Genomic DNA, 115,343 nt, shown 5'->3' with positions numbered 1-115,343 from the left:
GGCAGCAATCACTCCGGCATTCACCGCCACAGCTTCCACCTGGGGCTGGGCGTCGTTCATGGTGAGAATCGGGCCGCCGTAATAGATCAGCTCGGCGGGCTTGACCACCGTCTTGGTACGACGCGAAGCACAGCCCGCGAGCCAGGGCGTTGATGACAATGCCGTCAGCGAAGCTGCGGTGGCGAGAAACTGGCGCTTTTGCATCATGAACCTCCACAAGACTGCAGCCTAACCGCAGTTCAGACTCGAATCATGCTTGGGCTGGCAATTGAGCCCTCTGCGCCAGCTCAAAACAACACACCAAATCGAGCTACAGCACTTTCCCACCAAGAACTGCAAGCTCACGAATACAGAGCATCACTCCCAAATCTCAGGCCCTGAGGCTGCTCCAGCAACGGCCCACTCCCAGCGCCAGCAACCAGCCCAGCACGCACATGCTGCCTGTCACCATCCACGTAAACTGCCAACCGCCCATCTGCATGGCCACGGCCGCCACCAGCGGCGGACCCACAAACTGCCCAACGCAAGACCATTGCTGCATGAAACCCACGGTGGTTGACACCGTGGCCTGGCTGGGCGCCAGATGCATGGCCGTTGTGAACAAGGTGGCCGGTATCAGGCCGCCCGTCGCTGAGAACAGTGCAACGGCCACGAAGCGCAGCCACAGCGGTGCCAAGGGCTCGCCGCCGATCTGCACATAGGCCAGCAGCGCCGTCAGCCCCATCAGCACATAGCCGGTCTGCAGGCAGCGCGCGGGACTCCAGCCCCTATGCAACAACCTGCCTGCGGCCACATTGCCCAGCATATTGCTGGCGGCGACCACGGCAGTCAGCAGGCCGGCCAGCTTGGCACTGAGTCCGGCCTCAGAATAGAGCGTGGGCAGAAAGCCGACAATGCCCATCCACTGACCCGAATACACCATAAAGCCCAGCGACACCAGCCAGGGGCCGGGGCTGCGCAATGTGAGCGCCAGACGCGGACGCCATCCTTCATCGGCAGTGGCTGCTACCGCTGCAGTGGCATCCGCAGGCACCATGCGCCAAACGGCATAGGCAGCCAAGGCGGAGGTACAACCCAGCGCAAGCCACCAGGCCTGCCAACTGGTCGCCTGCAGCACCCAAGGCCCAAGCAGCAAGCCCATGGCGCTGCCAATGGGCATATAGGAACCCCACCAGCCCATTCGCGCCCCCAGCTCTGACGGCTTGACGCTGCGACGAATCAGCCCTGGAGCAGGCATGGCGACCAGCAAGAATCCCAGACCTTCCAGAGCGCGCAGCGCCAGCAACCAGGCAAAGCCCGTGGCCGCAGCGCCCACCATGCTGGACAGCGCCATCAATAACAGCCCCATCAGCAAGCTGCGACGCAGACCCCATTTGTCGGCGCCCAGGCCCACCACCAGGCCCAGCACCATGCCCGCCACCTGAACGGTGGAAAGAAGAAATCCGGCCTGCACCAGGGACACGCCCAGTTGCTGCTGCAGCAGGGGCACGGCGGGCGGCAGCTTGCCCACATGCAGCGAGGCACTGACGCCGGCTGCGACGATGATCCATGAGGGGTTCAGACCCCGGTTAGTCACAGGCTCCACCACGTTGTCTCTTTTTCTCAGCTAGGTGATATGTCAACTATCTAGCATATGGCAAAACGCGAGACCGATTGACAAGCTTTGCTGCAAGCGCTGCCGGAGCATGCCACTCTCGCCCTGATCGCGTAAAAATTGTGCAAACTCGCTTTCATGGCCGACGACTCCGTTTGAAAGAACTCCATGCGCTCTTCGCTTGATTTCAGCTCCTGGACCTCCTTGCTCTCCACTGTGCTGGGCCTGTTGCTGGTGACCTGCCTGATGATGGGCATTCGCCTGTTGTTCATGCAGACCGTGCAAAAACGACGCGAGCGTGAGAACCGGCAGATCAACGAACGACTCAAGACCTTGATCGCCGCCTACAAAACGTTGGGCAGCTCGTTCACCGGCACGCTGAGCGTGAGCCCTCTGCATCTGCGCGACCTGAGGCAAAACAATGAGACGCCGCCACAACCGCCAGCCGCAGCTAGCCTGAACGAGCGCCGGCGTCGTATCCGGGATGCCGTGGAAGCCGCGCTGTCCGACATCATCCTGCTGGGTACCGAGGAGCAGGTGGAACTGGCGGCCCGTGCCGCCCGGGATATGGTGGCCGGTCGACCTATCGAGACCGCCGCGCTGGTCACCTCGCTGCGCGGCTTTATTCGCGACGCTCTGGATCTTGAACCCATTCCCTCGCATCTCCAGATACCGTCCCAGGGCCCGGTAAGGCCGAATACCGGGGGAGCCGGAGGAAATCGCAAGGCCGGTGAAACTCAGGGTTCGGGCGGTCGCAGTGGCGCAGGCGCTCAGGGCACAGGCACAGGCACAGGCATGGGAGTGGGAGGCCTGGGGCTGGGCGCCGGACTGGGTTCAGGTCTGAGCACTGGTACGGGCAGCGAGGATCTCACGGACCGTCGCTCATGACACCGCCTCGCCCAAGCCTCAGGCCCTTCTTGCTCAGAGAATGTCCAGCGGCTGCTTGAAGCGCGGCGGGGGCGAGGCAGCGTCGATCAGCGCAAGCTCCTCCGGGCCGAGCTTGAGCTGCAGTGCACGGGCGTTGTCTCGGATATGGTCTTCGGAACCGCTCTCGGGAATCGCTAGCACTTTGCCGCTGCGCAGAGCCCAGGCCAGAGCCACCACACTGGCACTGACACCATGGCGATCACCGATTTCAGCCAGCAGGCTGTGCTCAATCAGCTCTCCATGTCCTAGCGGGCAATAAGCCATCACGGTCACGCCATTCTTCTGGCACCAGGGCAGCAAGTCATATTCGATGCCGCGGCTGAAAACGTTGTAGAGCACCTGATTGACCACGCAGTTGCGTCCGCCCGGAACTTGCCACAGCTCCTGCATATCGTCAGTGTCGAAGTTGGAAACGCCCCAATGACGAATCTTGCCCTGCGTCTTCAGGTCCTCAAACGCGGCTACCGTCTCGGCCAGCGGCGTATTTCCGCGCCAGTGGAGCAGATAGAGGTCGATACAGTCCACTCCCAGCTTATGGGCGCTGGCCTCGAGCGCACGCACCACTCCCTTGCGGCTGGCATGCATGGGTAGCACCTTGCTGACCAGAAAAGGCCGGGACCGACTTGGCGGCCAGTCACGCAGCACATCGCCAATCAGTTCTTCGGAAAGGCCGTCGCCATACATCTCGGCGGTGTCGATCACGCTCAAGCCGATTTGCAATCCGGTGAGCAAGGCCGCTTTCTCCTCGTCCCAGCTACGCCGCCCCTGGCCAAGGTGCCAGCTGCCCATGCCCAGATTGGCATGTCCCTGTAAGAAAGATATGGCACTGTGCATATGATCGATCCCCATGAAAAATCTTTAAAACATGCTTTTTGTCCGATATTACTGACGCTTTGAGCTATCGATCCTGCTAATTTTGTCAGCTCAGTTTGAGCCGCGTTATGCTTCGCGTGCGAATCAACGACTGATGATTCGAATGCGTATGTGAAATCAAGTTCGCTATTACCAATAGCAATCCTCAATAAATTCATAACACGGGAGTTCATTGAATGTTCAAGTCCATCGCGGCCGCCGTTCTCGGCCTGTCACTTTCTCTGGGCGTCTGGGCCAAGACCGAAGCCACTCAGGAGTTACCGCCTGAAATCAAGGCCCTGCACTGGCAGGAAAGCGGCAAGGGAGAAATCGCTGACAAGGCCAGCGTCAAGATTCCATCGGGCTATGCCTTTCTCGGCGAGGCCGACACATCCAAGCTGTTGCAGGCATTTGGCAACCCACCCAGCAGCGATCACTTTTTGATAGCACCCAAATCGCTGGACTGGTTTGCCGTGTTTTCGTATGACGACACTGGCTACGTGAAGGACGACGAAAAGATCGATGCCGACGACTTGCTCAAATCCATGCAGTCAGGCGACAAGGCCGGCAACGAGCAACGCAAGAAGCTGGGTCTTGAAGCGCTCTACACCGATGGCTGGCAGGTTCCCCCACATTACGACACAGCCACCAAGCGACTGGAGTGGGGTCTACGTCTGCGCGGCGAGTCGGGCGAGAAGAATGTCAACTACACCTCGCGCATTCTGGGTCGTAGCGGCGTGATGACTGCCACCCTGGTCTCCGACACCGCCACACTGGCCCAGAACACCGACGAATTCAAGAAGGTACTCGCCGGCTTCGACTACAACAGCGGCCAGACCTATGCCGAGTTCAAGAACGGTGACAAGGTTGCCGCCATCGGCCTGGGTGCACTAGTGCTCGGCGGCGCTGCCGCAGTGGCCACAAAGAAAGGCCTGTGGGGCGCGATTGCAGGCTTTCTGGCTGCAGGCTGGAAAATCATTGCAGCCGCAGCGGTCGCGCTGTTCGCAGGCATAGGCAAATTGTTTGGCCGCAAGAAAGCCGCAGAATAAGACAGTCGATCGGTCGCAGCCTCAACCCCTGTAACCCCGCCCCGCGCATCGCTAAGATCGCGGGGTTTGTCTTTTCCCGAAAGCCGTCTTGTACTTCACGATCTCCACGCAGCTGCAGGTAGTTCTGGCCATTGTCCTGTTCTATCTTTATGACGCGGCCTTGCTGCTCAAGCCAGAAGAGGGTTTGCTGCGCCCGCTACGCTCGGGATGGCGGGCACAGCTGGCCAGCCGGGGCTTCGAGCTGCGTCAGAGCCGCCTGCTATGGCTGCCTGTTTTTGCACTACACCAGCCCGTCTACCGGCAGCGCTGGAGCTCCACGCGGATTCATCTGCCCGGTGACGCGGCATTTTCAAAGGCAGTGGAGGCACATGCGCGCAGCTTCAAAGCATTTGCGCTGCCACTGTATCTGCTGGCTGCGCTGCTGTTTCTCTGTCTTCCCGCTGCCTTGCTGGTGCTGCATTCCGAACTGCTGCAGCTGATAGCACTCGCGCTGATCTATCTGAGCACGGCCTGCCTGAGCTGGCTGGCCCTGCGCCACGGCAAGCAGGGCCACAGCAATCGGGCCTTCGCGCGCTCTACGGCGTTTCAGATTTTGCTGTGCCCGCCATTTGCCCTCAATGTAGTGCGCAAGCTTTCGCTGTCCTACGAGACTGAAGCCGATTTGCTGCAGGCGGCGCAGGCCCTCATGAGCGCCGCACAGTGGCAGGACCTTGCAGCACAGGTTCAGCAGCTGATGCAGCGCGAAATGGATGAAATTGCCGAGCTGCCCGAATATGCACCAACGCTTGCGCAGATGCAGCAGGCGCTGCGGGTGCTGGAGCAAAACAGCGCCTGCAGCTGAACACGCCGTCAGACTGCCTCACAATAGCGGCTTCCATCACAGCGACCATCGCGAGCACACCATGGCCTTTGCCGACAACCTCAAGCAACTTCCCTCCATCGCCCATGTCGCCGAGCTACAGCTGATCGACTCCGACGGCAAGCTTGCCGCAAGCATTCCGAATGCGCCTGGAAAGGCCGGCTCTGTCACGGTCTACAACGCCCTCTACGCAAAACATGGCAGCATCAATGTCGCCGCCGCCGAAGAGGGGCTGCTGCTGTTTGCAGAGCACACCGAAGACGCCAAGGCACGCCCCGGCGCTCACCCCAATATCGATCGACTGCTGGAGGTGATTGCAAGCGGCAAGGGTTATGCCGTAACGGTGATTGCAGCCTGAGCGTCTTCAGGCCCTTTCCCGGTTAGAAAGGCTTGACCTTCTTGCCTTGCTTTCTAGCGCCTGAGGCAGAAGGTATTCGGGGTCCGCACGCTGAACGCGGTTGCGCCCGGCGCTCTTGCCTCGATAAAGAGCGACATCGGCCTGCTGCAGCGTGATGTCAAATGCCTGAGAAGTGATGAACGGATTGGAAACACCAATCGTCGCCGTGCAAGTGACAGAGCCGTGCAGGCTGATGCCAGGTATCGCGATTTCCGCAATCGCCGCACGTATTCTTTCGGCCAGTTGCAGAACTTCATCCCCCTTCAGGCCAGGGCAAAGAACCAGAAACTCCTCGCCACCCAGACGACATTTCAGATCACTCTTGCGCGTGCTTTGCTGAATCGCTTCTGCCACGCGACGCAGCACGTTGTCGCCAAACTGGTGCCCATAGTTGTCGTTGATGCGCTTGAAATGGTCAATGTCCACGATCAAAAGGTGGACAGGATCGGCTTTCCTGACTGCGAAATGCGCCTCCAGCTCATCTAGCAAACCACGACGATTGAGCAGCTTGGTCAACGGATCCTGCGCTGCCATGCTGCCGAGTTCGTCGGTGAGACGGCGCAACGCCAGCCAGACAGCGCCTGGCGGAATCACCGTACCGAGGAAAGACATATAGATATAGAACACCATCTGGAAACGGCTGTTCATGTCCAAAGCCTGTAACCCACCCTTTAGGATCAGCATGAGCTTCATGGCATTGAGACCACATATGCCCGCGATCAGGATGGCAAACACCACCATCTCCACGGCCATATTCCTGGCAAAGCTGCGCGTTCCCCAAAGCAAAGTGATCGTCATGCAGAGAAACAGCAAAGTGCATGCCGCAGCCAACATGGCCTGACGCGCCTCCAGACCAAGCGTAGACTGCACCAGCACCTGAGCCGCGCTGTAGGCCAGTGCCAAAATCAGCAGCGGACGCCATACCGGCGTCGGCCGATTGAAAAACCGCATCGCACCCAGCACATACGCTACCGGCGCGCAAAGCGTCAGCGTGTGATTGACGAGGCTCATCGCACTCCAGCCAGGCTTGCCGCCCAACAACTGCAATATATAGGCACAACCAAGCAGCAGATTGCCCAGCGCAAAGACCTCCATGCCCATTTTTCTGCCGGGCAGCCTGCGACTGATCAGCATGAACAGAACGCAAAAACACAACAGATGCACGCAGAGCATGCCAAGGATGACGGTCGCAACCATGAAATCGCTCATATCCGATAAAGCTAGGCCCCGCCTGGTCCAGGCAATGAGAACAGCCGGACCTGCGGATCAACAAAGCAGGTCTGGTCCAGGCTTTACTCAAGCCTTTCTCCCCACTCTTAAGTGTTGGCAACTCTAATGCCTTGCGCCGAGCCGATAATGTCAACGCCCGTCAGGGCCTGCCGGCGAATCTGAGCGAAGCCTGGCGCACCACCTCCGGCAACTGCTGCACCCGGGCATAGCTCTCGCGCAGCCAGCTCGCATCGTTGCCGCCCTGCAGCACCTGGGCCAGCTCCTGCAAAGCGCTCTTGCCGGATGCCGGCGCATGACCGGTGATGCGCCCCAGCGTCTGCTCGATATGCTCGCGCAGCGGCAGTTGCTCGCTGGTGGCAGGGTCCACATAGGTGCCGTCCAGACCAAAGCGGCAGGCCTGGAAGCGGTTATAGGTATAGACCAGATAGTCGTCTTCGCTGGGTTCAAAGGGCTGCTCACTGAGGAACCAGGCGCCCAGCGCCTGAACATAGGCCGCCAGTTGCGCTGCGCGATGGATGGACAGCGGCGTATCGAAGACACGAACTTCCACAGTGCCGAACTCGGGCTTGGGACGGATATCCCAGTAAAAGTCCTTCATGCTGTGAATCACGCCCGTGGCAGCCATCTTGACAAAATAGCGCTCGAAGTCTTCCCAGTGCAAGGCAAATGGCGCACGCCCCGAGAGCGGAAATGCGAACACCGAGTTCAGACGCGCGGAGTCAAACGCCGTGTCCTGCCCCTGCACAAAGGGACTGGATGCGGACAGCGCAATGAAATGCGGGATATAGCGCGAGAGCCGGTGCAGCATCATCAGCGCATCATCGGCACTGGGACAGCCCACATGCACATGCTGGCCGAAGATGGTGAACTGCTTGGTCAGATAGCCGTACAGCGCCGTCAGCTCCTTGAAGCGCGGCTTGTCGTAGATGCGCTGCTGGTGCCATTGCTGAAACGGGTGCGTACCGCCGCCGGCCAGCGCGATATTAAGCCGATCAGCAGCCTTAACCAGGGCATCGCGCGTGACCGCCAACTGCTCATACGCGTCCTGTGCATCGCTACAAATACCGGTCGAGATTTCGATCATGCTGGCCGTCACCTCGGGAACGATGGAGCCCGGAACCTTGGCGTTCTTGAGCAGAGCCAGCATATCGGGCGCATAAGGCGTCATATCGTAGTGATGGGTGTTGAGCAGCTGCAGCTCCAGCTCCACGCCCAGCGTCAACGCCTGAGATGGCGCGAATTCGCCCAGACCATCGGCCGCTGCCGTTTGAATGTGTTCGACTTCATGCGTCATGACGCCTCTCCCCTCTTTGCAAGGCTGCGCGGCCCACGCCGCGATGGGCATCGCCGCTGCGCCACAGCGCCGTGGCAGCCAGCAACACACCCAGTACCTCACACAAGGCAATCATGGGCAAGGCAATGGCCGCGAGCTGCTGGGCCACGCTGGCATTGAAAGCAGTCCACTGCGACACCAGAGCAGAGACCATAAGCAGGGCCACCCCCGAGAGCGCAAACTGTCCGCAGGCCACGGGCCACTGTCTCCGCCAGCCTATGGCCGTACCATGACCCAATAGCAAAACTGCAGAAAATTTGCCGACTGCCCTTGCCAGTACGGCGCTAGCCACTACCGAAACAAGAGCGAACGACATGCCGACCTGGGCTGCCATACTGGCCACCAGTACAAACATCAGCAGATTGAGCATGGCATTGGCCGCCTGAAAGGCCTGGGGCCAGATCAATGGCATGGGACTGAGATTGCGCAGCATCAGCCCCGCAACCATAAAGCCCAGCGCGGCCGAACCACCCCATTGCTCTGCCAGCAGACAGACCGCAGTCATTGCCGCGAGCAGATAGAAGGCCGTGCTGTCGCTGCGCGATGACTGCCAACGCAACACCGGCCAAAAAGCGGCCGTGACCAGCAAGGCCCAGAACAGGGTCAGCAGCAGGCTGAGCAGCAAACGCCCCAGTCCCGCAGCCGAGAACTGCAGGCCGCCGCCTGCCGCAGCTGCGGCAGGAACAAATACTACCGTCAGCACCAGCGCCCCCAGCAACGCCAGCAAGGTGCTGATGGTTGCCAGCAGCAGACTGCGATCCGTCACGGCACCGCTGGCACGCAAATCATCGGCAATGCGCAGCAGTACGGCCGGCGATGCTGCCATGGATATCACGCCGACGGCCAGCGCCACGGCCCAGCCCCAGCCCAGCGCCAACAAAGCGGCGGTCACCACCACCAGAGTCAATAACGACTCGCCCAGGCTTTGCAGCAGCAGCCAGGGCTGACGCAGCAGCCAAGGAAGGGAAACTTGGGATGCAGCCAGCAACAGGCTCGCGCCCACTGCCAGCTCCAGCAACAGCGCCGAACTGCCCTGCAGAGGCCAGGGCAGGTCACCAAACCCCACCCAGCCGGCCACCAGGCCGACCATGGTGTAGCCCAGCATGCGTGGATAGCCGGTAAAGCGATGAACCATATGACCGAGCAAGGCGGCGGCCGAAACCAGCACGCACCAGCTCAGCAGCGGTGGAAAGCCAGCAGGCCAGATGCCCGCCTCCAGATTGCCGAACGGCATATAGCGCCCTCCTGTATCAAGACCCGGATAGTGCGACAAATCGCGTCACCAGGGTTGGTGCAGGCAGCGTTGCGAAAGAGATGCGGTCAGCGCCGCGTGAAATTCCGGCCATGCGCCGGAATGCAACACCTGCTATTGCGCAACCAGCTCTTCACCCACAGGATCAAGGCGGCCGCCACGTACGCCCCAGCTCCTGTTCAGATAACGACAGAAACTATCTCGGAGCGCTACAAACATCATAGAGTCCCTGCATCCAATGGCGTTACAGGGTGTCAGCCTTCCGACATTTCTGTGACCGAATGCATTGCTTGGTGCAGTTTTGCAAACCAGCGGATCATGAAAAACGCCGGGCTCAACTCAGCGTTGACCCGGCGTAGGCATGTATGGCAAAACTGCGCTGTCAGGCTAGCAGCTTGCCATCCTTCAGCAGCGCACCCACCAGCGCCACCCAGTAACGCATGCCTAGCGGCAGATTGGCGTCATTGAAGTCATACTTGGGATTGTGCAGCGAGGCGCTGTCCTCGCCATTGCCCAGCCAGATATAGACGCCCGGGCATTCCTGCGCCATGAAGGCAAAGTCTTCCGAGGCCATGCTGGGCACCATATCGCGGCGCACCTTGCCCTCGCCCAGCACGCTGGTCAGCACCTCGGCGCAGACTTCGGCATGCTGGGGGTTGTTGATGGTCGCGGGGTAGCTGACGCGGTAGTCGAGATGGGCCTCCAGGCCGTGCAGCGCGCAAGTCGCGGAGATCGCATCGCGAAAACGCTGTTCGATGCGCGCACGCTGAGGCATGTCAAAGCAGCGCACGGTGCCACGCAGCTTGATGACTTCGGGCATCACGTTGTAGGTATCGCCGGCGTTGAAGCTGGTCACGCTAAGCACGGCCGGCTTGTGAACCTCCTGCTCGCGCGCGACCAGCGCGGGAAGATGGGTCACCAGTTGGCAGGCAGCCAGCAGTGCGTCCTTGCCCAGATGGGGCATGGCGGCATGGCAACCCTTGCCGGTCAGCGTCAGGTCAAAGATGTCGAAGGCCGCCATCACGGCCGTGGAATGCACCGCTGCCGTTCCCACGGGCAGGCCCGGCCAGTTATGCATGCTGTAGACCGCGTCCATGGGGAAGCGCTTGAACAACCCGGCTTCGATCATGGCTCGCGCGCCACCTTCGTTTTCCTCGGCGGGCTGGAAGATGAAATGCACGGTCCCCGCAAAATCGGGCGCCGAGGCCAGAGCCTGGGCCGCCCCCAGCAACATGCTGGTATGGCCGTCATGGCCGCAGGCATGCATACGGCCGGCGTGCGTGGACGCATGCTCGCACTGGTTGAGCTCCGTCACATTCAACGCGTCCATATCGGCGCGCAGGCCGATGGAAGGGCCTGCGCCCATATTGCCCTTGAGCACGGCAACCACGCCCGTACCGGCCAGGCCGGTGTGTACATCCAGACCAAAGCTCTTCAGCAGTTCGGCCACGCGTGCGCTGGTGCGGTGCTCCTGAAACGCGGTTTCGGGATGACGGTGAAAGTCATGGCGCCAGGCTTGCAGTTCCTGCTGGCCGGGCCACTTGATGGTGTTCATCATGGTCGTGCTCCGGCTTTACAGCGTATGGACAAAGGTCTGGGCGATCAGGGTCGCAGCCAGGAACACACCGGCATTGGCCAGCAGCGAAACCACGACGATGCGCCAGCCCAGACGGCGGAAGGCCGGGATGTCCTTGGCCAGCGACAGGCCCGCGAAAGTCAGCATGGGCGTGATCATGGCCAGGAAGTTGACCTTGCCGGTGAGCGCAGCCACTTCGGCGGCATAAGGCGTGAGCGGGAATGTCATGGCCATGGCGATGAACGAGATCCAGCACACGGCAGGCAGCATGCGGCGCGTGCCGACGTAGATCAGATCACCGACAAACACGGCAGCAATGATGAGCAGCACGCCGGGCAGCGCATCCATCACCGGCACGCCATGGCCGATGCGGTTGCCGATCAGCACCATGGCGCCGACCAGGACCCAGGAAGCGAAGCGCATGCCCAGACCCAGCGCTGGCACCTGCGCCTGCTCTTCGTCCTTGGCTGCCGACAGATCCACGGCCTGCTCCACCACGGCCTGCTTGCGCTTGCGGCCCAGAATCGGCTCCAGCCATTGATAGGCGCGCAAGGCCAGGGGCAGCGAGATGAACAGCGTCAGATAAGTGCCCACCGTTGTTGCGATCAGATTGGCGGCAGCGGCAAAAGTGGCGATCTGGTCGCTCATTTCGGGATGCTGGGCGGCGATCGCGCCCACGGCGGCGGCCGTCATGCTGCCCGAACCCACGCCGGCGCCCATGCCCAGGGCCAGCGGGTGGAAGATATTGAGGCTGGAGACAAAGCCGGCCAGCAGCGAGATGAAGATGGCGCCGATCAGAGTGCCCGTGATGTACTCGGCCAGCACGCCGCGGCCTTCGGGCGAATCCATGCCGAAACGCTCGCCGATGATGGCCAGGCCCGGTTCACGGCCGATGGAGAACGTCGCGCCAATCGCTTCGCGCTTGATCCCCAGCAGCAGCGCCACGGGCATGCCCAGGGCCACGCAACCGACCAAGTTGCCCAACTCCTGCAACACCAGTCCCCAGCCGACTTCCGCCAGCTTGGGCAGCGAACCACCGACCAGCAGGCCCAGCTTGGCAATGAACAGGAACAGCGCGCAGGACAGCACGGCGGCGGCCAGATTCTGGCTGTACAGGCTCAGTTGCAGCGGGCCGGGCATGCGCTTGCGCAGCAGACCCAGCACTAGGCCGATGAGCAGCGCCCAGATCATGGGCAGCAGCACCACCTTGCCCACGCCCAGCGAAATGGGCAGCGGCCCCAGCCACTCGGACAATGCCGCGATCACCAGCGCCAGCGCAAATACCTGCACCACGCTGCCCACATTCAACGCGGCCTTGGCCGGCTGCACCTCTGTACGCATCAACTTTCCTTGCGCACGACGGCCGCTGCCGACGCGCTGAAATAGCTTTGAACCCTGAAAATGGGCACAGCCAGCCCAAGCTGGCGCTCACCCATGCGGGCGCTGAATATAACAATGCATTTATTGCATACGCATTCTTTTTCTGTTCTAAAAAAGTGAACATACGTATGAATACAGATGTAATTTGGCGACGACAATCGCAGCATGCCCGCCTTTCAAGACTCCCGCGCCCGCTATCTGTTTGAAGCCGTCTACTGCGGCTCCGTTCGTGCCGCAGCCGAAAAACTGGGCATCGTGCCCTCGGCCGTCAGCCGCCAGATCAGCCTGCTCGAAGAGGAACTGGGCCTGGCCCTGCTGGAGCGCCATCGCAACGGCGTGGTACCCACCGAGGCCGGCCAGTTGCTGCTGGACTATCACCGCGAACACACGGCCCACCGCCACGACATGCAGGCCAAGGTCGATGCGCTTCGCGGGCTGCACAGCGGCAGTGTCAGCGTGGTCAGCGGCGAAGGCTTTGCGCAGGAGCTTATCGACGGGCCCATACGCAATTTTCGCCAGCAATATCCGGGCGTCAGCATCTCGCTGGAAATCTACGGCACGACCGAGATCATGCGCCGGATTCGCGAGGACGCTGCCGAGATCGGCCTGGTCTACTACCCGCCCGCCGACAGCCATATCACCGCACGCGGTACGGCGCGCCAGCCCATGCACGCCATCGTCCACTCCCAGCACCCGCTGGCCAGCGCTGCCCAGACTTCGCTGCAGGAGCTCAGCCAATGGCCTATTGCCATGCTTCAAGGTGTGTATGGCATTCGCCAGCTCGTGGAATATGCCGAACGCAAGGACAAGATCCACCTCAGCCCCGCGCTGACCAGCAATCTCATCAGCGTGCTGCTGGCCTTTGTCACCAGCGGCCAGGGCGTGACCCTGCTACCGCCCTGCTCCGTCACGGCCGAGCTGGCAAGCGGGCGCCTGCGTGCCATTCCCATTCACAACCCTGCATTTCAGGATGCGGAGATGCAGCTCATCACCCGTACCGGCCGCCATCTGTCCCCCGCCGCCAATCGCTTTTTGCTGTATTGCATGCAAGGCATGCAGGCGTTCCAGGAACCATGAGCGGCGACCCGCGGCCCGCAAGACTCCAGGTCAGGCCGCCTAAGCATGCTGAGGACGCCGCTGCACTTGCCTTAGACTGCACGCAGCATGCAAACCAGTCTGGCTCTCACTCCCTCGCAACTGAGCGAATTCCTTCTCAACGTCGCTACCGTACGCCCCGTGTTCATCTGGGGACCGCCAGGCATAGGCAAATCGGCACTGGTCCAGAACTTTGCGCAAAGCGTGGGGCTTGATTGCGTGTCCCTGCTGGGCAGCCAGCTCGCTCCCGAGGACTTGCTGGGCGTGCCACAGATCATTGACGGCATAACCCGCTTCTGCCCGCCCGCCATGATTGCGCGCAAGCAGCCTTATTGCCTGTTCCTGGACGAGCTCAACGCCTGCAGCCAGGATGTGCAAAAAGCCTTCTACAGCCTGATTCTGGAGCGCCGCGTGGGCGAGTACCTGATGCCCGAGGGCTCCATCGTGATTGCGGCTGGCAACCGCGCCCAGGATTCCGCGATTGTGCGCACCATGTCCTCGGCGCTGGTCAACCGCATGATTCACGTTCAACTCAAGGTCAGCGCCAGCGAGTGGCTGCAATGGGCGCAGCAAGCCCAGCTGCATGCCTTGGTGCTCGAATACCTGGCCCAGCGCCCCGATCACCTGTGGAGCCAACCGCCCAAGCACGAAGAGGCGTTTTCCACGCCGCGCTCCTGGCATATGCTCAGCGATGCCTTGCAGTCCTATGGCGATGCGCTGAACCTGCAGACGCTGGAAGCCCTGAGCAGCGGCTGCCTCACGCCCCAGCATGCGGCACAGTTCAAGGCCTTCTACAAGCTGGCCGACGACCGTCACCGTCTGGACGCCATCTTCAAGGGCGACGCCAACTGGCCCCATGCGCCGCAGGACAGGGATGTGCTGTATTTCCTGGCCCAGGCCTTCCGTGCACGTCTGCTCAAGATCCTGCCCGCCGACAAGCAGCAAAGCGGCGGCGAGCTGCAGCAGACCGTGCACCGCTCCAAGGCCATGCTCAAGGAGCTGGCTCAGATCAGCCTGGAAATGGCGCAGATCGTCACCGCCGAAAGCGACGGACAGACCCTGCCCGCCTGGTATATGGTGGAAATCGTGCGCGACCTGCCACGCCTGGTGGAAGCGCGCGAAGCGGCCAGAGCCTGATGGCCAAGCCCCCAATGCGCGAAACGCCAGCCACCCAGGCCTATACGCAAGGCCTGGCCATGCTGCAGGCACATCCCATCTTTACCGAACTCAGCCGCAGCCTGGGCTTTGTGCGCAGCGCCCATTCCCAGTGTCCGGCCCATGGCTGGGCGCAGGCCAGCCTCAACCACCAGCGCTTTACCGGCCAGATCGACATCCACCCCAAGCGCATGGCCAGTCCCGAGGAATGGGCATATTGCCTTGGGCGGGCCACGCTCAGCTACGCGCTGGAGCTGTTTCAGCGCGACCGCAGCCACTGGGCGCAATGGAGCGCAGCCTGCGATGTGGTCACGGCCCGCTTCATCCAGACCATCAAGCTCGGACGTCCGCCCGAAGGCATGGAATTACCCGACGGACTGCCCCAGCGCGACGAGGCACAGTGGTACGTGCAGTTCTGCGAACAGGGCATACCCGACTGGGCGCAGGCGCTGAGTCTTGCCGGTCCCGGCCAGGGCGGCGCTCACCCCAGCCTGGCCTTGCCAGAGCAATGGCCTGAGCCCGCCTCATCCACCAGCAAGCCGCAGCCGTACTGGCGCAGGTACGGCAACTGGCCCGAAATGTTTGCTGCAGGCCTGGCTCGCTCCGTCACCCAATCCGTGGAAATGGCTGCGGGCGTGCGCCGCGAGTTTGGCCAGAGCCTGCCTGCCAGCAGCGCGCTGGACCGCGCACGCCACTGGTTCATGGACAGCTTTCCGCTGCTGGGCAGCATGGTCGCGGCGTTTGACATCATGGAGGGCGCCAGCATCTGCGAGCGCGAGGACATTGCCGTCGCCGCGGTCGACGAGATGCTGCGCACCATCTACATCAACCCCGGCCCGCACCTGTCCGAGCTGGAGCTGCGCTTCGTCATTGCCCACGAAGTCCTGCACGTCGCCCTGCGCCATCTGCCGCGACGGCGCGGGCGCGAGCCGTTTCTATGGAACGTGGCCTGCGACTTCGTCATCAACGACTGGCTGATTCAGATGGACGTGGGTCAGCCGCCGGGCGTAGGCCTGCTCTACGACCCGGAGCTGCGCGGACTCAGTGCGGAAGAGGTCTACGACCGCATCGCGGGCGATCTGCGCCGCATGCGCAAGCTGCGCACCCTGGCCGGTGGCCAGGGCGACATGCTGGAGCGCAATGTGGGCGGCCAGCGCAAGGCTGGCGACTACACCGATATCGACGAATTCTGCCGCACCCAGTTGGGCAAAGGCTTGCTGCGCCATGAGCAAGACGCACGCGGCCTGCTGCCTGCGGGATTGATCGAGGAAATCCGCGCTCTGCTGCAGCCGCCGATTGACTGGCAGGTGGAGCTGGCGCGCTGGTTCGACCACCACTTTCCGCCCATAGAGACGCGGCGCAGCTATGCCCGCATCAGCCGGCGTCAAAGCGCCACGCCCGATATTCCCCGGCCCCGCATTCAGGCCGACAGCCGCTGGCTGGAGGGCCGCACCTTCGGCGTGCTGCTGGACACCTCGGGCTCCATGGAGCGCCATGTGCTGGCCAAGGCACTGGGCGCCATCGCAAGCTACGCCGATGCCAAGGATGTGCCCGCTGTGCGCCTGATCTGCTGCGACGCTGCCGCCTACGATCTGGGCTATCTGCCTGCCGCCGACATTGCCCAGCGCATCGCCCTCAAAGGCCGTGGCGGCACCGTGCTGCAACCGGGCGTGGATCTGCTGCTCCAGGACGACGACTTTCCCAAGGACGGCCCCATCCTCATCATCACCGATGGTCAATGCGACCAGCTGCGCGTGCCGCGCGAGCATGCCTATCTGCTGCCGCCCGGCCGCAAGCTACCGTTTCACACGGCTGCGCCCATCTTTGTGATGAGCTGAAATTCAGCCAGGCTCATGCAGCGCATGCCGTCCATATCGGCGTGCAAAGGCCTCTTAATCCGCACCTGGGCGAACCACTACTGCTTTGCGGCTAGGCTTGGTGCTTGCTATTTTGAAAGAAAGCCAATCCTTGAGCACGACGACTTTGCCCTCTTGCCCCCAATGCGGCCTGAACAACACCTACCCCGATGGCGATCTGCTTATCTGCCCCGACTGCGCCCATGAATGGTCGGCCCATGCAGAAGCCATTGCCGATGAAGACAACGGCCCCCGCATCATCAAGGACGCCAACGGCACGCCGCTGGCCGACGGCGACAGCGTGCTGCTGGTCAAGGACCTGAAGGTCAAAGGTTCCTCTACCGTCATCAAAAAAGGCACCAAGATCAAAGGCATTCGCCTGGTCTATGACAACGGCGACCATGACGTGGACTGCAAGACGGATCAGGGTCCATTCATTCTCAAATCCGAGTTTCTGAAAAAGGCCTGAGGCAGCACTCCCCATCGCTGAACCCAGCGATCCACCAACGCCCGGAGCCATGCCGGGCGTATCCGCTGGCACAATGTGGCGGCTCAAAAGCTCTGGCAACCCCTTGCGCGAATAGAAGCCTAACTGGCTCCTTTCCGCACTGGCCGTTATCAAAAATACATACTCAGCCACATCAGCTATCCGCAGATGAAACGGCTGTCTGCCCCCCGTGCTAGTGCTAGTTCAGGCGCAGCATGGCTCTCGATGGCGCACGTCATCGCCGCTCAAGCCTGCAGCATCTCCCGCCGCCTTGCCGCAGCAAGGCCGACCCTAAGGCTTACCCTCAGATGTCATGATCTGGCAACTGAATTGCGGCATGCGTTAAGTCCATTCAGGGCACCAGCCCTACATTGCCCCCTCGAACTCCTTGATTTCTGCCCCCGCAGAGGTCAATACAGGCTGATGCATACCTGTGCGCAGCCAGGTCCAGGCCATGAAGGGCAATAGCAGGAAATGAACCGGGAACTCGAAGGCAAGCAATCCAATCACTGGTCACAACCACAGTCTCCGCCGTGACCTCGTGAGTTCCAGGCAGCAAGACTTGGCAGCCTATGCCCCACGGCTTGATGCTGTGGGCCTCTGCGCAGTTCCCCCTGTATTCAAGACAACAACAAAAGCCCGGCATAGCCCTAGCACAGCGGCTTGCAGCGTCTACGTCGTGATGCTGCAAGACGTGCCGCAAGGAACCGCCCAGCGCCCCATACCAACTTCCAAGAGACAAGCATGACCCCAAGCGCGACGACCATTTCGGGCGCAACGCCCAGGCAGGACACCAGCCACAACATCGATGCAGACAACGCGCTGTATGCCAAGGTCAGTTGGCGACTGCTGCCCCTGCTGCTGATCTGCTACATGGTCGCCTACCTGGACCGCATCAACATCGGCTACGCCCAGATCCAGATGAAGCAGACGCTGGATTTCGGCGACGCCGCCTACGGCTTTGGCGCAGGCCTGTTCTTCATAGGCTACTTTTTGTTTGAAGTGCCCAGCAATCTGCTGCTGGAGAAGATTGGCACGCGCAAGACGCTGATGCGCATCATGCTGGTCTGGGGCGTCATCGCCACCGCCATGGCCTGGGTCTCCACTCCCATGCAGTTCTATGTGGCGCGCTTTCTGCTGGGCGCCTTCGAAGCCGGCTTCTTTCCCGGCGTCATTCTCTACTTCACCTACTGGTACCCCTCGGCACGCCGCGGCCGCGTGATCTCCATCTTTCTCTCAGCCGTCATGGCCATGGCGATTGCGGCCGGCCCGTTGTGCGGCGCCATTCTCAAATATATGGATGGCATCGACGGTCTGCATGGCTGGCAGTGGCTGTTTCTCATCCAGGGCCCTCCCGCCTGCATTCTGGGTCTGATCCTCTACTTCTATCTGCAGGACAAGCCAGCCGACGCAAAATGGCTGACAGACGCCGAAAAAGCGCGCCTGCAACACAACATCGCCAACGACAGCGGCCAAGTTGCTCACCATAGCGGCCACGGGCACAAGGCGGCCCACAGCAGCGCCACTCTGGGCCAGTTGCTGCGCGACCCCAAGGTCTATGCCCTGTCACTCGTGTATTTCATGATGCACGGTGCTACCTATCTGTTTGTCTTCTGGATGCCCACCGTGATTCAGGGCCTGGGCGTGCAGGACGTGCTGCATGTCGGCATCTACTCGGCCATTCCCTTTGTCGCAGGCTTCTTCGGCATGATTGCCTTCGGTGCCAGCTCCGACCGCTTCCGCGACCGCCGCTGGCATTTGTTCATCGCCACCGGTATGGCCATTGCCGGCCTGATCGTCACCCTGCAGATGCACGGCCATCTTGAGGGCTCGCTGATTGCCCTGGCCTTCACGCTGATCGGACTCGCGGCCCTGCCCCCGCTGTTCTTTGCCCTGGTCAGCGACTATCTGTCGCCGGCCGTAGCCGCCGGCGGCATAGCGCTCATCAGCAGCCTGGGCAACCTGGGCTCGGCCGCCAGCCCCACCCTGGCCGGCCTGCTGACCCAGCACACAGGCAACAGACACTACAGCATCTATCTCGTGCTGGTCATGCTGATCCTCTCGGCACTGGTGCTGATGGTGGCAGTGCGCGACTCCAAGACCAGGCGCGGCTAAGCCATGCCCGGCGCGCTTGCCAGGCAGCGCCCGACCCGGATTCATCTGGCTGGCTGATTCGATGCTGAACGCAGAAAATACATTAAAAACGACCGCCAACGCTTACCTGTAAAGCGTTAGAAGCTATCAAAATCATTCCTCAAGCTGCGCTTCGGCCAAGGGATTCGCCTTGTAACTCAGCCAGCCTGCCGCTACAGACTTGCCCGCAGCAGCGCCTGCGCGGCGGTCGTTGGGGTGCGAGCGCCCCTCGCTCACCACCACTTCGGCAAAGTCAAACGGGCTCATGCCCGCTATGCAAGCCACATTCACACCGTACTGATGCGGCGAGGAGCGTCGCTGATGGAAGGTATAGATGCCGCAATGCTTGCAAAAGAAATGCTTGGCCTGCCCGGTGTTGAACTGGTAGAGCGTCAGCGCATCCTGCCCCTGCAGCACCTCGATTCCGCTCAAATCAGCCGACACCGCCACGGCCCCGCGCATGCGGCAAAACGAACAATTGCAGCGCCGCGCGGTGTTCAGGCCATCGCTTAACAGAACGGTAAAGCGCACTGCGCCGCAGTGGCAGGCGGCTTGGAGCGGTCGGGAAAAATCGCGGCTGGGGCTAAGCATGGGTTTGTCTCCATCAATACGGTTCTTATATGGCTGGCGCTGAATCAACGGCATCCAATATCGGTCAAATCAAGCTCAAGCGCTCATGCAACAAGCGCAAGAAGCTATGAATCTTAAAAATTTCCCGATCAGGAAATTTTTAACTTGCCGCAACTAATTTAAATACATACTTCCCGTTCGGGAAATTTAACTGGCATCGCGGCGCTCCGATCTAGGTGTGAAATCACGCGTGTGCTCAGGCCAAGCGCCTCAGCGTCAAGGCGCAGCGCTGCTCTATCAGCTGCACGATCTGCGTCACCACGGCATTGCCCGCAAAACCATGCGGTGGCGCGGCCTGCAGCTTGCGCGCGGCAGCGGGTAGTTCGTTCGCCAGCTGCTGCAAACGCTTGCGCGTCGCCGCCTTGGCAAGGCCTGCTTCTTCCGCAAACTGCTCCCAGTGCCTGGCCTCCAGCTCGCTGAACTTGTATTTGCTGCCAATCTTCATTGCCATCTTGGGCGCCAGCTGGGGGTAAATCGCCGTAGCCAGCAGGTCGTAGAACGGTGCCAGCACAGGCGCCCTTCCTCCATAAAGCAGCGAGAAATTCTTGCCATGTGCGTCATGGTTGCCGATCAGGGCATTGAAGATCACCCCATCCAGCAGCCGCAGCACCTGCGGCGCGCTGGGGCGGGTCACGCTGCGCGCCAAGGCAAAGCATTGCGCCAGGCCCGGCCCGCCCTCGTTCTGGTACTTCAGCTCGGGCACCACGCCCAGCGCCTGGCAAAAGTCTTCCTGGTGCAGACGTTGCAGCTGCGCTTGGCCCTGCGCATCGTCCTTCAGCACCCGGTCATAGCGCTCCACCAGCAAAAACGAGCGACCCAGCACGCTATGGATTCGGGCATTGGCAGGCCTCAGCCCCATGACCTCAGCCAGCAGCATGCAAAAGCCTTCATTGGCCACGCTATCCTCCACAGCATGAATGGCGGGCTTCAAGATATGCGAGCTGGGCGCGCCATTGCGCGGCAGGCCAATCCGCACTACTCCTGGATCGCTCTCGTCCACCACCACGGGCAGCTTGTCCTGCGCCCCGGCCAGCGACAGCCGCAGACCATCATCGCCCGCCAGCATGGGGCGGCGCGGCAGCTCGTCCAGCAAGGCGAGCAGCTTTTGATCACTGAGCCACTCCACATCACCCGATTCCCCGGTCGCCCCAGCCCCGTTAGTTTGCGGCAAGGCTTGCCCTGGTTCCAGAAAGGTCACCGCACCCGCGCATTCGCCGCCAATATGATCCAGCAGAGCAAAATCGTTCTGGCCCGACACCTGAAACTGCTGCGCAATCAGGCGTCGCATCTGCCCTTCAGGCAGCAGACCGGCAAAGAATGGCCGGGTCTGGTGATCGCCAAAGGGCTCAGCCTGCAGCGGCAGCGACTGCGATAAAGCCGTGGCCTGCGGCAGCGCCAACCATTCGGTCACATAGGCAAAGCTCAGCCGCCCATGCACCAGCGACAGGCTGCCGACGCGCCGGTCAAACAGCCAGACTTCGAGTTCATGCGTCATGGTCTGCCCCGTCTTCATGCGCCGCTTCCGGCAAGCCGCCCAACTGCCACTCTCCCCCCAGCGCATCGATCACCCGCAGCACATGCTCCAGCCGCACCGTGGGCTTGCCCGACTCCAGATCCACAATAAACCGCGTGCCCACGCCTGCGGCCAAGGCAAGCTGCGGCTGGGTTATCCCCAGTTGTTTGCGGGCGATGCGCAGGGCCGTGCCCAGTTGGTCGGTGGTGTGGATGGTGGACATAAGGTGGTCTAGATTGAAAATTCCCGTTCGGGAAATTATGAAGCAGAGCATGCAGAAAGGGAATCAATATTTCCTGATCGGGAAATTCATTGACAGACAAGCTCAAGCACCAACGCCAAAAATTCAAGATAAAACAGGCTCCAGCGCTTATGCATCATGCACTGGCAGCTATCAAAACTAGTCTAAGCGCCCAAAGCAGCACGATCACAGATGGAAAATTGAGAATCAGTCGGTCTCAAGCACTTATGTAGCAAGCACAAGCAGCTATGGAAATATAAAAAAGGCAGCCCGAAGGCTGCCTTTGTTTTAAGCAAGCGAAACGCTCACTTACGTGCGGGTGGCACGTCCGTGCAGGAACCATGCGCCACTTCCGCCGCCATGCCGATGGACTCGCCCAGCGTGGGGTGCGGGTGGATGGTCTTGCCGATGTCCACCGTGTCGGCGCCCATTTCGATGGCCAGGGCGATTTCACCGATCATGTCGCCAGCGTGCGTGCCGACCATGCCGCCGCCCAGGATGCGGCCATGGCCGTGGGCCTCAGGGGAATCGTCAAACAGCAGCTTGGTAAAGCCTTCATCGCGGCCGTTGGCGATGGCGCGGCCGGAGGCAGCCCAAGGGAACAGGCCCTTCTTGACCTTGATGCCTTGTGCCTTGGCCTGGTCTTCGGTCAGACCCACCCATGCCACTTCGGGGTCGGTGTAGGCGACCGAAGGAATCACGCGGGCGTTGAAGGCAGCGGAAGCCAGTTCCTTGTTGCCTTGCAGCTCGCCAGCGATGACTTCAGCGGCCACATGCGCTTCGTGCACGGCCTTGTGCGCCAACATGGGCTGGCCCACGATGTCGCCAATCGCGAAGATGTTGGGCACGTTGGTGCGCATCTGGATATCGACGTCGATGAAGCCGCGGTCGGTCACGGCCACGCCAGCCTTGTCGGCGCTGATCTTCTTGCCATTGGGCGTGCGGCCCACGGCTTGCAGAACCAGGTCGTAGGTCTGGGGTTCAGGCACGGTGACGCCGTCCTTGGCAGGAGCGAACGTGACCTTGATGCCTTCGGGCGTGGCTTCGGCACCCACGGTCTTGGTGTTGACCATGATGTTGTCGAAGCGTGGCGCGTTCATCTTTTGCCAGACCTTGACCAGGTCGCGGTCAGCGCCTTGCATCAGGCCGTCCATCATCTCCACCACGTCCAGGCGTGCACCCAGCGTGGAGTAGACGGTGCCCATTTCCAGGCCGATGATGCCGCCGCCCAGAATCAGCATGCGCTTGGGCACTTCCTTCAGGTCCAGAGCGCCGGTGGAATCGACCACGCGGGGATCCTTGGGCATGAAGGGCAGGTGCACGGCTTGCGAGCCCGCAGCGATGATGGCGTTCTTGAACTGAACGATCTTCTTGCTGCCGGTCTTTTCCTGGCCGGAACCGGTGGTTTCTTCGACTTCGATGTGGTTGGCAGACACGAAGTTGCCGTAGCCACGCACGACGGTGACCTTGCGCATCTTGGCCATCTGGCCCAGACCGCCGGTCAGCTTGCCGATGACCTTTTCCTTGTGGCCGCGCAGCTGGTCGATGTTGACTTCGGGAGCGGCAAACTTCACGCCGGCCACTTCCAGGTGCTTGACCTCGTCCATCACGGCAGCCACGTGCAGCAGCGCCTTGGATGGGATGCAACCCACGTTCAGGCAAACGCCGCCCAGGGTGGCGTAGCGCTCGACCAGCACGACCTTGAGGCCCAGGTCGGCGGCGCGGAAGGCTGCCGAGTAGCCGCCAGGGCCACCGCCCAGAACGACCACGTCGCAGTCCATGTCCACAGTGCCGGCAAAGTTGCTGGCGACGGGAGCTGGAGCGGCAGCCACGGGGGCCGCCACAGGTGCTGGAGCGGCTGCGGCGGGTGCAGGGGCGGCGGCCTGTGCAGGTGCGGCAGCACCGGCTGCCACTTCCAGCGACAGCACGACGGAGCCTTCGGCAACCTTGTCACCGACCTTGACCTTGATTTCCTTCACGACGCCGGCGTGGCTGGAAGGGATTTCCATGGAAGCCTTGTCGCTCTCCACGGTAATAAGGGACTGGTCCACGGACACGGTGTCGCCAGCGTTGACCAGCAGTTCGATCACGCCCACTTCGGCGAAGTCGCCAATGTTAGGCACCTTGATATCGATGAGGCTCATATGCGCTCCTATCTTGGTTTTTGTCTCTGTGCCACCTGAAGAATCAGGCAGCAAAAACGGTTTTTCTCGGTTTGAAGCCGGACGGTGACGCCTTAGCTCCAATCAAAGGTCTGCAGCACGGTGCGGCTTTGTGGCTCGTAGAACATCAGAATTTCGCAGTCGCTACCGGTGAACTCGTTGGCATAGGTGCTGGTGATGAACTCGAACGCAGCGCCCGTTTCCGGGTGGATGGGGTGAATGCCGTCATCCGTACCAATGTCGCTGAGCAGTGGGTTGGTCAGATTGCTCCAATTACCACCCCATGCAGGCCCGCCCAGCACACCGAGCAGATAGCGACCTGAAGTGGAGTCATAGCAATCCGTGCCTGGCTCATACAAGGGCAGCTTGGCAACTTCAGCAGCGTCATCCCAGGGCTTGGCAGCATTCCAGCCATGGGCCAGAAAGTCCCGCCTGGCCTGCCCATATGCCGCGTGCTGGGTTGCGTAATGCAACTCCATCACATCGCGCCATGAGTACTTGGCCCCGTGGTGCAGTTCAAACGGCGGCTCCACGCCCAGTTTGACCAGTTCACGATGCTGGGTGCGCACCTCGCGCCAGTCGAGCGATTTTTCCGCCCAGTCGGCCCGATCCTGCTCCAGCATGAAGTAGCGCCAGTCACCCAGCAACTCGTACCTGCCTTGTTCGTTGAGCTTGAAAGCCAGCCAGTCAGGCTTGAGCAGCGCATTGCCAAACTCCTCGCCTCCCCACTCCCCGACTTGCCCTTCGTAGGGCTCGCAAGGGGCGACGAGATGAATCGGCCCGCTCCAGGCATCGTCGAGCAAGGCCAGATCGATGGTGACCAGCGGCAGAAAATGCCGCGCGTACTTCTCGACCGGCTCGGCGAAGACGTCAGACGCATCCGGAAAGGGCCGGATACCGGGGATGACGCCACGCAGATGCTCGATGGGATGCTGTCTCAGGTTCTTCATCTCACTCATGGACTGGCAAGGTGAAGCGCAAGGCATCTAAAAAGATAGCTACTTGCGCAGTTCAGATAAGCGCTACAGGCCGATTTCGCTAAAAATCGGCCTGCTTGTCAGCTGCTTAGAGCAGGATGCGGCGGTAGTCGGCCAGCACAGCGCCCAGGTAGGCGTTGAAGCGTGCAGCGGCTGCACCGTCGATGACACGGTGGTCGTACGACAGCGACAGAGGCAGCATCAGGCGAGGCACGAACTGCTTGCCGTCCCACACAGGCTTCATGGCGCCCTTGGACAGACCCAGGATGGCGACTTCAGGCGCATTGATGATGGGCGTGAAGTTGGTGCCGCCGATGCCGCCCAGAGACGAGATCGAGAAGCAGCCGCCTTGCATGTCCGCAGCGCCCAGCTTGCCGTCACGGGCCTTCTTGGCCAGCTCGCCCATTTCCTGGCTGATCTGCAGAATGCCCTTCTTGTCGGCATCCTTGAGCACGGGAACGACCAGGCCGTTCGGTGTGTCCGCAGCAAAGCCGATGTTGAAGTACTGCTTGTAGACCAGAGTGTCGCCATCCAGAGAGGCGTTGAACTCGGGGAACTTCTTGAGCGCAGCCACCACGGCCTTGATCACGAAAGCCAGCATAGTCACCTTGACGTCGCTCTTGGCCTTGGCGCTTTCGGCATTGGTCTGCACGCGGAAGGCTTCCAGCTCGGTGATGTCGGCCTCGTCATTGTTGGTGACGTGGGGGATGACCACCCAGTTGCGATGCAGGTTGGCGCCCGAGATCTTCTTGATGCGCGACAGTTCCTTGCGCTCGACAGCGCCGAACTTGGCGAAGTCGACCTTGGGCCAGGCCAGCACTTCCAGACCGCCGACGTTGCCGCCGGAAGACTTGGGAGCCACCGCCTGCTGCGCCAGGGTCTGTACGGCACCAGCCATCACCGACTTGGTGAAGGACTGGATGTCTTCGGCCGTAATGCGGCCCTTGTTGCCCGAGCCCTTGACTTCTGCCAGAGGCACGCCCAGTTCGCGAGCGAACTTGCGCACCGAAGGCGAGGCATGGGGCAACTGACCCGAAGGCGCCACGGTGGGGTTGTGGGCTGCAGGCGCTGCCACAGGTGTGGAAGCAGGAGTTGCAGCCACGGGAGCAGCGGCCACAGGAGCAGCTGCAGCAGCCACAGGGGCGGCCACGGGAGAGGCGGCCTGCACGGGAGCAGCTGCTGCGCCCTGCACCGTCATCTGGCCGACCACGTCGCCCACGTTGACGGTGTCACCCAGCTTGATGGTCAGCGCCGTGATGGTGCCTGCCGAGGGTGAAGGGATTTCCATCGAGGCCTTATCGGACTCCACGGTGAACAGCGATTGCTCGACGGCCACGGTATCGCCCACCTTGACCAGCATCTCGATCACGGCCACGTTCTTGAAGTCGCCGATATCGGGGATCTTGATGTCCACGGTAGAAGACGCTGCGGGAGCGGCCGCCACAGGAGCTGCAGCCACGGGAGCAGGAGCAGCGGCCACGGGGGCAGCCACAGGTGCGGGTGCTGCGGCGGCAGGTGCGGGAGCCGCGTCGGCGGTTTCCAGCATCACGACCACGGAGCCTTCCTTGACCTTGTCGCCCAGGGCAACCTTGATTTCCTTGACCACGCCAGCCTGGCTGGAGGGGATTTCCATGGAAGCCTTGTCGGACTCCACGGTAATCAGGGATTGCTCGACCTTGATGGTGTCACCCACCTTGACCAGCACTTCGATCACGCCGACTTCGGAGAAGTCGCCAATATCGGGGACCTTGATTTCTGTCAATGCCATGTTATCTGTCTCCCCTTCTTAGGCGTGCAGCGGGTTGATCTTGTCGACGTTGATGCCGTACTTCTTGATCGCTTCGGCCACGGTCGTGGCGTTGATCTTGCCTTCATCGGCCAGACCACGCAGTGCAGCCACCACGATGTAATGACGGTTGACTTCGAAGTGTTCACGCAGCTTGGCGCGGAAGTCCGAACGACCGAAGCCGTCGGTACCCAGCACCTTGTAGGTACGGCCCTTGGGCATGTAGGGACGGATCTGCTCGGCGTAGGCCTTCATGTAGTCGGTCGAGGCGACCACGGGGCCGGGATGGGCAGCCAACTGCTGGGACACGAAGGGAACCTTGGCGGCTTCCAGCGGATGCAGCATGTTGAAGCGGTCCGCTTCCTGACCTTCGCGGGTCAGTTCGTTGAACGACGGGCAGCTCCAGACGTCGGCGGCAACACCCCAGTCCTTTTCCAGCAGTTCCTGGGCGAAGAAGGACTCGCGCAGGATGGTGCCGGAGCCCAGCAGTTGAACGCGCAGACCGCTCTCGGGCACCTTCTGGCCAGGCTTGACCATGTACATGCCCTTGAGGATCTGCTCTTCCGTGCCGGCTTCCAGGCCAGGCATGGGGTAGTTTTCGTTCAGCAGCGTGATGTAGTAGAAGATGTTTTCCTGGTTCTGCACCATGCGACGCAGACCGTCCTGCATGATCACGGCCACTTCGTGAGCGAAGGTGGGGTCGTAGGACACGCAGTTGGGGATGGTGTTGGCCAGGATATGGCTGTGACCATCTTCGTGCTGCAGGCCTTCGCCGTTCAGCGTGGTACGGCCCGAAGTGCCGCCCAGCAGGAAGCCGCGCGCTTGCAGGTCGCCAGCCGCCCAGGCCAGGTCGCCGATGCGCTGGAAGCCGAACATCGAGTAGTACACATAGAACGGGATCATGACCCGGTTGCTATGGCTGTAGCTGGTGGCTGCAGCGATCCAGCTGGACATGCCGCCGGCTTCGTTGATGCCTTCCTGCAGGATCTGGCCGGCCTTGTCCTCGCGGTAGTACATCACCTGGTCCTTGTCGACCGGGGTGTATTGCTGACCGTGGGGGTTGTAGATGCCGACCTGACGGAACAGGCCTTCCATACCGAAGGTACGGGCCTCGTCCACCAGGATGGGCACCACGCGGGGGCCGATGTTCTTGTCACGCAGCAACTGCGTCAGGAAACGCACATAAGCCTGGGTCGTGGAGATCTCACGGCCTTCGGGTGTGGGCTCCAGGATGGCCTTGAAGGTATCCAGCGCAGGAGCGGTGAACTGCTCGTCAGCTTGCTGGCGACGGTGCGGCAGATAGCCGCCCAGGGCCTTGCGGCGCTCGTGCAGATACTTCATTTCCGGCGTATCGTCGGCCGGCTTGTAGAAGGGAATGTCCGCGATCTGGCTGTCGGGGATCGGGATGTTGAAGCGGTCGCGGAAGGCCTTGATGTCCTCGTCGCTCAGCTTCTTGGTCTGGTGAACGTTGTTCTTGCCTTCACCGATCTTGCCCATGCCGAAGCCCTTGACGGTCTTGACCAGCAGCACGGTAGGCTGACCCTTGTGGCCGTTGGCAGCGGCGAATGCTGCGTAGACCTTCTGCGAATCGTGGCCACCGCGGCGCAGATTCCAGATTTCATCGTCGGACATGTGCTCGACCATCTTCAGGGCGCGAGGATCGCGACCGAAGAAATGCTGGCGAACGTAGGCACCATCGTTGGCCTTGAAAGCCTGATAGTCGCCGTCGTTGCACTCCATCATGATCTTCTTGAGCACGCCGTCCTTGTCCTTAGCCAGCAGCTCGTCCCAGCCCTTGCCCCACAGCAGCTTGATGACGTTCCAGCCGGCACCGCGGAATTCGCCTTCCAGCTCCTGGATGATCTTGCCGTTGCCGCGCACAGGACCGTCCAGGCGCTGCAGATTGCAGTTGATCACGAAGACCAGGTTGTCCAGGTTCTCGCGCGAAGCCAGACCGATGGCGCCCAGGGATTCCACTTCGTCCATTTCACCGTCGCCGCAGAACACCCAGACCTTGCGGTTTTCGGTGTTGGCAATGCCGCGTGCGTGCAGATACTTCAGGAAACGTGCCTGGTAGATGGCCATCAGCGGGCCCAGGCCCATGGACACCGTGGGGAACTGCCAGAAGTCAGGCATCAGCTTGGGGTGGGGGTAGCTCGACAGACCCTTGCCGTCCACTTCCTGGCGGAAGTTCAGCAGCTGTTCTTCGGAGATACGGCCTTCCAGGTAGGCGCGGGCATAGATGCCGGGCGAGACGTGACCCTGGATATACAGGCAGTCGCCGCCGTGGTTTTCGTTCTCGGCATGCCAGAAATGGTTGAAGCCGGCCGCAAACATATTGGCCAGCGAAGCGAAGGAGCCGATGTGACCGCCCAGATCACCACCTTCGGGGGGGTGAATACGGTTGGCCTTGACCACCATGGCCATGGCGTTCCAGCGCATGTAGGCACGCAGACGACCTTCGATCTCGAGGTTGCCGGGGCACTTTTCTTCCTGATCGGCCTCGATGGTGTTCACGTAGCCTGTATTGGCCGAGAAAGGCATGTCCACGCTGTTCTGGCGCGCGTGTTCAAGCAGATCCTCGATCAGCTTGTGAGCATAGTCCGCACCTTCGCGGTCGATCACCGCAGAGAGGGCATCCATCCACTCGCGCGATTCTTGTTGGTCCAGGCCGGCAGGAAAGCCAGCGCCTTTGGGATCAGTCTGAGCTGTCATTGTGAGTGTCTCCTTCGAGAGGGGGTAGCTTTATCACGAAGCAGTGAGTGCGGCATCACACGGGTGCGGCAAGCGCCACACCGCATAACGCGTGGCACAGCACCTTCGGGTGCTCCCCGGATTAAACCGATTCACTGTGTCGATCGCTGGCGAGTTTCGCACATTTTTTTCAAATTTCAAATTGTGCTTTGTGATTTCACTATATAAAAAAATGCTGCAAATGCACATACAGTGAAGCCTCTATAGATTGTCTTTTACGCGACAGAAATAGTCGCAGATTCCACTAGGTCTCTCCCCTACACTGGAGGCATGCAAACAAGCAATCACGAACGAGAAAAAGAGGACGCAAAAAGCGCGCAATCCGTTGCATCCCCTGTGCGCTGGTGGCGTAGCTGGTGGCGCAGCCTGTCGCCGACCCGGCAGGATCGCTATGCCGCGCTCGCGCCGCTGGCATCGGTGCTGATGTTCATGGCTGCAATCATTGCGTCGTTCTGGTATTTGCGCACGGAAGAAGTGGATCGCGAGCAGGAGGCACTGCGCCGCGACGTGGAATACGCCCAACAACGCGTGCGCCTGCGCCTGCTGGAGCGCCAGGAGCAACTGATGCGCATGGCTCGTGACATCGGCAACCGCGAGATGCGCAAAGCCGACTTCGACGGCCGCACCGAAGCGTTGATCAGCCAATACCCCGAGCTGCAATCGATTACCTGGATCAATGACAAGCGTCAGGTTGTGTACAGCCAGTCAGCTCCGACGGTGGCCACGGATCAGTTGCGTGCCGTGGGCGAAAGCCTGCATCAGGGCGAGACCCTGCAAGCCTATGAGCAGGCCCGCGAGATGCTGCAGCCCATCTATGTGCAGGAAAAAGCCCAGCCCAATGAGTTGCCGCCACTGCTGCAACTGCATGTGCCAATCAGCGCCAACAGCCGCTACCAGGGCGAGCTGCTGGCCGAGTTTTCGGTGGACAGTCTGCTGCGCTATGGCACGCCCACGGAAGTGATGGCCCGTTACGCCATCACCATGCGCGATGCCGACAACCATGTGCTGGCCGGCACTCCGCTGGCACCGCGCAAGACGCCTACCGAGCTGCTGCACTGGCGTGCCATTGCGAATGAATACGAAGTGCCCGTCTCCCCGGTGGGCACGGCGCTGATGATGCGCGCCCAGGCCTATCAGACCTCGCTGGGCGTAGTCGGTAGCGGCCTGTTCTGGCTGGTGGGCACCTTGTCGGCCATGACGGCCTGGCTGCTGCTGGCCACCTGGCGCCACACACGCCGACGTCAGCGTGCTCAGGAGGCCTTGGTGGCCGAGACCAACTTCCGTCGTGCCATGGAAAATTCCGTGCTGACGGGCATGCGAGCACTGGATCTGCACGGCCGCATCACCTATGTGAACGCAGCCTTCTGCCAGATGACGGGCTGGAGCGAGAAGGATCTGGTCGGCCAGGTTCCACCCTATTCCTACTGGCCCGATAACGACTACGACAATCTGCATTCACAGCTGCGCGAAGAGCTGTCGGGCAAGACCATCGTTGGCGGCTTTCAGGTACGTGTGAAGCGCAAGAACGGCAGCCTGTTCGACGCGCGCCTGTATGTATCGCCGCTGATTGATGCCCACGGCCAGCACACGGGGTGGATGTCGTCCATGACGGACATTACCGAGCCCAACCGGATTCGCGAACAGCTGTCTGCCTCGTACGAGCGTTTCACCATTGTGCTGGAGGCGCTGGATGCCTCTGTTTCCGTGGCCCCTCTTGGAAGTGCCGAACTGCTGTTTGCCAACAAGCTGTACCGTCAGTGGTTTGGCTCGCACACCGAAGGACATCTGCAACTGGTCGCCCAGGCCGGCAAGCTGCCGGTTCGCCACCAGCCCGAAGCCGAGAACGAAGACGGCCTCATGGGCTTGCCTACGGACACGCTGACTGCCGCACGCAGCGAGAACGCCGAGATCTTCGTGCCCAGCCTGGGCAAATGGCTGGAAGTCCGCTCGCGCTATCTGAGTTGGGTGGACGGCCGCCTGGCCCAGATGGTGATTGCCACCGACATCACCCAGCGCCGCCTGGCCGAGGAACAGGCTGCGGCCCAGGCTGAAAAGGCCCAGACCGCCAGCCGCCTCATCACCATGGGAGAGATGGCATCCAGCGTGGCGCACGAACTCAACCAGCCCCTGACCGCCATCAGCAATTACAGCTCCGGCATGCTGACACGCCTGGAAAACGGCACGCTCACACCCGAACAGATGAAGTTCGCACTGGAAAAGACGGCACATCAGGCACAGCGTGCCGGGCAGATCATTCAGCGCATCCGCTCCTTCGTGAAAAAGAGCGAGCCCAATCGCATGCTGGCCCAGGTAGGCGAGATGGTGAACGAGGCGCTGGAGCTGGCCGGTATCGAGTTGCGCCGCCGCAATGTGCAGCTGACCTCGCATATTGCCGAACGCATGCCGCCGGTAATGGCCGATGCCATCCTCATCGAGCAGGTTCTCATCAATTTGATGAAAAACAGTGCTGAGTCCATTGATATGTCCGACCGCCCGCTGGGCCAACGCAATGTGGAACTGCGCGTGCGCCCCCAGGTCTTTGAAAGCCTGCCGGGTGTGGAGTTCACCGTGGAAGACACGGGCAAGGGCCTGCCGCCGGAAGTGTTGGAACACTTGTTCGAAGCCTTCTTCTCCACCAAGAGCGAAGGCATGGGCATAGGCCTGAACCTTTGCCGCTCGATTGTCGAATCACATCAGGGTCGAATGCATGCCGAGAACCTCTACAATGGAAGCGAAGTCACTGGTTGCCGGTTCTCATTCTGGCTACCGTTGGCAACGGGTGTGGAGACGACAACACTCACCACGACAAGCGAACCCATAAAGAGGACGATTGCATGAGTTTGATTCCCAAAAAAGGCACTGTTTACGTAGTTGACGACGACGAAGCAGTCCGTGATTCGCTGCAATGGCTGCTGGAAGGCAAGGACTACCGCGTGCGTTGCTTTGACTCCGCCGAGACCTTTTTGTCGCGCTACGACCCACGCGAAGTGGCCTGCCTGATCGTCGACATCCGCATGGGCGGCATGACCGGCCTGGAGCTGCAGGACCGACTGATCGAGCGCAAGTCTCCTCTGCCCATCGTCTTCATCACCGGTCACGGCGATGTGCCCATGGCGGTGAACACCATGAAGAAAGGCGCGCTGGACTTCATCCAGAAGCCTTTCAACGAAGAAGAGCTGCTGGGTCTGGTCGAGCGCATGCTGGATCACGCCCGCGAAGCCTTTACCGGCCACCAGCAGGCCGCCAGCCGCGATGCTCTGCTGGCCAAGCTCACGGGCCGCGAAGCCCAGGTGCTCGAGCGCATCGTCGCCGGCCGCCTGAACAAGCAGATCGCCGACGATCTGGGCATCTCCATCAAGACCGTGGAAGCCCACCGCGCCAACATCATGGAAAAGCTCAACGCCAACACCGTGGCCGATCTGCTCAAGATCGCACTGGGCCAGGGCCAGACCAGCGCTGCGGCCAAAGCGGCGGCTGCCGTCAATTAAGTGCTCCCCGCGAAATCGGAAGCCACTCCAATCGCGAGATAATCCAGGGAGCACTGGCCAGGCCTCGCGCTTTAGCCAACTCCTATTCTGATAGCTGCTAGTGCTTGTTCATCAAGGGCTAGCAGCATTTTTTATTGGTACTCCAGCAATGACAGCCCAACTCATCGACGGCAAAGCCCTCTCCGAACAACTGCGCAAGGAAGTCGCCACACGCGCGGCAGCGCTCAAGGCCAAGGGCGTAACGCCCGGTCTGGCCGTAGTTCTGGTGGGCGACAACCAGGCTTCTCAGGTCTACGTGCGCAACAAGGTCAAGGCCTGCGAAGACGTGGGCTTCCACTCGGTGCTGGAAAAGTACGATGCCTCCATGACCGAAGCCGAACTGCTGGCACGTGTCGAAGCGCTGAACAACGACCCCAGCATTCACGGCATTCTGGTGCAACTGCCCCTGCCCAAGCACATTGACGACCACAAGGTCATCGAAACCATTTCCCCCGCCAAGGATGTGGACGGCTTCCACGTGGCCAGCGCCGGCGCACTGATGGTCGGCGAAGTCGGCTTCAAGGCCTGCACGCCCTATGGCTGCATGAAGATGCTGGAATCCATCGGCATGAAGGATCTGCGCGGCAAGCACGCCGTGGTCATCGGCCGCTCCAACATCGTGGGCAAGCCCATGGCCATGATGCTGCTGGCCGCCAATGCCACGGTCACCGTCACCCACAGCGGCACCGCCGATCTGGCTGCCATGACTCGCCAGGCCGACATCATCGTCGCGGCCGTGGGCAAGGTGGATGTGCTGACCGCCGACATGGTCAAGCCCGGTGCAGTGGTCATCGACGTGGGCATGAACCGCAATGCCGAAGGCAAGCTCTGCGGCGACGTCGACTTCAACGGCGTCAAGGAAGTTGCTGGCTACATCACCCCTGTGCCCGGTGGTGTCGGCCCCATGACGATTACCATGCTGCTGGTCAACACCATGGAATCGGCAGAGCGCGCCGCTGCCTGACGCCCTCCGAGCCGCCCCGCGACTTCTCCCTCTCTGGCTCTGATTGCACGAGGGGGACGACAGCTTTGCTGCGCGGTGGCGCTTGCACGCGGTCCTGGCGCGAGCACGCTTCTGACCACAGGCTGACGCTATGAACGCGATAGCAATAAATACCCTGAGAGCGCTTGATTTTCCCGACCTTGCCGGCACTTAATACAGCATGAGCAATCCACTTCTCGAATCCTCCTCCCTGCCCTTGTTTGACCGCATTCAGCCTGCGGATGTGGCACCCGCCATCGACACTTTGCTGGCCCGTGCCAGTGAGGCGCTGGAGACCGTGGTTGCACCGGACTTCCCCGCACAGTGGGAGGCCATCTCTGCCGTGCTGGACGTGGCGACTGAAAAGCTGGGCACCGCCTGGTCGGCCATCAATCACCTCAACAGCGTTGCCGACACCCCGGAGTTGCGCGCGGCCTATAACGAAGCACTGCCCAAGGTCACCGAGTTCTGGACCAATCTGGGCGCCGATGAACGCCTGTACGCCAAGTACAAGGCCATTGACCCGGCCAGCCTCAACAAGGAACAGCGCGCCGCCTGGGACCATGCCATGCGCGGCTTCGTGCTCTCGGGCGCCGAACTGCAGGGCGCTGCCAAGGAACGCTTTGCGCAGATTCAGGCTCGCTCGGCCGAGCTGGCCCAGAAATTCAGCGAGAACGCGCTGGACGCCACCGATGCCTTTGCCTACTACGCCAGGATTGACGAGCTGGACGGCGTTCCGGCCGATGTGATCGCCGCGGCCAAAGCCGCCGCCGAAGCCGATGGCAAAGAAGGCTACAAGCTGACGCTTAAGATGCCCAGCTATCTGCCAGTGATGCAGTTTGCCAAGAGCAGCGCACTGCGCGAGAAGATTTATCAGGCTTATGTGACCCGAGCTTCCGATCAGGCCGATGGCGATGGCAAACGCTTTGACAACACCGCCGTGATGAAGGAAATCCTCGCCCTGCGCCTGGAAGAATCCCAGTTGCTGGGCTACAGCAACTTCGGCGAAGTCTCGATCGTGCCCAAGATGGCCGATTCGCCCAAGCAGGTCATTGACTTTCTGCGCGATCTGGCACAACGAGCCCGTCCCTATGCAGAAAAGGATGCTGCCGATCTGCGTGCCTTTGCCAAGACTGAGCTCGGCATTGCCGACCCCCAGCCCTGGGACTGGGCCTTCATCGGCGAAAAGCTCAAGGAAGCCCGCTATTCCTTCAGCGAGCAGGAGCTCAAGCAGTATTTTCCTGCACCCAAGGTGCTGGCAGGCCTGTTCAAGATTGTCGAAACCCTGTTCGAAGTCTCCATCCGCCGCGACGAAGCTCCGGTCTGGAACCCCTGCGTGGAGTTCTACCGTATCGAGCGCTCAACCGAGCAAGGCACTCAGCTGGTCGGCCAGTTCTACCTGGACCCGCAGGCGCGCAAGGGCAAGCGTGGTGGCGCCTGGATGGACGATGTGCGCACACGCTGGCTGCGCCCCGACTCCCATCAGCTGCAAACGCCTGTGGCCCACCTGGTCTGCAACTTCGCGTCCGGCGTGGACGGCAAACCCGCGCTGCTCACGCACGATGATGTGATCACCCTGTTCCACGAAACCGGTCACGGTTTGCACCACATGCTCACGCAGGTCAATGAACGCGATGTCTCGGGTATTGCCGGCGTGGAATGGGATGCAGTCGAGCTGCCCAGCCAGTTCATGGAAAATTTCTGCTGGGAGTGGGATGTGCTCAAGCACATGACTGCCCATGTGGACACGGGCGAGGCCTTGCCCCGCGCGCTGTACGACAAGATGATTGCCGCCAAGAACTTCCAGTCCGGCATGCAGACCCTGCGCCAGATCGAGTTTGCGCTGTTCGACATGCTCCTGCACACCGAGCACAATCCCGCAGACGACTTCATGGCGCTGCTGAACCAGGTGCGCGCCGAGGTGTCCGTGCTGCAATCGCCAGCCTACAACCGCATGGCCCACACCTTCAGCCATATCTTTGCCGGTGGCTATGCCGCCGGTTACTACAGCTACAAATGGGCCGAGGTGCTGAGCGCGGACGCCTATGCGGCTTTTGAAGAAACCATGCTGGCCGATGGCTCGCCCAACCCCGAGACCGGCCGCAAGTACCGCGAGTCGATTCTGGAAGCCGGCGGCAGCCGCCCTGCCATGGAGTCCTTCAAGGCCTTCCGTGGCCGCGAGCCACAGATTGACGCACTGCTTCGCCACCAAGGTATGAGCCAGACCGCCTGAGTCTTCTGCCATCTCCCCAAAAGCGCCCTTCCCGGGCGCTTTTTCATGTCTGCCATCGCCCCAATAAGAGAGACCCAAGACTGACGCTAGCTGACTCACGCACCGAGGTCGGATCAAGACAAGCCGGAGTATGGGAGCAGACAGTCCTCCATGCAAGCTATGCTCTGCCCATCGGCGCTCGCGTCCTCAGACCTCTTCACTGCACTTCATTGACCAAGATTGAGATGCCACGATCTTTCATTGCCCGGCCTTCGGCCGAGAAACCGACCTCCGGCAACGCCCTGCTGCTGACAATGCTTGTAGCCGCCTTTGCCGCATTGGCGAGCGGAGTCAGCCTGGCTCAGAATCTCTACCGCAGCGTGGGCCCTGACGGGCGGGTCACCTATTCCGACCGGGCCATCGGCCCCAACGCCAAGCCCAGTGCCGAAGCCGTGAGCAACGCCGATGGCCCGGCGTCTTCGGCCAACGCGCAACTGCCTTACGACCTGCGCCAGACCGCCAACCGCTATCCCGTCACGATCTATACGGGCAAGGACTGCGAGCCCTGCGACGAGGCCCGGTCTCATCTGCAAAACCGTGGCATCCCGTTCAACGAACGCACCATAGAAACCAGCAGCGATGTTGCAGCACTCAGAAAGCTCAGCGGGCAGGACAGCCTGCCCTTTGCCACCATCGGCAACCAGCACCTCAAGGGTTTTGGCGCCGACAGCTGGGACCAGTACCTGAGCGCGGCCGGCTACCCCAAGCAGCCCCAGTTGCCGAAGAACTACAAAGCCCCCGCAGCCAAGGCTTTGACCATGCCGGCACCAGTTGCTGCCGAAGCAGCCAAGCCCGCCGAGCGTCCTGCACGCATCACGGCGCCAGCAGCCCCGCCCCCTGGCGCGCCCACGCCCGAAAACCCCGCAGGCCTGCGCTTCTAGGAGCCAGAAATTTTCAATGAGATCAGTCTCTAACACTTACCAATAAAGCGTTAGCAGCTATCAATTTTATAAAAAAGCCACCTGCGCAAGCAGGTGGCTTTCCGGCCTCAGATTGCTGCTTAGTATTCCAGCGTCTGCACGCCTTGTGCGGTTCCCAGCAGGCACACCGCAGCCTTCTGGTGAGCAAACACGCCCACGGTCACGACGCCGGGCCACTGATTGACTTCGGACTCGAAGGCCAGCGGCTCTGCGATCTTCAGACCGCGGACATCCAGAATATGCTGGCCGTTGTCGGTCACCAGCGGCGCACCATCCTTCATGCGAATCTGCGCCGTCACGTCGGCGCCCATGGCTTCAAAGCGACGCGCGATCTGGGCCGCCGCCATGGGAATGACTTCCACGGGCAGCGGAAAATTACCCAGCACCGGCACGCGCTTGGACTCATCGGCAATGCAGACAAAACGCTGAGCCAGCGCCGCCACGATCTTTTCGCGCGTCAGCGCCGCACCACCGCCCTTGACCATATAGCCCTTGCCGTCGATCTCGTCGGCACCGTCGATATAGACGGCCAGGCTGGCGACTTCATTGGCATCGAACACCTTGATGCCCAGCGCCTTCAGGCGCTCGGTACTGGCAACCGAGCTGGAGACGGCGCCAGGAATCCGATCCTTGATGGTGGCCAGTGCATCAATGAATTTGTTGACCGTGGAGCCTGTGCCCACGCCCACAATTTCACCGGCGACCACATATTTCAGGGCAGCTTGTCCGACCAAAGTTTTCAGTTCATCTTGAGAAAGAGGTGCAGCAGATGTCGTCATGAGGGAAAATCCAGGTAATCCTGCGATTATCCCCATGTCTCTTATTCCTTACTCATTGACGCGTCCTATTCTTTTCGGCATGGACCCCGAAGCGGCCCACGACCTCACCATGAATTTCATGGCAAAGGGTCAAAATACCTTGCTCCAAAAGGCCTGGGCGCGCCCTCTGATCAACGACCCCATCGAGCTGGCGGGCCTCAAGTTCCCGAACCGTGTGGGCATGGCCGCAGGCCTGGACAAGAATGCGCGCTGCATCGATGCGCTGGCCGCCATGGGTTTCGGCTTTGTGGAAGTGGGCACCGTCACGCCCCGCCCCCAGCCCGGCAATCCCAAGCCCCGCATGTTCCGCATTCCTGAAAAGAATGCACTGATCAACCGCCTGGGCTTCAACAACGAAGGCCTGGATGCATTTCTGGCCAATGTGCGTCGCTCGCAAGTGCGCGCCAATGGCGGCGCCATGCTGCTGGGCCTGAACATCGGCAAGAACGCCACAACCCCCATCGAAGAGGCCACCAGCGACTACATCAAGGCCCTGGACGGCGTGTACCCTCATGCCGACTATGTGACAGTCAACATCAGCTCACCCAACACCAAGAATCTGCGTGCCTTGCAAAGCGACGAGGCACTGGATGCTCTGCTGGGAGCTGTCGCCAATCGCCGCGAACAGCTCTCCAGCCAGCATGGCAAGCGCACGCCGGTGTTCGTGAAGATCGCTCCCGACCTCGATGAAGAGCAGGTCGGCGTGATTGCGGCGACGCTGGAGCGCCACGGCATGGATGGCGTGATTGCCACCAACACCACCATCAGCCGCGATGCCGTCAAGGGTCTGCAACATGCCGAAGAAGCCGGCGGACTGTCCGGTGCGCCCGTGCTCGAAGCCAGCAATCAGATCATTCGCCAGCTGCGCTCAGCCCTTGGCAGCCGCTTTCCCATCATTGGCGTGGGCGGCATCCTGAGCGGCGCCGACGCCGTGAGCAAGATCCGCGCAGGTGCTGATGTAGTGCAGATCTACAGCGGCCTGATCTATCGCGGTCCCGATCTTGTGACCGAAGCCGCCCAGGCCATCGCCCATATGCACTGAACTTGACGCGTGGCCTGGCTGCGCACAAAGAAACAGCCCGTCATGCCTGAGCCTGACGGGCTGTTTTTCCAGGACCCTTCAGCCGCGTGCGCGCTGCTGCAGCTTAAGAATCCAGGGCAGTGCTGCGCTGCCCCAGCGAATCAGCTTGCGCGGCCCGAGAACCATGAGCAAGCCCCCCGCTGCCGCCGTTGCCAGCGGATGCAGGCGCACAAAAGACAGCAGGCGCTCGGGCAGGGGAGCATCGGCGTCCACATGTGCAGGCTGCGTGCTGCGCAAGGCCTGCGCCTGCGCCTTGGCAGCGGCTCGAGCCTTGACGCGCGCGCGTTGCTTGGCAATGCGCGACAGCACCAGCTTTTGCTCGGCTGTCGCTTCATCCCAGAGCCGAGCATCCATGCCTGCGGGCTTGACGGGCTCCAACTCTGTGGATCGCAAATCGGGAGAGATGCTGTTCATGCTAAATCCTCTCCTTCAGAGCCTGCCAATCCGATTTGAGCTCGCGCCGCGTGAGCCTGAAAGGACTGGAGAGTTGATTGACAGCTGCCAGCAGTCGCCACAGCCCCAGGCCCCAGACCAGAACCCAGCCACCGACCAGCAGCCACGCCACCAGCTGACGATGCTCGCTATCCCAGAACTGCACGAGCACAGCCATGGACAGGACAATGAGCACGACCACGGTGAGTGCGCCGAGCACAATGGCCAGCACCGCCAGCGTTTGCATGCTGCGCTTGTGCTGTTGCCACTCAAGCTGCGCAAGATCAACGCGATCTTCGGCCGCGATCGCTGCCTCGTTGAGATTGGCACGCCAGCGCTCCAGCAGGGAATCAAGACCTAGTAGTGAAATCAAATTCACAGGCACTTGTCCTTTTGCAGCTCAGCAATGCTTAGCGACGGCCCAGCATGAAACCCAGCAGTGCACCCACTGCCAGCGCGGCACCGGCGACGCGCCAGGGTTCGTCGTGGGCATAACGATCCGCCACATCGGCAGCTTCGCGCGCCTGGCGAGCGGCGTCCTGAGCCGCACGCACAGCAGACTCGCGCACGTTGGCCATGCCGTCGTCGATGCGCTGACGAAGCACGCTGATTTCAGGAAGCTTGTCCAGTTCACGGGCAGACAGCAGACCGCGCAGATCGCTGACCAGTTTTTCCAGATCGTCTTGGGCGGTGGAAACGGCGTCGGAAACAGAGCGTGACATATCGATCCTTTCAATGTGACGAAATTGGAATATCGCATGCACTTGGCAGTGCACCAAGATAGCTGCGAGACAGCAAGCATCAGGGCCGGCCGCTCATAAAACCTGCAGCATGTGAACATCTTACAGAAAACGCACCGCCTACAAGAAACTCGCGGGCCTGCGGCACTGTCGGACAGCAGCGAAACTGCCTCATGTCAAGGAATATAAAGCCGTTCAAGGCTCCAAACCAATCTGTTTGCTGCAGCAGCCTTTACGTTGGCGCAGCAGAGCGACCTCAGCCTGAGCTCAGGCATGCTGTGCATGCATAGCTTGATCTCCAGCATCTGCCGCCAAGCAAAGCGGATTACATACGGCAACACACTGATTGCTTAACAGTTCATTAATAAAGTGGCTGCATGCTCGGCAACAAGTCATCTGCTTGCGGGAGTTCCATTCAAAAAAACTCTTCAGCAAGCGAAGACTTGACTCAAATCAAGTGTCACAAATGGCAACTTTCATATAGTCAATTAGGCATAAAAGATATTAATTTAATACTCTTTTATGTTTAAAGCATCAGGGCTTTCTGGTGCCAGTGCGACGATGAAAGGAAGGGCCATGCCACTTCAGAAACGAGAACTCTCCGACTGCGCAACCAGCAGTTCGGCCTGCACCTGCAGCACTCCATCCATTACCCAGGCACCTCAGCAGGCAGTGACTGCGCCCACCAAGCGCGGTTTTTTGCAGGATTTGATTGCCATGGCCGCCAGCCTCGGTGTTGCGGGCAGCGCCCGCGCAGCGCTGCCCGGCGACCCCAGCTTCCAGCCCCTGCGCCGACCCGGCATGCAAGGCAAGCGCTTCGGCATGCTGGTCGATATGCGCAAATGCATTGGCTGCCAGGCCTGCACAGTGAGCTGCTCGGTCGAAAACCAGCCCCCCATCGGCCAGTTCCGCACCACGGTGCTGCAATACGAAATCGACCAGGCCGGCGACACGGCTGCCGCCATGGTCAGTCTGCCGCGGCTATGCAACCACTGCGACGAACCGCCTTGCGTGCCCGTCTGCCCGGTGCAAGCCACATTTCAACGCACCGACGGGATCGTTCTTGTCGATAACGAGCGCTGCGTGGGCTGCGGCTATTGCGTGCAGGCCTGCCCCTACGACGCGCGCTTCATCAATCACGAAACGCAGACTGCCGACAAATGCACCTTCTGCGAACACCGCCTGGAAGCCGGTCTGCTGCCCGCCTGCGTGGAAAGCTGCGTGGGTGGCGCGCGCGTGATTGGCGATCTGAACGACGCGTACAGCGAAATCAACCAGCGCATCAATGCTCACAAGGACGATATCAAGGTCCTCAAGCCGGGCATGAAGACCAAGCCGCACGTCTTCTACATCGGTCTGCCCGATGAGTTTGTGAACGGTGTCGATGGTCAGGCCACGGTTCGCCTTGTTGCCGAACATCTGTGAAAGGAGTGCCCTCATGCAAATCATTGAACTCCTGACCCCGGCCTACGAAGCGGCATGGTTGCCATGGGCCGTGCAGTACTTCTTTCTGGTCGGCATGGCCACGGGGGCCGCACTGCTGACTTCGGCCTGTGCGTTCGGGCCGGCCCAAGGCTTGCTCCAGCGCCTGCTGCCCACAGCGGTGCTGGTGCTGGCCATGAGTGCGATTGCCGCGCCGGTGGCCCTGCTGGCCGATCTGCACCAGCCTGCACGCTTCTGGCATTTCTATGCCCACCTCACGCCCTGGTCGTGGATGAGCCTGGGTGCCGTGCTCATGCCCACGTTTGTCGGGCTGTGCGTGTTGATGTGCGCGCTGTGGTGGCTGGGCAAGCAGCGGTTGATGCGCCTGCTGGTGCCTGTACTGGTGCTGTCCACGCTCAGCATCGTGGTCTACACGGGCGCCGAAATAATGGTCATCCGATCGCGCCCGCTGTGGAACACGCTGTGGGTACCGATCAATCTGACACTCAGCGGCTGGCTGGCCACCGTGGGCATGGGCTTTGTGCTCTACCGCTTTCTGCCCCGATCCTTGCAGCCCGATGCGGCAGCCCTGCAAGGGCTGCGCAATCTGGGCCTGTGGCTGGCCACCGGCCTGATTGCCAGCGCCCTGACCTGGGGAATTGCCGGCATCGCGGGCCAGAGTCCTTCATTCGACATGGCTGTGCGCCTGTTCAAAGAGTTCCCTGTATGGCGCGTCTCCATGCTGGGCTCGGCCGTGTTTGGAGCAGCCGTGGTGATGGCCCTGCTGCGCGGCGAGCATCGTCTGGCAGCCAAGGGCTACACCCTGGTGCTGGGCACCGGCCTGGCGGCGTCGGCATGGGCCTTCCGCTGGGCACTGTTCATGGGCGTGCAGGGCGTACCCAAGTTTGGAGCCGGCCTGTATCTGTACAGCATGCCTCTGGGCGGTGAAGGCCTGATGGGCATGCTGGGCATGGCAGGCCTGTGCGTGGCACTGGTTGCGCTGACCACCTGGGCGCTGGAGCTGCTCCCGGCCCGCAAGCCCGCCAGCGCTGCCTAAAAACCAAGCCAAGTACACATCTAACGCAATACCAGCAGGCGCCAGCAGCTCTCAACACTATAGAAACGCTGCAGCGCTTGCCCTTCCCTCACACAAAGGGCAAGACAATGACTGACAAGAAACTCTCCCCTGGACAATCACAAGACGTCGAGGCCGATCGCACCGATGCCAACCGCCGCCGCATGCTGCTGCGCGGCGGCGCCGTCGCAGGCGGTCTGGCAGCTTTTGCCGCAGGCTATGGCGAAACCGTGGCCAAGGGAGCCAAAGGGCTGATCACCGGCAGCTCGGGCAAAGCCACCCAAAGTGCCACGCGCGGCAACTCGCTGACGCCCGAATTCCGTATAGACCCCGTCAGCGGCAAGCTTACGACCCAGCCCGGCCAGGTGGTCAGCCCCTCCTCGTGTCTGGGCTGCTGGACACAGTGCGGCGTGCGTGTGCGCGTCGATACTGCCGACAACCGTATCATCCGTATCGCTGGCAACCCTTATCACCCCCTGGCCACCACCCACCCCGCCCCCATGGAAACACCGGTTCGCGAGGTCTATGCCATGCTGGGCGGTGACAACGGTCTGGAAGGACGTGCCACCAGTTGCGCCCGCGGCTCGGCCATGCTCGAGCACCAAAAAGCACCGCACCGTGTTCTCAAGCCGCTCAAGCGCGTCGGTCCACGCGGCTCCGGCCAGTGGAAGAGCATCACGCTCGAAGAGCTGGTTCAGGAAATCTGCGAAGGCGGCGATCTCTTCGGCGAAGGCCATGTGGACGGCCTGCGCGCCATCCGCGACGTCAACACGCTGATCGATGAAGCCAATCCCGAATACGGCCCCAAGTCCAACCAATTGCTGGTGACGGAGGCCGCCAACGAAGGCCGTACTCCGCTGGTTAACCGCTTTGCCAAACAATCGTTCGGCACCATCAACGTGTCCAACCACGGCTCTTACTGCGGCCAGACCTACCGGGTAGGCACGGGCGCGGCACTGGGCGACATGGCCGGCATGCCCCACGGTAAGCCGGACTGGAAGAGCTCGCGATTTGGCCTGTTCATCGGCACCTCGCCGGCTCAGTCTGGCAACCCGTTCCAGCGCGTGGGCCGCGAGCTGGCCGAAGCCCGCTCGCGCGGCGAGAACACCTATCGATACGTGGTGGTCTCGCCCATGCTGCCCACTTCGTCCAGTCATGCGGCAGGTGACAACAACCGCTGGCTGCCCGTCAAACCCGGCAGCGACCTGGCACTGGCCATGGGCCTGATCCGCTGGATCATCGACAACGAGCGCTACGACAAGCAGTTTCTGACCCAGCCCGGCCCCGCAGCCATGGCTAGCGTTGGCGAAGCCAGCTGGAGCAACGCCACCCACTTGCTGGTCAACGAGCCCAAGCATCCGCGCTACGGCCAGTTCCTGCGCGGCGCAGATATTGGTCTGCCCATGCCAGATCCTATCGACGAAAAAACACCCGCCGAAGATGTATATGTGGTGCAGCTGAACGATGGCAGCCTGGCCGCCCATACCGTGGCCCAGCCTGCCGAGCTGGTTGCCGAGCGCGAATTCACACCCATCAAGGCTGTCGGCGCCACCGAAGAGCCTGCGCCTATGGCCGTCTGCACCGCCTTTGTCAAGCTGCGCGCCGAAGCGCGCAGGAAGACGCTGGAGGAATACGCAGCTATGTGCGGCGTGCCGGTCAAGGAGATCGAGGAGTTGGCGCGCGAATTCACCAGCCATGGCAAACAGGCCGTGGCCAACTCGCACGGCGGCACCATGAATGGCTCGGGCTTTTACACAGCCTATGCCATTGCCATGCTCAACAACCTCATCGGCAACCTCAATGTGCGCGGCGGCTGGGTCATGGATGCCGGCCCGTTCGGCCCCTTTGGCCCGGGACCGAAATACAACTTTGCGCAGTTTGAAGGCGCAGTCAAACCCCGGGGTGTGGCCCTGTCGCGCACCCGCTTCCCTTACGAAAAGACCAGCGAATTCAAGCGCAAAAAGGAAGCGGGCCAGAACCCCTACCCCGCCAAGGCGCCCTGGTATCCTGCGCCTGGCGGCCTTTCCAGCGAGATGCTGGCCGCCGGCATGCTGGGCTACCCCTACCCGGTCAAGGCCTGGATCAACCACATCAGCAACCCCATCTACGCCATGTGCGGCTTCGAGAATGCGCTGGCAGACTCGGTCAAGGACGTGAAAAAGCTACCGCTGTTTGTCTCGGTGGACCCCTTCATCAACGAGACCTCTGCTCTGGCCGACTACATCGTGCCAGACACCGTCACCTATGAGAGCTGGGGCATTGGCGCGCCCTGGGCCGACGTCGTAGCCAAGAGCAGCACAGTGCGCTGGCCCACGGTAGAAGCCGCCACGGCCAAAACGGCAGACGGCCAGGCCATCAGCTTCGAGACCTTCATCTTTGCCGTGGCCAAGCAATTGGGTCTGCCAGGTTTTGGCAAGAATGCGATGAGCACCAAGCAAGGCGAGCTGCTAGACCTGGAAAACGCCGAAGACTTCTACCTGCGCGGCATGTGCAATATCGCCTATCAGGCGGGCAAGCCTGTACCCGAAGCCAGCGATGACGACATAAAAATCACCGGCCTCGAGAAATGGATGCCATCGCTAGAACAGCGTGTCGCCCCCGAAGAAGTGCGCCGCGTCGCCATGGTCATGAGCCGTGGCGGCCGCTTCGACAAGGTTGAAGACGCATGGACGGACGACCAGCTCAAGCTGCAGGCCAAGTTCCCGGCCACTTTCTGGCACGAAGGTCTGTCCAGGATGCGCCACTCCATGACCGGCGAGCGCTACAGCGGCTGCCCCACCTGGTACCCCACGCGCCTGGCCGACGGCTCGGACATGCGCCAAGTGTTTTCCGAACAAGACTGGCCGCTGACCATGACCAGCTACAAGTCAAACCTGATGAGCAGCATGTCCATCGCCGCCTCACGCCTGCGCCAGGTGCACCCACACAATCCTGTGAGCATCAACAAGGCCGACGCTGCAAAGCTGGGCATCGCCAATGGCGACCACATCGAACTCAGCACCCCCGGCGGCAAACTCCAAGGCGTGGCCTTGGTACGCGCTGGTATTGCGCCCGGTGCGATCGCCATTGAGCACGGCTACGGTCACAAGCAACTGGGTACCGTGGCCCACAAGGTTGACGGCCAGCTCACCCATGCCAACCCACAGCACGGCAATGGCGTGAATCTCAATGCTCTAGGCTTTGCCGATCCGACCCGACCTGCAAAGGACAATGTCTGGATCGACTGGGTATCGGGGGCAGTGGTCAGGCAAGGGTTGCCAGTGAGAGTGAGAAAGGCTTGATAAGGGCCTAAAGCTCCGGCGGGCGATCGGGACAGAAATTCCCGCCGCTCGCATCTACGAGGGATGGCCTTGAAACGACTGCCAGCAAATCGCGGCGATATCTTGAACCTGCCGAGGATCAACCGCATTGCCGCCCATTGGCTTGCAACAAGAATCGGGGCCGGATTAGGCTCGTCCCGAAATCGGACATGGCAAACCACAGGCACCATTCCTGAATGTCCGTCTTTCAGCTTCTACGAAAACTCAAAAAAAAAAAAAAAAAAAAAATGGTAATGAATCCATGAAATACTATTCAATCGAATTGGAAAGTACATTATTTACAATTAAAAACCACTGAATATTGGTATTAAAAGTCGAGAAGAACAAGGTTGCCTTCTTCTCGAAAAATATTCGTATACAGCCATCTCAATATAGACAATTATATTGTTTTGAAAATTACACTTAAAAACAATAATGGAATCATCTGATTTCGCTTCATTGTTGATAGCAATGCAGTTCTGAATTCCAATAAATTGCACAAATAACGATAGCAGATCAACAGAATCCTATTTCGTGCCCAAACAAGGTATTTCTGTTTTCATCCGGCTTATTGAAACTGCCATTAACCGAAAGAACGTTTTGGAACAGGCATCTGCGAAGCCAAAGCGCAACTCCGGTTGGCATTGATCATTGTGCAATGACAAATGGTCTTTCGCCTGAATTCATCCCCGTGGTCTGAGAACTCGCTATTCAAAGGAATGATCATGAAAAAGTCTTTGATTGTCATGGCGGTTGCTGCCTTGGCTGGTGTGGCATCTGCTGCAACCAACACAGGGACCAATGCGTCCTCAGGAACTTATTCCTCGGCTGCCAGCTCCGGCACGGGCAGCGCTGTGAGCTTCAATAGTGCGACGGCCAGCGCTCAAGCAAGCGGCTTTGGAACCAGCACCGGCACCACCGGCTCCTGGGGGCCTGTGGCCTCGGGCCAATCGAGTGTCGGAGGAAGCGCCTCCACCACAGGAACCGTCACCAGTCTTGCCGCGACCAGCGGGGGCGGCGTTGCCGGCGGCTACGGAACCACCAATGCCAACGCACATTCGGACGTAGGTAGCAATTACCTCGGCCAAGCTCCCGGCAAGCTGGTCAGCGGTGGCGCCGGAGGCTATGCAAACTCGAGCACCAACAATGTGGCTGGAACCGCGTCCATCGGCAATGGCATTGCGGTGGTGAACAGCACTGCCCATACCAACTCCTACTTTGGAGCGAACTCGCAGGCGATCTCGGGGCCGGGAGGAACCTCGACCAGCAATAACTCTGGCGCCTCCTCCGTTGGCAACGCGACAACTACCGGCTTCAGCCTGGGTACAGCCTTCGGAGGCTCCAATGGTGGCGGAACTTCGGGCAATGCTTATGGATGGGCGAACTCGGCCGCCAACTAGATAAGCTCCGCGAACTCAGTTGTATTGCCCCCGGGTTGCGGCCTCCCAAGTCAAGACTCGGGGACAAAGGAGAAACAGCATGAAAGCCTCAATAGCCTTGCTAAGCCTTTGTGTCCCTCTGTGCAGTTTTGCGCAGAATGCCGATAGCAGTGCACAAAGCCTCTCCAGCTCTTCCGCAGTGGGAGCACAACAGAATCAGTCCATCACCATCGTCAATCCGGTTGCTGCGGCGGACAGTCGATCGGTATCCAGCATCGAAAGCAGGTCGACTTCAAGCTCGGATCAAAACATAACGACCAGCGGAACCACTACCCAGAATCTGAACAGCACGGTATCCGGGACATCCAGGAACATCGTCGAGTACAGCGGTACTTACACCGTGAAGAACGTTCCCAGCGTGAACGGCCCCAATCTCACGACCAGCAATGACACCTGCATGGGCAGCAGCAGCGGAAGTGCCAACGGCCCTGGCTTTGGCGTGAGCTTCGGCACCACCTGGACGGACGAGCATTGCAAACGCCTGAAAATGAGCCGTGAGCTCTGGAACAAGGGCATGAAGGCAGCCTCGCTGGCAATGGACTGCATGGATCCCGCCGCTCGCGTGGCACTGGAGATCACGGGTTCGAAATGCCCGCAATCCATGACCGCAGATGAGCGCCGGAACAACTATGGGCCGGATGCTTCAACACAAGGCAGTCCTGCACCGTCTACCGCGCAGGCCGTTTCTGGCACCAGTCTCGAGCAGGCAATCGAGTCCAGGCAAACGGCAAGCCTCTATCCGAACTGACAAGCGCTCAGGCCAATCCCGGCGGGGGACACAAGGGCAGCCTGAGCCTGGGCGAATTCTGTGAAATGCAGCAGCAATCCGTGCAATGACTCGGGCTTTGCCCCAAGCCAAGCACGGTTGGTGCTGCTGTGGAATTTCTGTCTCGTGGAAGGACAAATCCATCTCAGCCTGATCCATTGTGGACTGCAAGTCCTCCTGAATCCTCTCCATCCAGGCAACCCCAATCTCGCGGGCTGTTGCGATACGCTAGCATCCTCTTTGCGCCTTGGTGCTCCGTCACATCGTACGGGATTTCTCCGCCTGCCCCTTCGAGATCCGCTCCATTTATCAGTCATGCCCATCTATGTAGCTCTGCTGCGGGCCGTCAATGTCGGCGGAACCGGCAAACTCCCCATGGCGGAGTTGAAGTCCATGTGCGAGGCCGAAGGGTTTGCGCAGGTACAGACCTATATTGCCAGCGGCAATGTGGTGCTGGATGCAGATTGCACCGAGCAGCAGCTCAAGTCGACATTGGAGCGACGCCTGGCCAGTTATGCGGGTAAGCCCGTGGATGTCATCGTGCGCACGGCCCGGGAGATGATGGAGGTGCTGGCCAACAACCCCTTTCCCGAATCCCCGGGCAACCGCACTGTTGCCATCTTTCTCGATGAAGCACCACCAACAGACGCGCTGACCCAGATCAAAGGCCGCAAGGACGAACAACTTCAGTTGGGACGGCGAGAGATCTATGTGGCTTATGGTGCAGGAATGGGCAGTTCCAAGCTCAGGATTGCAGCAGCTGCCCAAGGTACGGCCAGAAATATCAACACGATTGCCCAATTGGTTGAAATGGCGACAGCACGCCAAGAGGTTGCGACACGGAAAAAGCGCTGATAGCCGCTTGAGCCGGTCGCACGCAGGCGGAGAAAGCGGTACATCCACTGACGTCTCCTCCATTGTCTTGGCTCAGGCCGGCTCTCTCTAACCACTCTTGCTCATGAATGCATAGTGTTCTGCTGCCGGTACCGGCTTGCGCGCACTCGAATGTACGGAGCCCTGCTCCGTGAAGAGAAAGGGATAGAAGCTCATGCAAGCATCATTCCCCATGCCGGCCACCTCGGCTTCCCAGCCTTCCCAACGTAAATCACGGTAGAAGTCGCGCAGCCCACCTGTGAAAGCCCATTGCACAAAAGCCGTATGCCCCATCTCCAGCGATTCCCAGGCCCAGGTGTCCGGAGCCAGGTAATGGACAGCCCCCAGATCTTCGCCCAAGGCCCCGCCATTGATGGCAAAGAATCCACCCACCGCATCGTCGGCAATCAGCAAAAATCCGCTGCTACGCGCGCGATTCCACGCCGCGAGATCGCGTGTGAGCCTGGGATGCCCCGAGCCCAGCATTCTGAGCCAGCCCCCGTCGATGAGAATTCCACCGGTTCCATGAGCCATGGCCCCCAGCGGCGAGCGTGTCGTGACCTGCAAAGCAAGCAACACCGAGTCTCTCTGAGCCGACGGAGGAAGACATTCGACAGGAATGCTCGTGTCCTGCGCCCAGGCTTGTATCAGCGACAAGGCCGGCTCGTCGCGCTCCAAAAGTTCTGCCAGTGCACGCATCGATCTCCCTTGATGCAAAAGTCAACAACATCGGAATTCTGACATTTGACCTTGATATCCAGAAGTCTCGTGAAAGGCTTCAAATCGATGCTCGGCTCGACATTGACTTGATGGCTCATTCGCCAGGCAGCGACTCCAGCTGCTGGCTGACGCTTGGCAATGTCTGGAGCGCTGGCGCGGAATGAGGGTGTGACTGATTCAGCCCTATGGTGCAACCAAAGGGGTCAAGCAGCATTGCCGCAACTGCACCAAGGCTTGTGACAATAGGACCTCGGTACAAAACTGCCCCTCTTTGTTCAAGTTCCCGTATCGCATCCTGCAGATCAGCTACCTCCCAATAGACTGTCGCCCCGCCGGCTCCCCCCGGACACTTACTGTCCTGCGGATGGAAACCAATCAGGCAACCCGGTGTCCGGATAAAAGCGTAGTGATGATTCTCATATTGCACCTCGGTCTGAAACAATTCGGCATACCAGATAGCAGTGGCATCAATATCTTGGACAAACAGCACGACGGATTCAATTTGCTTCAGCAACATAAGCTCTCAAGGACTCTGCAAAACAGCGGTCCACAAATATAGCGCTGGCCTGGTGCTGAAGAGCAGCCGATATGCAGAAGCTGAGATCGCCTGAGAAGCATGCCACACAGCAGCCAGGAGTAATCGATCCCCGAGAATGCCGGCCTCCTCCTCACCCTCCATTGGGTGGCACTCTGAAGCCCGCCCCTACTCGCGCCTCGGCGCGCTCCAGCCAATTCCGGACTTGTGCCAGCCAGCGCCATGCGCGGGCCTCCCCGGGCCCTGCCGCTTCAAGCCTGTGTGTGGGCGCAGCTGCAGCCCCGCCATCCAATGCGTCATATCCCGCGCCGCGGTCTTCAATTCGATGATTTTTCATGGTCGACCAATAGTCTTTGGCGGCCAAACATCTGTAAAGTTGAATGATCTGACCATTCAGTTCAGAAAATCTGACTTAAAGTCCATGCGAAACCTGAACCTCGATCAGCTGCAGACGCTGATTGCCATCGCCGATCTCGGCACCTTTGCCGCAGCAGCCCATGCGCTGCATCTGGCACCACCCACGGTCAGCCTGCATATCAAGGAGTTGGAGGCACGCGTGAACGCCACGCTGTTGCTGCGCGGCAGGCGCCAGGCGGAGCTGACATCGGCCGGCCAGGTGCTGGTGCAGAAAGGACGCAAGCTGCTCGAGGCCGGCGACGACCTGATCGATCAGGTGCAGCGTCACGCCAGCGGCCGCGCCGGGCTGGTCAAGGTAGGCGTATCGGCCGGGGTCAATATCCGGCTGTTTCCGCTGATGCTCGACGCCCTCAGTCGTCACAGCCCGGGCATTGACATCAAGCTGGAGGCTGTGGGCTCAGCCGACTCCATGCAGCGCCTCAAGGCCGGAACTCTCGATATCGGCCTGGTCGCCAGCCCGCAGGCGGAGAGCGCCGAGATCATGCTCACGCCCTGGCGTAACGATCCCATGGTGGCCCTGTTGCCTGCCGCCTGGGAGGTCCCCGAACGGGTCAGCCCCGAATGGCTGACAAGTCGCCCCTGGGCCTGCTTTGCGTCCGCCACGCAGATGCATGGACTGATTGCCGGCTGGTTCGGTCAGGCAGGACTGAGTCCTCGCCCGTTCATTGCGCTGACCTATACCGAGGCGCTCAAAAGCCTGGCGGCAGCCGGTCAGGCTGCAGCCCTGCTGCCGCTGGAGGCCATGGAAGAGCAGCAACAACAGAGCAGCGTGCAGATACGGCACCTGTCACCCACCTTGATGCGACCCATGGCCATCGCCCATCGCCAATTGCCAACGCTGAACCCTGCGGTCGCCAGCGTGCTGGCGGTGCTGGCGAAGTTCGGCAATCAGGCAGCGGCATCCACGCCACGCCTTGCTTGACCTCAGCGCCGCACTGCCTAAAATCGATCACTTCAACCTTCCAACGAGGCTCTTCACCCATGCGCCATTGATGCCGCCGTCTGATTGACGGCCACCTCCCCTCCTCCCAATCGCTGCCGTCCACATGTGCAGCCTGGGGATGTTAGGCATCAACCCATCGCATGGTTCTATGACAGAAGCTCGCCTGACGCTGCATGGCGTCTCCTACACGCTGCCCAATGGGCGGCCGCTCTTTTCCAATCTTTGCTGCAGCTTCGGCTCACAGCGCACGGCGCTGGTGGGCCGCAATGGCGTGGGCAAAACCGTACTGGCCCGCATTCTGGCTGGCGAGCTGCCTCCCGGCTGCGGCGGCGTAACGTGTGCGGGTCGCATTCACTATCTGCCGCAAAACCCTCTGGCATCCCGTCCAGATCTGAGCATCGCTGCACTGGCAGGCCTGAGCGACACGCTGCTGGCACTGGAGCGTATTGAGCAAGGCAGCTGCGAAGCCAGCGACTACGAACTGCTAGCCGAGCGCTGGGACATACGTCAGCAGTTTCAGATGCAGCTCGAACGGATCGGCCTGCCTCCGCTGGCAACGCAAACACCTGCCAGCCAGCTCAGTGGCGGCCAGGCCATGCGCGTGGCACTGCTGGGTGCACAACTGTCCCAGGCCGACTTTCTGATTCTGGACGAGCCCAGCAATCATCTGGACGCTGCCAACCGCTCTGCCCTGGCGCAGCAACTGCAGCAATGGCGCAGCGGCCTGCTGCTGATCAGCCATGACAGAGTCTTGCTGGAGGTCATGGACTCCGTTGCGGAACTGACCCCCAGCGCAATCAACATCTATGGCGGAAACTACTCTTTCTATAGAGAAGTCCAGCGCCAGAAAAGCCAGAATGCACAAGACGAGCTGGCCCGCCTCAAGCTGGAACGCAGCCGCGCCGAGCAAGCCTTGCGCACGCAGCAGGAACGCCAGAGTCGCAGACAGGCACGTGGTGAAAAGCTGGGAAAGAACGGCAATCAGGCCAAGATTCTGCTGGACGCAAACAAGGAACGCGCCCAGAGTTCGGGCGGCAAGCTGACCACCCAACAGGCCTCAACGCGCGAAGCCCTGAACCAAAGCGTGCGCGAGGCCGCCGAGGCACTGCAGCGCCAAGTGGACTGGCAGGCCGACGGCATCCACTGGCATGCGCCTCAAGAGCCGAGGAGCCAGGGAGACCGCATCGTTGCCGAGCTGCGTGATGTGCAACTGCCCCATGTTGAGCCGCACCCTCCTCTGAACCTGGTGCTGCGTGCCGGTCAGCGCATGGCCGTCAGCGGCCCCAATGGCTGCGGCAAGTCCATGCTGTTGCAACTGCTGGCTGGGCAGTTGCAACCGCTGACGGGCGAGTGCTGCCTGAAAACGCCGTTTGCAATGCTGGACCAGCACCAGAGTCTGTTGCAAGCCGAATCACCGGTGCTGAGCCAGTTACTGGCCGCCAGTCCGCGCACGCCCGAGTCGCTGCAACGTATGCGACTGGCACAAGTCGGGCTGGATGCGCGCCATATCGATCAGCCTAGCGGGCAACTCAGCGGTGGTGAACGCCTCAAGGCCGCCATGGCCTGCGCGCTTTACCGTGACGAGCCGGCGCAATTGCTGCTGCTGGACGAACCCGACAACCACCTGGATCTGCCATCCCTGCAGGCGCTGGAGAGCATGTTGTGCCAATACGCGGGCACGCTGATTATCGTTTCGCACGACACCATGCTGCTCCGCGCGCTGAAGTTGACGCACCAGCTGAGCTTCGCCGCTGAAACATGGACATTGACAACGCTCTGATCGCTGCAACCGGCCCTGTCACGGTCACTACCGGCTGGCAAGGCCAGCCCTCGGTTGAATCTCGGTTGTGCAACGCCGTGCATTCTGCCCGCGGTTCGGCAATGCTCAAGGCACCTCCTAGCTCCCGGACCATTCATCTACTTGCCCCTGATTTCGACCTCAGGGGTTCAGGAGGTCTTTTTCCAGCTTCTTCCGTCCGTGGAGCGATAGTCACCACCCGTGGCACAGCAACCGCCCGCACCAAAGGCCATGCGTCCCAGTGTGACCCGAAGCACGCCTTCCTCATAGCGGATGGATTGACGCTGGCAGGAGGTGAAGAACGGGTATGGCTCGGGCGCCAGTACTTTTTCCCAGCGGACTTCGCCCTTTTCCAGAGGCTCCACAAGAAAGACCTCGCAATCGTGGACCAAAAGGAACACCGGCTGGCCTGCCAGCACGCCCTTGAAGACCTGCTCCGGCGCTGCATCACGCGTGGCTTGCGCCTGTTTGCTCAGAGGTGCTTGGGCTTCGCCAGAGTTGCAGCCCGCCAGACCTGTCAGCGCCAGCAGCAAAAAGGAGAACAAGGGCTTTGCGATCATGAGAGTTCAGTATGCCAGTTGCTTGCCATCGCCACGACTGAAATCGTGTTGGAGAATCAAAGCAGTCATCCTGCATATTCCGTGTGATCCCCAATGTCTTCGTGCCCTACGACACCGGCACGCGCGAGCAGCCCAATATCTCGCCCTCCTGGAGCACGGTGTCAGAGCACCAGCGCAAGCTGTGTATTTTCGAATCGACCCCACGCCCCATGCCCTCTGGGCGAATCTCAAGGCATTGGACTTCAACCCGAAAACCGACAAGGTCAGGAAGCTTGAGCTGGGCGTAGACCAGAGCCATGCCTCTTCGGGCAATGCCACGGCAGAACTCAAGCCCTTGGCACCGTTTCAATTTCTGGGCATCCAAGGTCTGGCGGGCTTGTAAAAAGCGACCAGCGCTGATGCATCAGCGCTGGTCGCTATGGTTGTAGTGATTGCGACTTAGCCGACCTTGGTGCCCACGCGTTCGCGCAGTGACGCCAGAAGCTCGGCCGGCAGAAACCTGAAAGCCAGTTGCAGCAGCAAGAAGCCGATCAGGCCATCGTCCAGCCAGCCCAGAATGGGAATGCTGTCGGGTACGAAATCTATGGGGCTGACGATATAGAACGCCGCCAGCACGGTGACCAGCTTGGCCGCCTTGGGCGAACGCGGGTCGCGCAGCACGGCCCAGGCGAGCAGCAGTTCTTTGCGAAAGCGTGACAGCGCGCGACCCAGTTTCCACATAGTAGTCACTCCGGCAAAAGTGAAAAAACCGAATCCTCAGTTGCGGTCGAACTGGACAATGGCAAGAGCAAGGCATTGCCGGTCTGCCACAGAATGTATCCAAGAGCCGAAACCCAAAAGCATCAATCCTTTTATCGAAAAGATTGATGCTCCTGATTTGACAGCAAATCAACCGTCGATCGGGTGTTCCGGCGTCTGCAGCGTGAGCTGGTAGAAGGCCAGATCCAGCCAGCGGCCGAACTTGAAGCCCACCTGGGGCATCAGGCCCACGGACTCGAAACCCAACCGCTTGTGCAGTGCAATGCTGCCCGCGTTGGCGGCGTCGATGGCACCGACGAGCACATGCACATCTCCACGCTGCCTGGCCTCGGCAATCAGCAGTTCCATCAATTGCTGCCCCAAACCTCGGCCCCGGTGCTGTGGATGGACATAGACCGAATGCTCAACCGTGTACTTATAGGCGGGGTAGGCGCGAAAACCTCCCCAGCTGCAAAAGCCCAGCAACCGGCCTTGCGCATCCTCAATGCCGATGACGGGGAAGCCGCCTGCACGCTTGACATCGAACCAGCTGACCATGTTTTGTGTCGTGCGCGGCTGGTAGTCGTAGAGCGCCGTGGAATTGACGATGGCATCGTTGAAAATGTCCAGAATCGCAGCGGCGTGGCGTTCGTGCGTGCATTGCACGATGTTCAGATCACTCATTTCTTGGCCTCAGGCACCCAAATCAGAGTCGGTATTATGGGCAAGGTCCAAGCAGTCGTGGCCTGCGCAGCGTTTAACTGCACAGGCGCGGGTGCTATAAGAATAGATTCAGCTTCCTTCCCGCCGGTATTTTCAGGAAACCCTCATGCAAAGCAGTGCACGCAACCAGTTCAAGGGAAGTGTCTCCCATATCAGCCACGGCATCGTCACCGATGAGGTCCAGATCCGTACCGAGCACAATGCGGAGCTGGTGGCGACCATCACGCATGGCAGTGCCGTCAGCCTGGGCCTGAAGGCCGGCAGTACGGTGATCGCCATGGTCAAGGCGCCGTCCGTGATGGTGGTGACAAATTGCGAAGGCGTGCGCTTCTCGGCGCGCAACCAGCTCAACGGCAAGATCACCCGAATCAAGCCCGGAGCGGTGAATGCCGAAGTGACCATAGATGCCCGGGGCCTGCAGGTGGTGGCCATGGTCACCCAGGAAAGCACTGAAAACCTGGGCCTTGCCGTGGGCAGGACGGCTACGGCCTTGTTCAAGGCTTTTCAGGTCGTGCTGGCGGTGCTGCCCTGATGAACGAATCCATTGTTCTGCAGCCCATAGGCCGTGTACACAGCCCGTTCAAGCATGCCGTGGGCATGCCCATACAGACCGTGGCTGCCCAGCAGCATGAGGGAAAGATCGAGGTTTTTGCACCTTTTGCCGCAGGCTTGCGCGATGTGCAGGAGTTTCAATACCTGATCCTGCTCACGCACCTGCATGAGGCCACGGAAAAGCTGGAAGTCGTGCCCTTTATGGACACCAGCAGCCATGGCGTTTTTGCCACAAGGGCACCGGCAAGACCCAACCGCATCGGTCTGTCCATTGTCGAGCTGCTTGGCATGGACGGATGCTGGCTGCATTTCCGCGGTAACGACATGCTGAATGGCACGCCCGTGCTCGACATCAAACCCTATGTACCGCAGCTGGATGTGCGCGAGACAGAACGCATAGGCTGGTTTGCCAGAGGGCTGGATCAGTTGCCGGGCAGACTCTCCGACGAGCGCATGCGTTAAGAGCTATTTGTTTTCCGAGCTGGAACAGTTGATGCGTCTAGCTCCAAAGCGCATGCAGCTACTTGATGCATGGCATGGTACCTAGCGCTCTTCGTACCTGCCTGTCACGCGCCCCTGGCTATCCGTCACCACACTGCTCTTGACCTGCCAGACCAGACCATCGAGTCCGGGCACGGTGTACTCGCCGTCGCGTCCCTTGACGGCCTGCTTCCAGGCCTGCATCTGAGCCTGGGTCAGGCTGAGCTTGAGTTCATGGTCGCTATGCCAGTCCAGCATCCCGCCTTCACTGTCGCCGGCAGGTACCAACTCCAGCGTGGAACCATCGCCTGCCAGAATCAGCGGACGACCATGGGGCAGGCGAGCAGGCAGCATGGCCTTGAGATCGCGCACGCCCAGGCTGCCCAGGCGAATCACGGTCTGGGGACTGCGCAGCAGACGCTTGCGATGACTGAAGCCAAGCACATCGTTGTAGAGCACGCACGTCTTGGAGCCTTCTCTTGCCGCCCCGGCATCGATGGCGGCCTGCATATCGGGCAAGTCATGCAGACTGGGCCGGGCCAGATCGGTGATCCACAGCGGCATATAACTCTGCAGGGACTGCAGCGCTCCCAGCACATTCCAGCGGCGTACCTCGCGCAACTCGTCACTGGTCAACCCCACCAGCTGCAGAAACATCAGGTCACCATAGGGCGTGTGAATGGCCGCCAGCTCGGGATCCTGCACAAAGCCCATCTCGGTCAGCAGCGTGTCGGCATCAGCCTTGATCGGGCCGCTGGCCGTCATCCAGTGGCCGGGGGCCAGCACATTGCCGGTGCGAAATACATATCGAGCAATATTTTGCAAGAAGTTAACAGGCCAACTAGGCGGCTCCTGCTCGCTGGCGGCACGCATCAGCCTGAAGCTCAGCTCGAAACCATAGCCACTGGGCTTGCCTGGAGCGATGTCGTAGCTGTCGTCCAGATCACCATACAGGTCGCTGAAGCCATAGCTGACATAGTGCCAGTGAGGCACGCCCTGCTCGCTGCGATAGACGCTGACGCCGTCCAGCGGCTCTTCTCCTCCAAGACGAAACTTGATCAGCGTCCCGAAATGCGCGGGCTGCTGATCACCATAAACCGCCTGCAGCGCCCCATCGATTGCATCCCATCCCTGGCTGCCCTCTTGCCCTTCAGCGTGGGTTTGAGAGTCGTAGGTTTCGCGGGAATTCATGGCCTTTTTCTCCTTTGCCCCAAGTATCAAGGCAGGCGAAAGCCGTTCGAGCGGGATTACAAACGGAGATGTGAGCGAGCGTTTCTGGCAACCATGCGTTCAGAAACCTCGGTCGACCCCTTTGATCTGCCACCAGGCAGGCAACAGTGCACGCACCTCGGCGCGCGCGAAGCGATCGTCCATCAGCACCAGAATGCCACGATCGTTCTCGCCGCGTATGACCCGGCCAGCCGCCTGCACCACCTTGCGCAAGCCCGGGTAAAGATAGGTGTAGTCATAGCCCAGCCCCACTCCCATGGCCTGATCCATGGCACGCTGCATGGCTTCGTTGACAGGATTGAGCTGGGGCAGACCCAGCGTGGCAATAAAAGCACCGATCAGACGGCTGCCGGGCAGATCCACGCCTTCGGAAAATGCCCCGCCCAGCACGGCCAGCCCCAGGCCCTGACCACCCTCGACAAAGCGGGCCAGGAATTCGGCACGCCCGGCCTCGTCCATGCCACGCTGCTGCAGCCACAGCGGCAGTTGCGGCTGCAGCCGCTCCAGGGTGGCGGCCAATTGCTGCAGATAATCAAAGCTGCTGAGAAAACACAGATAGTTGCCGGGCTGACGCGCATATTGCTGCGCGATCAACTCGGCCATGGGGATCAGCGATGCCTCGCGATCCCGCCAGCGTGTCGATATATGGCGTGCGATATGCACCTGCAGCTGTCGGGCCGCAAACGGCGACGGGACATCCAGCCAGGCAGTATCGGCAGGCAGCCCCAGCAGGTCCCGGTAGAACTGGGGCGGACTCAGCGTGCCCGAAAACAGCACCGTGGCCTGTGCCGCCTCATGGCGTGACGCCAGATGCGGCGCGGGCACCACATTGCGAATGCACAGCGTGGATGCTGGCGTACGCACTCTGCCCGCACGCTGCGGCGGCGTGGCCAGTTGAATATCAAACAGCGCATGCGGCCCGAACTGATCGGCCAGTGCCTGAAAATGCAGCAGTTCCCAGTAAAAACCCAGCAAGGCATCATCGGCAAGTGCGGGCTGCCCCACTGCAGCTGCATGGCCGGCTATCTCCTGCTCAGCCAGCTGATCCGCTATTGCACCTACGGCCCGCTGCACGGTACCCAGCAGTGCATCAGGAATGCTCTCGTAGCTTTGGTAACTGGCCTGATCCTGGGCCTTGTTCAGCGCCTGCCACTGGCGCTGCATTGCATCGAGTGCCTTTTTGACAGCTCCGGTCGCGGCCTGGCGGGCCTGCGCCAGATCAAACTGGGACAGCGGTGCCGTGTACATGCTGCGCGCGCGCTCCAGCAGATTGTGCGCCTCGTCCACCAGCACGCCCACACGCCACTCCTGTTGCAAGGCCAGCGCATGGAGCATGGAGGCACTGTCGTAGTAATAGTGGTAGTCGGCCACCACTACATCGGCCCAGCGCGCCAACTCCTGCGACAGGTAATAGGGGCAGATGCCATGTTCCAGGGCCAGAGTCCGTAACGATGGCGCATCCCATAGCGGCAGTTGCAGCGCCTGCTGCCTGGCCGCAGGCAGTCGGTCAAAGAAACCGCGCGCCAACGGACAGGACTCTCCATGGCAGGCCTTGTCGGGATGCTCGCAGGTCTTGTCGCGCGCTTGCATATCCAGGATACGCAGTGGCACAACCGATGCCGATGCCGATGCCGATGCCGATGCCGATGCCGATGCCGATGCCGATGCCGATGCCGATGCCGATGCCGACAAAGCTTGCTGCAGTTGCCACAGTGCGTGCAGTGCCAGCCCATGTCCAGTCCCCTTGGCTGTAAGGAAGAACAGCTTGTCCAGCCCTGCTGAATCCGTGGCCCCCTTGCCCATGACGGCTCCCATGCTCTTGAGCAAGGGGAAAATCGTGGCCAAAGTCTTGCCGATACCGGTCGGGGCCTGGACCATCAGGCAACGACCTCCTTCGCTGGCATGGGCCGTGCGGTAGACGGCCACGGCCAGCTCCCGCTGCCCTGCTCTGAAGGCCGGCATGGGAAATCTCAGCTGCACCATGGCCTCATTACGCGCCTGACGGTGGGCGGCCTCGCCGCGTGCCCAGACGAGATAGCTGGCACATTGCGATTCGAAAAAGGCTTGCAGTTCGGTGGCAGAACATTCCTCCACCAGCACGGTCTCCTCTGCGCTGCCGATCTGGAAATAGACCAGCGCCAGCTTGATCCGCTCAAGACCGCGCTCCTGACACAGCAAATGACCATAGACCCTGGCCTGGGCCCAATGCAGTGCCCGATGATGGGGACGCACGCCGTCAAGCCGGCCCCGGTAGGTCTTGATCTCTTCGAGCTGCTGCTTCATGGCATCAAAGCCATCGGCCCGACCGCGAACCTGCAGCTCTTCGAACCAGCCGCTGAGCGCCAGCTCCGCCTCGTAGCCACCCACTTTGTCACGCCGTTTCTGCACCACGGCATGCCCTTCCATGCCCTCCAGCGCACTGGGCGTGGGCGTAAAGCGCAGATCCAGATCGCCGCCGCGCGCCGTGAACTCGCACAGCGTGCGTACTGCCACGCTAAGCGCAGGCTTCATGACGTGCCACCTTCGTCGCGCCACTGCACATGACAGACGCGCACAGGAATGCCCTGCTCCTTGCAGTAGGCCAGCCAGCGAATCTGGTTGTCCTGCAGCTTGTCACCCGGCGCTTTGACTTCCACCAGCTCATAGCGTGAACCGGCATCGGACCGCAGGGGCCAGAAGCGCACCAGATCGGGAAAGCCGGTGCGGTTGGCCTTCAGGTCCAGCAGGAGCCGCGTGAACAGAGTCCGCAGATGGGCGGCAGGCATGCAATCGAGCGCCAACTCCAGCAGCTCTTGCGTCAATGAGCCCCAGAACACAAACGGTGACTGAACCCCTTGCTTGTCGACAAAACGCTGGCGAATCGTGGCCCGGTAGCAACCGTCCTCCAGCTCGGCCAGACAGGCATCAAACAGAGGCTGGCGGCGCAGCACAAAATCCGGTGCTCCCAGGTCGGCCGGCCCACTCTGGAAGGGATGAAAAAACGCCCCCGGCAGCGGCGCAAAGATGGCGGGCCAGCACAGCAGACCAAATAGCGAGTTGACCAACGCGTTCTCCACATAGAACACGGGCGCATCAGCACTATGCCAATGGGCTTGCAGCGCGTACTCCACCGCCATGGGCTGGGCGGGTCGGTCCAGCAGCACATCGCTGCGCAGGGCCGCCACGGCCGGGGCCAGAGCTGGCTGGCGCCCCGTGGCCCCCAGTCCCAGGCTGCGGCTCAGACGCGGCAGCATGCGCGCCACACGCTGGCGCTCCTCCTCGCTTTCAGGCGCGGCTTGCGCCTGGCTGGCAAGGGCCAGTGCCTCATCAAAGCGCTGCATGCGCTCCAGCACGCGAATATGACGGTGGCGTGCACCCGCATAGCAGCTGGCCGTGTAGGCCTGAGCCGCCAGCGGCCAGTCCTGCAGCCTCTCGCACATCTGGCCAAGCTTCAGCAGAACCTTGGCCCGGCGCATGTCCAGCCATGGGTTCTCGCTATGATTTTCAATAAGCGCAGGCAGCAATTGTGCCGGCTCCACGCCTTCGTCGAGGTCCCGACGCCGGGCCGATATCTCCAGATAGAAGTCCAGATCTTCGCGGCGCTGAAATGCACGCGAGTCAGCATCCAGCGCCACCGGCTCGTAGCGGAAAATACCGAGGTCGGCCAGCACGAACTCCGACCAGTCCTGGTAGAGATTGCCAAAGAACATCAGCCGCAGACGCTCTCCCAGCTCGTCCACCATGACGCGCCAGACAGGTTCCACGGCCTCGGGATGCCAGACGGCATACGGCCGAGGCTCGGGTTGCCTCTCAGCCAACAGTTGCAGCATCTCGGCCTTGCGCATCGAGGAGCACAGCTCAAAGCCAGTCAAGATCTGAAGCAGCTCGGGTTTGGTGTGCAGGCCGAATAGTTCGACCGCCTCCATGGGCTCGGTGGTACTGAGCCAGCCACGCTCCAGCAAAGGTGCTGCGGCGTCGCCCGTCACCGGAATCTCCTCGTAGGCCAGCTTGCTGGCTCGAAACCAGGGCCCGCGCCGCATCAGCATGCGTACCAGCAGCGCCCTGGAGTTCTGCGGCAAGCGCGCAAAGTCGGCAATGAAATCAGCCTCCTGCTCACTGAGCAGATCTCCATAGCGCTGCGCCAGCCAATCCAGCGCCTGCTGGAAGTTGTGCAGATAGTAGAAGCGGTGCGGCGGAAGAATGGCGGCCTGGGATGCGGTCACGGTGACGCTCACAAAATGCTCGGGGAAAAGACGGCTGGATGCCGACCATGAAACCTGTATTTTCATACAGCCCATAAGTCCCTGCAGACTCCTCCGAACCCAGGATTGCCGATCAGCGGACGAAACGCTTGCGACTTGAATGCCCGGTGACAGTGGCACACAATCAATGCTTCATTCAACAAGGAGCAGGCAATGCTGGACTGGAACGAATACCGCAAGGAATTAGCAGGCAGGCTGGGAGAGTTTTCCGAGTTGAGCCCAGGCACCATGGAGGGCTACAAGGCCTTGTCCGGTGCGGGCAGGAAGACCGGCCATCTCGATGCCAAGACACGCGAGCTGATTGCCATTGCCGTGGGCGTGACCACGCGTTGCGACGGCTGCATTGCCGTGCATACCAAGGCTGCCAAGGCAGCTGGTGCCAGCCGGGAAGAAATTGCCGAAGCCCTGGGTGTGGCTGTGGCCTTGAATGCGGGCGCCGCCATGGTCTACTCGGCTCGCGCTCTGGACGCTTTGGACGAGTAACGTTCTAAAAAGATAGCAGCCAGCGCCTGTCTGGCTAGCCATACCTAGCCGTCAAAGCACAACCTGCGTGCCCAGCTCCACCACCTGGTTCGCAGGCAGCTTGTAATAAGTGGCCGCACTGGCCGACTGACGAGACATCCAGCCAAACAGCGCGCAGCGCCAGGCCGAGAGACCGCCGGGCCCGTCCACCACCTGCACCCTGGCCACAAAGAAGCTGGTCGTCATGGGGTCGAGGTTCGGTATCTCTCCATCGGCGTCCGGTGCAATCCGCTGGAGCGCCGCCGGAATATCAGGCTGCTCGCGAAAGCCGAAATGCATGTCCAGTGCCCAGACCCCATTGCACATGGGCTTCAGCTGCAGGCGCTCGCCATCATGCACATAGGGCGTGTTCTCGTTGATCACGTGGAGAAATACCGTCTGCTCATGCATGACCTTGAAATGCTTGAGATTGTGGAACAGCGCATTCGGCACAAGCTTGGGGTCGGAAGTCAGATAGACGGCCGTGCCGGACACCACCGGCACGCCGCTCATGGGCGAGCTCATCAGATCGCTCATGGGAATATCAAGGCGACGGCGATGTTCGGCCACCAGCTGGGTACCGTCGCGCCATGTGGTCAGCGCGATGAAGATGATGGCGCCCAGAGTCAGCGGCAGCCAGCCGCCCTGCTCCAGCTTGGTCAGGTTGGAGGCAAAAAAGCCTATCTCCAGCACCGCAAAACAGGCCAGCGCCGCCAGTGTCACGGCTCTTGCTCGGCTGCGCCCCAGATAGACCACAAAGCCCACCAGCATGGTGGTGATCAGCATGGTGCCCGACACGGCAATGCCATAGGCCGCCGCCAGCGCTCCCGAGGACTTGAAGGCCAGCACCAGCGCGATCACGGCCAGCAGCATCAACCAGTTCACACTGGGAATATAGATCTGGCCCTGTTCCTGATCGGAGGTATGCAACACACGCACACGCGGCAGATACCCCAGACGGTTGGCCTGCAGCGTCATGGAATAAGCCCCCGAGATGGTCGCCTGAGAGGCAATCACCGTGGCGGCCGTGGCCAGCACCACAAAAATCAGCAACCAGGACGGCGAGGCCAGCAAGAAAAAGGGATTGCTGGCCGCAGTCGCATCGCGCAACAGCAAGGCACCCTGACCGAAGTAATTGAGCATCAGAGCCGGAAACACCAGTCCATACCAGCCCAGACGTACGGCCCGGCTGCCGAAGTGGCCCATATCGGCATAAAGAGCTTCGGCGCCTGTCATGGCAAGAAACACGGCCGATAGCAGAAAGAAGGCCTTGTCCGTGTGTTGCACGGCGAAGCGAAGCGCATGCAGCGGGTTGACGGCCTGCAGCACCATGGGCGTCTGCACAATGCTGGCCACGCCCGCCCAGGCAATGCAGAGGAACCAGACAATGGTGACCGGGCCGAACAGCCTCCCCACCACACTGGTGCCCTTCATCTGAATGGAAAACAGTCCGATCAGTATGCCTATCGTGATAGGTACGATGAAATGCTCGAACTCCGGCGTGGCAATGCTCATGCCCTCCACGGCAGAGAGCACGGAAATCGCCGGCGTGATGATGGCATCCCCATAGAACAGCGCGGCCGCAAACACGCCGGCCCCGACCACAAAGCGCGAGCGGCGCGACTGATCGCCCATCACGCGGTGGGCCAGTGCCGTCAGCGCCAGCACGCCGCCCTCGCCATCGTTATCGTGGCTGAGCACAACCCACACATACTTGATGGCGACTATGACGATCACGGCCCAGAGCAGGGCCGAGAGCGCGGCCAGCACATTCTCGTGGCCCACCGTCAGCCCATGGACGCCGGTAAAAGCCTCCTTGAACGCATAGAGCGGGCTGGTACCGATATCGCCAAATACCACCCCCAGCGCCGCCAATGTCAGTGCCGACTGGCTGCTGCCCTGCCTCGTATCCCCAGCCCCCTGAAGCCCGTGTTTGCTTTGTGACATAGCCATGCTTTTGCAGTGATAGAGGCCGCTGCAGCCGGGCGGCGGCAGCCCAGTATGGCACGCTGACGGAAATTGGAAAGCTGGATGACGCTGGGCCGAGCTGTCTTTCTTTATGCAATCTTGATAGCAGCAGCCACAATCCATACCAGGGCTTGAGGCCTGCCTTTCTAGATTCAAGGCTTCGCAACAACCGGCTTGCCCTTCAAGCCCGTCTCCCATGAAGCCCGTCGCCATCCTCCAGCACGAAGCGTCGCAAGGCCCCGGCATCCTGCTCGACCATCTGCGCCAGCAAGAGATTGCCCATGTGCTGATAGATCCCTGTGCCGAAGGCACGGCCCCGGCCAATGCGCGCGACTATCGCGGCATCATCGTGCTGGGCAGCAACCATTGCGCCAACGAGCAGTTGCTCTGGATTGATGAAGAGCGCTGCCTGCTGCAAAGTGCCCTGCAGCACGACATCCCCGTGCTGGGCCACTGCTTTGGCGCGCAAATGCTGGCCCGCGCCATGGGCGCAGGCGTCTGGCGCAATCCCTGCCCGAACATAGGCTGGAGCGAAGTCCGCATCACCCCCAACGCCCAGCAACTGATGAACCTGCCCGCGCAAGCCACCATCTTCAACTGGCATTACGACACATTCGACATTCCGACGGCCGCCAGGCGCACCATGTACGGTCGGCATTGCCTGAACAAGGGATTTGTCCACGGCCGGCAATGGGCGTTTCAAGGCCATCTGGAAGTGACCGCTGACAGCGTGCGTCAATGGTGCGGCGAGGGCCACGATGAGCTGCTGCAGGCCCGGGGCCCGGCCGCTCAAAGCGAGGCCCAGATCCTGGACCGACTGCCGCAGCACATAGAGCAGCTGCATGCCATGGCACTTCGTACCTACAAGGCATGGAGCGATCAGCTGGACAGGCCGGTTTCGGTTTCGTGCAGCAGTTCCTCGGAAGCTTTGAGCCGATTTCGCCTGCGCTCCGACGAATACCTTCGCATGCAGCTATGAGACTGCACACTTGCCGCCCCTGGGCTGGCCGGGAACAGACGCTTTGTTGCATCTGGCGGACGGTCTCTGGCAAGGCCCGGCCGCTGTCTGGGTCAGAATGACCGGCAAACTCACTGCCCCAAGCTTCATGGACTTCACAACGCTTGAAAAACACCTGGATGCCTCGCCACTGCTGAAGGCGCACAAGCCATACTTCCTGAATCTGGCCCAGCCCGCCGTCGCCATTCGCCTGGGCCCCACCATGGGCGAGCCCTTGCAAAGCCGCTTTGGCGGCCAGCCCATGGTGCCAGCGGGCTTTGTCTGGCCCGAGCATCCGAACGGCCACTACCTGTTTGTCGGACAGATCAACTTTGCCGAGCTCCCCGGCGGACCCGGTCGCCCCGCAGAGCTGCCGGCCAGCGGCCTGCTGTCGCTGTTCCACGGCTTTGACGAGGACGACGCCATCTTCTGGCGCGACCAGGACTATCTCAAGGCGTTCTACTGGCCGGACATCAGCGGCATGCATGAAATCCAGGCTCCCCACCAGTGGGTCACGGACAGCCGTGCGCTGCAGTTTGAGAACGGCATCGACCTTCCTCGCCACGAGGAGCTATGCAAGGACTGGCCAGTGGAGTTCGATGAGCTACAGGACTGGCTCCATGGGCTTGAGGAAAGCGGCGAACTGCCTCGCGACTATCTGCTGGGCCGCCCCTCCTGGGACAGCCTTGGCTACGACCCCACGCCCGAGGCCGAGGAACACCCTGGCAGCTCGCACTGGCGCTCGCTGCTGACGCTGCAGTCGCACGAGGAATTCCACTGGTGCTGGCAGGACGGGGCACGCCTCATGGCCTTTATCGAGGATGCCAAGCTGCACGCCAGGGACTTCAGCCATCTGCAAGTGGACTGCGGCTAACGCCTGGTTCAACAGCCACAACTTTGAAGAGCAGCCCATGCCTACACAGATTCCACAAGAGATCCTCAAGCACTGGCAAAACGGTCACAAGATCGAAGCCATCAAACAACTGCGCGAACAAGGCGGGCTGGGTCTGAAGGAGGCCAAGGACCTGCTGGAAGCCAGCGACGAGCCGGACTTTGTCCAGCATGGCGCTGCAGAGCAGACGCAGGCGATACAGCAGTTGCGCGAGCAGCTGGAAAAACTGGGCATGAAAGATGCCACGTTGCTGCTGGACCAGCTGAATCGGGACGACGCCGCGTCCAACAGTTCCTTCTCTTCCATCAAAACCACCACCACGACCGTCAATGGCAAGACCACCACCAGCGTCACCGTGAGCGGCGATCATGCAGAGGCCATAGAGGCGTTGCTGTCCGGCGCAAACGCAGTGCCTGCAGAGACCAGGGCCGAGGTGGAAGACGCCATGGCACGCGGCAACAAGGTCGAAGCCATCAAGCTGCTGCGCGATGCCACGGGCCTGGGTCTTGCCCAGGCCAAGGACCATATCGATGCGGCCATGGACGGGATTGCGCTGGACTGGCAGATCCTGCAACGACAATCGGTGCGGGCCAGCGTCCCGAGCAGCTTTCAGCCCGGAGCGCCATCACCGGGCGAAGTCCCCAGAGGACAAGGCCGGTATCTATGGCCGCTGGTGCTGGCCCTGGCTGCTGCCGGCCTTTGGTATTACTTCAATATTCCTTGGAGCCTATAGGAGACAAGCGAAAATGCTCACTTTTCAGGAGCTTTCGACTTGAACTCAAGGTTGCGGGGCGGCCGTATCCGCCAGCTGCCAGCCGCCACCCAGCGCCTGGTACAGCGCCACGGCGTTTTCCAGCTGGCTCTGACGCAGGCGCAGCACTTCCTGCTGCACGGCAAACAGATTGCGCTGGGCGTCCAGCTCCTCCAGATAGCTGGCGTAGCCGGCCTCGTAGCGATCCTTGGCAAAGCCCAGGGTACGACCCAGCACTTTTTCGCGTTCCTTGGCGTGCTCCCACTGGGCTTGCAGTTGCTGGGAGCTGACCAGAGCTGTTTCCACATCGCCAAAGGCCTTGATGACCACACCGCGATAGGCGTAGGCGGCCTGATCGCGCTGGGCAGATGCCGCATCGAACTGACCCTGCAGGCGACCGCCGTTGAACAGCGGCGCCAGAATGCTGCCGCCCAGCGACCAGACCCGGGCCGGGTTGTAATCCAGCGCGTTGATGAACAGGCTGCCGAAGTTCGCGCTCAGGCTCACCTGCGGCAAAAAGGCCGCACGCTGTGCCGCAAGATTGCTGTCGCTGGCCGCCAGCAGCAGCTGGGCCCGTGCAATATCGGGGCGGCGCTCCAGCAAGCTCGACGGCAAGCCAGGTGCAGGCATGGCAGGCAAGCTCATGGACTCGAGCCCAGCATGGGCGCTCAATGTGGTACGTGCCAGGGCCTGTGCCTGGTCATCACCGCTTCCGCCCACCAGCTGCATCAGCGCTATGCGCTGGCGTTGCAGCGCCAGCGACAGCTGCTGCACCGATTGCCGCACGCTTTCCAGCTCGGCCAGCGCCTGGCTTTGCTGCAGCTGCGAGATATAGCCCACACGCACCTGGTCGGTGAGCAGACGCACCGCATCCTCGCGCGACTTCACTGTGTTCTCGGCCACGGCCAGTTGGGCCTGCAGCGAGCGCAGAGCGATATAGGCCTGCGCCACGGTCGCGGCCACCGTCAGGCGTACCGCGTCGCGATCCGCCTGGCTGGCCTGCAGACGCTGATCGGCGGCCCGGCTCAGACTGCCCAGGCGGTCCCAGAGATCCAGCTCCCAGCTCGCTTGCAGCACGGGCTGGGCCGAACGCACATGCACCATCTGGCCGGTTCGCGCGCTCAGGCTGCGGTTGGCCGAGCCCGGTGCGCTGAGCGACAGCTGAGGCGCAGCCGCCGAGCCCGCCACATCGAGATTCGCGCGCGCCTCCTCCACCCGGGACACGGCGGTGAGCACATCGTTGTTGCGCTCGAGCGCCAGCTCCACCCAGCGGCTCAGTTGCGCATCGCCAAAGGCCTGCCACCAGCCGGCCTGGACAGCATCGGCAGCGCCTGCGGCCTGGTCCGAGCTCCAGCTGACAGGCACTGCAGGCTGGGCGCTGTCTGGAGCCCGGGTCAAACTGGGCACGCTGCAGCCGGCCATCAGGAATGCAAGCGCCAGTGGCAAGGCACGCACGGTATGGAAGGCGTTCTTCATGGCTTGGCCTGCTCGGATGCGGAAACTGCGGGCGCTTGAGATTTTTGAGCAAAATCGATCTCAATCGCTTGAGAGGTCTGCGCTGAATGCTCTACTTTTTGTGCAGTATCGAGGCGCACGATGACCGACATGCCGGGGCGCAGGCGCGCGGCATCGGCCTGGCCCTCGTCGATGGCGATTTTGATGGGCAGACGCTGGACGACTTTGGTGAAATTACCCGTGGCGTTGTCGGCCTTGAGCACGCTGAACTCCGAACCCGTGGCTGGCGCAATCTCCAGCACATGGCCCTTGAGGCGCAAGCCGCCCAGCGCGTCCACGCTGAAGCTCACGGCCTGGCCGATCTGCACCCGGGCGGTCTGGGTTTCCTTGTAGTTGGCCACCACCCAGTAAGTGGGCGGCACCACATACATGAGCTGCGTACCGGCCGCCACATACTGGCCCTTGCGTACCGATACCTCGCTGACCTGCCCGTCGCTGGGCGCATGAACCACCGTGTTGTCCAGATTGATCTGTGCCTGGCGCAGCAGCGCCTCGGCCATCTGCACCTGGGCCTTGAGAGAGTCACGGCCCACGGTCGTGGCCTTGATCTTTTCCTGGTTGATCGCGATGTCGGCCTGGGCCTTGGCCACGTTGGTCGCTGCCAGGCGCGAGGTGGCGCGCACCTTGTCGCGTTCGTTCAGAGACACGGAGCCTCGCTCGGCCAGCTCCTGCACACGCTTGAGCTCCGCCTGCGAGCGCTGGGCCTCTGCCTCCACGGCAGCCAGACCGGCGCGGCTGGCACTCAGCGTGGCACGGTTCTGGGCCTGTGTCTGTTCGGAATTGCTCAGCTGCGCCTGTGCATTGGCCAGTTGCGCCTGCGCCTGGGCGACGGCCGCTTCATAGCTGCGGCTATCGATGCGCACCAGCGGCTGGCCGGCCTTGACCTGCTCGTAGTCCCTGACCAGCACCTCGGTCACGTAGCCATTGACCTGCGGTGCCAGCACGGTGACGGCACCGCGCACATAGGCATTGTCCGTGGTCACCACAGAGCTGTTGAAAGGCCACAGATTCCAGGCCCGCAACACGAGCAGCATGCCTGCCAGGGCCACGACCAGCATGATGAGCACGCTGCGCAAAGAAGGCTTGATCTTCTTTGGCGTGGGAGGCAATGCTGCAGCGGGTGAAGGGGCTGCTGTCGCCGCAGATGCGGCGGGGGAATGGGGTTGTTGACTGTCGCTCATGCTCAATCTCTTGCTGTTATCGGTTTGAGTTCCTTGCCTGGTGACCGGAGCCACCCCGACCGCCATCACCGGCCGCAGGGCTGCTGCGGGCGTTCTTGTCGATTTCCTGCTCCAGCTCGGCCTCGAGCTCGAGCGCCTGGGCGTTGTCCTGCAAAGGGTCGCGGCTGGCCAGCACGGCCTGCTCACGGGTCTCGGCCGCCTGCGCGGCGGCGGCAAGCCGCCTGGCCTCGGAACCTTCGATCACCACGGTCCGCGCCGGACTGGCGGATTCGGTCCGAGCGCCCTCTTCCACATCGCCATAGGCATCGGTGGCCGTGGGCTGCACCACCACCGTGCCACGCTGCGATACATCGGGCTCATGAGCGCTCGCTGCCCCAGGTTCTGCAACCGGCGCCACCGAAGGTGCGCGCTGAGGCGTACCGTCGGTCCCGGCGGCTGCCGCCACCTGGTTGCCGCTTTGCCGTGTCATGGCGCGCACCATGGCGGCAGCCTGGCGCACGCGCGCCGAGGCTCCCAGGCTCCAGAGCAGATACAGCAAGGCGATGGCGGCCGTCAGCGCAAACACATCGTTATAGGCCCTGACATTGGCTTCACGCCGCACGATCTGCGACAGCTGCAGCGCTCCCTGGTTGGCGCGCATGGCGGGATCGGGCGTCACCCTGCCGTAGATCTGGCCCTGTATCTTGAGCCGCTCGGCCACCACGGGGTCGGTCGGGTCTATCTGCGCCACCAGGGCCACGGAGTAGACCTGCTCGCGGTAGGTCTGGTAAGTGCTCAGCAAGGCCGAACCCAGCAAACCGCCCATGGCCTGGGTCATGGAAATGGTGACCACGGCGGTGAGCATGTGGTTGGCGCCGAACTTCAGTCCCTGGATGATGCCGGTCAGCATCAGCGGACCCATGAAGACACCCGAGCCCACCGCCAGCAGAAACTGGCTGAAGAAAAAGTCCGAAGGACGGTCCACACTGCTGCGGTGGTGATCGAGGAACGCGGCCACGGCAAACAGTGCAATCGCCACCACAATCTGCTTGTCCATATTCGGAACACCAAAAGTGATAGCAGATAGCGCAATACCTATAAGCGTTCCAAGCAAAATTACCATGAATAGCGGTTGCATCTGGTCGGATGTCATGCCCAGCGTGCGCATCAACCCAACCACGCCGTAGCTCTGCTCGGCCGTGAGAAAGCGCAGCAAGATGGCTCCGATCACAAAACGAATCGTCGGCATCTGTGCGAACCAGCGCGTGTGGAACATGGGGTTGGCACGATGGTGTTCGATGTAAAGCGCGACGCTGAGCAGCGCGATCGCTGCCACCAGCATCCAGGCCAGCCCCGGCGTATCGAACCACCAGCGCGAGTAGCCCTGGACCAGCACCGCAATCAACAGGCCCAGACCCGGAACCATCAGGCTGAAGGTGACGAAGTCCAGCTTCTCGAAAGTCCTGATGTACAGGCCCGATGGCAGCTTGAGCAGCACCACGGCAGCAAAGGACATCAGCGCCAGACCGGCTTCAAACAGATAGAGGTTGTGCCACTCGCTGTTATAGAGCAGACCCGGCGACAGAATCCAGGCCAACGGCGTGGCCAGCTGGACCACGCCCACGCCGATCACCAGCATCTTGAGCACATAGGTGCGCGGTGCCGACTGCAGCATGTAGAGCGTGCTCAGCGAGGAGCAGGTCGCCGCTGCCATGCCGCTGGCCGCACGCAGCAGAATCAGGCTGTCGTAGCTGCCCAGCAGCAGATGCAGCACGCTGAGCGCGGCGTAGCAACCCAGGCCGATCTCGGTGAACAGGCGCATGCCGAACTGCTGGCGGAATTTGTAGACCAGCAGATTGGCCGTCATATTGAACATGACGTAGGCGCCCGTCAGCCAGGCCGCCTCGACCGAGGTCAGCCCCAACTGCCCCTGAATCGTTGGCAGGTTGGCGGTGAACAAGGCATTGCCCAGGCCGCCGGTCAGTCCCACCAGGACTGCAATCAGCCCATAGCAGACGCGGATCCAGGGCTCGTGATGGGGCATGGCCGGCGAGCCGGGCAGCGCGGGCTTTTCATGCTCGGCCCAGTCCGGCGGGCGGCGCAGCAGGATGACGGGCCCCTGAGGAATGGCTGGAGAAGCTGAAGCCTGGTTGCTGGGAGGTTTCGGGCCTTCTTGATTGGCTTGAGCCCCAGTGGCTTGTGCTGCAGCTTGACTCATAAACCTCAGGCCTTGATTCCGTCCAGAATGATTTGCAGGGCGCGACGCGCCAGTTGTTTGCGTTGCGCAGGAGTTTCGCCACGCAGGGCGCCGCCCAGCATGCCGAACACCAGGGACAGATCCTTGGCGTTCAAGGCCTGCTTGCACAGGCCCTTGGCCACCGCACGCTTCATGGGCTCTTCGAACACCAGCCACATCTGCTGGCGCGCATGAATGACTTCTGCATCGCTCTGGTCCACCGTACGCCAGTAGTCCACCAGCGTGGCTGAGACGGCGATGCGCTCGCCCACCAGAGCCAGCAGCTTGAAGAAGGCCTGGTCGTCGTCATGCCAGGCGGCTGCGGCGGCGCGGGTCTTCTCGACCGAGCGCTCCAGCAGCGCCAGCATGATGGCGCGACGGTCCGGAAACTGACGATACAGCGTGGCACGGCCCACCTGGGCACGCTCGACGATGAGATCCAGGGGTGCGGTCACGCCATGCTCGGCAAACACGGCATCAGCCGCGTCCAACAACTGGGCGCGGCGTTCGGCGGATGGAGGACGGGTGGTGGACATGGCGCCAATTATCGGACAGTTTTGTCCGATAAATTGCTGAACTCGGCGTTTCCCCTGCCCTGGCAAGGGTCGGGCAAGACTGCGCTCAATCGCGCGGCAGCGCCTGCAGGCTGCGCCGGCTGGTGAACTCGCGCCGTTGTCCAGTCAGGGGATCATCGAAGGCCAGGCTGCGAGCCAACAGTTGCAAGGGCCTGGAATAGTCGCCCGGCTCCGGATCATTGACCACGGGATAGAAGGCATCGCCCCGGAGCGGCAGGCCCAGCGCCGCCATATGCACACGCAGCTGATGGCGCTTGCCCGAAACCGGACTGAGCCGGTAGCGCGCCCAGGCGCTGTTGTGCTCGATGATTTCCATCCGGGTGCGGCTATTGGGCTCGCCCGCGACCTCATGCATGCGAAAGAAATGCCCACTCTCCTCCATGCGGCTCGCGTGCTCGCGCGGAAAGCTCAGCTCCGCGCGGTAAGCCGCCACGGCCTCGTAGACCTTGTGAATCGCCCTGTCCCTGAACAGCCCCTGATAGATGCCACGTGTGGCGCGCTGCAGCGAAAACACCACTAGCCCCGCAGTGTCGCGGTCGATACGATGAATCGGCGACAGCTCGGGCAGGTCGAACTCGCGCCTGAGCCGCACCAGCAGCGTGTTCTGCAAATAGTGGCCGGCTGGCACCACAGGCAGAAAGTGCGGCTTGTCCGCAACGAGCAGATGTGCATCGCGATGGATGACTTCAGCCGCGAACGGAATCTCTGGCTCGGCCTCCAGCTCGCGATAGTAGTAATAGCGCAGCCCCGGCATGAATGCAGCGTCCGGGCCAGCCATCTCTCCGGTTTCACTGACCACTTGACCGGCAGCCATGCGGCGCAGCCAGTCTGCGCGTTCGACGACAGGCAGACGTTCGCACAGAAAGTCGATCAGCAGGCCCCCGCCCTGAGACGGCAAGACCACACAGCTGGGGCTGACGCCATCGCGCACCGGCAGAACCTTGGGATCGTGGGAGTTATGCATGGCGCGGGATTTTAGTGGCTGGCCCGGCTCCTGGCTTTCGTGGCCCCATGGGCCCTGGTCAGACCGTGATGCGACTTCGTGCTGACTAATCTGTTCGGATATTGGCTTTGCGAATGGTGCTCTCCAGAACTCTTTTCTCCTGCTCCAGATAGGCCAGGAACTGAGGATGCCCCATGCGCATGGGCTTGAAGCCTGCTTCCGTCAGTTTTCTGGCCATCTCGGGGTCCGCTTGCAGGATCGCGATTTCATCGGCCAGACGCTTCACGATATGGGCACCCGTGTGCGCGGGAGCCAGCAAGCCTTGCCAGGCCTCGACCTCCAGATTGCGAAGAGCCGGTGTCTCCGAAAGACTTGGTGCCTGGGGCAGCGTGTTCAGGCGCTGGCGGGATGTCACGCCCAGTGCCTTGACCTTGCCCTCCAGAACAAACGGCTGAGCCAGCGCAACAGGCAGCACGGCAAGGTCGATCTGACCACCTGCCAGCTCGGTCAGCACCTGCGGGCCAGATCTGTAGGGAACATGTACCAGATCTATACCGGACATTTGCTGAATGAGCTCCCCCGTCAGGTGCAGGCTGGTGCCCACGCCGTCGGTGCCCAGGGTCAGTCGCCCCGGTTTCTGGCGCGCAAGTTCAATGAGATCGTCCGCACTGCCTGCAGCAAGTCCCGGGCGTGCGACAAGCACAAAGACCGAAGAGGCCACGGGTGCCACGGGCTTCAACTCCTGCAGACCGTCGTAGCGAAACTTTGTCGGCGAGATCAGCGGCGCGACCAGCACCGAACTGGCCACACCGAAGAGCAAGGTATAGCCATCGGGTCTGGCCTTGATAACACGCTGCGTTGCAATGGTCCCCGATGCTCCGACCATGTTCTCGATGATCACGGGCTGACCCAGGCGCTCAGCCAGACGCGGCATCACCAGCCTGGCGGCCACATCCACACTGCCTCCGGGCGCGAAGGGAACCACCACCGTCAGTGCCTGGGCAGGCCAGGGCTGGGCAGCAGCCTGGCTTGCCAGTGATAGCTGCTGCAGCAGCGGGGCGCCCAGCGCCCAGGCTGCAAACTGTCTGCGTCGTATTTGCATGATGATCTTTCTGCTGGGATTGGAATGGTTCAGCGGGACAGCCAAGGCAGTTGCTCTGCCTGGTAGCGCCATGTCTGGAACACCGTGTTCACGCGCCCCGGGCCTGTGCGTCGCGCAGCGGCATCGGGGTACTCGCCAAACCAGGGCAGGATGAATTCCCAGACCACCTCGCCCTGCGGCGTCACCTCAAACAATCGTCCGGTGGCGGACTCCGTGATGTGCGTGTTGCCGTTCCACAAACGTTGCGCGCTGCCCATGAAGGCGGTGTAGAAGGCGTTGACCATCTCGTCCTGGTAGCTCCATGCGATCTCGTGGGAAACAGGATCTATCTCCAGCACACGCGAGAAAGCCACATGGGCTCCCTGGCGGAAGTTGCCGTTGTCAAAGGTCAGGACACAGCCGTTTGCCAGCGCAACCGGAGCATGCTGGTGCGAGACCACCGAAGGTGGGATATGCAGCTTCACCCTGCCGCTGGACTTGTCCACGCCAATGATTCCCGAGGTCGTGCGCAGACTCATGAGCACTGTTCCATCGGCCGCCATCCCGAGGCCGTTGACCAGGGGCCAGTGATAGCGGCCAAAACCCGGGTGAATGGAAAAGTCCTCAGGCTCCAGATGCTCCCAGGCCTTCCATTCCCAGACCAATCGACCTGTGCGGTCCACTTCCCGGATCACATCGCCGTACATCAGCTCGTCAGCAGCAAGGGAGGTGCCGCCGGGCACCCGTTCGGCAAAGCCCTGTGGAACAGGGGCACAGGCTGCATAGAGCAGATGACCGTTGGGCAACCACTGTGCGTCATGGTGGTGTGTCGGGTCTTCATAGCGCCAGACCACCTCCCCGTCGGGCCTGACCTCGTAGAAATCACCGCCATGCCACATGGACCAGGGTGCGTAAAGATCAGGCGATTCACGATGGTTGCCGTTGTAGCCGAGATTGCCGTTAGGCAGGATGACCGCATGGCGACCGGCGCGTACAGGCAGCTTCCATTCATGCGCCACCTGACCGTGGATATCTATGAGGTAGACATGTCCATCGGCCGTCTGGGGGGCGATCAATGTGTAGCCGCCGGCGCTGAGAGCGCTGTCATGAGCAATAAGGCCTGTGCCGCGTCGGCGTTGAGTGACCTGGTCAACGGTGGTAGCCATGGGGTTCTTTCTGTGACAGAAGGGATTGATGGCTGCCACTCTAGAAGCTCAAGAGCGTCAGGAATAGCTGATTGTTTTTTAATAGATGTCAGAAAAAACTTTACACTCAGCCCATGCCAGCGATTTCACAGGCCTTTCGATGCTTTGACGAGGTGGCGCGCCGAGGCTCGGTGCGAAAGGCCTCGGCGACGCTGCACCTGACCGCCGCAGCGGTCAACCAGCAGATCCTCAATCTCGAAGCGCAGGTCGGTCAGCCTCTGTTCGACCGGTTGCCCAGAGGCATGCAGCTGACGGTGGCGGGCGAGATCGTGCTGGCAGCAGTCAGGCGCAGTCAGCGAGACTTCGACAATGCCCTGGCCCAGGTCGAAGATCTGAATGCCTTGCGACATGGGCATGTAAGCGTGGGTGTTCCCCACGCGACGGCCGAATACCTCGTGCCTCAGGTGATTGCGGCAATGCATCAACGCTATCCCGATATCACCTTCAGCGTGCGTGCCGGAATCGGTGAAGAGCTGCTGCGCCATGTGGCTCAGGGCGAGATCGATGTGGCCTACTGCCTGCGCCGAACACCTCCTGCCGGTGTCGAGGAGATGCGCTCCTGGGCACAGCCCCTGGGCGTGGTGATGGCTCCGGATCACCCTCTGCGAATGCGTCCGCGACTGCTGCGTCTTCGTGACTGCCTGGCCTATCCGCTGATCATGATGACTCCCGACATGGAGTTGCGCAGCATGCTCGAGCGTCTGGGCGACGGTGCGCTGAGCCGGATCCAGCCGATGGTGGAGACCAGCAGCATCCCCATGGCCCGGCGCCTGGTGGCAAGCGGCCAGGCACTGGCCTTCATGCTGCCGGACAATGTGGCGGAAGACATGGCCGCTGAGCGTCTGAGCTGGCGTGCGTTGCACGATGCAGGTTCGCTGCTGCACAGCTGCGCTTATCAGCGCACCGGCTATGCGATGGCAGCCGCAACGGAAATGTTTCTGACCGAGCTGGAACATGCTGCGGACGAGTTGAAGGCGAACTTCGATACCGGTGTTTCCTGGTCCATCGGCAATCTTGCCGTTTGACCGCACAGGATCGGCAAGCATCGGAGACGCACAGCCGCCTCAACGCCAAGGGTGCCTTTGCGCAATGGCGCAGCACTTCACAGCACTTCATGAAGCGCCGCAGCCTTTGTTGCAGATGCTTGCACTCTTGACTCCAGCAGACTTCAGACTGCCACACCGTATCCCGGATCGGTCGCGGCGTCTGAGCTGATCACATGCGGGCAAACCTGCATCAGGCAATTGGATGACGAGGCATTTCACCTATGCGTAATAGCATGTGGCAAAAAGGATGCAACAGCCATGGTCGACACCACCAGTACTTCAGCCCCTGATTCCACTCGTGCACATCAGCGCCTGATGCGCCACTGGCTGCGCTGGGCGGCCATTGCTATGGCACTGCTGCTGGCCTTGATTCTGGCTGCGGCACTGCTGATTGCCTTCATGGACTGGAACAAGCTCAGGCCATGGGTCAATGAAAAAGTCAGCACTTTCGCGGGCCGCGACTTTGCCATCAATGGTGACCTGCAGCTGCAATGGACCTGGCCACAGCCCCTCGATACCGGCTGGCGCCACTGGGTGCCCGGAGTGGTGCTGCATGCCAGCGATCTGACACTTTCGCAGCCCCAGGGCTGGCTGGTTCGGCAGGCACCTGAAAAAGCCGATGACAAACAGCCGGTATTGCCTGCGACGCCCAAGGAGCTCAACACCGGTCGCCTGCCCGAGCAAGGCCAGGTAGCGAACGAGAAAAAGACGAGCGTAGATGACGACGACGCCATAGCCGATGCCGGCCGGCAACCGCCCGAACGCGATGCTCGCACCATGATCACCGCAGCAAATGCCACGGCCAGCCTGCGCCTTTGGCCACTATTGGCGCGCCATGTACAACTCGACTCCTTGCTGTTGCAGGCTCCGGATATGGTGCTGGCCCGCAACGACAAGGGCGAGAACAACTGGACATTTGACAAGCCCTCAAGCAGCGGCCCGAAGTGGAGTTTTGAAATAGGCCAGTTGCGCATCAGCGACGGCGTTCTGGGCTGGTCCGACGCCGTCAAGAACATGGCCGTGCGCGCCCGTATCGACACGCTGCGCAGACCGGTCAGCGCCGATCAACCTTATGGTGTGCGCTTCGGCCTCGCTGGCTATCTGCATCAAGGCAAGACCCGCACGCAGATTCGGGCCCAGGGTCTGGCGGGACCGGTACTGGATCTACGCCAGGACAGGCTGCGCTTTCCGCTGCGCATATCGGCCAAGGCCGGCAGCCTACAAGCGTTTGCCGAGGGGATTCTCGACAATCCCAAGACACTGGACGGACTGGACTTTCAAGTTCAGGTACGCGGCAAGAGCATGGCCGACCTGTTCGAGCTCAGCGGCCTGCTGCTGCCCGCCACTCCGTCGTTCGAGACCAGCGGCCGTCTGATCGGCAGCCTAGCGCCGGGCAAGGCCGTCTGGCAGTACGAAAAGTTTCAGGGCAAGCTAGGTCAGAGCGATTTGCGCGGCGATCTCCAATACCGCTCCGCCCAGCCTCGGCCAAAGCTGACGGCACAGCTGCACTCCAAACAACTGCGACTGGTGGATCTGGGGCCGGTCATAGGCGCAGCCCCGTCCGGTAGCCCCGACAAGCCCCAGCCCGTCAACGGCAAGGTACTGCCGCAGGTTCGGTTCCAGACCGAGAACTGGGACAAGATGGATCTCGACCTGCGTTATGAAAGCAGCCATATCCTGCGGCCCGAAGCTCTGCCCCTGCAAGACCTCAGCGTGCATGCGCTGCTGGACAACGGCAGACTCACCCTCTCGCCACTGAAGTTCGGCCTCGCCGAAGGCACGCTGAATATCGATGCCACCGTGGACAGCCATGCCAAGCCCGTTGCTGCCAAACTCAACGCACAGGTGCAGTCGCTCAAGCTCTCCGCGCTGTTTCCTACGATTGAAAAGATGAAGAAAAGCCTGGGCCGGCTCGATGGCGCAGTCGCGCTCACCGGACAGGGCGAGTCACTGGCACAGTGGCTGGGCACGGGCAATGGCTCGCTACGCCTGTTTGTACGCGACGGCACTTTCAGCTCGCAACTGCTGGACCTCGCGGGGCTGAACGTAGGCTCCATTGTCATCGCCAAGCTGTTTGGCAGCGACAAGGAAGTTCAGCTGCGCTGTGCCGTGGCCGACTTCAATGTGCAACAAGGCATTGCCCGCCCACGCATGGCCAAGCTGGCCACCACAGAAGCCGTTGTCGAGGCCACAGGCGAGATCAATCTGGCGCAGGAACAGCTCAATCTGCGCATCGTCCCCGAATCGCTGAAGTGGAAGTTCTTTTCATTGCGCACGCCACTTTATGTGCGCGGCAGCTTTGCCAAGCCCGATGTGGGCCTGGAGCCAGGCCCCCTGGCAGCCCGTGCCGGCGCTGCAGTGGCTGCTGCCGTTTTTGCGCCAGCGGCACTGGCACTGGTGCCGCTGACCGTGCCTGCCGCTGACGACGATGTGGACTGCAAGCAGTTGCTGACTCAAGTACGCAATCGCTAATACGGGCAAGCAGCTCACAGCCCGATCTCAGCATCGAGTCCTGGCACACTGCAAAGAATGCAGGCAGCCGCTCGGACGGAATATGGCGGAGGTGCCTCACACCATATTTCATGTCTCGGAGGTCAGCAAAGCAAAAGCGGCAACCGCAAGCCCTTCAGCCTGGACTGCGGCAGCGTCACGGAATCAGGCGCTCTTGAGGCGGAAGATGCTGACCATCTGCGACAGGTCGCTGGTCTGCTGCTGCATGGATTGCGCAGCAGCGGTGGACTCTTCCACAAGGGCGGCATTCTGCTGGGTCACCAGATCCATCTCGGCCACCGCGCGGTTGATCTGCTCGATGCCGCTGGTCTGCTCATGGCTGGCGGCGGTGATCTCACCCATGATGTCCGTCACGCGCTGCACGCTGCTGACGATTTCATCCATGGTCTGACCGGCCTGGCTGACCTGCGCACTGCCCTCCTCGACCTTGGTGACCGAGGCCTGAATCAGCTGCTTGATTTCCTTGGCCGCTTCAGCGCTGCGGCCAGCCAGCGAGCGCACCTCCGATGCCACGACGGCAAAACCGCGGCCCTGTTCGCCGGCACGGGCCGCTTCCACGGCCGCGTTCAGCGCCAGGATGTTGGTCTGGAAAGCAATGCTGTCGATCACGCCGATGATGTCGGAAATCTTGCGCGAAGACTGGCTGATGGCGCCCATGGTCTCCACCACTTGCGACACCACCATGCCTCCCTTGACAGCCACATCGGAGGCCGACAGCGCCAGCTGATTGGCCTGACTGGCGTTATCGGCATTTTGCTTGACCGTGGAAGTGAGCTGCTCCATGGAGGCAGCGGTCTGCTGCAAGGAACTGGCCTGCTCTTCCGTGCGCGCAGACAGGTCATGGTTGCCCGCTGCAATCTGGCCCGACGCTGTGGCAATGCTGTCCGTGCCCTGACGCACCTGCCCCACCAGCCTATCCAGGCTGGAATTCATATCGTGCAAGGCCTGCATGAGCTGCCCGGTTTCATCGCTGCTGCTCACATGGATCTGAGCCGTGAGATCACCATCGGCCACGCGGCGAGCCACTCCGACCGCATGCTTGAGCGGAGCGGTGATGCCTTGCGTTAGACGCCAGGCGCTGACAGAGCCGATGGCCAGAGCCAGCAAGGCCAGAACCAGGAAGTACGTCCTGCTGCTGCTCTCGATCTGCTCCACCTCCGCCGCCTTGGCATCCAAGCTGGCGCGCTGCAGGTTCAGCAGCTCGCCGAGCAGCTTCAGATAGCCCTGGGCGGCCGGCACATAGCTGTTGATCAGCGTGGACTCCGCCTCTTCGGCCATGCCGTCGGCCTTGAGCTGACTGACCTTGTCGCGGCTGGCAATATAGGTTTTGCGCACCAGCATGATCTTGTCCAGGATCTCGCGCTCCGCAGGCTGGGTGATCAGGGGCTCGATCTGCTTGAGCACATTGGCTGTGCTCTTGGTAGTGGCAGCCGCATCCGCCGCCAGAAACTGCACCAGACTTGCGTCGCTGCTCTTGGCGATGGCCGTGGTGCGTGCCACCGCCACGCTGACATTGCTGTTCCAGTCGCTGATCAGGCGCTCCTTGGTCAGCGGCTCCTGCATCATCTGCTGCGTGGCCTTGCCCACCGAGTGCAGCTGCCAGATGCCGATAACCGTGATCACCACGGCAAATGCCAACACCACTGCGAACCCCAGGCCCAGTCGGGCACCAATGTTCAGCTTGGTCAATCTCATCGCTTTCATCCATTCCATAGAAAAGTAAATAGCCGGCAAAGCGGCCACTCCGATACATGAAATGGGGCCGACCCGGCAAAGCCGCTTGCTGCATCACTCGCTTAGCGCAAATCGCAACACAATGTAATTAGTATTATCAAGGGATTACATCGCTGGATTGGCCGACCCGAAACATCAACGCAGCAAGCAAGGCCCTGCTACCTTCGCCAAAACAAGCAAGGGCGCAAAATGCGCCCTTGCTGTCTTTGTTACCTGCTCTGGTTAAGCAAACCCGCCGGCTCATGAGAAGCGGGGAGCCCGCTTCTCGACAAAGGCCGTCACGGCTTCACGATGATCGGCCGTTTTATGGGCAATTGCCTGATACCCGGCCGATATTTCCAGCAGCGAAGCCAGCGTGGCGTTCTGGCCCTCACGCAGCAAACGCTTTGTCATGCGCATCACCCCGCCCGGATTGGCAGCAATCTTGAGCGCCAATGCCCTGGCTGTCGGCAGCAGTTCATCCGGAGGCACGACCCGGCTCACCAGACCACAGGCCAATGCCTGGCCCGCGCTGATCGCCTCTCCCGTGAAAGCCATCTCGCTGGCCTTTGACATCCCCACCACACGCGGCAGCAACCAGGCCCCGCCATCACCAGGAACAATGCCCACGCGAACAAAGCTCTCCGCAAAAGTGGCATTCTCCGACGCAATCCGGATATCGCACATGCAGCTCAGATCCAGACCCGCGCCGATAGCCGGGCCGTTGACGGCGCAGATCACGGGAACATCCAGCTGGTAGAGGGCATTCGGAATTTGCTGAATGCCCTGGCGGTATTCCTCGCGAATCATGTCGGGAGTGAGTGCGTCATCGAAATAGCGCCTCATGTCCTTGACATTGCCGCCGGAGCTGAAAATAGAGCCGGCGCCGGTCAGGATCAGCACCTTCACGCTGGCGTCCAGGCGCACATCTGCGCAGAGCTGCACGAATTCGGCCACCGCCGTATTGCCGGTCAGCGCATTGCGTGTCTCGGGCTGATTCATGGTGACGGTCAAGATACCGCCATCGCGTTCAATGTTCAGAAATGCCATGTTCCAGGTCTCCATAGTTGTGGGGCAACTTCAAGCCAGGGCCTCGACATCGGTGATCCGCCGGATCAGATCCAGTGTCATGCCCTCGTGCGACATCAGGGCCTGTCCGGCCAATGCCTGCCAATAGGCTTCGCTGCCGGCCGTCAGGCGCCATGCATGCAGTCTGCGGGTAAACAGCTGCAGGTCATATTCCTCGGTGAAGCCAATCGCGCCATGAATCGCATGCGCAAGCTCCGTGACCACCAAAGCCGCCTCGCTGCAGCGTGCCTTGGCGACGGCCACACGCAATCTGTCAGCCGCGATGCCGTCACCACTGCAACCGAGCTGAGCCGCCATGCGGGCGGCAAACACATGCTCGCTCATGACTGCCAGCTGATGCTGGATCGCCTGGAACTTCCCGATAGCACGCCCAAACTGCTGACGCTCGTTCGCATAGTGCAAGCTACGCTGGAACACGTCACGCATGGCCCCCGCCATCTGCGCGGCCACCACGGCGGCCTGCAGGCTCCGGGCATCGAATTGCGGCCTTTGCCGGATGACGCCGGCGGCCCGCAACTGCTCTGGCGACCAGGTCAGCGACGCGTCCAGCGCCATAGCGTGTGGCGCAAGCCCAGCCTGTGACACGCTCAGCAGATGCCAGACCCCGGCTTCCTCTTGCACTTGCACCAGCACCGAGTCCGCGACTTGCCCGCCTCGCACCAGCGCGCAATGCAAACCACCATCTGTCTGCATCGCCCCCTGCGCCAGCGCAATGCTGCCGGCCGGGCAGGTCATATCCGCCTGCGCCAGCATGGCCCGCGCCAGCATGGTCTCTCCCAGAGGCAGAGGCAGGGCATGGGCTCCGCACTGCTCCAGCACGCCAAATATCTCACCCAAGCCCAGACCGGCGCCGCCCTCTTCTTCGGCCAGCAAGGCATCGGCCAAGCCGGTTTCCTCCAGCTGCTGCCATAGCCGGGCGACGGCCACCGAGCGGCTACCGGCGCTCTCGATCTCGCGAATCACCTGAGGGGTGCACCAGTCTGCCAGCACCTTGCGCGCGGCATCTGCAAACAAATCGTTATTGCTCATGAACTTGCCTCCGATCAGCGCAAACCCAGTCCACGGGCGATCATGCCGCGCAGAATGTCACGCGTGCCACCGCGCAAGGAAAACGAAGGAGAAGCTTCAGTGACGTACTTGAGCGTCAGCAGCAGCTCCACCGGAACATCCTCGACCGGTCGGGCAAACAGCTCCTCGGCAATGGCTGCCGGAATCATCTGCTCCAGTGTCGTGCCCAGCTCCTTGACCAGTGCGGCCTCCACAACAGGACTTGCTCCCTGGGTCAGCTTCTGCTGCACGGATACCGACATCGCGCGCAGCGGTGCCAGTTGCGTCAGCACCTTGCCCGCAAGCCGCATGCCGGACTCGGTGCGTCCCTGCGGCGTGCGTGCATACTGCAGCCATTGATCGAACAGCACGATGCTGGAGAAAAGGCGCTCCGGGCCGCTGCGCTCGAAAGCGAGTTCGGCGGTAACCTGTTCCCAGCCCTGACCTTCGGCACCGATCAGCGCATCGGCCGACAGCTGCACATTCTCGAAAAAAACCTCGCAGAAATGGCTGTCACCCGATAGATCCTGGATGGGACGCACCGTCACACCGGGCAATGTCAGGTCCACGATGACTTGCGACAAGCCCTTGTGACGGTCCTCGGCACTGCCGGAGGTTCGCACCAGAGCAATCATGTACTGGCAGTGATGCGCGTTGGTGGTCCAGATCTTCTGGCCATTGAGCAAGAAGCCCTGCTCGTTGGGAACCGCTCTAGTCCTCACACTTGCCAGATCCGAGCCTGCATTGGGCTCGCTCATGCCGATACAGAAAAACACCTCTCCCCGGCAGACTCTGGGAATGTAGAACTGCTTTTGTGCTTCCGTACCATATTTGAGGATCAGCGGCGCACTCTGGCGGTCGGCAATCCAGTGCGAGCCCACAGGCGCACCGAAGTTCAGACACTCTTCCACCAGCACATAGCGGGCGAACGCGCTGCGCTCGCCTCCGCCATAAGCCTTGGGCAAGGTCATGCCGATCCAGCCCTTTTCACCCAGCTTGCGACTGAGTGCCGGGTCATATCCGCTCCAGGATTTGGCACGGACATGCGCAGGAATGTCTTTGACCGCGTCCTGCAGAAAAGCACGCACCTCGGCGCGCAGTGCCTCGCCTTCCGGCGGGATGCCTGTCAGGCTCAGTCCATCGAGAATGGTCATCGTCTTGCTTTCTCTCAGTCCAGGGACACGCCCGTGCTTTTGACAACCCCTGCCCAGCGCTTGATTTCGCTCTGGATGTAGTCGCCATACGCTTTGGGCGTAGACCCCAGCGGCTCCGCACCCTGCACGCGCAGCTTCTCCAGCACTCCCGGATCCTTGAGCGCCTTCATCAGCTCGGCATTCAGGCGTTCCACGACCGCAACAGGTGTTTTGGCGGGCACCATCACGCCTTGCCAGGCTCCGGCCTCGAATCCGGTCATGCCGCTTTCGGCCAGCGTAGGCGCATTGGGGAAATTGGGAATCCGTGCGGCCGTGCTGACGGCCAGCAGCCGGAGCCTGCCGTCCTTGATGAAAGGCGCCACCGAATTGATGGTGTCGGTCATGAAATCTATCTGGCCAGCCACCAGGTCCACGTCGGCAGGGGCGCTGCCTTTGTAAGGCACATGACTTGCATCCAAGCTGTAGTGCTGCACCACCTGAAAAGCCGCCAGGTGCGTGACATTGCCGTTGCCAGCCGAGCCGTAGGAGAGCTTGCCTTTGTGCTCCTGCGCGTACTTCACGAGCTCCTGCACGGTGTTGGCAGGCACCTTGGGATTGACGACAAGCCCCAGTGGCACCACCGCCGTCAAGGCCACGGGGCGCAGATCCCTGGTCACGTCATAGCTCATCTTCTTGTAGAGCGACGAACTGAGTGCAATCGAGGAAGTGTTGTAGAGCACGGTGTAGCCGTCGGCCGGCGCCTTGGCCACCAGCGCATTGCCGATGTTGCCGTTGGCACCAGGCCGGTTGTCCACGATGACCGACTGCCCCAGTTGCTGGCCTACCTGCTGCGCCAGCACCCGCGCCACCATGTCTGTGGGACCGCCGGGCGGGAAAGGGACGATCAGCGTGATCGGCTTGCTGGGCCAGTTGTCCTGCGCGTGCGCCGCACCACAAACGGCCAGCGCGACAACGGCCGGCGCGGCAACGGCGAGCAGCGAGGACCGACGTGAAAATCGATAACTCATCTTGTGTCTCCTGTAGTTTTCTCATCTCGGCGCACTGGAAAGTGCGCACCGGTGCAACGGCATCCGCGGCAGCGCGGACCTAAGCTTCACGGCCGGCCAGCAGGCGCACGGCGGTATAGACCATCACCTGCTGGTGACGCTGGTTGTAGACCTCGATCCGCGAACTCACTACTGCGCGACCGCCTTTGCTCGTTGGCTTGATGTCGATCACTTCGAGCAGCGCCTCAATGGTGTCGCCCACCACCACAGGAGCCAGAATCTTCTGGTGCAACTCGAGCATGGCCAGGCCCGTACCCTGGATCATGCTTTGCAGGATGAAGCCTTCGATCAAGGTGTAGGTGAGTGCGCCCGGCACCGGGCGGCCCTGAATGGCACCGCCGTCATAGCCGTCCTCGATGAAGATCGCCTCGAGCATGCCCGTGGTGTTGATGAAGTTGACCAGATCGGTCTCGGTCACCGTACGGCGAAAGGTGCGCAGTTGCTGACCTACCCGCAGGTCCTGCCAGACAAAACCCTGGCCCATGCGCGGCGTGTCTGCCAGCGCCGCGGCACGGTTTTCAGTAGATGAAATCAAATTGCTCACGCTCATTCTGTCTCCGCTTCATGCTGTTTGTTCAGCAGTCTTTCGACTGCAAGGCCGCAATGCGCGCGTCGTCCCAGCCTGCCTCGCGCAGCAATGCCTGCGTGTGCTCACCCAGGCGCGGGGGCATGCCTATCGGTGGCTGGGTACCGTTGATACGCACGGACGAACGCGGAAATTTCACAACCCCCATCGCCGCGTCTTTCTTCTCGACAAAAAAGCCGGTGGCCTGCAAATGCGGGTCATGGGGCAGATCGTCCATGCGAGTCACCGGGGCGGCTGGAATCTCCAGCTGTTCGCAGTTGGCCAGCCAATAGGCGGTGTCCTTTTGCGCCACGTAGCCGCTCATCGTCTCCAGCAGCTCGGCGATGTGGCGGGTGCGCATCGCCTGGGTGGCAAAGCGCTGGTCCTGTGCCAGCTGGGGCTGGCCAACGGCTGCAAAGAAACGGCGCCAGTGCGCATCGGTGTAAGGCATCAGGCAGACATGGCCGTCCAGCGTCCTGTAGGGCTTGCGCCAGGGCGCCATCACGCGCGGATAGCCCGCGCCACTCTGCGCGGGTGTGAAGTGCATGCCGTAGAAATGCTCCACCAGGTTGAAGCCCGCCATGGTTTCGTACATGGGCACTTCCACATAGCTGCCCTCGCCCCTGCGCTCGCGCTGGTAGAGCGCCGCCAGCACCGCATGCGCGGCCACCAGAGCGCAGGTCTTGTCGGCCGCAATCGTGGGCAGATAGCGGGCCTCGCCCGTCTGGCGCTGCATGAGATCGGCCAGGCCACTCATGCCCTGGATCACGTCGTCATATGCAGGCTGCCCGGCATAGGGGCCGTCTTCGCCAAAACCGTGCAGGCCCACATAGATGAGGCGCGGATATTGCTTGCGCAGACTGTCCGGATCGAGCCCGAGCCTGGCCAGCTTTTGCGGGCGCATGCTGTGCATGAGCACATCGGCGCCCTGCAACAGCGCATGCAGCGCGGCCTGCGCCTGCTCTTGCTTGAGGTTCAGCACCACACTTTTCTTGCTGCGATTGGAGCCCATGAACATGGCCGCCATGCCAGGCTCCAGCGCCGGGCCGGTGTGGCGCGTGGAGTCGCCCTGCGGCGGCTCGATCTTGATCACCTCGGCACCGTAGTCGGCCAGCACCTGGCTGGCCATGGGGCCGAAAATCACGCTGGAAAGGTCCAGTACCCGCACCCCTGACAATGCCCCCAGGGCTTGGTCCTGGCCCGCGATGCGCGTGTGCGTCAACGATTCCTGGCTGTTCATCCCAATACTCCACTGTCCCGATAGGCCTGCATTTGCTGAACAGACAGACCCAGATGGCGCTCCAGCAGCTCTTGTGTGTGCTGGCCCAGCTGAGGCGGTGCATGGCGATACATCACCGGTGTGTCCGACAAGCGGATGGGGCTGGCGACCAGCGGCACCTGGCCTGCCTTGGGGTGTGTCATGGCGATCTGCATGCCGCGAGCCCTGACCTGCGGATCCTCGAACACCTCACGCACCGTGTTGATGGGGCCGCAAGGCACGGCATGCTGCTCCAGCAACTGCACCCAGGCCCTGGTGCTGCGCGTGAGCGTCACGCGGCGGATCATCGCAACGAGCTCGGCTCTATGGGCCAGCCGCGCCGCATTGCTCCGAAAGCGCTCGTCCTCGGCCCATTCGCTCCTGCCTGCCGCCTGGCAGAAGCGGGCAAACTGGCCGTCATTGCCCACGGCCAGGATCATGTGGCCGTCTTCGGTCGGGAACTCCTGGTAGGGCACCGTGTTCGGATGCGCGTTGCCCATGCGCTGAGGCACCTGATCCCCGTACAGATAGTTCATGCTCTGGTTGGCCAGGCAGGCCACGCCGACATCGAGCAAAGCCAGATCTATGTGCTGGCCGCGCCCCGTATGCTCGCGGGCCTGCAGGGCCGCCAGAATCGCCGTGCTGGCATATAGCCCGGTGAGGATGTCGGTCAGCGCCACGCCAACCTTCATGGGGCCGCCTCCGGGCTGGCCATCGGCGTGGCCCGAAATACTCATCAGCCCCCCCATGCCCTGAATCAGAAAGTCATAGCCCGCACGATGCGCATAGGGACCGTCCTGACCGAAGCCTGTGACCGAGCAGTAGACCAGACGCGGATTCAGGGCACTGAGGCTCGCGTAATCAAGCCCGTACTGCGCCAGACCGCCAGTCTTGAAGTTCTCGATCAGCACATCGCATCGGGCCGCCAGCTGACGCACGATCTCCTGGCCTTCGCCGCGGGTGAAGTCCACGGAAATCGACTGCTTGTTACGGTTGGTGCACATATAGTAGGCCGACTCCCCCGTCGGCAAGCCTTCGGGGTCGGCCACATAAGGCGGCCCCCAGGCACGCGTGTCGTCACCCGTGCCCGGTCTTTCGACCTTGATCACCTCGGCTCCCAGATCCCCGAGGGTCTGCGCCGCCCACGGGCCTGCCAGAACCCTTGAAAGATCAAGCACCTTGATGTGCTGCAGCGCCTGTGCCGGCCGGCTGTCATTGGCTTTCATTGCAGGGGAACCTTGGCCTTGACGACGATGCGCTTCCAGAGCGCGATCTCGTTCTTCTGGAATTCATGCATCTGTGCCGGGCCGCCGGTCATGGGAATGGCTCCCAGACGCTCGTAGAAGGCACGGGTTTCATCCATCTTCGAGATGGCGGTGAAAAGCTCGGCGAGCCTGGCAGTCTCTGTAGCCGGTGTCCTGGCGCTCACCATGGCCCCCACCCAGGTGTAGGCCTCGAAACCTGGCAATCCAGCCTCGGTGGCCGTGGGGATCTCGGGCGAGGTGCTCACGCGCTTGTCGGAGGCCACAGCCAGGACCTTGACACGCCCTCCTCGGGCCAGCTCCTGGACTGCCGTGACCTCTGCGAAGGTGTAGTCCACCGTCCCTGAAGCGACGGCCGTGGTGGTCTCCCCTGCGCCCTTGAACGGGACATGCACGGTTTCGATCCTGGCAGCGTCGTTGAGCAGCTCGCCCATCAGCTGATAGCCTGCCGAGCCGGCCCCGAAATTCACCTTCCCCGGGTTGGCCCTGGCATGGCTGATCAGGCCCTTCAGGTCGGAGTAGGCCGCTTGGGGCGCGACGGCCAGCATGGCCGGCGAGCGCATCATCATGGTCAGCGGCGCAAAGTCCGTTAAGGGATCGTAGGGCAGATGCCTGAACAGCGCCGCATTGACCGCCAGCGTTGAATTGCTGCCGATGAACACGGTATAGCCGTCGGCGGGCGCCGACAGCACCTGCTTGACGGCGATGAAGCCGTTGGCTCCTGCCTTGTTTTCGACGACCACAGGCTGGCCCGTGAGCTCCTGCAGCTTGCGCCCGAAATAGCGCGCCGAGGTGTCGGTGCCGCTGCCCGGCCCGAAGGGCACGATGAGCTTGATCGGCTTGGCAGGAAAGCCCTGAGCCGGTGCCTGAGCCATAGAGGGCATGCCGGCGCCGAGCAGGCCGCAGCCCAGCAGTGCCGCCAGCAGGTATCTGCGTGCTTGTTTCAAGTTTGTCTCCTGATACGGAATTGCTGCCGTGTTTTTTCTTGTGAGCCCACTTTAGGCAGGCGTGAAATTAATGTCTAATATTAAAAATTTCGTTTTTGATATCGATTGAATATCAATGAATCTCAAGCAACTGCAGCAGTTCATTGCCCTGGCCGAAACCGGTAACTTTCACCGTGCCGCTGAGCAACTGCATATGGCCCAGCCGCCGCTGTCCATCTCGATTCGCAAGCTGGAAGAGGAGCTGGGCAGCGCCTTGTTCGATCGAACCAGTACCGGAGTCGTGCTGACGCCTGCCGGCAAGGCCATGCTGGAGAGCGCACGCGCCACCCTGTTTCATGCCGAGCAATGTCGCCAGGCTGTGCGCGATACCAGGGAAGGCGTGGGCGGCCTGATACGGCTGGGCTTTGTCGGTTCGGCCACCTACGAACTGCTGCCGCGCCTGATTCCCTCGTTTCGCGAGCGCTACCCCAAGGTCGGGCTGGAGTTCTACGAAGCGACCAGCGCCGAAATCCTCGAAGGGCTGGCAAGCCGGCGCTTCGATGCCGGCCTGCTGCGCTACCCCGTGCTAGAACTCGATGAGCGCATCGCGCTCACGCCGCTGGATCAGGACGAGTTCGTGCTGGCCGTCTCGGACAACAGTCCCCTGGCGCAGCGCGACGCCATTGCCCTGTCCGAGGCAGCGCATGAGCCTTTTGTGATGTATCCGCAGGACACGGTACCCAGCCTCGCCGCACTGGCCAAGCTACGCTGCCAGCAATCGGGCTTCACCCCGCGCATCGCCCAGGAGGCCATGCAGGTGCAGACCATCATGAGCCTGGTGGCTTCCGGCCTGGGTGTGGGTCTGGTCGCTGGCGTCTCGCATCTCGTTCAGCCGCGCGGCGTGAAGTGTTTGCCACTGCTGGACAATCCTCCGGGCTTTCATGTGGGCATTGCGCTGGTGCATTCGCTCACGCCGGGCAGCCGGGCAGTGCAGACGCTCATTGAACATGCACTGCAATTTGCCAAGCTGCCGGCAGCGTCCTGAATTCGCAGTGGCCAGCGCGCACCTGCCTCGGCAGGCTCAATGAAAATCCCGGCTGTTCAGCCCGACCTCGGCAAACCGCCCCAGCCAGCGGGTCACATCCCTGGCCTTCATCACGACCAGATGGCGAACCGCAGGTTCATCCCCTTTCTTGGCCGCAGGCATATCCCCTGCTGATTCCGGCGTCTCCAGTTGCGGGGCCGTGCTGCGCTGCCAGATGCCCTCCACGGCCAGCAGACGCGAGGCCAGCAACGCAGAGCGCCAGCGGGCAAAGGTCTGACTCCAGACCACCAGGTTGATGACGCCGGTTTCGTCTTCCAGCGTGATGAACAGCGTGCCGTTGGCGGTAGGCGGACGCTGGCGCACGGTAACAATGCCGCAGGCGCGTACATTCTGGCCTGGCAGCATATGACGCAGCTCGGCTGCGGTCTTCAGCCCATGGCGCGCCAGCCTGGGACGCAGCAAGGCCAGCGGGTGGCGGCGCAGGCTCAGACCGGTGGCGGCATAGTCGAACATGATTTCCTCGCCCTCGGCGGCCTGGGGCAGCTCAAGCCTCGGCTCATGAATCGCAGCTTGGGCAAAGATGGGTGGCAGGCTGGCCTGCGCAGCAGCATCCCACATCTGCTGGCGACGGTGACCGGCCAGGCTGCGCAGCGCATCCGCTGCGGCCAGGGCTTCCATATCCGCCTTGTCCAGCCGGGCTCGGATGACCAGATCGCTCACGTCCTTCCACGGAGCCTGCGCAGCTTCCCTCTCGATTCGCAGCGCTGCGGCCTTGCCCAGCCTGGCAACCCGGTTCAGCCCCAGGCGCACGGCCGGCTGGGGCTGGGCCACGCCGCGCATGGCTTGCAGAGGGGCTTCGAGCGTGCAATGCCAGTGGCTATGACAGACATCGACGGGCAGCACGCGCACGCCATGGCGGCGCGCATCCTGCACCAGCTGGGACGGCGAATAAAAACCCATGGGCTGGGCATTGAGCAACGCCTGCAGAAAGATGGCTGGCTCATGGCGCTTGAGCCAGGCGCTCGCATAGGCCAGCAGCGCAAAACTGCAGGCATGACTTTCGGGGAAGCCATATTCGCCAAACCCCAGCATCTGCGCAAAGATGGCGTTGGCAAATGCGGGGCTGTATTCCTTGGCCAGCATGCCGCCGACAAGCTCGTCTCGGAAGCGATGCACCCCGCCCTTTCGCTTCCAGGCGGCCATGGAACGGCGCAACTCGTCCGCCCTGCCCGGCGAAAAGCCCGCGGCATCGATGGCGATCTGCATCACCTGCTCCTGGAAAATGGGCACGCCCAAGGTGCGCTTGAGCGCATTTGCAAGCTCCGGCTTCTCAAGCTTGAGCGGCAGCTTGCGGCGTTCACGCTCACGTGCCAGCAGATAGGGATGGACCATGCCGCCCTGAATCGGGCCGGGGCGCACGATGGCAACCTCGACCACCAAGTCATAGAAAGTGCGCGGCTGCAGGCGCGGCAGCATGCTCATCTGGGCGCGGCTTTCGATCTGGAAAGTACCCACGGTATCGGCCTGGCAAATCATCTCGTAGGTCGCAGCATCCTCCTGCGGAATCTGGTGCAGCCCCCATGGCTCGCCACGCCAGCGGGCACGCTCGTTCAAGGCATTGCGCAACATGGTGAGCATGCCCAGGGCCAGCACATCGACCTTGAGCAGGCCCACGACATCGAGATCGTCCTTGTCCCACTGTATGACGGAGCGCTTGGCCATCGTGGCAGGCTCCACGGGCACCAGGCGCGTGAGCTTGCCCTCGGTCAGCACAAAACCGCCCACGTGCTGGCTGAGGTGGCGCGGGCTGTCCTTGAGCTGCCAGGCCAGCTCTATCCAGAGGCGCAGCCGATGCGCGCCCACTGCGCAATTCATTTCGCGTGCCAGCACCTCGGCTTCCTGGAGCTTGCGCTGCCCCCAGTCTTCGGGCAGTGCTTCGGGCGCCTGCTCCTCCTCTGCCGAATCGGCCGCCTCTGCATGCGTCTGTGCTTGCGCCTGGGCATGCTCGCTGAACCAATACTGCCCCTTAGCCAGGGCATCGATCAGATCGGCAGGCAGGCCCAGCGCCTTGCCCACATCGCGCAGCGCGCTACGGCTGCGCCAGCAACTGACCACGGCCGTGAGCGCGGCGCGGTCGCGCCCGTATTTGTCGTAGATGTACTGGATGACCTCTTCACGCCGCGCATGCTCGAAGTCCACATCGATATCGGGCGGCTCGCTGCGCTCCTTGCTGATAAAGCGCTCGAACAGCAGATTGTTGTTTTCCGGATCTACCGCCGTAATGCCCAGGCAGTAGCAGACCGCAGAATTGGCCGCCGATCCGCGCCCCTGGCACAGAATGCCGACGCTGCGCGCATAGCGCACGATGTCATGCACGGTGAGAAAGTACATCTCGTACTTCTGACCCTCGATCAGCGCCAGCTCTTTATGCAGTTGATCGTTCACGTCCTCGGGAATGCCCTGGGGATAGCGTCCCGCCGCGCCATCCCAGGTCAGCCAGGCCAGGGTCTGCGTGGCCGTCATGCCGGGCAGCACGCTCTCCTGAGGATAGTGGTAGCGGATCTCGTCCAGGCTGAAGCTGCAGCGCCCGGCCAGCTCCAGCGTCGCCTCCAGCATGACCCTGGGATAGAGCGAAGCCAGCCGCAGACGCGAGCGCAGATGCCGCTCGGCATTGGGCTGCAGCGCAAAGCCGCATTCGGCCACGGTGCGCCCCAGGCGTATTGCCGTGACCACATCCTGCAGCGGCTTGCGCGAGCGCGCATGCATATGGACATCTCCGCAGGCCAGCAGCGGCAGGCCCAGCACCACGCCAGCCTGCTGCAGGGTCTGCAGCCACAGGCTGTCGTCGGGCGCCAGATGCAGCTCCACACCCAGCCACAGGTTATTTGTCGAAAAATGCGCTGCAACGTTTTCCAGAAGAGCGGTTACAGCGATCAAATCCGATGCATTGAGCTGCTCGCGCTGCGGCAGCAGCAGACATTCGCAGCCCTGCTGCAGCAGTTGCCAGGGACTGGATTCATCGACCAGATACTCCCCTTTGGCAGCCCGGCTGCGTGCAACGGTGATGAATTCACAGAGATTGCCCCAGCCTTGCAAATCACGCACCAGCACCACGATCCTGAACGAGCCCCAGGCGAATTCGCTGCCATGGATCAGGTGCAGGTCGCTGTCTCGCGCCGCCTCATGGGCCCGCACGGCACCAGCCACCGAACACTCGTCGGTCAGCGCCAGCGCCGCATAGCCCAGGCTTTTGGCCCGGTGCACCAGCTCGGCAGGCGATGAAGCACCGCGCAGAAAACTGAAATTCGAGAGGCAATGCAGCTCGGCATAGGCCAGCGGCCCTCTGCCCATGCCCTGGGCCACGGGGCTGGCCGGTACGGCGGCAGGCGGCGGCCCTGCGAGGCGCAGTGCGGGAGCGGACGGCTCGATCAGGATCTGCTCAGCCATACACGCCTTGTGCAAACCAGCTGGCGGGGCTGGCTGTCATGCTCATCAGGTGTTCGCTACGGGCGCGCTCGCGGTAAATCCAGACATGGCCGACCACGGCGTTATAGGCCACGAAATAGTCACGCACGGCCAGGCCGGCCGGCGCGCCGGCCTGGGCATCGCCAGCCGCATCCCACCAGCCGGACTCCAGCCTGTAGGGCCCGGCCCTGAGCTGCAGCGGCCCATGCCATTGGGGACGATTGCCCTGCACGGGCAAGGCCTGGGGCTGGGGCAGCAGCCAGGGCGGCCACAGGGCTTGCCAGGGGTCGGCACAGCCGGGCTGACGGCGTGGCCCGAAGCCGGCTCCCACCTCGGCCCTGGCGCTAGCCCTGGTGCCGCCTGGCTTCTGGCTCTGTAGCAGCTTCGCCGCAGCTTGCCAGCACTGCATCTGCTCGGGCCTGTGATCGGCCAGCGGCCGCACCATTTGCACGGCTTCCTCGCCCCAGCGGGCGCTCAGGCGTTCCACCCATTCATGCCAGGCCAGACTGTCCGACGGGCTCTGGCCCTGGACGGCAGGCAGGCAGCTCAGCGGCTCTGCCGCCCAGGCAACCGTCTCCAGCGCCTGCAACTCCAGCATGTCCACGGGGGCGCGCCAGCGCTGCTGACCCAGGTGCTCACGCAACAGGCGCTGCAAATGCGCCATGCCCTGCGTGGGCTGGGCCGTGCGGATGACAAGCGCTTCCCAGGCCGGTAGCTCCTGGCCGTCGATACGACGCAGATCATGGTGCCAGCGCAATCGCAGCGCCAGCACCGCATGGTGACGGGCCTGCAACCAGGACTGCAGCGCGCGCAACAGCGGCTGCGCGGCATGGAGCACGGCATCGGCATGGTGAGCCGGGTAACCCAGGTCGTGGCGCAGCAGGAATTGCTGGGGCAGTTGCAGCCAGTCAAGCGGCTGGGGCAGCAGACCATAGGCCTCGTCGAGCGCACGCAAGGCCTTGGCTCCAATGCGGCGCGACAGCCCCGCGCGCGGCAATGCTCGCACATCGCCCCAGCTGCGGCAACCCAGGCGCAGCAGCACGGAGCTGTGCTGCTCCAGGGCGCTCAGCGTCCATAGCGGCAGCGCATCGGCATGCAGCGATGACTCGGACATGGACAGGGAAACAGGGACGGAGCCGCAAGGCCGGGCCTGCTGCAGCCGCAGCCGTGCCAAAGCCTGCCAGGCCGTGCCGCCCTGGCCGCGCAGCGGCTGCAATGCCGCATCGCCGCCCCCGGACTCCGGGGGGCCAGCCTGACAAGCTTGCGCAAAAGCACTGTCCAGCCGCGCCAGCAAGACCTCGGCTCCGCCCCAAAGACGCTGCACCAGGCTGGTCTCCATGAGCAAGGCGTCTTCGAGCAAGGCCACACGCGGCGAAAACTCCAGCGCCCACCAGCAGGCACTCTCAGCCACCGGGCTTGACTCGCTCAGGCAGGCCAGAGGCCAGGCCATCCAGTGCTCTGCACTGCCCATCTCATGCCTCCGTCATCCAAGGCGAGGCCGTTGCAGGAGCGGCGACTGTCATGCGCCCTTGCATGAGCATGGCAGCCTCCTCGCTCTGGCGCGCATGTCTTTGGGCCTGCGCCTGCAGCACGGGCTGCCAGGCCCACTGCGAAAGCGCGAGCTGTATGGGGCGCTCCAGCAAAGGCCCACGGCGCTTCAGTATCTGTATCCGCAAACCCGGCGCCTGCTGAGCAGCGAAGACTGTCGTAGCTCTCTCCAGTCTCAACCGCAATGCGGCGGGGGAGCTGCGCGACTCGGCCTGCAGCTCCTGCCATAGCCACAGAGGCCGGCCCTGCGAAGCGGCGGCCAGCTGCAAGCGGCGCAGCGTGGACGCGGGAAATTCGGGCAACCAGGCCAGCACCGCCAGCACATCCCGGCAATGCAGAGCCTGCTCGCAGGCCCAGGCCAGATCCTGGGCACTGCGCCCCGGCTGCACCGCGCACAGCCGCTTCGCGTCAATACCGGCGGCCTGCAATGCCGGGGCAAAAGGCAGATAGGGTGGAGCCACCAGCACCAGTTGGCCCAGCCCTGAATCCGCGCGTGAAGCCGCATGCTGCCGGACACGGGCGGCCAGCGCCGGCAACAGCAAGGCCCACTCCGCATGGCAGTGCGCTGGTTGCTGCAGCTGAATCAAGGCATTGCCGGGCCAGCCGCCGCCCGGCAGCTCGGCATCCAGCGCAGCATGCCCGCTGGGCCAGACCTGAGAGCCGGCGCCCGCCTGCCAGTCCGTGCCGCGCCAGACACCGGGAATCTGTATGGTGGACAAATGCGGGCTGCCCGCAGCGGGCAGACCCGGCCGCACGCCCTGCTCTGCACCTGTTTGCTGCCGGACAGACTCCGTCATGCCGGGCGGTGAGCCAGGATGGGCCAAGGATGTCAGGGGCTGGGTATGCATGCGAAAGCTCTTGATTACTGTACAAATATACAGTTATCCAAGTTTCCGCGCAAAACAAGACCTTAATATCGGCAGCAGATACAGTCGACCCTTGTAGATCGGACGTCGTGCGCTATCAAAAATACTTTTTCAGGATAGCGCAAGCAGACGCAGCAAAGCATGCCGCGCTGCGGCGTGATGCACAGAATTTTGAAGAAATACCGGTTTAGCGCCTGTCAATCAAGCGCCTGCCGCTATCAAACTTGAGGCCAGCCGTCCTGGGCAAAACTCGCAGTCAATGTCCTCAATTGAGCGACTGCCTGTCGGCATTCATGGCCGAGCTGCGGCCTGCCTGCGGCATCAACTGAGCACAGGCCTCGCACCATTCGGCCACGGCGACTTCCAGCGTGGAGCCGCCCTGCCCCAGCGTGGGCCAGCGGCGCAGGCAGTCGTTCATGATGGCCTGCAACTGCCACAGGGCCTCGCGGTTGACCAGGGCCAGCTCACTCATGCCCAAGGCGTCGTCCTTGAAATAGCTCAGCACGTCCAGCTGCTGGCTGGGGTGAGAGCCTGCCTCGGCCAGCTGTTTCTGCAGTTGCGCAAGACTAGCTTCCACGGCCACCGCCGCCTGCGCATCGGGCATTTGCTGCCAGTGCTCGGGAAAGTCGCGCCTGAGTTCGCTCCATTTGCGCAGCGCAGCCTCTAGAGCCGCAATACTGTGGGAGAACTCGGCCTGCAGCGGCGCCAGTGGCTTGCCGGGACTGATTTCGTCGTAGAGCAGCGGCAGAATCAGGTGCACCAGATCGGCCGGATAGCTCTTGTGGTTCATGCGCAGCATGAGCGACAGGCGCTGGCCCGGCATGTCCGTGAATTTCTCGAAGAAGGCCGAGACCACCTCGGCCAGCAACAGCACCTGACCCATGGGAGAAATGGCGTTGCCCTTGATGCCGCGCGGATAGCCGGAACCATCCATGCGCTCATGGTGCTCGAGCACGGCGATTTCCACGGCGCGCGAATACAGTTCGGTACTGCGCACCACCAGCATGGCGGTGACGGAATGCGCGACCAGATGCTTGCGTTCCTCGCCGCTCAAGCGATGGTCCGGGTCGGTCCAGACCGGGTCCATATAGAGCATGCCTACATCGTGCAGCAGCGCGGCCGTGGCCAGCGGCACGCATTCGCGCTCGGTCCAGCCGTTCTTGAGCGCCAGAAAGATCGCCACCAGCGTCATCTGCAGACTGTGCTGGTAGAGGTCGCTGCGCTGCTCGCGCATGACGGTGAGCTTGAAGGCAATGGCCTGGGGCAGCAGCAGACTCTTGAGCGGCGCCAGCAGACGCTCGATATCGCCGATGGACGCCACCATGCGATGCAGCAGATCGACCTGTTCGCATTGCTGGCGCGCCAGAGCGACCAGGGATGTCACGTCGACCAGGTCGCCCGTGATCAGGTTGGCATCGATCGGGTCACGCAGCTTGTGCATGACCAGACGGTCATAGAGACGACTGTCAACACGTGTGCCTTTGTCCACCAGTTTCATGCCCTTATCGGTATAGATTGCATCGCCTGTCATGACCTCCGTATGCTCGGCCATATCAGTGACTGCGCGCAAAAAATGTACATCGGTCTCGTGCCCTTGCGCACCAGCGTTCTCACTCATCAAAGCGCTCTGTTTCTGTCTGCTCAATCAAACTCGATTGTTGCAGATTGCAATAATTTGTGGGCCACAATTAAAGCAAAAACAGCTTGCATCGCTTGCCCTATCGACCCCGACAGCTATTAATTCTGTCAATGCTGCAGAAAAAGGCGCAAAAAAAGAACCGCCGCAGCGGTTCTTGCCTGGGAGCGCAGCGCCGCTTATTTCAGCAGCGTCACACCCGTCTTGGACTGGATCTCGTCAAAGCTCACGCCATCGGCCAGTTCCACCAGCTTCAGGCCTTCGGGTGTCACGTCCATCACGCCCAGATCGGTGATGATGCGATCCACCACGCCCAGACCCGTCAGCGGCAGGGTGCAGCTGGGCAGGATCTTCAGGTCGGTCGTGCCGTCCTTTTTCTTGGCCACATGTTCCATGAGCACGATGACGCGCTTGACGCCCGCCACCAGGTCCATGGCTCCGCCCATGCCCTTGACCATCTTGCCGGGAATCATCCAGTTGGCCAGATCGCCTTTTTCGGACACCTGCATGGCGCCCAGAATGGACAGATTGATCTTGCCGCCGCGAATCATGGCAAACGACTGATCAGAGCCGAAAATGGCCGAACCGGGAAGCGTGGTCACGGTCTGCTTGCCGGCGTTGATCAGGTCGGCGTCGACCTGGTCTTCGGTCGGGAAGGGGCCGATGCCCAGCATGCCGTTCTCGGACTGCAGCCACACTTCCTTGTCACCCGTGTGGTTGGCCACCAGCGTGGGAATGCCGATACCGAGGTTGACGTAGAAACCGTCTTCGAGTTCTTGGGCCGCGCGCGCGGCCATCTGGTCTTGGGTCCAGGGCATAAGAGCCTCCTGAATAAATCTTGATTGACGTTATTGGTAGTCGCCGGAGTCGATCATGGGCTGCAGGTGCGAAACCACACCATCGAGCAAGTGCAGCAGATCGACGCTCTGGCCGTCTTCGAGCCGTTTGAGGACCATGTCGCGAGCCCCCACCTGGATACTGGTTTCGCGGTAGCGCACAACGGGGTCGGTTCCCCAGTCGTCGCTCACCATATGCCAGTCCATATCGTCCATTTCGCAGCTCAGCGCGTCCCCCAGCACCACACCCAATCCTCGGGCCAGCAGCAGGTTGTCGGCCGACACCAGGCCACGATCGAGCAACTGCTGCAGCTGCGCCAGGCCAGAGCGGTCCATGCTCCAATCGCTCAGCCCCAGTTCACGGGCCGCGACCTGGCACACCAGCAAGCGTTCGCGCTCCAGTTGCTCCAGCTCCTGCGCAGCCAGCGCACGAAAGACCGGTATGTCGGCCTGGGCGGCAGCCTCGGGCGAATAGGACGTATCCGCCATATTTCAGGCTTCGCGCACGGTGCGCTTTTCGATGCGCTTTTCGGGATTGGCGTTGTGCACGATGCGGTGCACATAGATGCCGGGCAGATGGATGTCGTCGGGAGCGATCTCGCCCACTTCCACCAATTCCTCGACCTCCACCACGCAGACCTTGCCACAGGTGGCTGCCGCAGGGTTGAAGTTGCGCGCCGTCAGGCGGAACTGCAGATTGCCGCTCTTGTCCGCGCGCCAGGCCTTGACCAGGGACACATCGGCCACGATGGCGTGCTCCATCACATAGGTCTCGCCATCGAATTCGCGCAATTCCTTGCCCTCGGCCACCAGCGTGCCCACACCGGTCTTGGTGAAGAAGGCGGGAATACCGGCGCCGCCGGCGCGCATCTTCTCGGCCAGCGTGCCCTGAGGCGTGAACTCCAGCTCCAGCTCACCGGCCAGGTACTGACGCTCGAACTCCTTGTTCTCGCCCACATAGCTGGAGATCATCTTCTTGACCTGGCGGGTGTCCAGCAGCTTGCCCAGACCAAAGCCGTCCACGCCGGCGTTGTTGGATGCCACCGTGAGGTTCTTGACGCCGCTGGCGCAAACCGCATCGATCAGGGCCTCGGGAATGCCGCACAGGCCGAAGCCGCCAACGGCCAGCAATTGCCCGTCGGACACCACGCCCTGCAGCGCCGCTTCTGCGGATGGGTAGAGCTTTTTCACACATGTCTCCTTGAAATTGGATGCGCTACGATACTACGTACTTAAGTAAGTAGTTTTTCGTAAAGAGCAGTACCATGGTTGTGGATTACCGGCTGGCGTTCGACGCCGCCCCTGTAGGTCTCGTCATCTCGCGCAACCGCATCATGATTGACTGTAATCGGCAATTGTGTGAAATGTTCCATGCATCGCGCGAAGTACTCATAGGACAAACCTTTCAGGTGCTTTATCCCAGCGTTGACGAATACGAGCGCCTGGGCGCACGCATTGCCCCGATTCTCAACACCACAGGCATCTATTCCGACAACCGCATCATGAAGCGCGCCAATGGCGAGGTGTTCTGGTGTCATGTCAGCGGCCGCACGCTGGACCGCAACGATCCCCATGCCTCGGGCATCTGGAGCTTCGAGGACCTCTCTGCCCATCGCCCCGTCAAGGCCGAGCTCACGGGCCGCGAACGCGAAGTCGCTGCGCGCCTTCTCGAAGGCATGACCAGCAAGGAAATCGGCAAGGCACTGGCCATCAGTCATCGCACCGTGGAAATCTACCGCGCCCGGCTGATGCGCAAATACGGCGCCTCCACCGCAGCCGATCTGGTGCACAAGCTGGTAGCCGGCTGAGCCGCTGCCACAGCTGAGGCCAGGTAGGTCAACGACCTGATTTGATGGCTCATGCTTGTGTAAACAGGCAGGCTCGCATACGCTCAAAAAGTCACAGTCTCAGTCACTTTGCGAAGTATCTGAACCCGACTTTGCGTCGGCTCAAGACTCGACCCATATTTCTTCCTATGGCGCTGCTTAGTAATTTCAATAGCACAACACGCCCTTCAGGCCAGCCGCGCACCGATAATTCATCTCAACCAATCGCAAATAGCTATTGAGTTGAATTGATTGATATCAATCATTGATTGATATCTGTTTCCTGGACCTACCGACCTGTCGGATCGTTGAAACGGAGAGCCCCATGACTACTGAATCCAAGTGCCCCTTCCACCAAGGACAGAACAGCGAAACCGCCGCCGCAGGCAACGCCACCAGCAACAAGGACTGGTGGCCCAATCAGCTTCGCGTGGATTTGCTGAGCCAGCACTCCGCCAAAAGCAACCCCTTGGGTGAAGACTTCAACTACGCCCAGGCTTTCCAGAAGCTGGACTATGAAGCCGTCAAACGCGACCTGCGTGCCCTGATGACCGACTCGCAGGACTGGTGGCCTGCAGACTTCGGCCACTACGGCCCTCAGTTCATCCGCATGGCCTGGCACGCCGCCGGCACCTATCGCATTCAGGACGGTCGCGGCGGCGCCGGTCGCGCCCAGCAGCGCTTTGCCCCGCTCAACAGCTGGCCCGACAACGTCAACATCGACAAGTCGCGCCGCCTGCTGTGGCCGATCAAGCAAAAGTACGGCAACCAGATTTCCTGGGGCGACCTGATGATGCTGTGCGGCAACGTCGCCCTGGAAACCATGGGCTTTCGCACCTTCGGCTTCGGTGGCGGTCGCGTGGACACCTGGGAACCCGATCAGGACGTGTACTGGGGTGCAGAGAAGGAATGGCTGGCCCCCACCCAGAACCCGCACAGCCGCTACAGCGGCGAGCGCGACCTCGAGAACCCGCTGGCCGCCGTGCAGATGGGTCTGATCTATGTCAACCCCGAAGGCCCGGACGGCAATGGCGACCCCCTCTCGGCCGCGCATGACATCCGCGACACCTTTGCCCGCATGGCCATGGATGACGAAGAAACCGTGGCGCTGATCGCCGGTGGCCACACCTTCGGCAAGACCCATGGTGCGGGCCCCGCCAGCCATGTGGGTGCCGAACCCGAAGCCGCCGGCCTGGAAGCCCAGGGCCTGGGCTGGGCCAGCAGCTACAAGTCCGGCAAGGCCGGCGATGCCATCACCTCGGGCCTGGAAGTGACCTGGACCCAGACTCCTGCACAGTGGAGCAACTTCTTCTTCGAGAACCTGTTCAAGTATGAATGGGTGCAGGAAAAAAGCCCTGCGGGTGCCATTCAGTGGGTTGCCAAGGACGCTGGCGATGTCATCCCCGACGCGCATGGCGGCCCCAACAAAAAGCCCACCATGCTGACCACCGACCTGTCGCTGCGCATGGACCCGGCCTACGAGAAGATCTCGCGCCGCTTCCTCGAAAACCCGCAGGCTTTTGCCGAAGCCTTTGCCCGCGCCTGGTTCAAGCTGACCCACCGCGACATGGGCCCGCGTGCACGCTATCTGGGCCCAGAAGTCCCCCGGGAAGAGCTGATCTGGCAAGACCCCATCCCCGCCGCCAAGCATGAACTGGTCAACGACGCCGATGTGGCCGCCCTCAAGGCCAGGCTGCTGGCATCGGGCCTGTCGGTGCAGGAGCTGGTGGCCACGGCCTGGGCCTCGGCCTCCACCTTCCGCGGTTCGGACAAGCGCGGCGGTGCCAACGGTGCCCGCATCCGACTGGCTCCGCAAAAGGACTGGGCCGCCAACAACCCTGCGCAACTGGCCAAGGTACTGGGCAAGCTCGAGGAAATCCAGCGCGAATTCAACAAGGCTGCCGAGGGCGACAAGCGCATCTCGCTGGCCGATCTGATCGTGCTGGCCGGCAGCGCGGGCGTTGAAAAAGCAGCGGCAGACGCTGGCGTGAAGATCAACGTGCCCTTCACTCCCGGCCGCGGCGACGCCAGCGACGAGCAGACCGATGCTGAATCCTTTGCGCCGCTGGAGCCCAAGGCCGACGGCTTCCGCAACCATCTGCAAGGACGTTTCCCGGCACCTGCCGAAGCCCTGCTGATCGACAAGGCCCAGCTGCTGACGCTCACGGCCCCCGAGATGACCGTGCTGATCGGCGGCCTGCGCGCCATCAACATCAACACCGCCGGCAACCACGGCGTGCTGACCCAGACTCCGGGCAAGCTGACGAACGACTTCTTCGTCAACCTGCTGGACATGGGCACACAGTGGCAGCCTCTGGAGGATGGCAACTACGAAGGCGTGGACCGCAAGAGCGGCGCCAAGAAGTGGACCGGCACCCGCGTGGATCTGGTCTTCGGCTCCAACGCCATTCTGCGTGCCGTGGCCGAGGTCTATGCTGAAAAGGGCAACGAGCAGAAGTTCTACCGGGACTTCGTCGCTGCCTGGGTCAAGGTCATGGAACTGGACCGCTTCGACCTGAAGAAGTAACAGGGCGCGCCGGGGTGAAAGCCCCGGCTCCAGGAAAATCCAAAAAGAAAAAGCTGCCAGCGCCTGTCAATCAAGCGCTGGCAGCTGTTTTTTCAGGATCAACACATCACATCTCCAGCTCGACCGCTTCCTGCGACAGATCCCAGCCCAGCACAAAGACTTCGTAATGATTTTGCCCGCTGTCATCGCTCCAGACCTCCGGGCCGAACTCGCTCATATTGCCGTTCAGACTCTGTCCTTCACGCAGCGCGCTGGAATCGGTCTGCTCGGCCAGCACAAAGCGGCCGTTGTCGGTGCGCAAGGCAACCCGCCCGGAAGACTGCTTGAAGGCGACGACGGTGGCTTGTTCTGACATAAGGACTCCTGCGCCATTGCTGGCTGTTGTGGATTACAGCCAAGTCTAATCAGACCTGGGCAAAGCGAAAGTCCTGCTATTTCGGCCTGTGTGTTCCACCCGTAGGACGATCTCCGTTAGGCTTGCGATGTCTCCCCAATCAAGCCCCACAAACCATGCTTTTCATTCTGTTCAAACTTCTGCACCTTCTGGCCATCATCATCTGGGTAGGCGGCATGTTCTTCGCACATTTCTTTCTGCGTCCTGCCGTCCAGGGACTGCAGCCGCCCGAGCGCGTGACGCTGATGCACGGCGTGCTGCAGCGCTTTTTTGCCTGGGTCCTCGTGCTGGTGGTCGTCGTGCTCGCCACCGGCATCGGCATGATAGGCAGCATTCACGCCATGGCCGCCCAGGCCGGCGGCCAGTTCAATATGCCGGTCAACTGGATCGTGATGAGCATTCTGGGCCTGGTGATGATGGCCGTGTTCGGTCATATCCGCTTTGCGCTGTTCAAGCGCCTGGATGCGGCCGTGCAGCTCAAGGACTGGCCTGCAGGCGGCAAGGCGCTGGAGAGCATCCGCAAATGGGTTTCCCTCAATCTGGCCCTGGGCCTGGTGATCGTGGTCGTGCTGCGCGTGCCGCTCTGAGCCTGAAGCAGCCTTCAGCAAGCCCGGTCTTCATGGCCGGGCTTTTTTTATGAGTCCGACAAGGCTCTAGCGCATACCAACAATGCGCAAACTGCTTTTGTTTTCATAGCAACAAAAACAGAGACTACGCAGGCAGATCCGGCTCCATTCAAAACCTTGCTGACATTTTTTTGCAACTGCACAATAATTGCCGACTCAATCATTGACCAAGCAAATATTGGTGGCGCCATTGCAAAACCAGACCGACCCCATCATCGACCCGCAGGACGAATCCAGCTTCTTCTATCAGGCAGGGGTCTACGCGCCGGACAAAAGCATTGGCTTTCTCATGCGGCGCGTGCTCAGCTCCATCCTGCAGCTGGCCGACGCCCAGCTGGCCGAGCAAGGACTGACCTATGTGCAATGGCTGCCGCTGTACAAGCTGCTGATCTGCGCCGACACCAATAGCAGCACGCTGGCCAAGGACCTGGGCATGGACCCGGCTTCGGTGACGCGCGCGCTGGACCGCATCGAGGCCAAGGGGCTGCTGCGCCGCGAGCGCTCCACCACCGACCGGCGCGTGGTGCATCTGGTGCTCACCGAGGAGGGACGCAGCGTCGCCACCCAGGTGCCCAAGGTTCTGACCAAGGTGCTCAACGGCCATTTGCGCGGCTTCAGCCACAGCGAATGCACGCTGATGCTGTCCATGCTGCAGCGCATGCTGGTCAACGGCGATGCGCTGCGAGAGGCCCTGACCCAGGAGCCAGGCAAGCCCCCCATCCAAACGAACGAGGCAGGCCGCGACCCCGGGGACTAGGCTGGCCTGCTGCCTACTTTTTTCACCGCCCTATTTCAATAAAAACCACTGGCACTTTTCCATGACCTCTAGACCTTCACGCAAAACCGCCACCGAGCGCGCCGCCGGCCGTTCGCTGCTGACAACCGCAGCACTGGCCGCCGTTCTCGCACTGGCAGGCTGTGCCTCGCAAGGGCCCACGCACCAGCCGCTGGCACGACTGGGCTCGGCCGATGTCGGCCTGAACGGCTCCGCCAGCCTCAGCGCTGCGGACGCCACGGCACTCGCCTCCTCCCAATGGTGGACAGGTCTGGGCGATGCCCAGCTCAATCAGCTCATCGATCAGGCCCTGGCCGGCAGCCCCAGCCTGGCCGCCAGCAACGCCCGCTTTGAAAAAGCCGCAGCTCTGGCCACGGCCAGCAGCACGGCCAGCGATGTGCGCGGCACGCTGAGCGCCGACGCCACACGCCAGCGCTACACGGCCAACGGCATGATTCCCGCCCCCATCGCGGGCAATATCTACAACAGCGGCAATCTGCAGGCTGGTCTGTCCTGGTCGCCCGACTTCTTCGGCAAGCACGGCGCGGACCTGCAGGCCGCGCTGGGCCAGGCACGCGCCGCCAAGGCCGACAGCGCTGCTGCCGCCAACCAGCTGGCCGCACAGGTAGCACGCAGCTATATCGCCCTGGCCCGGCTGATTGCCCAGAAGGAAGTGGCAGAACGCACGCTGGGCCAGCGCCAGTCCTTGCTGAACCTGAGCGAGCAGCGCACCCGAGCGGGCCTCGACAGCCAGGTGGAGCTGACCCAGGCCCAGGCCGGCATGCCCGATGCCCAGACCCAGATCGAGATGCTTGGCGAGCAGATCACGCTGGCGCGCCGCACGATTGCCGTGCTCTGCGCCCAGGCGCCCGATGCGCAAAATGCGCTCTCGCCCAGACTGTCGGTGCTGCGCATCCAGCCCGTGCCGCAGGCTCTGGGCGCGGATCTGCTGGGCCGCCGCCCCGATGTGGTGGCCGCGCGCTGGCGCGTGGAAGCGGCCACGCAAGGCATTGAATCGGCCAGGGCCGACTTCTACCCCGATGTGAATCTGACCGCCTTCGTGGGCCTCAACGCGCTGGGCCTGGACAATCTGCTGCAAGGCAGCTCGCGCCAGATGGGCATCACGCCTGCGCTGCGCCTGCCTATCTTCGACGGCAAGCGCCTGCGCGCCCAGTTGCGCGGCAAACAGGCCGATCTCGACACCGCCATCGCCCAGTACAACGGCGCCGTGCTCGATGCCGTCAAGCAGGCGGGCGACGCGATAGCCACCGTGCAATCGCTGCAGCGCCAGCAGCAGCTGCAAACCGAGTCGCTGTCCAAGGCCGAACGGGCCTATGACTTTGCCGTGCAGCGCTATCAGGCCGGCCTGGGTAGCCAGATCACCGTGCTCAACACCGAAACCCAGCTCATCAACCAGCGCCGTCTGGCCGTAGACCTGCAGGCGCGCGAGCTCGACACCCGCGTGGCCCTGGCCGCAGCCCTGGGCGGCGGCTGGAGCGACGACACCCCGGCTGTTGCCCTGCAATAAACATCGGGCTAAAAAAATCAATAGCTGCTATCGCTTTGCCATCAATGAATTCAAGGCAAAAACACACTCAATTCTTTTATTGACAAGCGCTAGCAGCTCCTCTTTTTCAATAGCGCAAAACCGCTTCACAGATAACAAAGCGCCCAATCATGACCGACACCAAGCCTACTCAGAACGCTCCCCAAGCTCCTGCGGCAGCTACGCCCAGCGCCAACCCTGCGGGCCGCCGCAAGGGCCTGACCATCGTGGCGGCCGCTGTCGCCGTGGCCGCCATCGCCTGGGGCGGCTGGCACTGGATGGTGGCCCGCAACTACCAGACCACGGACAACGCCTATGTGGCCGGCAACGTGGTGCAGATCACGCCCCAGGTCGGCGGCACCGTGATCAGCATCGGTGCCGACGATACCGACTATGTCCGGGCCGGCCAGTTGCTGGTGCAGCTGGACCCTGCCGACTATCTGGTGCAGCTGGCCCAGGCCGAGTCGCAGCTGGCCCAGACTGCGCGCCAGACCCGCACCCTGTATGCCAACAACGCCCCGCTGGCCGCCCAGGTGGCCCAGCGTGAAGCCGATCTGCTGCGCCTCAAGGCCGATGCCGCCAAGGCCAACGACGATGTGGCGCGCCGCCGCCCGCTCACGGCCACCGGTGCCGTGGGCAAGGAAGAGTTTGACCATGCCAAGGCCCTGGCCACGGCTGCCAGCAACGCCGTGGCGGCCGCAGAAGCCGCCGTGCGTGCTGCCAAGGCCCAGCTGACGGCCGCCGAAGCCCAGACCAAGGGCACGACGGCCGAGGACTTCCCCGCCGTCATGGCAGCCGCAGCCAAGGTGCGCGAGACCTATCTGGCCCTGCAGCGCACGCGGCTGATCGCGCCCGTGGACGGTTTTGTGGCCAAGCGCGGCGTGCAACTGGGCCAGCGCGTGGCCGCCGGCTCACCGCTGCTGACCGTGGTCGATCTGCACAAGCTCTGGGTGGACGCCAACTTCAAGGAAAGCCAGCTGGCCGATCTGCGCATGGGCCAGAAGGTGGAGCTGACCGCCGACGTCTACGGCGACAAGACCACGTACGAAGGCAAGGTCGTGGGCCTGGGCGCGGGCACGGGTGCGGCGTTTGCACTGCTGCCCGCGCAGAACGCGACCGGCAACTGGATCAAGGTGGTGCAGCGCGTTCCCGTGCGCATCAGCCTGGAGCCCGAAGCGCTCAAGCAGCACCCGCTGCGTGTAGGCCTGTCCATGGACGCGAAGGTCGATATCCGCGACAAAGACGGCCAAGCCCTGGCCAGCACGCCGCGCAGCGAGCCCGTGGCCCAGACCACCGTCTATGACGGCAGCCTGGCCCAGGCCGAGCAGCGCATCCAGCACATCATCGCCGGCGACAAGCTGCCGGCACTGACCCAGCTGGCCGATCTGCCCGTCCAGGCCCCGGCCGTGCCCGCCCAACCCGCTGCCCAGCCTGCGCAGTAAGACGCGGAATCAGCCATGACTTCCTCGACTTCTGCCAATCCCGGAGCGGGCGCCTCGCCACCGGCTCCGGCGGCCCGCCCCATGCCGCCAGCCATAGCCCCGCTCAAGGGCGCGCAGCTCGCCCTGGGCACGCTGGCACTATCGCTGGCCACCTTCATGAACGTGCTGGACTCGTCCATCGCCAACGTGGCCATTCCGGCTATCTCCGGCGATGTGGGTGTCAGCCCCAGCCAGGGCACCTGGGTCATCACCAGCTTTGGTGTGGCCAATGCCATCTCCGTGCCGCTGACGGGCTGGCTCACCCAGCGCTTCGGCGCCGTGCGCCTGTTCACCATGAGCGTGCTGCTGTTCGTGCTGACCTCCTGGCTCTGCGGCTTTGCCTCCTCGCTGGAGATGCTGGTGCTGTTCCGCGTGCTGCAAGGCGCCGTGGCCGGCCCTATGATTCCGCTGTCGCAGACCCTGCTGCTGTCCAGCTATCCGCCCGCCAAGGCCGGTGTGGCGCTATCGCTCTGGGGCGTGACCACGCTGGTCGCTCCCGTGGTCGGGCCACTGCTGGGCGGCTGGATCACGGACAATATTTCCTGGCCCTGGATCTTCTACATCAATGTGCCCGTGGGCCTGCTCTCGGCCCTCATGACCTGGAGCATCTACCGCAACCGCGAAACGCCCACGCGCAAGCTGCCCATCGACACCGTGGGCCTGTCCCTGCTCGTGCTCTGGGTGGCGGCGCTGCAGCTGATGCTGGACAAGGGCAAGGAGCTGGACTGGTTTGCCTCTAATGAAATCATCGCCTTTGCGGTGATCGCTGTCGTGGCCTTTGCCGTATTCGTGGTCTGGGAGCTGACCGACGCCCATCCCGTCGTCGATCTGCGCCTGTTCAAGCGTCGCAACTTTGCGGCCGGCTCGATCGCGCTGTCCATCGCCTACGGCCTGTTCTTCGGCAATGTGGTGCTGCTACCGCTGTGGCTGCAGCAATGGATGGGCTACACCTCCACCTCGGCCGGCCTGGCCCTGGCGCCGGTGGGCCTGCTGGCCATCCTGCTCACGCCCATGGTGGGCCGCAAGGTCGGTGTCTGGGATCCGCGCAAGATGGCCACGATTGCCTTCATCGTGTTTGCCATGGTGCTGTGGATGCGCTCGAAGTTCACCGTGGAGACCGACTTCGCCCACATCCTGATTCCCACGCTGATCCAGGGCGGCGCCATGGCCTTCTTCTTCATTCCGCTGACTACCATCACGCTGAGCGGACTGACGCCGGACCGCATTCCGGCCGCAGCAGGCCTGTCCAACTTCGTGCGGATCACCGCGGGCGCCATGGGCACCTCGATTGCCACCACGCTCTGGGAAAGCCGGGCTTCCATGCACCATGCCCATTTGACCGAGCTGCTGGTGCAAGGCCAGGGCACGTTTGCCAGCACGGTCAGAAACCTGCAGGCAGCGGGCATGAGTGCCGAACAGGCCTATGCCCAGATCAACCGGCTGATCGATCAGCAGGCCTTCACGCGGGCCGCCGACGACATCTTTCTGGCATCGTCCTTTCTGTTCCTGAGCCTGATCGTGCTGATCTGGTTCACCAAGCGCCCGGCCTCTGCCGCAGGAGCCTCCGACGCGGCCGCCGGCGCACACTGATTAACTTCAGAATAAATTGGCTGATAACGCTTGAATCACAAGCGTTATCAGCTATTTTTTTGATAGTTCCTAAGCGCCATCAGCCTGCTTGTCCAGGCGCCGCAAAAACACCTGCAACTCCTTGACGACCTGGGCATCGCCCTTGGCCTGTGCGCAGCTCAGCCCTTGCTGCCAGGCGGCTCGCGCCGCCTGCGCATCGCCCAGCGCCAGCTCCACCTTGCCCAGCTGCTTCCAGGCAACGGAGTATTCGGCATCCAGTGCCGTGGCCTTGCGCAGATGCTCGCGCGCCACGGCCATCTGCTCGTCGTCGGCATAGGCCTTGCCCAGGGTATAGCGCAGCAGCGCACCGTCCTTGCCGGCCGCCAGCATGCTCTCCAAATTGTGAACCATGGGATTCATGTGTATTTGCTCCTCGGACAGCGAGTGTCGCATCCGCCCCGAGAAAGCAGCTGAATGGCCGTGCCTGTGTTAAGGCCTCTTGCAAGCCGGCTCTTGCAGCGCTGCAAACCATCCCAAACTGCGGCCAATGTCTTACTAAGGCGCCCGATCTTGTTTCGCAAACCAAGTCTCTCCACCTCCATCACCGACTACGAGGACTCGCCCCAGTATTCGGGCGGGCGTTTTCGCAACACGCATCCGCGTCCGGCCAACAGCCCCAAGCCAGATGCCGGGACGCTATGGAAGTTCTTCTTCAACAAGCCGGCCGATTCCCAGCCGGGCAAGGCGCTGCCCGTTTTGCCGCTGAGCACGACCGAGTTGAACCTCGCGCCCGAACGCAGCCTGTATCGCCTGGGCCATTCGACACTGCTGATAAAGCTGCGCGGCGGCTGGTGGCTGACGGACCCGGTGTTTTCCGAGCGCGCCTCGCCGCTATCGTTTGCCGGCCCCAAGCGCTTTCATGCCCCGCCGATCACCCTGGACAAGTTGCCTGCCTTGCGCGGAGTGCTGCTCTCGCATGACCACTACGACCATCTGGACCGCGCCACCATTCGCGTGCTCGCGCCCAAGGTGGGCATTTTTCTCTGCCCCTTGGGAGTGGGAGACAGACTGGTGGCCTGGGGCGTGCCGACCGACAAGATCGTGCAGCATGACTGGTGGCAGGGCAGCGAGGTCGACGGCCTGCGCTTCACGGCCACGCCGGCCCAGCATTTCTCGGGACGCAGCCTGCGCGACGGCAACCGCACGCTCTGGGCGTCCTGGACCATAGAAGATCGCCAGGCTGACAGGCCGCTGCGCGTCTTCTTCAGCGGCGATGGCGGCTACTTCGACGGTTTTGCCGAAATCGGCAGGCACTTCGGCCCCTTCGATGTCACGTTGATGGAGACCGGCGCCTACGACGCCCACTGGCCCTATGTCCATATGCATCCGGCGCAGACCGTGCAGGCACACCGGGATCTCGGCGGCCAGTGGCTGCTGCCCATACACAACGGCACTTTCAACCTCGCCATGCATGCCTGGTGGGACCCCTTCGAGCAGATCCTGAGCCTGGGCAGGCAGCACGGCATAGAGATCGCCACGCCCATGATGGGCGAGCGCCTGGACCTGAACGCTCCGCATGCGGGTTCAGCCTGGTGGCGCGCCTGCGCCGACATGAAAGCGGATGCGGACTCCCCTTCTTCAGCCGGCAAAGCAAAGCGGCTGGATTCGCGCCCTCAGCCTTGATGCACGCAGGCGTCGCGACCATGATTTGCGACCTGCCACCCCGTAACTTCACGGAGCGAGGCGCAAACATGGCATGTTAGAGTTTGCTCGGCACTGCCGACATCTACTGACTCCACTTGGTCGGCACACACTATAAGAACCTGCCAAGGAGACCCCATGCCCTCGCTTGCGCCATGTGCGGTGAACCGGATCGCTACGGATGCCTTTCCCGCCAGCCAGCGCCTGGACCAATGGGAAGCCTATAACGCTTCTTTTCTGGTCGGATTGCGCTGCTCATCCTACGCCGACGAAGGTCTGAACGCGCGGCAGAGCAATATGCGCTTGGGCCAGCTGGCCCTGGCAGACATCGACGGCAATGCCCATGTCATCGAGCGCACGCCACAGCTGGTGCGCCAGCATCCCAAGGAGTCGGTTTTCGTTTCACTGGTGCTCAGCAGCGGCGCCTTCTTCTATCAGGAACACAGCTGCATCCATCTCGCTCCGGGCGACTTGGTGATCTATGACACCCGGCATGCCTATCTGTTCGGCTTCACCCACCAGATGCACCAATTCCTCGTGGATACGCCTGCCGACTGGTTCTACCGCAACTGCAGCCGCGCGCAACTTCCCGGCCCGATCTGTGTGTCGGGGGCGACGGGCAGCGGACGCGTGCTCAATCACGCGTTCCAGAAGCTGGTAGGCAATGCCATGGCCCACCCCGAAAGGGTGGACCAGGATCGCATGCAGTTCGAGGCCTGCGACCTGCTGCGCACCATGCTGGCTGGAGAAGCAGCAGACAGCAGTGCACTACGCGCCTCCCACCTGCTGGCCGCGCGCGCCCATATCGACCAACACCTGCACCGCCACTCGCTGGATGCGAGCGAAGTCGCTTCCGCCTCAGGTGTCTCCCTGAGGCACCTGAACCGGCTGTTGCAGGCCGAGGGACACAGCGTGACCGAGCTGATTCTCGTGCGCCGCCTGGAACGTGCAGCCATGGAATTGCGCCAGACTGCGCTGAACCGCTACAGCATTGCCGAGATCGCCTACCGCTGCGGCTTTGCCAGCCAGGCCCACTTTGCACGCAGGTTCCGCTCACACCATGGCATGACGCCCACACAGATGCGTGCGCAGCACGGTCAGCTACGTGCCATGACTTAGCGGCAGAAGCTGCAGGCGCCAGCAAGGCTCAGGAGCTGTGGGCAAAAGCGTGGGGACGGGCGAATCGGGCAACGGCATCCGGCTGCGGCTGAACCAGCACCTTGATAGCATCCCCGGCAGATGCCAGTCGCTCGAATCCGTCCTGTATGGCGGCATCCAGACTAACGGTATGGGTCACGATACGTCCGGCATCCACAACCCCGGAAGCCATCAGCGCCAGCAGCTCCGGATACAAGCCCCGATAGCCCACGCTGGAGGTAATGCGCAGCTCGCGGTTGACCAGGTCGAAGGTATCGATGCTCGCCTCGGGCATGAGCCCCAGCAGCACGGCTTCACCGCCCTTGCTCAGTACGCCAAGCGCCCCTCTCAAGGTTTCCGGGCGACCCACGGCTTCGAACGATACCGGCACGCCCTGCCCGCCTGTGAGTTCACGCACTTGCTGCACGACATCGCCCTGGCTGGCGTCGAGCGTGTCGCAGGCGCCGAGCTCGCGCGCCAGGCGCAGGCGTCGGGCATCGACGTCGACGGCAATAATGCGGCCCGCTTCATGGTGCTTGGCCATCATCACCAGCAGCAGACCAATGGCCCCCATGCCGAAGATGACGCAGGCCTCGCCAGGGCGCAATGCGCTTTGGCGCACAGCATGCAATGCCACTGCTGCGGGCTCGGCCACCGCCGCTTGCCTGAAGCTCAAGGACGGGGGAAGCACATATGCCATATAAGCGGGAATCACAGCTTCCTCTGCCATTCCGCCGTCTCCCATGAGCCCCACAAAGCCCATGGATTCGCACAGGTTATAGCGCCCCCCGCAGCAATAGCTGCACTGGCCGCAGCGGTACTCCGGCTCCACGGCGACTCTGTCTCCGATATGCAGCCCTGTGACATCCGCAGCCACCTCCACCACCGTGCCGCAGAACTCGTGGCCGATGACTATGGGTGCGACACTGTTGGACAAGGGATGCGGGACCTCGACCGGTATAGAGTCGGGTCCATGCAGATACTCGTGCATATCGCTGCCGCAGATCCCGCAGTACGCGACCTCGATACGGATTTCTGCGGCCTTCAAGGGCCGGCGTTCGATGATTTCCAGGCGCAGATCGCGGGCACCATGCCATTTCAAAGCCTTCATGCCTGCGACTCCTTCAATGCTGCAGCCGGCTGCCTGTCGTCAACGCGCCTGGGCGCTGTCTCAATCAGCCCCAAGGAAAGCAAGCCGGCAAGCAAGGCTCCTGCAGCAGCCACCCACATCACCACATCAAGCCCCCATCGGTCGGCTGCCACCCCGGCCAGGGTCGGGGCGATGAAACCGCCGATCAGCTCGCCAAAACCCATGATCATCCCCAATGCAGTGGCCATGGCTGCTCGCGGAACGGTCTCGGCCGGAATCGTGGCCATGAAGAGCGTGAAGCAGCCCAGGCCGGTATAGGTCAGCAGCAGCAAGCCGCCCATCACCACCGGCGATTGCGCATACAGAAAGGCCAGAGGGCAGCAAGCCGCCACAAAGGAAAAAAAGATCAGTGCCGGACGGCGACCGATATGGTCCGAAATGGCGGGCACGGCAAAGCCCCAGATGACCCAGGCCACACCCATGCAACTCATGACAGCACTCATTGTGCCCGGCCCGAAACCCTTGGCATTGACCAGATAGGTCGGCGCAAAGGAGATGATGATCACAAACCAGGCCATGAAAACACAGCTGATCAGCACGCTCAACCAGATATTGCGTTCACGCAGCAGAGCCCAGCGCGAGCCTGTCTGCAGGGCTGCAGCGAGCTCATCTGCACGCCCGCCATCTGTGTTTTTCACATGAAGCCAGATGAGCGCGGCGGCAATCAGCCCGGGAACACAGGTCAGGTAGAACGCCGTGCGCCAGCCATAGGCCACGGCCAACGCAACAATCACCGGCGGTGCGATCACGGCGCCCAGCAAGCCCGCAGACGAGCCCTGCAGCAAGCCCATGTTGAGGCCGCGACGGCTTGGCGTGGAGGCTTCGACCATCAGTGTCTGCGACAGCGGCAGCACCGGCCCTTCGGCAAGGCCCATCAGCGCTCGCAACAACAGCAGGCCGACAAAACCGCCCACCAGACCCGACAGGGCCGAGCACAGAGAGAACATCAGCACCGAAAGAATCAGCACCGTTTTGCGTCCGCCCTTGCGGTCTGTATAGGCCCCGAAGAATGCACCAGAAGCCGCCCATGCCAATGCCAGAATGGACGACAGCATGCCCAGCTGGGCATTGTTCAGATCCAGTTCCTTAGAGACAAAGGGAAATAAAAACGACAATGCCAGCCGGTCAAAAAAAACAATCCCGAAAGTAAAAAACAGAATGAGCAGCAGCTTGTTTTCATAGCTCAACCACCCGATTTTTAGGTTTTCATCTTGATTTTTCATGCCTCTCTCCATTCCGTATTTGGCGGGCTATTTCATTCTTCAGGAAATCCCGCCTTTCATTGATGGATTTTCAATCCAGCTTCGGATAACTACCGAAACAGCGTGTCCACATAATCTGCACCTATGCCGATTTTTTCATAATGCTTTCGGCATAGTTCTATGTAGCTGTGAACATCGAAATATCCGTCAGGCTTTCCGTCATCATCGAGCCAGATCAGCGGTCCCTTGACGATAAAGAACGCACGCATGGGCTGCTCATGTTCATAGGCCACCAGGGTATGGCCTTCTCCGGGGGTCTCGTAGACGAAATCACCGGCACGGGCTGTCCAGTCATGTTACAGATAGCCCCACTTCCCCGAAATCGTGTAGGCAAACACTTCGTGCGGATGGTAATGGCGGTTCACCAAACCGGCCTCCTTCGCCATCAGAATATCGCACCATTTGTTTTGTGATGGAGAAATCCAGAGGGGACGGGAGGAAACGGTTTCAGAGAATGGAACATAATAACGCTCATCCTCCGTTGGAGCGTTCTGAATATAAACCTCTGGCTGCGCATCGGGCTGAAAACATTCAGAAATCGGCTTCAGATATTTCCAGAATTCATTCGTGGCTTTTTCGGGCATTTTCTCTCCTTGAATAAACATTTTTTGACGAACGTCATAATCCTATCCATGGGGAAAATTCTGTTTAGTCCCTGCCGGACATGATGTTTGCCCCTGCAGGACAAGCT

At 61.7% G+C, this 115,343-nt stretch carries 97 protein-coding genes and 1 pseudogene (1 of these 98 cut by a window edge); 42 read left to right on the top strand and 56 right to left on the bottom strand.

From position 1 onward, the window contains the following. Both AAIL66_RS05120 and AAIL66_RS05115 read right to left on the bottom strand, forming a co-directional pair. Positions 1-204: the beginning of an amidohydrolase gene (locus tag AAIL66_RS05120; protein ID WP_343496185.1), read on the bottom strand. Its footprint begins 1,551 nt before the window's first position; only the first 204 of its 1,755 coding nucleotides appear in the window; it begins with the start codon at positions 202-204; the stop codon falls past the left edge of the window. A 166-nt stretch (positions 205-370) separates the two neighbouring features. After that, positions 371-1,585: an MFS transporter gene (locus AAIL66_RS05115; RefSeq protein WP_034356009.1), complete on the bottom strand. Its 1,215-nt coding sequence runs from the start codon at positions 1,583-1,585 to the stop codon at positions 371-373. 177 nt (positions 1,586-1,762) lie between these two features. Here AAIL66_RS05115 and AAIL66_RS05110 point away from each other — a divergent pair, with 177 nt between their 5' ends. After that, positions 1,763-2,482, top strand: coding sequence for a hypothetical protein (locus AAIL66_RS05110; RefSeq protein ID WP_343496159.1), 720 nt, complete (start codon positions 1,763-1,765; stop codon positions 2,480-2,482). Positions 2,483-2,515: 33 nt separating this feature from the next. On the opposite strand, the gene AAIL66_RS05105 is transcribed toward AAIL66_RS05110, so the two are convergent. After that, entirely contained in the window at positions 2,516-3,370 is an 855-nt protein-coding gene (locus AAIL66_RS05105) for an aldo/keto reductase (RefSeq protein ID WP_343496158.1), read from the bottom strand. Positions 3,371-3,570: 200 nt separating this feature from the next. Between AAIL66_RS05105 and AAIL66_RS05100 the strand changes: the two genes are divergently transcribed. The 3 genes from AAIL66_RS05100 to AAIL66_RS05090 all read left to right on the top strand — a co-directional run bounded on the left by AAIL66_RS05100 (position 3,571) and on the right by AAIL66_RS05090 (position 5,639). Continuing rightward, positions 3,571-4,422, top strand: coding sequence for a DUF2167 domain-containing protein (locus tag AAIL66_RS05100; RefSeq protein WP_034384136.1), 852 nt, complete (start codon positions 3,571-3,573; stop codon positions 4,420-4,422). 88 nt (positions 4,423-4,510) lie between these two features. Then, entirely contained in the window at positions 4,511-5,263 is a 753-nt protein-coding gene (locus tag AAIL66_RS05095) for a hypothetical protein (RefSeq protein ID WP_343496157.1), read from the top strand. A 61-nt stretch (positions 5,264-5,324) separates the two neighbouring features. Beyond that, entirely contained in the window at positions 5,325-5,639 is a 315-nt protein-coding gene (locus AAIL66_RS05090) for a DUF2322 family protein (protein WP_063661164.1), read from the top strand. Positions 5,640-5,645: 6 nt separating this feature from the next. On the opposite strand, the gene AAIL66_RS05085 is transcribed toward AAIL66_RS05090, so the two are convergent. The 5 genes from AAIL66_RS05085 to AAIL66_RS05065 form a co-directional block, all read right to left on the bottom strand. After that, positions 5,646-6,875 carry a GGDEF domain-containing protein gene (locus AAIL66_RS05085; RefSeq protein ID WP_343496156.1) on the bottom strand — a complete coding sequence of 410 codons (1,230 nt, stop codon included), beginning with the start codon at positions 6,873-6,875 and terminating at the stop codon, positions 5,646-5,648. A gap of 172 nt (positions 6,876-7,047) precedes the next feature. Beyond that, positions 7,048-8,202, bottom strand: coding sequence for a YbdK family carboxylate-amine ligase (locus AAIL66_RS05080; RefSeq protein WP_004340876.1), 1,155 nt, complete (start codon positions 8,200-8,202; stop codon positions 7,048-7,050). After that, a complete protein-coding gene (locus AAIL66_RS05075; protein ID WP_343496155.1) occupies positions 8,192-9,475 on the bottom strand; it encodes a cation:proton antiporter in 1,284 nt (427 codons plus the stop codon). Before AAIL66_RS05075 ends, AAIL66_RS05080 begins: the two co-directional genes overlap by 11 nt. A gap of 400 nt (positions 9,476-9,875) precedes the next feature. Next, positions 9,876-11,051: a M20 aminoacylase family protein gene (locus tag AAIL66_RS05070; protein WP_343496154.1), complete on the bottom strand. Its 1,176-nt coding sequence runs from the start codon at positions 11,049-11,051 to the stop codon at positions 9,876-9,878. A 15-nt stretch (positions 11,052-11,066) separates the two neighbouring features. Then, the gene (locus AAIL66_RS05065; RefSeq protein ID WP_012838321.1) at positions 11,067-12,410 is read right to left on the bottom strand and encodes a DUF3100 domain-containing protein; all 1,344 of its coding nucleotides are present in this window, start codon (positions 12,408-12,410) and stop codon (positions 11,067-11,069) included. 204 nt (positions 12,411-12,614) lie between these two features. Between AAIL66_RS05065 and AAIL66_RS05060 the strand changes: the two genes are divergently transcribed. From AAIL66_RS05060 to AAIL66_RS05040, 5 genes are all read left to right on the top strand, one after another. Further along, on the top strand, positions 12,615-13,526 hold the full coding sequence (locus AAIL66_RS05060) for a LysR family transcriptional regulator (protein WP_045838906.1): 912 nt from the start codon (positions 12,615-12,617) through the stop codon (positions 13,524-13,526). Between the two features lie 87 nt (positions 13,527-13,613). Next, positions 13,614-14,681: a MoxR family ATPase gene (locus AAIL66_RS05055; protein ID WP_034384128.1), complete on the top strand. Its 1,068-nt coding sequence runs from the start codon at positions 13,614-13,616 to the stop codon at positions 14,679-14,681. Further along, entirely contained in the window at positions 14,681-16,537 is a 1,857-nt protein-coding gene (locus tag AAIL66_RS05050; protein WP_343496153.1) for a hypothetical protein, read from the top strand. The genes AAIL66_RS05055 and AAIL66_RS05050 overlap by 1 nt, the downstream gene beginning before the upstream one ends. A gap of 130 nt (positions 16,538-16,667) precedes the next feature. Further along, on the top strand, positions 16,668-17,024 hold the full coding sequence (locus AAIL66_RS05045) for a zinc ribbon domain-containing protein YjdM (RefSeq protein WP_034384125.1): 357 nt from the start codon (positions 16,668-16,670) through the stop codon (positions 17,022-17,024). A gap of 762 nt (positions 17,025-17,786) precedes the next feature. Next, on the top strand, positions 17,787-19,157 hold the full coding sequence (locus AAIL66_RS05040; RefSeq protein ID WP_034384123.1) for an MFS transporter: 1,371 nt from the start codon (positions 17,787-17,789) through the stop codon (positions 19,155-19,157). Positions 19,158-19,289: 132 nt separating this feature from the next. On the opposite strand, the gene AAIL66_RS05035 is transcribed toward AAIL66_RS05040, so the two are convergent. The 7 genes from AAIL66_RS05035 to aceE form a co-directional block, all read right to left on the bottom strand. Next, positions 19,290-19,766 carry a GFA family protein gene (locus tag AAIL66_RS05035; protein ID WP_080746107.1) on the bottom strand — a complete coding sequence of 159 codons (477 nt, stop codon included), beginning with the start codon at positions 19,764-19,766 and terminating at the stop codon, positions 19,290-19,292. A 235-nt stretch (positions 19,767-20,001) separates the two neighbouring features. Further along, entirely contained in the window at positions 20,002-21,318 is a 1,317-nt protein-coding gene (locus AAIL66_RS05030) for a type II toxin-antitoxin system HipA family toxin (RefSeq protein ID WP_343496152.1), read from the bottom strand. After that, positions 21,290-21,541 (bottom strand): helix-turn-helix transcriptional regulator, encoded by a 252-nt coding sequence (locus AAIL66_RS05025; protein ID WP_343496151.1) that lies wholly within the window; start codon positions 21,539-21,541, stop codon positions 21,290-21,292. Before AAIL66_RS05025 ends, AAIL66_RS05030 begins: the two co-directional genes overlap by 29 nt. Before the next feature lie 323 nt (positions 21,542-21,864). Further along, positions 21,865-23,703 carry a dihydrolipoyl dehydrogenase gene (lpdA, locus tag AAIL66_RS05020; protein WP_012838311.1) on the bottom strand — a complete coding sequence of 613 codons (1,839 nt, stop codon included), beginning with the start codon at positions 23,701-23,703 and terminating at the stop codon, positions 21,865-21,867. Between the two features lie 92 nt (positions 23,704-23,795). Next, complete coding sequence (locus tag AAIL66_RS05015) at positions 23,796-24,671, bottom strand: hypothetical protein (RefSeq protein ID WP_034384113.1); 876 nt, start codon at positions 24,669-24,671, stop codon at positions 23,796-23,798. Between the two features lie 115 nt (positions 24,672-24,786). Further along, positions 24,787-26,466 carry a dihydrolipoyllysine-residue acetyltransferase gene (gene aceF, locus AAIL66_RS05010; protein ID WP_343496150.1) on the bottom strand — a complete coding sequence of 560 codons (1,680 nt, stop codon included), beginning with the start codon at positions 26,464-26,466 and terminating at the stop codon, positions 24,787-24,789. Positions 26,467-26,484: 18 nt separating this feature from the next. Then, positions 26,485-29,199, bottom strand: a complete 2,715-nt coding sequence (gene aceE, locus AAIL66_RS05005; RefSeq protein ID WP_343496149.1) for a pyruvate dehydrogenase (acetyl-transferring), homodimeric type — start codon at positions 29,197-29,199, stop codon at positions 26,485-26,487. Positions 29,200-29,508: 309 nt separating this feature from the next. Here aceE and AAIL66_RS05000 point away from each other — a divergent pair, with 309 nt between their 5' ends. The 5 genes from AAIL66_RS05000 to AAIL66_RS04980 all read left to right on the top strand — a co-directional run bounded on the left by AAIL66_RS05000 (position 29,509) and on the right by AAIL66_RS04980 (position 36,900). Further along, a complete protein-coding gene (locus AAIL66_RS05000; RefSeq protein WP_012838307.1) occupies positions 29,509-32,076 on the top strand; it encodes a PAS domain-containing sensor histidine kinase in 2,568 nt (855 codons plus the stop codon). Beyond that, positions 32,073-32,726: a response regulator transcription factor gene (locus tag AAIL66_RS04995; RefSeq protein WP_003055354.1), complete on the top strand. Its 654-nt coding sequence runs from the start codon at positions 32,073-32,075 to the stop codon at positions 32,724-32,726. Before AAIL66_RS05000 ends, AAIL66_RS04995 begins: the two co-directional genes overlap by 4 nt. Positions 32,727-32,874: 148 nt before the next feature. Beyond that, positions 32,875-33,729: a bifunctional methylenetetrahydrofolate dehydrogenase/methenyltetrahydrofolate cyclohydrolase FolD gene (gene folD, locus AAIL66_RS04990; RefSeq protein ID WP_034355854.1), complete on the top strand. Its 855-nt coding sequence runs from the start codon at positions 32,875-32,877 to the stop codon at positions 33,727-33,729. Between the two features lie 199 nt (positions 33,730-33,928). Beyond that, positions 33,929-35,980: a M3 family metallopeptidase gene (locus AAIL66_RS04985; RefSeq protein WP_034391502.1), complete on the top strand. Its 2,052-nt coding sequence runs from the start codon at positions 33,929-33,931 to the stop codon at positions 35,978-35,980. Positions 35,981-36,204: 224 nt separating this feature from the next. After that, positions 36,205-36,900: a glutaredoxin domain-containing protein gene (locus AAIL66_RS04980; RefSeq protein ID WP_045839133.1), complete on the top strand. Its 696-nt coding sequence runs from the start codon at positions 36,205-36,207 to the stop codon at positions 36,898-36,900. A 119-nt stretch (positions 36,901-37,019) separates the two neighbouring features. On the opposite strand, the gene rpiA is transcribed toward AAIL66_RS04980, so the two are convergent. Next, positions 37,020-37,718 carry a ribose-5-phosphate isomerase RpiA gene (gene rpiA / locus AAIL66_RS04975; protein ID WP_034355848.1) on the bottom strand — a complete coding sequence of 233 codons (699 nt, stop codon included), beginning with the start codon at positions 37,716-37,718 and terminating at the stop codon, positions 37,020-37,022. A 34-nt stretch (positions 37,719-37,752) separates the two neighbouring features. Between rpiA and AAIL66_RS04970 the strand changes: the two genes are divergently transcribed. Next, positions 37,753-38,799, top strand: a complete 1,047-nt coding sequence (locus AAIL66_RS04970; RefSeq protein ID WP_034355845.1) for a quinone-dependent dihydroorotate dehydrogenase — start codon at positions 37,753-37,755, stop codon at positions 38,797-38,799. 78 nt (positions 38,800-38,877) lie between these two features. Here the strand turns inward: AAIL66_RS04970 and AAIL66_RS04965 are convergent, their stop codons facing one another. The 3 genes from AAIL66_RS04965 to AAIL66_RS04955 are packed head-to-tail and all read right to left on the bottom strand — an operon-like array spanning position 38,878 to position 39,992. Next, on the bottom strand, positions 38,878-39,252 hold the full coding sequence (locus AAIL66_RS04965; RefSeq protein WP_034355842.1) for a hypothetical protein: 375 nt from the start codon (positions 39,250-39,252) through the stop codon (positions 38,878-38,880). 1 nt (position 39,253) lies between these two features. Then, entirely contained in the window at positions 39,254-39,655 is a 402-nt protein-coding gene (locus tag AAIL66_RS04960) for a phage holin family protein (RefSeq protein WP_080746035.1), read from the bottom strand. A gap of 25 nt (positions 39,656-39,680) precedes the next feature. Continuing rightward, complete coding sequence (locus AAIL66_RS04955; protein ID WP_004340823.1) at positions 39,681-39,992, bottom strand: DUF883 domain-containing protein; 312 nt, start codon at positions 39,990-39,992, stop codon at positions 39,681-39,683. A gap of 594 nt (positions 39,993-40,586) precedes the next feature. Here AAIL66_RS04955 and dsrO point away from each other — a divergent pair. The 6 genes from dsrO to AAIL66_RS04925 all read left to right on the top strand — a co-directional run bounded on the left by dsrO (position 40,587) and on the right by AAIL66_RS04925 (position 48,866). Then, complete coding sequence (gene dsrO / locus AAIL66_RS04950) at positions 40,587-41,435, top strand: sulfate reduction electron transfer complex DsrMKJOP subunit DsrO (RefSeq protein ID WP_059440255.1); 849 nt, start codon at positions 40,587-40,589, stop codon at positions 41,433-41,435. A 13-nt stretch (positions 41,436-41,448) separates the two neighbouring features. After that, positions 41,449-42,489: an NrfD/PsrC family molybdoenzyme membrane anchor subunit gene (gene nrfD / locus AAIL66_RS04945; protein ID WP_045838913.1), complete on the top strand. Its 1,041-nt coding sequence runs from the start codon at positions 41,449-41,451 to the stop codon at positions 42,487-42,489. Between the two features lie 107 nt (positions 42,490-42,596). After that, positions 42,597-45,788 carry a tetrathionate reductase subunit A gene (locus AAIL66_RS04940; RefSeq protein WP_343496148.1) on the top strand — a complete coding sequence of 1,064 codons (3,192 nt, stop codon included), beginning with the start codon at positions 42,597-42,599 and terminating at the stop codon, positions 45,786-45,788. A gap of 743 nt (positions 45,789-46,531) precedes the next feature. Continuing rightward, positions 46,532-47,206 (top strand): hypothetical protein, encoded by a 675-nt coding sequence (locus AAIL66_RS04935; protein ID WP_034384266.1) that lies wholly within the window; start codon positions 46,532-46,534, stop codon positions 47,204-47,206. 79 nt (positions 47,207-47,285) lie between these two features. Next, positions 47,286-47,993: a hypothetical protein gene (locus AAIL66_RS04930; protein WP_343496147.1), complete on the top strand. Its 708-nt coding sequence runs from the start codon at positions 47,286-47,288 to the stop codon at positions 47,991-47,993. A gap of 333 nt (positions 47,994-48,326) precedes the next feature. Then, complete coding sequence (locus tag AAIL66_RS04925) at positions 48,327-48,866, top strand: DUF1697 domain-containing protein (RefSeq protein ID WP_045838915.1); 540 nt, start codon at positions 48,327-48,329, stop codon at positions 48,864-48,866. An 87-nt stretch (positions 48,867-48,953) separates the two neighbouring features. Here AAIL66_RS04925 and AAIL66_RS04920 read toward each other — a convergent pair whose 3' ends face one another. Together AAIL66_RS04920 and AAIL66_RS04915 are read right to left on the bottom strand one after the other, a co-directional pair. Beyond that, on the bottom strand, positions 48,954-49,583 hold the full coding sequence (locus tag AAIL66_RS04920; protein ID WP_034352553.1) for a DUF2625 domain-containing protein: 630 nt from the start codon (positions 49,581-49,583) through the stop codon (positions 48,954-48,956). Between the two features lie 115 nt (positions 49,584-49,698). Continuing rightward, positions 49,699-50,121, bottom strand: a complete 423-nt coding sequence (locus AAIL66_RS04915; RefSeq protein WP_343496146.1) for a VOC family protein — start codon at positions 50,119-50,121, stop codon at positions 49,699-49,701. A 439-nt stretch (positions 50,122-50,560) separates the two neighbouring features. On the opposite strand from AAIL66_RS04915, the gene AAIL66_RS04910 reads away from it, so the two are divergent. Together AAIL66_RS04910 and AAIL66_RS04905 are read left to right on the top strand one after the other, a co-directional pair. Further along, positions 50,561-51,478, top strand: coding sequence for a LysR family transcriptional regulator (locus AAIL66_RS04910; protein ID WP_343496145.1), 918 nt, complete (start codon positions 50,561-50,563; stop codon positions 51,476-51,478). A 169-nt stretch (positions 51,479-51,647) separates the two neighbouring features. Continuing rightward, positions 51,648-53,279 carry an ATP-binding cassette domain-containing protein gene (locus AAIL66_RS04905; RefSeq protein ID WP_343496144.1) on the top strand — a complete coding sequence of 544 codons (1,632 nt, stop codon included), beginning with the start codon at positions 51,648-51,650 and terminating at the stop codon, positions 53,277-53,279. Between the two features lie 167 nt (positions 53,280-53,446). Here the strand turns inward: AAIL66_RS04905 and AAIL66_RS04900 are convergent, their stop codons facing one another. Beyond that, a complete protein-coding gene (locus tag AAIL66_RS04900) occupies positions 53,447-53,857 on the bottom strand; it encodes a hypothetical protein (protein ID WP_034352538.1) in 411 nt (136 codons plus the stop codon). 181 nt (positions 53,858-54,038) lie between these two features. On the opposite strand from AAIL66_RS04900, the gene AAIL66_RS04895 reads away from it, so the two are divergent. Continuing rightward, positions 54,039-54,239, top strand: coding sequence for a hypothetical protein (locus AAIL66_RS04895; protein ID WP_343496143.1), 201 nt, complete (start codon positions 54,039-54,041; stop codon positions 54,237-54,239). 56 nt (positions 54,240-54,295) lie between these two features. Here the strand turns inward: AAIL66_RS04895 and AAIL66_RS04890 are convergent, their stop codons facing one another. Both AAIL66_RS04890 and AAIL66_RS04885 read right to left on the bottom strand, forming a co-directional pair. Continuing rightward, complete coding sequence (locus AAIL66_RS04890) at positions 54,296-54,577, bottom strand: DUF1232 domain-containing protein (RefSeq protein WP_343496142.1); 282 nt, start codon at positions 54,575-54,577, stop codon at positions 54,296-54,298. Between the two features lie 168 nt (positions 54,578-54,745). Further along, positions 54,746-55,279, bottom strand: coding sequence for an N-acetyltransferase family protein (locus AAIL66_RS04885; RefSeq protein ID WP_343496141.1), 534 nt, complete (start codon positions 55,277-55,279; stop codon positions 54,746-54,748). Positions 55,280-55,424: 145 nt separating this feature from the next. On the opposite strand from AAIL66_RS04885, the gene AAIL66_RS04880 reads away from it, so the two are divergent. Both AAIL66_RS04880 and tsaA read left to right on the top strand, forming a co-directional pair. Then, entirely contained in the window at positions 55,425-55,850 is a 426-nt protein-coding gene (locus tag AAIL66_RS04880; protein ID WP_343496140.1) for a TOBE domain-containing protein, read from the top strand. Beyond that, entirely contained in the window at positions 55,850-56,332 is a 483-nt protein-coding gene (tsaA, locus tag AAIL66_RS04875) for a tRNA (N6-threonylcarbamoyladenosine(37)-N6)-methyltransferase TrmO (RefSeq protein ID WP_034384069.1), read from the top strand. Before AAIL66_RS04880 ends, tsaA begins: the two co-directional genes overlap by 1 nt. A gap of 81 nt (positions 56,333-56,413) precedes the next feature. On the opposite strand, the gene AAIL66_RS04870 is transcribed toward tsaA, so the two are convergent. The 3 genes from AAIL66_RS04870 to AAIL66_RS04860 form a co-directional block, all read right to left on the bottom strand. Beyond that, positions 56,414-57,541, bottom strand: a complete 1,128-nt coding sequence (locus AAIL66_RS04870; RefSeq protein ID WP_034352524.1) for a suppressor of fused domain protein — start codon at positions 57,539-57,541, stop codon at positions 56,414-56,416. A gap of 99 nt (positions 57,542-57,640) precedes the next feature. Next, positions 57,641-60,091, bottom strand: coding sequence for an ATP-dependent DNA helicase (locus AAIL66_RS04865; protein WP_343496139.1), 2,451 nt, complete (start codon positions 60,089-60,091; stop codon positions 57,641-57,643). Then, complete coding sequence (locus tag AAIL66_RS04860) at positions 60,088-61,848, bottom strand: VRR-NUC domain-containing protein (protein ID WP_343496138.1); 1,761 nt, start codon at positions 61,846-61,848, stop codon at positions 60,088-60,090. The genes AAIL66_RS04865 and AAIL66_RS04860 overlap by 4 nt, the downstream gene beginning before the upstream one ends. Before the next feature lie 126 nt (positions 61,849-61,974). On the opposite strand from AAIL66_RS04860, the gene AAIL66_RS04855 reads away from it, so the two are divergent. Continuing rightward, positions 61,975-62,304, top strand: a complete 330-nt coding sequence (locus AAIL66_RS04855) for a carboxymuconolactone decarboxylase family protein (RefSeq protein WP_004340750.1) — start codon at positions 61,975-61,977, stop codon at positions 62,302-62,304. A gap of 51 nt (positions 62,305-62,355) precedes the next feature. Here AAIL66_RS04855 and AAIL66_RS04850 read toward each other — a convergent pair whose 3' ends face one another. Beyond that, complete coding sequence (locus AAIL66_RS04850) at positions 62,356-64,269, bottom strand: potassium transporter Kup (RefSeq protein WP_174447042.1); 1,914 nt, start codon at positions 64,267-64,269, stop codon at positions 62,356-62,358. A gap of 217 nt (positions 64,270-64,486) precedes the next feature. Between AAIL66_RS04850 and AAIL66_RS04845 the strand changes: the two genes are divergently transcribed. The 3 genes from AAIL66_RS04845 to AAIL66_RS04835 all read left to right on the top strand — a co-directional run bounded on the left by AAIL66_RS04845 (position 64,487) and on the right by AAIL66_RS04835 (position 66,912). Continuing rightward, on the top strand, positions 64,487-65,269 hold the full coding sequence (locus tag AAIL66_RS04845) for a type 1 glutamine amidotransferase (protein WP_343496137.1): 783 nt from the start codon (positions 64,487-64,489) through the stop codon (positions 65,267-65,269). 127 nt (positions 65,270-65,396) lie between these two features. After that, entirely contained in the window at positions 65,397-66,161 is a 765-nt protein-coding gene (locus tag AAIL66_RS04840) for a YwqG family protein (RefSeq protein WP_343496136.1), read from the top strand. A gap of 37 nt (positions 66,162-66,198) precedes the next feature. Further along, entirely contained in the window at positions 66,199-66,912 is a 714-nt protein-coding gene (locus AAIL66_RS04835; RefSeq protein WP_343496135.1) for a ribosomal protein L7/L12, read from the top strand. Positions 66,913-66,957: 45 nt separating this feature from the next. Here the strand turns inward: AAIL66_RS04835 and AAIL66_RS04830 are convergent, their stop codons facing one another. The 7 genes from AAIL66_RS04830 to AAIL66_RS04800 all read right to left on the bottom strand — a co-directional run bounded on the left by AAIL66_RS04830 (position 66,958) and on the right by AAIL66_RS04800 (position 75,606). Further along, positions 66,958-68,406, bottom strand: a complete 1,449-nt coding sequence (locus tag AAIL66_RS04830) for an efflux transporter outer membrane subunit (RefSeq protein ID WP_343496134.1) — start codon at positions 68,404-68,406, stop codon at positions 66,958-66,960. Then, positions 68,403-69,626, bottom strand: coding sequence for an HlyD family secretion protein (locus tag AAIL66_RS04825; protein WP_034384050.1), 1,224 nt, complete (start codon positions 69,624-69,626; stop codon positions 68,403-68,405). Before AAIL66_RS04825 ends, AAIL66_RS04830 begins: the two co-directional genes overlap by 4 nt. A 16-nt stretch (positions 69,627-69,642) precedes the next feature. Next, positions 69,643-71,823: an MFS transporter gene (locus AAIL66_RS04820; protein WP_343496133.1), complete on the bottom strand. Its 2,181-nt coding sequence runs from the start codon at positions 71,821-71,823 to the stop codon at positions 69,643-69,645. A gap of 5 nt (positions 71,824-71,828) precedes the next feature. Then, positions 71,829-72,377: a TetR/AcrR family transcriptional regulator gene (locus AAIL66_RS04815; protein WP_034352504.1), complete on the bottom strand. Its 549-nt coding sequence runs from the start codon at positions 72,375-72,377 to the stop codon at positions 71,829-71,831. An 85-nt stretch (positions 72,378-72,462) separates the two neighbouring features. Beyond that, positions 72,463-73,380, bottom strand: a complete 918-nt coding sequence (locus AAIL66_RS04810) for an RluA family pseudouridine synthase (RefSeq protein WP_343496132.1) — start codon at positions 73,378-73,380, stop codon at positions 72,463-72,465. 85 nt (positions 73,381-73,465) lie between these two features. Then, complete coding sequence (locus AAIL66_RS04805; protein ID WP_343496131.1) at positions 73,466-74,461, bottom strand: tripartite tricarboxylate transporter substrate binding protein; 996 nt, start codon at positions 74,459-74,461, stop codon at positions 73,466-73,468. A gap of 29 nt (positions 74,462-74,490) precedes the next feature. Further along, the gene (locus AAIL66_RS04800) at positions 74,491-75,606 is read right to left on the bottom strand and encodes an aryl-sulfate sulfotransferase (protein WP_343496130.1); all 1,116 of its coding nucleotides are present in this window, start codon (positions 75,604-75,606) and stop codon (positions 74,491-74,493) included. Positions 75,607-75,719: 113 nt separating this feature from the next. Here AAIL66_RS04800 and AAIL66_RS04795 point away from each other — a divergent pair, with 113 nt between their 5' ends. After that, positions 75,720-76,670: a LysR family transcriptional regulator gene (locus AAIL66_RS04795; protein ID WP_045838923.1), complete on the top strand. Its 951-nt coding sequence runs from the start codon at positions 75,720-75,722 to the stop codon at positions 76,668-76,670. Positions 76,671-76,949: 279 nt separating this feature from the next. Beyond that, complete coding sequence (locus AAIL66_RS04790; protein ID WP_343496129.1) at positions 76,950-79,163, top strand: AsmA family protein; 2,214 nt, start codon at positions 76,950-76,952, stop codon at positions 79,161-79,163. A gap of 183 nt (positions 79,164-79,346) precedes the next feature. On the opposite strand, the gene AAIL66_RS04785 is transcribed toward AAIL66_RS04790, so the two are convergent. The 9 genes from AAIL66_RS04785 to AAIL66_RS04745 form a co-directional block, all read right to left on the bottom strand. Next, the gene (locus AAIL66_RS04785) at positions 79,347-80,897 is read right to left on the bottom strand and encodes a methyl-accepting chemotaxis protein (protein WP_045839137.1); all 1,551 of its coding nucleotides are present in this window, start codon (positions 80,895-80,897) and stop codon (positions 79,347-79,349) included. Positions 80,898-81,176: 279 nt separating this feature from the next. Next, positions 81,177-81,965 carry a crotonase/enoyl-CoA hydratase family protein gene (locus tag AAIL66_RS04780; protein ID WP_045839138.1) on the bottom strand — a complete coding sequence of 263 codons (789 nt, stop codon included), beginning with the start codon at positions 81,963-81,965 and terminating at the stop codon, positions 81,177-81,179. 30 nt (positions 81,966-81,995) lie between these two features. Further along, positions 81,996-83,033 (bottom strand): acyl-CoA dehydrogenase family protein, encoded by a 1,038-nt coding sequence (locus AAIL66_RS04775; protein WP_343496128.1) that lies wholly within the window; start codon positions 83,031-83,033, stop codon positions 81,996-81,998. A gap of 14 nt (positions 83,034-83,047) precedes the next feature. Continuing rightward, complete coding sequence (locus AAIL66_RS04770) at positions 83,048-84,205, bottom strand: acyl-CoA dehydrogenase family protein (protein WP_034352480.1); 1,158 nt, start codon at positions 84,203-84,205, stop codon at positions 83,048-83,050. A gap of 14 nt (positions 84,206-84,219) precedes the next feature. After that, positions 84,220-85,212 (bottom strand): tripartite tricarboxylate transporter substrate binding protein, encoded by a 993-nt coding sequence (locus AAIL66_RS04765; RefSeq protein WP_343496127.1) that lies wholly within the window; start codon positions 85,210-85,212, stop codon positions 84,220-84,222. Between the two features lie 79 nt (positions 85,213-85,291). Further along, positions 85,292-85,801, bottom strand: a complete 510-nt coding sequence (locus tag AAIL66_RS04760) for a MaoC family dehydratase (RefSeq protein ID WP_343496126.1) — start codon at positions 85,799-85,801, stop codon at positions 85,292-85,294. A gap of 25 nt (positions 85,802-85,826) precedes the next feature. Then, positions 85,827-87,056, bottom strand: a complete 1,230-nt coding sequence (locus AAIL66_RS04755; protein WP_343496125.1) for a CoA transferase — start codon at positions 87,054-87,056, stop codon at positions 85,827-85,829. After that, the gene (locus tag AAIL66_RS04750; RefSeq protein ID WP_343496124.1) at positions 87,053-88,300 is read right to left on the bottom strand and encodes a CaiB/BaiF CoA-transferase family protein; all 1,248 of its coding nucleotides are present in this window, start codon (positions 88,298-88,300) and stop codon (positions 87,053-87,055) included. Before AAIL66_RS04750 ends, AAIL66_RS04755 begins: the two co-directional genes overlap by 4 nt. After that, positions 88,297-89,283, bottom strand: coding sequence for a tripartite tricarboxylate transporter substrate binding protein (locus tag AAIL66_RS04745; protein WP_343496123.1), 987 nt, complete (start codon positions 89,281-89,283; stop codon positions 88,297-88,299). The genes AAIL66_RS04750 and AAIL66_RS04745 overlap by 4 nt, the downstream gene beginning before the upstream one ends. A 115-nt stretch (positions 89,284-89,398) precedes the next feature. On the opposite strand from AAIL66_RS04745, the gene AAIL66_RS04740 reads away from it, so the two are divergent. Next, the gene (locus AAIL66_RS04740; protein ID WP_004340705.1) at positions 89,399-90,307 is read left to right on the top strand and encodes a LysR substrate-binding domain-containing protein; all 909 of its coding nucleotides are present in this window, start codon (positions 89,399-89,401) and stop codon (positions 90,305-90,307) included. A 36-nt stretch (positions 90,308-90,343) separates the two neighbouring features. On the opposite strand, the gene dnaE is transcribed toward AAIL66_RS04740, so the two are convergent. The 7 genes from dnaE to AAIL66_RS04705 form a co-directional block, all read right to left on the bottom strand. Beyond that, positions 90,344-93,754, bottom strand: a complete 3,411-nt coding sequence (gene dnaE / locus AAIL66_RS04735; RefSeq protein ID WP_343496122.1) for a DNA polymerase III subunit alpha — start codon at positions 93,752-93,754, stop codon at positions 90,344-90,346. Beyond that, positions 93,747-95,243 (bottom strand): hypothetical protein, encoded by a 1,497-nt coding sequence (locus tag AAIL66_RS04730; RefSeq protein WP_343496121.1) that lies wholly within the window; start codon positions 95,241-95,243, stop codon positions 93,747-93,749. The genes dnaE and AAIL66_RS04730 overlap by 8 nt, the downstream gene beginning before the upstream one ends. A 1-nt stretch (position 95,244) precedes the next feature. Then, the gene (gene imuA / locus AAIL66_RS04725) at positions 95,245-96,168 is read right to left on the bottom strand and encodes a translesion DNA synthesis-associated protein ImuA (RefSeq protein ID WP_343496120.1); all 924 of its coding nucleotides are present in this window, start codon (positions 96,166-96,168) and stop codon (positions 95,245-95,247) included. Between the two features lie 283 nt (positions 96,169-96,451). Next, on the bottom strand, positions 96,452-97,804 hold the full coding sequence (locus AAIL66_RS04720; protein ID WP_034352451.1) for an HD domain-containing phosphohydrolase: 1,353 nt from the start codon (positions 97,802-97,804) through the stop codon (positions 96,452-96,454). Between the two features lie 197 nt (positions 97,805-98,001). Then, positions 98,002-98,640, bottom strand: a complete 639-nt coding sequence (locus tag AAIL66_RS04715; protein ID WP_012838252.1) for a 3-oxoacid CoA-transferase subunit B — start codon at positions 98,638-98,640, stop codon at positions 98,002-98,004. A 30-nt stretch (positions 98,641-98,670) separates the two neighbouring features. Beyond that, the gene (locus AAIL66_RS04710) at positions 98,671-99,147 is read right to left on the bottom strand and encodes a DUF3806 domain-containing protein (protein ID WP_034384001.1); all 477 of its coding nucleotides are present in this window, start codon (positions 99,145-99,147) and stop codon (positions 98,671-98,673) included. A 3-nt stretch (positions 99,148-99,150) separates the two neighbouring features. Continuing rightward, positions 99,151-99,849: a CoA transferase subunit A gene (locus AAIL66_RS04705; RefSeq protein ID WP_003079441.1), complete on the bottom strand. Its 699-nt coding sequence runs from the start codon at positions 99,847-99,849 to the stop codon at positions 99,151-99,153. A gap of 74 nt (positions 99,850-99,923) precedes the next feature. Between AAIL66_RS04705 and AAIL66_RS04700 the strand changes: the two genes are divergently transcribed. After that, on the top strand, positions 99,924-100,466 hold the full coding sequence (locus AAIL66_RS04700) for a PAS and helix-turn-helix domain-containing protein (protein ID WP_003055436.1): 543 nt from the start codon (positions 99,924-99,926) through the stop codon (positions 100,464-100,466). Between the two features lie 343 nt (positions 100,467-100,809). Further along, positions 100,810-103,011, top strand: coding sequence for a catalase/peroxidase HPI (gene katG, locus AAIL66_RS04695; protein ID WP_034405450.1), 2,202 nt, complete (start codon positions 100,810-100,812; stop codon positions 103,009-103,011). A gap of 106 nt (positions 103,012-103,117) precedes the next feature. Here the strand turns inward: katG and AAIL66_RS04690 are convergent, their stop codons facing one another. Next, positions 103,118-103,366, bottom strand: a complete 249-nt coding sequence (locus AAIL66_RS04690; RefSeq protein WP_034352444.1) for a hypothetical protein — start codon at positions 103,364-103,366, stop codon at positions 103,118-103,120. A 155-nt stretch (positions 103,367-103,521) separates the two neighbouring features. Between AAIL66_RS04690 and AAIL66_RS04685 the strand changes: the two genes are divergently transcribed. The 5 genes from AAIL66_RS04685 (at position 103,522) to AAIL66_RS04665 (ending at position 109,423) form a co-directional block, all read left to right on the top strand. Further along, positions 103,522-103,992 carry a CopD family protein gene (locus AAIL66_RS04685; RefSeq protein ID WP_004340685.1) on the top strand — a complete coding sequence of 157 codons (471 nt, stop codon included), beginning with the start codon at positions 103,522-103,524 and terminating at the stop codon, positions 103,990-103,992. A gap of 229 nt (positions 103,993-104,221) precedes the next feature. After that, entirely contained in the window at positions 104,222-104,788 is a 567-nt protein-coding gene (locus AAIL66_RS04680; protein WP_051517731.1) for a MarR family winged helix-turn-helix transcriptional regulator, read from the top strand. A gap of 61 nt (positions 104,789-104,849) precedes the next feature. Then, entirely contained in the window at positions 104,850-106,334 is a 1,485-nt protein-coding gene (locus tag AAIL66_RS04675; protein WP_045838934.1) for an efflux transporter outer membrane subunit, read from the top strand. Positions 106,335-106,483: 149 nt separating this feature from the next. Continuing rightward, positions 106,484-107,794 carry an HlyD family efflux transporter periplasmic adaptor subunit gene (locus tag AAIL66_RS04670; protein ID WP_045838935.1) on the top strand — a complete coding sequence of 437 codons (1,311 nt, stop codon included), beginning with the start codon at positions 106,484-106,486 and terminating at the stop codon, positions 107,792-107,794. A gap of 15 nt (positions 107,795-107,809) precedes the next feature. Beyond that, positions 107,810-109,423, top strand: coding sequence for a DHA2 family efflux MFS transporter permease subunit (locus tag AAIL66_RS04665; protein WP_004340679.1), 1,614 nt, complete (start codon positions 107,810-107,812; stop codon positions 109,421-109,423). 69 nt (positions 109,424-109,492) lie between these two features. Here AAIL66_RS04665 and AAIL66_RS04660 read toward each other — a convergent pair whose 3' ends face one another. Then, positions 109,493-109,822 (bottom strand): hypothetical protein, encoded by a 330-nt coding sequence (locus AAIL66_RS04660; RefSeq protein WP_012838243.1) that lies wholly within the window; start codon positions 109,820-109,822, stop codon positions 109,493-109,495. Between the two features lie 150 nt (positions 109,823-109,972). Between AAIL66_RS04660 and AAIL66_RS04655 the strand changes: the two genes are divergently transcribed. Together AAIL66_RS04655 and AAIL66_RS04650 are read left to right on the top strand one after the other, a co-directional pair. After that, positions 109,973-111,085, top strand: coding sequence for an MBL fold metallo-hydrolase (locus AAIL66_RS04655; protein ID WP_343496119.1), 1,113 nt, complete (start codon positions 109,973-109,975; stop codon positions 111,083-111,085). Between the two features lie 156 nt (positions 111,086-111,241). Beyond that, complete coding sequence (locus AAIL66_RS04650) at positions 111,242-112,222, top strand: helix-turn-helix domain-containing protein (protein WP_343496118.1); 981 nt, start codon at positions 111,242-111,244, stop codon at positions 112,220-112,222. 28 nt (positions 112,223-112,250) lie between these two features. On the opposite strand, the gene AAIL66_RS04645 is transcribed toward AAIL66_RS04650, so the two are convergent. The 3 genes and pseudogenes from AAIL66_RS04645 to AAIL66_RS04635 all read right to left on the bottom strand — a co-directional run bounded on the left by AAIL66_RS04645 (position 112,251) and on the right by AAIL66_RS04635 (position 115,236). After that, on the bottom strand, positions 112,251-113,351 hold the full coding sequence (locus tag AAIL66_RS04645; RefSeq protein WP_045838938.1) for a 2,3-butanediol dehydrogenase: 1,101 nt from the start codon (positions 113,349-113,351) through the stop codon (positions 112,251-112,253). Next, a complete protein-coding gene (locus AAIL66_RS04640; protein ID WP_343496117.1) occupies positions 113,348-114,613 on the bottom strand; it encodes an MFS transporter in 1,266 nt (421 codons plus the stop codon). Before AAIL66_RS04640 ends, AAIL66_RS04645 begins: the two co-directional genes overlap by 4 nt. A gap of 89 nt (positions 114,614-114,702) precedes the next feature. Next, positions 114,703-115,236 (bottom strand): annotated as a pseudogene (locus tag AAIL66_RS04635) (2,4'-dihydroxyacetophenone dioxygenase family protein). Positions 115,237-115,343: the final 107 nt, after the last annotated feature.

It is taken from the genome of Comamonas sp. F1-6 (genome assembly GCF_039581415.1).
Classification (GTDB): Bacteria; Pseudomonadota; Gammaproteobacteria; order Burkholderiales; family Burkholderiaceae_C; genus Comamonas; species Comamonas thiooxydans.
The sequence above is the reverse complement of the archived record's forward strand: the minus strand, read 5'-3'. Positions and strand labels throughout refer to the sequence as shown.

Bases quoted from the DNA above. Each gene is read 5' to 3' on its own strand.
- AAIL66_RS05110 (WP_343496159.1), top strand. From the start codon at position 1,763: ATGCGCTCTTCGCTTGATTTCAGCTCCTGGACCTCCTTGCTCTCCACT.
- AAIL66_RS05105 (WP_343496158.1), bottom strand. From the start codon at position 3,370: ATGGGGATCGATCATATGCACAGTGCCATATCTTTCTTACAGGGACAT.
- AAIL66_RS05100 (WP_034384136.1), top strand. From the start codon at position 3,571: ATGTTCAAGTCCATCGCGGCCGCCGTTCTCGGCCTGTCACTTTCTCTG.
- AAIL66_RS05090 (WP_063661164.1), top strand. From the start codon at position 5,325: ATGGCCTTTGCCGACAACCTCAAGCAACTTCCCTCCATCGCCCATGTC.
- AAIL66_RS05085 (WP_343496156.1), bottom strand. From the start codon at position 6,875: ATGGTTGCGACCGTCATCCTTGGCATGCTCTGCGTGCATCTGTTGTGT.
- AAIL66_RS05080 (WP_004340876.1), bottom strand. From the start codon at position 8,202: ATGACGCATGAAGTCGAACACATTCAAACGGCAGCGGCCGATGGTCTG.
- AAIL66_RS05075 (WP_343496155.1), bottom strand. From the start codon at position 9,475: ATGCCGTTCGGCAATCTGGAGGCGGGCATCTGGCCTGCTGGCTTTCCA.
- AAIL66_RS05070 (WP_343496154.1), bottom strand. From the start codon at position 11,051: ATGATGAACACCATCAAGTGGCCCGGCCAGCAGGAACTGCAAGCCTGG.
- AAIL66_RS05065 (WP_012838321.1), bottom strand. From the start codon at position 12,410: ATGCGTACAGAGGTGCAGCCGGCCAAGGCCGCGTTGAATGTGGGCAGC.
- AAIL66_RS05060 (WP_045838906.1), top strand. From the start codon at position 12,615: ATGCCCGCCTTTCAAGACTCCCGCGCCCGCTATCTGTTTGAAGCCGTC.
- AAIL66_RS05055 (WP_034384128.1), top strand. From the start codon at position 13,614: ATGCAAACCAGTCTGGCTCTCACTCCCTCGCAACTGAGCGAATTCCTT.
- AAIL66_RS05050 (WP_343496153.1), top strand. From the start codon at position 14,681: ATGGCCAAGCCCCCAATGCGCGAAACGCCAGCCACCCAGGCCTATACG.
- AAIL66_RS05040 (WP_034384123.1), top strand. From the start codon at position 17,787: ATGACCCCAAGCGCGACGACCATTTCGGGCGCAACGCCCAGGCAGGAC.
- AAIL66_RS05035 (WP_080746107.1), bottom strand. From the start codon at position 19,766: ATGCTTAGCCCCAGCCGCGATTTTTCCCGACCGCTCCAAGCCGCCTGC.
- AAIL66_RS05030 (WP_343496152.1), bottom strand. From the start codon at position 21,318: ATGAAGACGGGGCAGACCATGACGCATGAACTCGAAGTCTGGCTGTTT.
- AAIL66_RS05025 (WP_343496151.1), bottom strand. From the start codon at position 21,541: ATGTCCACCATCCACACCACCGACCAACTGGGCACGGCCCTGCGCATC.
- lpdA (WP_012838311.1), bottom strand. From the start codon at position 23,703: ATGAGCCTCATCGATATCAAGGTGCCTAACATTGGCGACTTCGCCGAA.
- AAIL66_RS05015 (WP_034384113.1), bottom strand. From the start codon at position 24,671: ATGAAGAACCTGAGACAGCATCCCATCGAGCATCTGCGTGGCGTCATC.
- aceF (WP_343496150.1), bottom strand. From the start codon at position 26,466: ATGGCATTGACAGAAATCAAGGTCCCCGATATTGGCGACTTCTCCGAA.
- aceE (WP_343496149.1), bottom strand. From the start codon at position 29,199: ATGACAGCTCAGACTGATCCCAAAGGCGCTGGCTTTCCTGCCGGCCTG.
- AAIL66_RS05000 (WP_012838307.1), top strand. From the start codon at position 29,509: ATGCAAACAAGCAATCACGAACGAGAAAAAGAGGACGCAAAAAGCGCG.
- AAIL66_RS04995 (WP_003055354.1), top strand. From the start codon at position 32,073: ATGAGTTTGATTCCCAAAAAAGGCACTGTTTACGTAGTTGACGACGAC.
- folD (WP_034355854.1), top strand. From the start codon at position 32,875: ATGACAGCCCAACTCATCGACGGCAAAGCCCTCTCCGAACAACTGCGC.
- AAIL66_RS04985 (WP_034391502.1), top strand. From the start codon at position 33,929: ATGAGCAATCCACTTCTCGAATCCTCCTCCCTGCCCTTGTTTGACCGC.
- AAIL66_RS04980 (WP_045839133.1), top strand. From the start codon at position 36,205: ATGCCACGATCTTTCATTGCCCGGCCTTCGGCCGAGAAACCGACCTCC.
- rpiA (WP_034355848.1), bottom strand. From the start codon at position 37,718: ATGACGACATCTGCTGCACCTCTTTCTCAAGATGAACTGAAAACTTTG.
- AAIL66_RS04970 (WP_034355845.1), top strand. From the start codon at position 37,753: ATGTCTCTTATTCCTTACTCATTGACGCGTCCTATTCTTTTCGGCATG.
- AAIL66_RS04965 (WP_034355842.1), bottom strand. From the start codon at position 39,252: ATGAACAGCATCTCTCCCGATTTGCGATCCACAGAGTTGGAGCCCGTC.
- AAIL66_RS04955 (WP_004340823.1), bottom strand. From the start codon at position 39,992: ATGTCACGCTCTGTTTCCGACGCCGTTTCCACCGCCCAAGACGATCTG.
- dsrO (WP_059440255.1), top strand. From the start codon at position 40,587: ATGCCACTTCAGAAACGAGAACTCTCCGACTGCGCAACCAGCAGTTCG.
- nrfD (WP_045838913.1), top strand. From the start codon at position 41,449: ATGCAAATCATTGAACTCCTGACCCCGGCCTACGAAGCGGCATGGTTG.
- AAIL66_RS04940 (WP_343496148.1), top strand. From the start codon at position 42,597: ATGACTGACAAGAAACTCTCCCCTGGACAATCACAAGACGTCGAGGCC.
- AAIL66_RS04935 (WP_034384266.1), top strand. From the start codon at position 46,532: ATGAAAAAGTCTTTGATTGTCATGGCGGTTGCTGCCTTGGCTGGTGTG.
- AAIL66_RS04930 (WP_343496147.1), top strand. From the start codon at position 47,286: ATGAAAGCCTCAATAGCCTTGCTAAGCCTTTGTGTCCCTCTGTGCAGT.
- AAIL66_RS04925 (WP_045838915.1), top strand. From the start codon at position 48,327: ATGCCCATCTATGTAGCTCTGCTGCGGGCCGTCAATGTCGGCGGAACC.
- AAIL66_RS04920 (WP_034352553.1), bottom strand. From the start codon at position 49,583: ATGCGTGCACTGGCAGAACTTTTGGAGCGCGACGAGCCGGCCTTGTCG.
- AAIL66_RS04915 (WP_343496146.1), bottom strand. From the start codon at position 50,121: ATGTTGCTGAAGCAAATTGAATCCGTCGTGCTGTTTGTCCAAGATATT.
- AAIL66_RS04910 (WP_343496145.1), top strand. From the start codon at position 50,561: ATGCGAAACCTGAACCTCGATCAGCTGCAGACGCTGATTGCCATCGCC.
- AAIL66_RS04905 (WP_343496144.1), top strand. From the start codon at position 51,648: ATGACAGAAGCTCGCCTGACGCTGCATGGCGTCTCCTACACGCTGCCC.
- AAIL66_RS04900 (WP_034352538.1), bottom strand. From the start codon at position 53,857: ATGATCGCAAAGCCCTTGTTCTCCTTTTTGCTGCTGGCGCTGACAGGT.
- AAIL66_RS04890 (WP_343496142.1), bottom strand. From the start codon at position 54,577: ATGTGGAAACTGGGTCGCGCGCTGTCACGCTTTCGCAAAGAACTGCTG.
- AAIL66_RS04885 (WP_343496141.1), bottom strand. From the start codon at position 55,279: ATGAGTGATCTGAACATCGTGCAATGCACGCACGAACGCCACGCCGCT.
- AAIL66_RS04880 (WP_343496140.1), top strand. From the start codon at position 55,425: ATGCAAAGCAGTGCACGCAACCAGTTCAAGGGAAGTGTCTCCCATATC.
- tsaA (WP_034384069.1), top strand. From the start codon at position 55,850: ATGAACGAATCCATTGTTCTGCAGCCCATAGGCCGTGTACACAGCCCG.
- AAIL66_RS04870 (WP_034352524.1), bottom strand. From the start codon at position 57,541: ATGAATTCCCGCGAAACCTACGACTCTCAAACCCACGCTGAAGGGCAA.
- AAIL66_RS04865 (WP_343496139.1), bottom strand. From the start codon at position 60,091: ATGAAGCCTGCGCTTAGCGTGGCAGTACGCACGCTGTGCGAGTTCACG.
- AAIL66_RS04860 (WP_343496138.1), bottom strand. From the start codon at position 61,848: ATGAAAATACAGGTTTCATGGTCGGCATCCAGCCGTCTTTTCCCCGAG.
- AAIL66_RS04855 (WP_004340750.1), top strand. From the start codon at position 61,975: ATGCTGGACTGGAACGAATACCGCAAGGAATTAGCAGGCAGGCTGGGA.
- AAIL66_RS04850 (WP_174447042.1), bottom strand. From the start codon at position 64,269: ATGTCACAAAGCAAACACGGGCTTCAGGGGGCTGGGGATACGAGGCAG.
- AAIL66_RS04845 (WP_343496137.1), top strand. From the start codon at position 64,487: ATGAAGCCCGTCGCCATCCTCCAGCACGAAGCGTCGCAAGGCCCCGGC.
- AAIL66_RS04840 (WP_343496136.1), top strand. From the start codon at position 65,397: ATGGACTTCACAACGCTTGAAAAACACCTGGATGCCTCGCCACTGCTG.
- AAIL66_RS04835 (WP_343496135.1), top strand. From the start codon at position 66,199: ATGCCTACACAGATTCCACAAGAGATCCTCAAGCACTGGCAAAACGGT.
- AAIL66_RS04830 (WP_343496134.1), bottom strand. From the start codon at position 68,406: ATGAAGAACGCCTTCCATACCGTGCGTGCCTTGCCACTGGCGCTTGCA.
- AAIL66_RS04825 (WP_034384050.1), bottom strand. From the start codon at position 69,626: ATGAGCGACAGTCAACAACCCCATTCCCCCGCCGCATCTGCGGCGACA.
- AAIL66_RS04820 (WP_343496133.1), bottom strand. From the start codon at position 71,823: ATGAGTCAAGCTGCAGCACAAGCCACTGGGGCTCAAGCCAATCAAGAA.
- AAIL66_RS04815 (WP_034352504.1), bottom strand. From the start codon at position 72,377: ATGTCCACCACCCGTCCTCCATCCGCCGAACGCCGCGCCCAGTTGTTG.
- AAIL66_RS04810 (WP_343496132.1), bottom strand. From the start codon at position 73,380: ATGCATAACTCCCACGATCCCAAGGTTCTGCCGGTGCGCGATGGCGTC.
- AAIL66_RS04805 (WP_343496131.1), bottom strand. From the start codon at position 74,461: ATGCAAATACGACGCAGACAGTTTGCAGCCTGGGCGCTGGGCGCCCCG.
- AAIL66_RS04800 (WP_343496130.1), bottom strand. From the start codon at position 75,606: ATGGCTACCACCGTTGACCAGGTCACTCAACGCCGACGCGGCACAGGC.
- AAIL66_RS04795 (WP_045838923.1), top strand. From the start codon at position 75,720: ATGCCAGCGATTTCACAGGCCTTTCGATGCTTTGACGAGGTGGCGCGC.
- AAIL66_RS04790 (WP_343496129.1), top strand. From the start codon at position 76,950: ATGGTCGACACCACCAGTACTTCAGCCCCTGATTCCACTCGTGCACAT.
- AAIL66_RS04785 (WP_045839137.1), bottom strand. From the start codon at position 80,897: ATGAGATTGACCAAGCTGAACATTGGTGCCCGACTGGGCCTGGGGTTC.
- AAIL66_RS04780 (WP_045839138.1), bottom strand. From the start codon at position 81,965: ATGGCATTTCTGAACATTGAACGCGATGGCGGTATCTTGACCGTCACC.
- AAIL66_RS04775 (WP_343496128.1), bottom strand. From the start codon at position 83,033: ATGAGCAATAACGATTTGTTTGCAGATGCCGCGCGCAAGGTGCTGGCA.
- AAIL66_RS04770 (WP_034352480.1), bottom strand. From the start codon at position 84,205: ATGACCATTCTCGATGGACTGAGCCTGACAGGCATCCCGCCGGAAGGC.
- AAIL66_RS04765 (WP_343496127.1), bottom strand. From the start codon at position 85,212: ATGAGTTATCGATTTTCACGTCGGTCCTCGCTGCTCGCCGTTGCCGCG.
- AAIL66_RS04760 (WP_343496126.1), bottom strand. From the start codon at position 85,801: ATGAGCGTGAGCAATTTGATTTCATCTACTGAAAACCGTGCCGCGGCG.
- AAIL66_RS04755 (WP_343496125.1), bottom strand. From the start codon at position 87,056: ATGAACAGCCAGGAATCGTTGACGCACACGCGCATCGCGGGCCAGGAC.
- AAIL66_RS04750 (WP_343496124.1), bottom strand. From the start codon at position 88,300: ATGAAAGCCAATGACAGCCGGCCGGCACAGGCGCTGCAGCACATCAAG.
- AAIL66_RS04740 (WP_004340705.1), top strand. From the start codon at position 89,399: ATGAATCTCAAGCAACTGCAGCAGTTCATTGCCCTGGCCGAAACCGGT.
- dnaE (WP_343496122.1), bottom strand. From the start codon at position 93,754: ATGGCTGAGCAGATCCTGATCGAGCCGTCCGCTCCCGCACTGCGCCTC.
- AAIL66_RS04730 (WP_343496121.1), bottom strand. From the start codon at position 95,243: ATGGGCAGTGCAGAGCACTGGATGGCCTGGCCTCTGGCCTGCCTGAGC.
- imuA (WP_343496120.1), bottom strand. From the start codon at position 96,168: ATGCATACCCAGCCCCTGACATCCTTGGCCCATCCTGGCTCACCGCCC.
- AAIL66_RS04720 (WP_034352451.1), bottom strand. From the start codon at position 97,804: ATGAGTGAGAACGCTGGTGCGCAAGGGCACGAGACCGATGTACATTTT.
- AAIL66_RS04715 (WP_012838252.1), bottom strand. From the start codon at position 98,640: ATGCCCTGGACCCAAGACCAGATGGCCGCGCGCGCGGCCCAAGAACTC.
- AAIL66_RS04710 (WP_034384001.1), bottom strand. From the start codon at position 99,147: ATGGCGGATACGTCCTATTCGCCCGAGGCTGCCGCCCAGGCCGACATA.
- AAIL66_RS04700 (WP_003055436.1), top strand. From the start codon at position 99,924: ATGGTTGTGGATTACCGGCTGGCGTTCGACGCCGCCCCTGTAGGTCTC.
- katG (WP_034405450.1), top strand. From the start codon at position 100,810: ATGACTACTGAATCCAAGTGCCCCTTCCACCAAGGACAGAACAGCGAA.
- AAIL66_RS04690 (WP_034352444.1), bottom strand. From the start codon at position 103,366: ATGTCAGAACAAGCCACCGTCGTCGCCTTCAAGCAGTCTTCCGGGCGG.
- AAIL66_RS04685 (WP_004340685.1), top strand. From the start codon at position 103,522: ATGCTTTTCATTCTGTTCAAACTTCTGCACCTTCTGGCCATCATCATC.
- AAIL66_RS04675 (WP_045838934.1), top strand. From the start codon at position 104,850: ATGACCTCTAGACCTTCACGCAAAACCGCCACCGAGCGCGCCGCCGGC.
- AAIL66_RS04670 (WP_045838935.1), top strand. From the start codon at position 106,484: ATGACCGACACCAAGCCTACTCAGAACGCTCCCCAAGCTCCTGCGGCA.
- AAIL66_RS04665 (WP_004340679.1), top strand. From the start codon at position 107,810: ATGACTTCCTCGACTTCTGCCAATCCCGGAGCGGGCGCCTCGCCACCG.
- AAIL66_RS04660 (WP_012838243.1), bottom strand. From the start codon at position 109,822: ATGAATCCCATGGTTCACAATTTGGAGAGCATGCTGGCGGCCGGCAAG.
- AAIL66_RS04650 (WP_343496118.1), top strand. From the start codon at position 111,242: ATGCCCTCGCTTGCGCCATGTGCGGTGAACCGGATCGCTACGGATGCC.
- AAIL66_RS04645 (WP_045838938.1), bottom strand. From the start codon at position 113,351: ATGAAGGCTTTGAAATGGCATGGTGCCCGCGATCTGCGCCTGGAAATC.
- AAIL66_RS04640 (WP_343496117.1), bottom strand. From the start codon at position 114,613: ATGAAAAATCAAGATGAAAACCTAAAAATCGGGTGGTTGAGCTATGAA.